The following is a 91,194-nucleotide window of genomic DNA, read 5'->3' on the forward strand; positions in this document are numbered from 1 at the left end:
TTTTGCATATCCGCTCGCCTGTATTTGACCATTAACTAAATCGACTGGTGCAGCGGCAACAACAGTTTGTGGATTGAAATCTTGAGCCTTAAGCTTAGCATCCCATTTTAATTGCGTTTTATCTGTAGGTAAAATAACATTCGCCTGCCCAGTCAAACTCCCTTTATTGGCAATATAACTAAAACTTGGCACTTTCAATATATTTTGCTTAATATTGAGTTGCGCCTTATATTGACCTGCTGGAAGTAAGGCCGATTCATGCTGACCTATCACCGAAGAAACCACTACATTTTGCTGACCTTCGATTAAGCGAAGTTGAACATCACCTGAATCACTTTTTAGCCAGCCAATATAAGGCATGGCACGATCAATATTTCTCCATGCAACGTCAAGCAACATTGGTTGAGGTTGTTTCGGTTTCGCCTCATTCTGATCTAGTTTTAAATTCCAAGTTTCATATTGATCAAAATCAACCAAACCTGTCAGATGTAACCCTTTTTCTAAACGACCAGTCGAAGCAATTTTTGCATCAAGGCTTGGCGGTAAGAAATCTTTAACTACTTGCGGAATCAACTTATCTTTTGGGTTAATTTTATTTAAACGTCCCTGTACATCCCAATGTACATGCTTTTCCCAACTGACCAGACCCTTGGCATCAACTGTTCCATTCATCACTTGACCATTAAACTGGTCAATGTTCAATTGATGTACCAAGTCCGTGTGCATAGCAGCAGTATATTTACCTTTTGGAAGATTTTGTCCTGTTAAATCAGTTGATAATCCGAGATTGAGGCGTTGTATATCCCCTTGATAACGAAGAACACCTGCTTGGGTAAATAATTTTTGATCGGTCAGTAATGGCCAGTGATAATTTTCGAACTTTAATTGTCCAAACATAGGAACATGACTACGAACGGGATGTACAACCCCCCAACCAGACAGCAAATCAGGTGTGTTAGTCGCAAATCCAGCTGTAACCGTATCCAAACTTCCTTTCGCAACAACCTGAATATCACGAACATTTAGACTATGATTTAACGCTGGAATATTCACTATTGCTTTTGCATATAATGGATATTTACCCTGAAAATCCATATTTCCAGTCGCATTTTTAATGGCTACATAGCCCATATCCGCACTAGAGTCTTCAAACTCTAATTTGGTGTTAGACCATAATGCATCATTTAATTGAATATCCTTAAAGTTCACTGATGCTGCATGTGTTTTAATCAATAAATGATCAACATCTGCATGATCTAAACGAAGGGTAAATGGCAATTTAATTTCTTTAAACTGAAAAGGCTCATTACTGGGTGCCGTTTTGGTGATGACCTGCAAATTACGGACATCGGCACTATATAAATGAACTTCTTTATGAACCAAAGCCCTCCACCCCAAAGTCACTTCGGCACGATCAATCTTCACATCTACCGCAGACAAGGTCACTAAGATATTTTTTAAAATAATACCTTTTAAAAGATTACCACCTTCATATTCATAATGAATAATATGTTGACGTTCCAACACACGATTCAGAAGAAACTTACTTCCTTTGTCGGTCGAAAACATGATGGCAAAAGCAGATACAAGCAAAATTACCAAAAGGAGTAGTGTTAAAAGGACACTCCTCATAACACGGCGCTTTTTAGGCAGTGGTGATTCGGGCAATTCTTGTTTTTGCTGTTCTACTTCAGCCATAACCTTCTCAAGTATAAAATTAAGTTTAAATTTTAAAGTGGTGAACCAATAAAGAAATGCACGCGAATTGGATGATCTTCATCCGAAATCCCCGATGCAACATCTATGCGTAAAGGCCCAATAGGAGATGCCCAGCGAATGCCTAGACCAACGCTATATTCTGTATCATTACTAAAGTTTTTATCATACGAATTACCAAAGTCACTAAATAATGCTGCACGCCATCCGTCTTTAAATTGATAGTTATATTCGAGTGAACCAACTGCTAAAGCTTGCCCCCCAATTTTATAACCATCCACTTCGGGCGTTAAACTCTTATAGTCAAAACCACGAATAGATTGATCTCCACCTGCAAAATACCGAAGATTATAAGGAATTTTATTAAAGTCTTCAGTCACGATATAGCCCAAGTCACTACGGCCTATAAACTGGTGGTCATTATTTTCACCCAAGGAATAAATGAATCGCCAGCCTGCATTTAATATCGCCATATTTGCATCAGATAAAAGTGCTTCACTTCCCACTTCTACTTTATAAATTTGTCGAAAGCCCTTGGTTGGATTTACACGCTTATCTGAATCTACGCGTGAAGCTTCATAACCGACCAGCAACGATTGTTGTTCAGTATCCGAACTTGCTAAAAATGCATCAGGAATATCACTTTCATCGACTACCCCATTTTGGCTTAGACGGTCTAATCGATAACGCAAACCAAATGTATGCTGCCAATTGCCCACAGAACGCTTAATAATACGGTCTGCCCCGACAACAGCAGATTCGATGGTTAAACTATTCCCCTGAGCAACACCATCTCGCTCTTCACGCTCATATCCCCCGACTAAACTAATATAATCATTTAATGGATGGTTATATGGAATGTTATAGCGAGTATCCACCGCTTGTCGAATCTGCGATAACTCTAAGTTCGCATCAAAGGAGTGACCTCTTGAGTTCACAATAGCTCGACGATAAGTCGTTCTTAATCTTGCACCTGTGTCTGAACCCCAGCCTAAACCAACTTCAGCATTATTTAAGCGATCAGTATTTAAAGTGACAATTACTGGAACCTTTTTCTCATCACGTGCTTGTATTTTCAGTCGCTCATCTTCTTCTAAACGAGATTCTTGAGCAGCTCTCTGCTGTTTAATATCAGGATCAAGTTCCTTCTCATTTGCACCAGCAAACTGATCTTCGTTGACCACAGATTGCGTTACTTCCTTCGCAGAATTTACGTCGTTTTGGTCTTGAACTTGCAAATCGCTACTTGCGATTTTTTCTTGGTCAACCAAGGTTTGCAAATCTGGTGGAAGCTCTAAAGGCAACTCAACGGGATCAGGACGTACCGCATCAACCAAAGTATAGTTAAAATAGCGTGAATTGGTTAAGTTGTTTGCTAAAGTATTCACACGCCATAATGCATAATCCGCACCATCTTCCCATGGCACCATCATCTTTAAGATATCCATATCCAGCGGGAATGGTTTAGCAGGATCACTCATACGAAACTCTACGTCAGCAAGCTTATAACGTTCACCCGTTTCAAATCGCAAATTAATATCCGCCAAATCTTGTGGCTGAGCAACTTTCACATCATGCAAGCGCCAATAAGCATCGAAATAACCGTTATTTGTAGAAGCATCGACAATCCGTTTTTTGGTATTTTCATACTGCCCATGATTGAACACATCCCCTATATCTAAGTCTGGTAACACGCTAATGACTTGGAACTGCGGACTATTTGCACCGACACCACTAAATTCAATATTTTGACTATTAACCAAGACGGGCATATTCGGTTTAATGCTAACTTTGACACGGCTTTCGCTGGTTTTCTGAAACTGAAATTCAGCATGATAAAAACCTACGGCCTGAGCAGCTAAATTGGCTAAACTTCTTAACTGGGGTAAGGCTGCATTAAAATCACCATAGGATTCTTGCGTAAAGCTAGACAGTTTCGCACCCACGTTATTTTTTAAGTTTAAAAGTGCTTGTTGATATTCCTTGTCTGGCAAATCTGCATTGGTATTTTGTGCATCCACTATCACGATTTCTGCCTTTATACGCGGCACTTTAGTAGAAGTTAACTCATTTTTAGATGGTCTAAATTTATAATACCAACGTTTTAAGAAGCTTTTTTCTTCTTCTACCGCTGGTTCAGTAGCTAAGCCTAACTCTGGTAATGTTTTACCCGACTCATTGGCCTCTACGACAATTTGGCTATCCGCCTGAATACGATTCATTAATTGATCGACATTCACTGGCGCCTGATTAATTTCGGTCAGTTCCTGCGGAGTCGGATTGCGTATTACGACTTCTTGAGTCTGACCTGCACGATATCTTTCTGCCTCAGCTTTTGCTTCGTTCGCTACTGTATAAATTTCATTAGCCATACCCTGATCGACTGGTGTTTCAGGCAGCTCTTCTAAATCTTCAAAGGCAATTGGCTTAAAAGCATCGATTTGACCATTATGTTGGATTTGATCTTGGAGCATTACATAACTATCAAGTACTGAAACCTTATTTTGATAGTTTTCAACTTTTTCTAGTTGCTCCGTTCGGCTTAAATTCTGCTTCTGTGCTTCTGCTTGAATTTGTGCATTCAGCTCATCTTTAGCCACCTGCTCAATATGGGATATGGCTGTATTTTCAGGTTGTACCACACTCATCTCTTGAGCGAAGCCATGTTGGGGAAAAAACATTAAAAAAGCACTCAAACACAAACTTTTATTGGTATGATTCAACTCCAAGATAGAGTTCATACTTAGGGTTAAAGTCGACTTTTTAAAATTGGTTTTTACAAGCATAGAATACTCTAAACTCATGATGGGTCTAATCAACAGCCCTTCGTATTTGTAATGAAAAGTTTAAAATTTATACTGGCTAAAGAACTCAATTTTATTGATTTTTTCACCACAGCATAGGACTAAAATATCATACATGATTTTCATGGCTATTTTACCAGATGCTCACATTTCTTAATAAAACTTTATGAAGTTCACATTGTCATGGAAAAAAAAGAACATCTTTTAAGCACTCGTCGTTTTTTACCGATGTTTATGACTCAGTTTTTAGGCGCATTAAACGACAATGTTTATAAACAAGCCTTGCTGTTGGTGATTACTTACGGATGGATTAATCAGCAAAGTGCCAGTGTAAGTACACTCAATAACCTTGCAGCACTATTGTTTATTCTCCCGTACTTCATTTTTTCAGCAACAGCGGGACAAATTGCTGACAAATATGAACGTGCGCGCTTGGTGCGTGGTATTAAAATTCTTGAAATCATTATTATGTTGATTGGTAGTGCAGGTTTTTTACTTGGACATTTATGGCTATTGCTACTCGCGCTGTTCCTGATGGGCACACACTCAACCTTTTTTGGCCCTATTAAATATGCAATCTTGCCCGAAATATTAAAACCAAATGAATTGATGTCGGGCAATGCCTTATTCCAATCGGGCACTTCAATGGCTATCTTAATTGGTATGATTTTGGGTGGTGCTGTTATTTCTGCTTCAGATGGCAATTTACTCTGGATTAGCTTGACGATCGTTACGATTGCAATTTTGGGTTATTTCTCTAGCCGTTTTATTCTTAAGCAGAACATCAGCACACCTGATTTAGAAATTGATTGGAACTTTTTCAGAACCAGTTTTAAAACATTAAAGTATGCAAAGAGCATTCCGCTCATTTATCTGGTGCTATTAGGGAACTCTTGGTATTGGTTTTATGGAGCAACCTATTTAACCCAAATCCCACAACTAACGCAGCAAAATTTACATGCATCTGAAAATGTCGTCAGTCTTCTATTGACCTTTTTCTCTGTAGGAATCGGTATCGGCTCATTATTATGTCGCAGAATTGGTGGCACAGAAGTTAATTTAAAAATGGTTCCAATTGGCGCCATTGGCTTAACGGTATTTGCCTTATATTTGGCTGCCAGTCTCGCTTTTGTTCCCGTACGCACAGGGGAACTCCTACATCTTGCCGATGTATTCCAGCAAGGTTGGAGTTATTACCATGTCATGTTGGCGGTTACTCTACTTGGAATTAGTGGCGGTTTTTACATTGTTCCACTGTATGCCATGATGCAAGCGTATTCACCTCGATCACATCGTGCACGTGTTGTTGCTGCAAACAACATATTAAATGCAGTGTTTATGGTTAGCTCGGCTATTTTTTCTATTATCATTTTAAGTATTTTAAAAATTGATATTAAAATACTGTTCTGTATTACCGCTGTACTTAGTGCAATATTTAGCGTTTGGCTATTGGTTCGTTTAAAACCACTAGTCAACGCAGCTCAAGTCTCTTTAGAGGATTAACCCTATGCGTCACTATACGGGCATTGATAAGCTCATTAACTCTTTTGACCAAGCACTTCGGAGTCTCGTGCCAGGGACGACAGCAGCTCAGCGAGAAAATCCTGCTGTTCCAGAAGAAACGCAATTGGCTGTAAGTGAAGCACGTCATGTAGCAGGACTCATGCGTGTCAACCATAGTGGTGAAGTATGTGCTCAAGCGTTATATCATGGGCAAGCTCTCACGGCTAAACTGCCGAATGTCCGCCTTGAAATGGAAAAAGCGGCTCTTGAAGAGCAAGATCATTTAGCATGGTGTGAAGACCGCTTAAAAGAACTCGATAGCCACACCAGTTTACTCAATCCTATCTGGTATAGCTTGTCTTTTGGTATGGGGGCACTCGCTGGTATTGCAGGTGACAAATACAGTCTAGGTTTTGTGGCTGAAACTGAACGCCAAGTCAGTCTGCATTTACAACATCATATTAGTCAACTGCCTGCTCAAGATAACCGTTCACGTAAAATTTTAGAACAAATGAATGAAGATGAGCTGCATCATCGTGATACAGCGATCAATGCTGGTGGTGTAGATTTGCCTATGCCTGTTCGCATGACCATGACCGCTATTTCGAAACTCATGACTAAAACCAGTTATTTTATTTAACTAACTCAATATATTTTGCAGTAAAAAGCAGTGCCAAATGACACTGCTTTTTACATTTTCAAATTTCGTTATTGAATTAGAACCCTGTTTCCACTTTGTTGCAAGTTACCTGTATATTTAGGTTCTAGTGAAGGGTTACCTGGATAACTTCGACCATTAAATTTTAGAATGACTTGTCCCGAACCACGTGAATAAACCGACAAATCTGACCAACCTTGCGTCTTACTATTTAAAACCACAATGGGTACATCAGCTACAGTCATTTTACTGTGGGGCTGAAATTTATCACGACTCATGCCCTGATAAACCAATACTGTACATCCGCCTGAGCCACACCAATTTGTACCTTTCAACATCACAATCGCATCTTGAATACTATCTTGATTCAAATCATAGAATGCATACTGATATAAAGGCTGTTCCTGAAGAGACAAATAGACAGCTTGTTTGAGCGCATGCAGCATCGTTTCATCACCAGCCAAATTTGTTGTAGAAATCGGTGGTGATCGTGTTTCTGTATTTTCCATGGGAGCATTTGAACTACATCCCACAACTAGACCACTCAGCAGTGTACATAGAAAAAGATGAATTTTCATAACAGCAAATCTCTTACAGCTGATTCAATGTTCATTTTAAAATAGTCAATGAAACTGCCTCGTTTTTATGTATTAATAACTTCTAGACATTTAATTGTAGGGAACTCATGTTTTGAATCCTCAAAACTTGGATGTGACCAAACATCCACCATCGGAATTTTCACATCGAGTGCTAAAGGCATTTTTTTAGGGTTAAATTGCATCTGCTCTAATGACATTCCCCATGCAATCAAATCAACATCCAATGAGATTTGATGAGATGGTCGAACACGACCTGTATCCGCTTCCCATTGCTTTAATTGTGCAATAATTTGCTCAGGGTTTAATTTTGAATGTAATAGGCAAGCTGCATTCCAATAGTCTGCCCCTACACCATCACGGCATGGAATCACATAAATTTTAGAAAACTCAACCACACCAAGCCCACATATCTGATGATAGGCATAACGAAAATTGTGTTGGGAATTAAGATTACTCGCCAGTGCTAAGGCGTAAATCGTTTCGGTGGCGTTCAATACGAATTCCTACAGAATTGGCTTCTGCAATAATGGCAGGCTTACGAATCGTAATTTTAATCGATTCTATCGCAGGATAGGTAGAAAAAAGCGCATTAAGTACCAATTTTGCAGCATGTTCAATTAATTTAGGCTGAGCTTTTTGGATCACTTCTGCAGAAATGCTACAAATTTCTGCATAATTTAATGTATCTTCAAGTTCATCTGAACTGGCTGCTACCTCTAAATTGGTATGAATCATCAAATCTAACATTAAAGGTTGAATGATCTGTCGCTCCCAATCAAAGCAACCTACCACCGTATTCACCTTTAAGCCTTCAATGACTATCGCATCCATAAAATATGACCCTTAAATTCCAAACTATTCATGGCTTAGTGGCTCTGCCTTTTAGCCATGAATAGATAATCGAAATTTGAATATTAATTTTTCAACATCAAACTTGGATCGATAGTTTGCACCATTTGCAAACGTTGGTCTGCATAAATATCGGTATATGGTGCAAGAACGCGCATAAATCGATCAAAATACAGCATTTGTTTGAACAATAAGGCAAAATCACGCGGGAAACGGATACCATGACGCTCACCAACAGCAACCATGTCCATCATAATGTCATTTAAGTCCGCTGGGTTAGAACTCAAAACTTCTTGAGGATCAGCCAACAAAACACCACTAAAGAGTCGTTCCAAATCTGCAGCTAAGACCTGAGTATCAATAGCGACATCAGTCATCCCCATTTTGAGCATGTTCTCTGCCATGAGCTTATAGTCTGTCCGTTGCAATGCATCCATAAATGCCATACAAGCGGTCCAAACTTCAGGTTTCAATTGCCCCACAATACCAAAGTCAATAAAACCAATCCGTCCATCTTCAAGCAGCATTAAATTACCAGCATGCAAATCTGCATGGAAGCTATTACACATCATGAGACTACCAAACCAAGTATTCATTGCTGTAATGAGTACTTGCGATGGATCTTTAGAGTATTTTTTTACCACTTCAAAATCAGTCAAAGGTACGCCGAATAAACGTTGCATCGTCAACACACGGCGGGTTGAAAACTGATGATAAACTTTGGGTGCAGTTGCAGCTTTATTATTTGTCACATTCAAATAATTGACAAAATCATCAATATTTTGGGCTTCTTCAATAAAATCAACTTCACGAACCATACGGGTTTTAATTTCATCGACAATGTCTGCCAATGATGCAAATTTAACTTTGGGTACTGCTTTTTCCAAAATTTTGGTAGCCCAGTGCAAGACATTCAAATCGGTATAGAGAATTGTTTCTACACCTGGTTTTTGAACTTTGAGTACAACATCTTCACCTGTGACCAACTTGGCAGCATATACTTGTGCAATCGAAGCAGATGCTAGCGGCTTTTCTTCAATTGAAGCAAAGATTTCATCTAAATTTCGACCAGCAAATTCAGAGGCTAAAACCTGTTGAACATAGCTAAACGGTAAAGATGGCGTCTGGTCTAAGCAACCTTGAAATTCCTCTACAAACTCACGCGGAAATAACGATGGTGTACTTGCAATAAATTGCCCAAGCTTAATATAGGTCGAACCTAAATCTTCAAAAGTTTCACGCATTAATTTGGCATTACTTGGCTTTTCAGTTGCATATTTAAAGCCAGCCTTTGCCGCAACAACTGCGGTTTCCCCCATACGGGCAACGGAACGCAGTCCATCGAGCCAGATATTATTTTTCATCATATTTAAATGTGGTTAAAAATTCATAGTCGTGAGTTTAACAAAAAATTAAGACTCTAAGGTCGATCTTGCCTGACAGTCTGAACAATTTTGGTCTCTCTCAAATGCCAAGATTCGCTGTTTCATAGTTAAACCATCCCAAAGCAACAGTTTCTGAAGTAATGGCATACGGTTTAAACCTAAGTACAATAAAGCATGATGCGCTTGCAAACTGGCCATCACATTCGGCGTGGTCGAAAGTACACCCGAATCGGCACAGCGTAGGCTTTCATTGTTATGCTGTTCTTTAGGGAATAAACAGTTATAACAGGCAGAGTCCCCTTCAACCATGAATAATTGCCCTTGAAAACCAATTGCTGACGCACTAATCAAGGCAACATTCAGTTGTTTACAAATTTGGTTAACCAAATAACGCGTGGTGAAATTATCGCAACCATCAAGCACTAAATCTTGCTCGCTAACCAATGATATGGCATTGGTTTCATCGAGTTTGGCGACATGATGTTCAACCCGAATATGTGGATTTATTTGAACTAAGCGCTTTGCCAGAATCTCTGATTTATAAAAACCAATGTCCGATTGAGTAAATGCAATTTGTCGCTGTAAATTACTGATCTCAATATGATCTGCATCAATTAGGGTTATTTTACCTACCCCTGCACGTGCCAATAACTCTGCAACTGTACAGCCAATTCCCCCACATCCTACAATCAGAACATTCGCTAATTTTAGTTTTTCTTGTGCGTCTAAATCCCAACCTTCTAACAAAATTTGTCGGCTATACAAATGCATTTCTTCGTCTGTTAATTCCAGATCATTCTCAGGTACTAAATTCACTGTTCTTCCGTTGAAGGGGTTGTGACTACTGGCTAATTATAATGGATAACTTGGCGTTGCCGACTAAATTTTATTACACTTAATAAGTGACTTAGTGCACTAATTCAGCATTATTAAGTTAAAATATGAACAGTTACCGCGTCTAATTTCGGACGAAGTTATTTATTTCAGGTATGCTGAAATAAAACGTATAAATGTAAAAAACTCGCACGTTATGAAATTATATTATTCTGCTTTCTTCGTCTGTACTCTAGCAGCAGCATCTGTTTATATTTATGCTGCGCAACAAGACTCAACTTCATTTAATGTCAGCATCACCATTAAAGAGATGTGTAATGTCACAACAGGAAATGGAACAGACTTAGATTTTGGTACAGTCAGTCGTGCATCGAATCCCAATATGAAAAGTACTCACCTTGCTGTAACTTGTACACAAGGTACCCCTTATAATATCGCTCTACAAAGTCAACGAAAGATGACTTCCACTGAAGTCAATAATGTCAGTATTCCCTACAACCTCTATCAAGATGCCAATAGAACTACTCTTTGGGGAGCTGAAGTTCAAAATGCTTATCGCAATATAGGTACAGGTAGAACACAAACCCTGCCAGTGTGGGGCACAATAAATCACTCCGATACAGATGTGCCCGCTGGGGTTTATAGTGATAAAGTCACTGCTGTGATTACCTATTAATAAGTTAATGTGACCGTGATGGTATCTTGATATTCTCCTGGCGGAACACTCAAGGCACTAGGTGGAACTTTGCCATAAATTTGAATCGTTTGCGTCCCATTCGTCCCTGTCCCCTGTGAAGTATTCATATTATTCCAAGACTCCTTATAACTCACATCTTGGTAAAGATCATAAGCAATGTAGTCTGCACCATTTCGCATACGGCGAGTTTTACCATCATAATTCAGCCCTTGATCCAACCCTACCTTCCATGTTGTATTGAGTGGGCAAGATAAACTGACAGTTGTACTACTCATAACCCCTTTAGATAAATCATCAATATGCCCAAAATTTAAGTCTGAGGCTGCCATAAGGTTACAACTATTTTCATAATTGGCAGTTACACTTAGGCTATTTGATGTTTGATTTGAAGATTGCTTCGCCATCACATCTTCTGTAGTTGGCTGTTTTTCTTCACTAAAGCCGTATAATAAGGTGACCGCAATATCATTATTATTCCTAAAACTACCTGCGGTGACATTTTGACCCGAGTATACCAATCCATATAAAGGCAAATCGAACACTTTGGTATTTTGATTGATTGATATCGTTTTATAAACACACTGTAGCGTCGATAAATCGGCTTTAGTATCAATACGTTTCGTTAAAGCAGCATCATAAAACAGGTCATATGATAAGTAACTCTGTGGCCAAGTGGAGTAATTAACCATCAAACGTCTGTTATTAAGTAAACCCAATCCCCCTACTGTTGCATATGGACACAATGCAACATTCACCGTTTGTTTATGTCCATATTGATTACACGTTACTTGCCAGTTGGTGTAATTACTTTTACCTTTACTCGAAACAGAACCAAAATTTAAGGCTGGACCTGACAGCCAACAACTTCCCGTAGCTGCATGTGCAGAAGAACTCAACAAAGTTGTACTAAAAATGATAATGACTGCAAATAGGCTATATAAACTCAACGCTCGAATTATTGTTTTCTGAGAGAAAAGACTTACTGACATTGTACGCTCCCCATATCCAGAAAGCCGTATTGTTGACTAAAATCTGGTAGAACCACATTACATACCTGTCCATCTTGCTCAACATAAAGTTGTTGCGATGATGGATTTTCGAGATAGATCATTCCGTCACGTCCCACAATCGTGTGTTCTGTTGACTCCAAATTCGGCAAAGTATCTTGTACCCAAACACGACTACCCATTTTCATTGGAATACCTTGCGGATCTGTTACGCTCAATTGAATTGCACGCATTTTATAAATTGGAAATTGAATCACCACACCGCTAGCGTTATATGGCACTGCATCTATACGTGTAGTTTCAATTTTATATTCCAATGGCAAGTCTAAGGTATCAATCGAAATATCATTATGTTGATAGGGATTTAATGTATCGATGAGCATTAAACCCTTTCGATTAGTTTTACCAACCACTCGATTTTCTAAGCGAACTGGAATGTCAGAAACCCCTTCGGTCGAAACCACAGCAAAAGAGTTAAGCGATTGTCTCATTGGGAACACTGACTTTTCCATCATCACCAAACTGCCTCGGGTAGAACCGACCACTGTAGTATAGTCTTCCGAATTAATTTTAGCGCTTTGTAAACCGACATCCCATTCACCCGTCTGCGTTTCACGTTGAATCTGCCCTTGTACGCTATAGTTGTTGTTATCACTAAACTCAAGATTTGTTTGCCAACCCCAATCATCTTCGTTCTGTATTGCTGTTTTACGAATATTGGCAGAAAACTTATTTCGGTCTGCATCCTGCTGAGCATTTAAGGTCGCATTGACCTGACGATCTAAAGGTATATTTAAAGAGAGAAAGAAGGTGTCTTCTTTCTCATTTAAATTTCGAGTCATATTTAAAGTTAAATATTTCTTTGAAGGAAAGTAGTAAGACCAGTTAAAAACCAAATATTCATTTTCAGAATTCTGATTTTTTTGTGCCACATAACTTCCACCAAATTGACCATAATCTGTATTTACACCTAAGAAAACATGATCAGACTGCTTAATATAACCATAACCTAGAGCACTAGCTAAATCACCAAAATCATCATCACTTTTTTGATGCTGTAGAGAAAAATTGACATAAGGATTATTCCACTCATAACCTACAGCGTAAGATTGCCCTAAGTTTTGATTGAGATCGCTATAGCTATAAGCCCCATTGATTAAGCCCCATGTATTTGGCAAACGGTGGATGATACCAAATCCTGCCAAAGCAACATCCCGTGAATATTCAGTATGACTCTCAAGAGTCGTATTATTGCTTAAACCATGCCTTAATGTTGCATTTACTACAGGATCATCTGAATAACTAAATGATTTAACTGCATAATCGAGCTTATGGACCCCCAAATTAATTTCCCAATCAGTCAAACCTTTTTGCAACAATTGTGAAGTTCCAAATAATGAGAAATTCACAATACGCTGCTGACCATTTAAATCGGTTATGAGAAGCTGTGCATTACCTGCTCCAGTAATAGAGGGTGATGCCTGTATATCAAATTGCCCAGGAAGCACATCACTGGTACTTTGTTGTATACCATTAATTAATAAATCAACAGTCGAAGGCACAAGTACTGAACCTTTAAAGGACTCCAGTGGCGATGTGACTTGATAAGGTTGTAAACTGAAATTTTTAGCTATTTTGATTCCCGAAATACGTGTTGAACGCGTCCACTCTAAAGCACGGGACTGACTATCACCGACTGTCAAAGTAATTGCTTGATCAGCAAAATCTTTTTGCCAATAGGTATCTAAAATTTGGCTTGAAAGTTCATTGGTCGTTTTGGTTTTTGTATAAGCATGGTTGGCAGAAATACTGAATGTATTCCCTGTCCCTATACCAAATAACCGCAATTCATACCATCCACTTAAAGACCAGACATCTTCTGTAGCTTGAGAATAAAGATCATAATTAAACAATAGACCTGGCTTAATCTGTGCAGGATTGACTTTGGCAGGCGGAATTTGCTCGTAGCCGAAAGTGGTACGTGCTTTTAAAACCTCAACAGGCACGGTGAGTTCAATGTGTTGTTCTGCTGAATTATATTGATAACTAAGCCCTTTAATTTGAGATAAAGCAACAAAACCTGTATAGCCCAAGGCATCAGCAGCGTGAATACTTAACTGTAATTCTTGTAGTGTTTCTCGAGAAATTAATAAATCTTGTGATGTCTGTATAAAATGCCCATAGACTGGACTAGATGCCTGATTCAATACCACACTTAAATACAGTTCTTGCTGATCAACAACATCAGTACTAGGCTGAAGCATCTCATTTGCCAGAGTGACTTGTGCATGTAATGAAGATGTGCATAACAGTGCTCGACATAGAGCACAACGGTAAACAAATTTGTTCATCGCCAATTATGGAATAGGTAATGTCTGAGCTAAACCATCGGTATTTATTCGCGCTTCAAACTTACCTTTAGACTGCATTTGTGCATGAAATGGAATATCCCATTGCATGGTTTGACCATTCAGAACATATCCTACCAACCCCTGAATTAACGGAACTTTTTCACCATTTGGGTTGATATAATTTAATTCACTTAAGCGAATATGGCTTTTACCATTATTCTCAACACTAAGCTTCTGATTATTATAATTAAAGACAACTTGATCAAGTGAGGTTAAGCCACTTTTAGATGGTGTAATTTCTGTCGATTGAACAAATACAGGAATAGAATATTGCAATAAAAGTTGCAAGCCAGTTTGTTGATTATCATGACTCACATTCGGCAATTCATCAATCAATAATCGATAAGTCTGCTCTTGTACTGTATTCTGCACATTCATGCTTAATACACGAATCAATTGACGATCGCCTGCTTTTATTTCAGTAATTGAAGGGCTGGCAACCAAATCTCTTGATGGCTTCAGTTGGTCTTTTCCTGCTTCTTGCGTCCAACTGAGTACTCGTGTTTGTGCACGAATCGGTTGATCACTGGTGTTCATTAACCAAATCTCTTTGGCTTTTTCACCTGTGGAAAATGACACTGAAATAGGTGAAACCTGCAAACTCGCAGCTGAAAGATTGAATGAACAAAGTGAAACAATAGCAGCACAAATAGTTGGAATAAATTTGTTCATATATTGCGTCACTCTGTTTATTGCACTTTAACTTAGTAAGTTACAGTCGCAACCACTGTATCTACATAGTTACCCGCTTCAACGTTCGTATCACCGGCCAATTTAGCATACACAGGAATAGTTTGGTCTTTACCATTACCAGTTTTAGAAAGTAAGTTTGTTGTGTCCCATTCTGTTGTACGTGCTGCATCTTGATATAGCTTATACGGTACTTTGCTTGCTGAAGTACCGTTAGTATTACTCATAGCACCCGTACCTGCTAAAGCAATTTTATAAGGTGTATTTAATGTACATGTCAGATTTAATTGACCTTTTGCTGTACTACCAATCTTTGTTGATCGATCTACAGCGTTAAATTCAACATCATCTTTAGAGGTAAATTTACAAGATTCATTAACAGTAATCTTTACTTGAAACTGAGTTGTATCAGTTCCTGCGGCATGTGCAGCAATAGAAGAAAATGCAAAAGTAGCAATAACTGAAGAAAGAATGATTTTTTTCATAAACAACCCCAAAAAAGTGCCTTATGACACAGTTACACAAGAATGTTTGGCATTATATCGCTCATTTATTGTCTGTAAAGGCTTTTTACAAATTTTAATCACATGAAAAATATTTTTTAAATTCCAAAAACAAATTCCTTGATACAAAAAAACGCCCCGTAGGGCGCAAGAGCAAAATTAATATAGTTTAAAACGTGTTAACACGCTCGCTGTATTTGCTGCAACGCAATCTCTTGTTGTTTTAAAAGATTACGTTGGATTTTACCGCTCGAAGTTTTAGGTAGACTTTTTACAAATTCGATTTCTTTAGGATAAGCATGTTTTGATAAGCGAGAACGAACATATTGCTGTAATTTCTGATTCAAATCTTCACTCGGCTGATATTGTGGTTTCAAGACAACAAATGCTTTCACAATTTCGGTACGCTCTGGATCTGGTTTACCAATCACAGCAGACTCTAGCACTTCCTCACACTCTAATAATGTACTTTCCACATCAAAAGGCCCCACACGATAGCCTGACGTTGTAATGACATCATCATTACGTCCAATAAAATCTATACCGCCAAACTCATTCAGTTGAACCATATCACCCGTCAAATAATAGTTGCCCACAAATGATTTACGATTCTGCCCATCATAGCCCTTAAACCAGAATAAAGCGGATTTAGAACAGTCGATTGCCAAAGTCCCTACCTCTCCCTGTTTGACTTCCTGATGCTGAGCATTCAGGACTGCGAAGCGATGCCCAGGGATAGCAAAGCCCGCAGAACCCACTTTTTTCGGATGTGCTAATGCATGATGATTCGCAATGACCATTCCAAGTTCTGTTTGGCCATATTGATCATAAATATTGACGTTTAAATCATGGTTAAACCAATGAATCACTTCAGGCGTCAGTGGTTCACCAGCACTACTTACCACACGTAAATGTTGTTTAATTGACGTATTAAATTTCTCTTTGAATCCAAAGAACATTCGAAAAGCAGTCGGTGAACCCGTCAAATTAGAAACTTTATGTTTTTGAATCACTTCAATGGCTTGATCTACATTAAATGCGCGCTCATCCATAATAATGCTATGACCTAAACTGAGCGGACCTGTAATGCCATAATACAAACCATAAGCCCAACCTGGATCTGCCAGATTCCAAAAAGAATCTTCTTCACACAAATCTACAGCATGGGTCATATACCCTTTAAAGGCCAAAATTGCACGTAATGGTACTGGAACCGATTTTGCCAAACCTGTCGTACCTGATGTAAACATCATCAAAAAGTCATCATCAAAATCCCGCATTACCGCAGGACACTCTGCATCTTTCGTATTAAGTTCTTGCCAGAAATCTGCATCGGTTTTAAGGCTGTATTTGTCATGATGTACAGTCAAAATTTGAGCAATATGGATATGATTCAGCTTAGACCGTTGTTCAGAATTGGTCACAATCAGTTTTGTTTTAGCAACCTCAATACGATGCTCAATGGCCTTAGACTCAAATGCAGTAAATAAAGGCTGATAAATTGCACCAATACGCCAAGTCGCTAGAACAGTAATCAGTAATTCAGGGGTTCGAGGCAAAAGCCCTGCAATACAATCACCTGCCTGAATTCCAGATTGCAAAAAATAGTTTGCCAATTTACCTGAAGCTTCATTTAACTGCTCAAAGCTCCAACGTTCTGATTCACCCTGTTTACCTTCCCAGATTAAAGCCGTTTTATGTTGTCCTAAATAACGTGCACAACATTCAACATAAGCATTTATGGCTTGTGGAGTTCCGACTAAATGATCTTGAATTGCTTTTTCAAGACTAAATTCTTGATGGGCTTCTACTAACGTCTTCATGACTTGAACCTCTTCCTGATACAAAGCATCTCGCCTTGTTGCTTAGCTTTTATTGTTTTCCACAATCTATTCTAAAATAGGGTGATCTGTACTTAGCTAATCATGCCTTGATGGATGCATCAATTTCCAAATCCATCAATCTGATTGCTGTTTTATGCACATCAAGAACAAGACATCTTTGATGTGCATAATGGCTTAAATATAAGTAATTTCTCGGGCAATCAACAGTCTTTGTATATCGGATGCACCTTCATAAATTTGGCTAACACGCACATCTCGATAAATACGTTCCACTGGAAAATCATTTACATAGCCATAGCCGCCATAAATTTGAATCGCGTCGGAACAGACTCTTTCTGCCATAGTAGATGCAAACAATTTGGCCATTGAGGCTTCTTTTAAACATGGCTGTCCCACATCTTTTAAACTTGCTGCATGCAAAACTAGTTGTCGAGCTGCTTCAATTTGTGTTGCCATGTCGGCTAAACGAAAAGCCACAGCTTGATGCTGTACCAACTCCACTCCAAAGGCCTTACGTTCATTGGCGTATTCAATGGCCGAATCTAAAGCCGCGCGAGCCATGCCAACAGATTGTGCTGCAATACCAATACGCCCTGACTCTAAGTTGGATAATGCAATCTTGTAGCCTTGACCTTCTTCACCCAATATATTTTCCGCAGGAATTCGGCAATTCTCAAACACAATAGTGGCTGTGTCTGAACAATGCTGCCCCATTTTTTCCTCAATTCGCGACACGATATAACCTGGGGTATCCGTTGGCACGAGGAAGCAAGAAATGCCTTTTTTCCCTGCGGAGTTATCCGTCACAGCAAAAACTATTGCTAACTGTGCGTGCTTGCCTGTCGTAATAAACTGCTTTGTTCCATTCAAAACCCATGTATCACCATCACGCTCTGCACGGCATTGCAATGCCCCAGCATCAGAGCCTGCCTGTGGCTCAGTTAAGCAAAAACAGCCTAACCACTCTCCTGTTGCCAATTTTGCTAGGTATTTCTGCTTTTGTTGTTCTGTACCATATTTGTAGGTAATACCACATGGCAATGAATTTTGAACACTGACAATTGTGGAAATTGCACCATCACCTGCTGCAATTTCTTCAAGCGCCAAGACCAGTGATACATAATCCAGACCTGCACCACCCCATTCTGGCGGTATGGTCATACCCAACGCACCGAGTTCACCTAACTGCTTTAACTCTTCGGCAGGAAATTGCCCAGTTCTATCACGTTCAGCCGCAGTGGGTTTCAGTTGTGTCTGCGAAAAATCACGCAACATCTCCTGAACCATTTTTTGTTCATCATTTAAAATCATGTAAATACTCTTATCAATTTTCTATTCTTTCTTTTGCACATCCAAATTGTGCAAACTTATTCTCTATATACGTATTTAGCTTTATTTCGGTGCCATACGAATCGCACCATCTAAACGAATGACTTCACCATTCAAATACGTATTTTCAACAATGTGCCCAACCAGACTTGCAAATTCTTCAGGTTTGGCTAAACGTGGTGGAAACGGCACCATTTGTCCCAAAGCATCTTGTACATTTTGCGGCATGCCTTTAAGCATCGGGGTTTCCATAATACCTGGTGCAATTGTCATTACACGTATCGCATTTCGTGCCAGCTCACGTGCAAGCGGTAGGGTCATAGCCACAATTGCACCTTTTGATGCCGAATAAGCTGCTTGACCAATTTGACCATCATATGCAGCAACGGAGGCTGTATTAATAATCACACCTCGATCTTCTTCATTGTTTTGTAATTCATACTTCGCCATCAATTCCGCAGCAAAACGAATCATATTAAAGCTACCTGTGACATTCACCTCTAGGACTTTTTGAAACATCGCCAAGTCATGTAAACCATCACGCCCTAATACTTTTGCCGACGGCGCAATGCCAGCACAGTTCACCAAGCCATTCAGTTGACCAAAATCTTGCTCTACATTTAAAAAGAAAGATTTCACGGTTTGTTCATTGGTGACATCTAAAGGATAGAACTTTGCATTTTCCCCTAAATGTTGTTTTAAGGCATATCCTAGTTCTTGATTCATATCAACAAAAGCAACACGAGCACCTGCATGAACCAGATATTTAACTGTGGCAGCACCTAAACCTGAAGCACCGCCTGTGACTACAAAAACTTTATTTTGAATTTTCATTTCCCTGTCCTATCTTTTTGAAAGTTCATACTCGACTTTAGCTGCAGAGTAAACACTGTCAAGCTTGAGTACAATTTCCAAATATTGCATTCTTAATGATGGATTTGGACAGTGGAATGTCTGGAGATTTGGATTTTTACATGCGTGAACCACAATTAAATTTCGATAAAGGCAGTATTTCGATGAGTCTAGTACAGGAAGCTGTACTTTCTGCGCATCATCAAGGACACAATATTCAGGAAATCTTACACAGTGCAGGAATTCCCGCAGAATTAATGCAATCCAATAAGGCCCGCGTATCTATTTCACAATATGCACAACTTTGGATTGAACTGGCTAATCGTATGAACGATGAGTTTTTTGGTATGGATCACCATGCTTTAAGGCGTGGCAGTTATCAATTTATTTCTAAAGCTGTTATTCAGAGTGAAACCGTTGAAAAAGCGCTGAAAGATATATTAAAGTTTTTTAATTTAGTGTTGGATGATTTCCAAAGTGAATTAATTCTTGAACAGCATGTTGCACGTATTATTATTCATGATAAAAAGCAGCCAAAGCGCATGTTTAGTTATGCAACCTACCTGATGTTAATTCATACTTTAATGTGTTGGTTAGCCAGTCAACGTATTCCCCTCAACTCAATCCAACTCAAGTGTGAAAAACCTTTAACAGATGAAGATTATCGCATTCGATTCTGTTCCAATATTGCCTATTCTACTCAGCAAAACGTCGTCGAGTTTGATCGAGACTATTTAAATATCAAAATTAAACAAGATAAAAAATCGTGGTATGAGTTTATTTCACAAACGCCACACAATCTCTTGGTCCGCTTTAAAAATCCACATGCACTCAGTACCCAAGTACGTAAATATCTACTTCAAGCCCCACCTGCAGAATGGATTGAACTGAATGTACTGGCACAACAACTTAATATGTCTGAGGCAACCGTACGCCGCCGACTGAATAGTGAAGGTTGTAATTATCAACAATTAAAAAATGATATTCGTCGTGATACAGCAATAGAACTTTTAACTAAAACTGATAAACCCCTGCATGAAATTAGTGATGAACTGAATTTTCATGACCCAAGTGCTTTTCATCGTGCCTTTAAAAAATGGACTGGACTGAGCCCTGGTGCTTATCGTCAATCCAAAGAATAAGCACGCTCACAACGAAATGATAAAGCCATAACTTTTTTATTACTGCTCAGTCATCTAGATTGAATTGCAAATTTCGCCATATTAGTATATTTTTCACTCAATTCTAAAGCATAACTTTATGCTTATTTTCGGCTGTCCTCCTCCTGTTTTATCACCTTAACTTAAAGGTAAACATTATGTTTAAGATGATTGATGTACTAGATCAAAATCTCGTGCAAAATTTTACCCATTCTCTAAACTCCCCAACTGAATTAGATGAATTATTCTGTCAAAGCTTGTTGAATGTTTCTGAAATTGAGCTACAAAATGTGATTGCCCAATTTTTCTCCCAACATGATGCTATGGCAAAAGCAAAGGCACTCGAACTGAGTGATGAAGCTATTCTGCGCTTACGTACAGGTGAGAACCTAACTCAAGGCACAACGCTTACTCATACCTCTAAAATTGTCGCACTCTGTCTGGCAGAAGAAATTGATGCATTATCGAAAGTTGAGATTTCCGAAATTTCATCAGACTATTTCGTTTAATACATTATTTTAGCTATTAGAATGAACTGGAAAAGACGACATTGATGTCGTCTTTTCTTATAAATGATTTCACTGTCTCTTGCACAGCACAGTTTGTCTGTGGAACACTGTTCTTGTTATAGTGATGGTGTAGATCAATGATTGTAAGAGATAAAAATAATAGTTTCAAATTACTTTTCGCATGGTCTGGCACCATACTTCCTAAAGTACTCCCTGCACTATTAATCGTCATATTGATTTCAGCGATTCTGGTCTACCTATCTTCACATCAATACTTCACTATCCCTGCGGTTCCAGCGATTGGCTTTACCATTTTCGGTATCATCCTCTCCATCTTTTTAAGCTTCCGTAACAACGCCTGTTATGACCGTTGGTGGGAAGGACGTAAACTCTGGGGTGCATTAATTGCCAATTCACGCCATATCTCTCGTGATTCGCATGTTCTCAGTAATGAACGTCGCAATATCTTGATGTATCGTGTCATGCTATTTACTCACTTATTACGTGATCGTCTTAGAGCTCAACCTCAATCTTTCGAGTTTTATCACGATAAAGTGGATTTCAATTCAACACAGTTGCAACAACTCAGCAAAAAAATTAATGCTGCGCAATATGTGCTTGAAGCTATTCAAAAAGATTTAGTCCTTGCATTACGTAACGCTGAAGTATCGGACATTATTTACAATAGTTTAAATCAGCATATTGTCGATTTAGGCAATATTCAGGCTGGATGCGATCGTATTTTAAGTACCCCTTTACCCTATTCATATTCAGTACTTCTACATCGTACAGTTTATTGTTTTTGTTTTATTTTACCCTTTAGCCTAGAAGCAAGTTTAGGCATCTGGACTCCAATTTTAGTGGGTTTGATTGCTTATTTATTTTTAGGCTTAGATGCACTGAGTTCACAAATTGAAGAGCCTTTTGGATTACAAGACAATGATCTGCCATTAAATTCAATTGTGCGTTTAATCGAACGAGAAATGTCAGAATCACTTGAAATTGAATTACCTCCCGCAATTCAACCAATGAATCATAATTTAACTTAAGTCTTGCACCGTTTAATACTCTGTGGCTTTATTTAAAGCCCTATTCAATCAAATTAAAAAAGCACAACGATTGGGTCGTGCTTTTTTTAATTTTGCAACTATAAAACGCGATAATTACTGCAGTTGCCCCAAAGTCACGCGGTCATTACCACCATAATCTTTAACAGTTCTGACCTCTTTAAAACCTGCAGTTTTAAAGATATTACGTACCGCTTCCCCCTGATCATAGCCATGCTCAAGTACAATCCAACCTTGTGCAGCTAGCCACTTTTTGCCCTGCTGAATAATATGTTCAATATCCGCCAAGCCTTGTTTTTCCGCAACCAAAGCTCGTTCAGGTTCAGCAGCTAAATTCAGCATATGCTCATCTTTTGCATCAATATATGGTGGATTAGATACAATCACATCAAAATATTGACGATTCAACGCAGTAAACCAACTGCCTAAAAAGAACTTCACTTGTGTTAAATCATGCTTTTCGGCATTTTGCAGAGCAACTTCTAATGTCGGTTCATAAATGTCTGTTGCAATGACAGACCAGTTAGGACGTTCGCTCGCCAGAGACAATGCGATTGCCCCCGTACCTGTACCTAAATCCACAACACGTGTGTCTTCGGGTAAATCCAGACGTAAAACGGTTTCTACCAATACTTCAGTATCTGGGCGAGGCACCAAAGTATCCTGAGTCACGGTCAGGTCTAAGGTCCAAAATGGTTGAGAACCCGTGACATAAGCCAAAGGTTCACCTGCTGCAATCCGAGCCAAACCATTTACATAATCTTGCTCTTGCTCTGCGGTAAGTTCTTGTGCAGATTTGAGTGATAAATCAAAAGCATCAATTTTGAGAATATGCTCAAGTAACCAAGCATTCTCTTGACGCTCATAACTTTCAGCCTCGCCACGTAAGGCCAATGCTTGTGCAATATTCATTAGCCACCGTTTTGTTGAGCTAGCATTGCCAATTGATCCGCCTGATATTCACGGTGCAGACTATCAAGCAATTCGTTTAAATCACCTTCCATTACAGCATCTAACTTATATAAAGTTAAGTTGATGCGATGGTCAGTCATACGACCTTGCGGATAGTTATAAGTACGGATTCGCTCAGAACGATCACCCGAACCCACCAAATCACGACGCATTTCAGAAGTTGCAGCATCAGCTGCAGCACGTTTTGCATTTTCTAAACGTGAAGCCAATAAAGCCATCGCTTTGGCTTTGTTTTTATGCTGTGAACGTTCTTCCTGACATTCCACCACAGTACCAGTAGGGATATGGGTAATACGAACAGCCGAATCTGTTTTGTTAATGTGCTGACCACCCGCACCTGAAGCACGGTAGGTATCAATACGTAAGTCTGACGCATTAATTTCAACCGTTGTATCAACATCAATTTCAGGCAAAATCGCAACAGTACACGCTGAAGTATGTACACGACCTTGTGACTCTGTCGCAGGGACACGTTGTACACGGTGAGCGCCACTTTCAAACTTCAAGCGACCATAAACCCCTTCACCATTCACTAAGCAGATGACTTCTTTATAACCACCATGTTCACCTTCATTTTCTGAAAGTACTTCAATACGCCAACCTCTCGATTCAGCATACTTGCTGTACATACGGAATAAATCACCAGAGAAAATAGCGGCTTCATCGCCACCCGTTCCTGCACGGATTTCTAAATAGGCCGAATTCGCATCATTTGGATCCTTAGGAATCATCAAGATATTAAGATCAGCTTCGAGCTGTTCAATAATAGCCTTATTTTCCTTAATTTCTTCTTGAGCCATTTCTTTAAAATCTGGATCAGACAACATAGCATTTGCTGTTTCAATATCAGCTTCTGCTTGTCTATACTTTGCCCAGACTTCCGTAATTTCTGTTAGATCATTATGTTCGCGTGACAATTGACGAAAACGCTTGTTATCCGAAATAACCTCAGCATCAGCCAATAGTGCTGTTAACTCTTCATGACGGTCAGAAAGCTGATCTAATCGCAAACGTAACGATTCTTTCATTGTTTAATCTATCTCAATAGCTCAAGCAGTCTAAATTAGGCTGCATAATTTCAAATTTGCGCATAGTTTACCGATTCTGCCCTTTAATTGACATATCTATTATGCTGATAAATAAGCTTTGGAACCTTTCACATTGCTCATATTTTACTTTTTTCTACCCTTCAAAAAGTTGTTGCTTATTTACCCACACAATGATTAATCAGCCATAAAATGAACGATTTTAATTAAACTCATACAAAGCACTTACCTAACAGTACAACTTAGTGTCTTGCTCTCCACATTTATGACGATGCGTTTTGTTAGATTTGCCACATCAAAAAATTTCGTCCGCATTTTTGGACATGGAGAATACGATGAAATTGAATGCCGTTTTATTAAGCACCGCATTGGCTGCCTCTTCAATGTTTGCAATGAATACTCACGCTGATAGCACAACACGTGTTGCAGCAGCAAGCGCACTAGGTAGTGTTGCGGGTACTGCTGTAGGTAAAAGCATGGGTGGTACTACAGGTGCTACAATTGGTGCTGCACTCGGTGGTGCAGGCGGAGCTGCTGTAGCAAGTGATCGCCGAAACCGTACAGAGTCTGCTATTGGTGGTGCTTTAGGTGGTGGTACAGGTTATACCGTCGGTAAAAGCATGGGTGGTACTAGCGGTGGTTACATTGGTTCTGCACTAGGTGCTGCGGGTGGTGCTGCTTTAGGGAACAAAATTTCTAAAGACAAAGCTGAAGAAAAGGCCAAATCTTCACGTAAATGGAAAAAACGTCACCGTCACTACCGTTAATCGCTTCAGTTCCATCATTCAAGCACCATTAGGTGCTTGTCTTACGTTGGGTTAGAACAGCGAGATCTGAAACTGAAGTATTGGGTTCTAAATTGTGAATTTGTTATGAAGAAACAATACAAAGTAATGACAAAAGCCTCATGCTCAAATACAAAGTCCTTCATTTTAATCCGCTCTACTCTTTTAGATTGGACTTAAGCACATAGCACTTTAAAAATGGAGTTTGCAATGAAACTGAATCATTTAATTTACGCCTCATTAATCGCGACCACAATGATGGGAACTGCATATGCCGATAATGGTACTCGTGTTGCAGCAACATCTGCCTTAGGTAGTGTCGCAGGCACAGCAATCGGCAAACAACTAGGCGGTACTACTGGCGCTACAATTGGCGCTGCACTTGGTGGTGCTGGTGGTGCTGCGGTGGCAAGTGATCGCCGTAACCGCACATCTGCGGCGATTGGTGGAGGTCTTGGTGGTGCTGGTGGTTATACTGTAGGTAAAAATGTTGCTGGAACCAATGGTGGCTATGTTGGTGCCGCTTTAGGTGCCGCAGGTGGTTCAGCGCTAGGACGTAAAGTAGCTGAAGATCGCCGTGATGATGAACGCTATGATAATCGTGGCTATCGCTCAGACCGTAATTATCGCTATAACGATGCACGTTACAATGATCGCTATTACCGTCATGACAACGGACGCCATTTGGGTCACCACAAGAAAAAACGTTGGGATGATTAATCCAACACAATACAAAGCATCTTCGGATGCTTTTATTTTGCGCTCGAGCAATATATCGAAATTAAACGATATACAACAACCCACTTATATCGTATTATTTCGATATATAGTTTTCGAGTCTGGATATGCCTACTCTACAAAATACCCAATTTTCAATTCTGGAACTAGCCCCAGTCCGCGATGATAAAAGTATTGCCTTTTCTCTGCATCACGCCCTTGAACTTGCTCAACACGCTGAAAAATTGGGCTTTGAACGCTTCTGGTTAGCTGAACATCACAATATGGATGGTATTGCCAGTTCTGCTACGTCCGTATTACTGGGCTATATTCTTGCCAACACGCAAACACTTAAAGTCGGGTCAGGTGGAATTATGCTGCCTAATCACGCGCCACTTGTAGTTGCTGAACAATTTGGAACTTTAGCCACACTTTATCCTCACCGCATCGAGCTTGGTTTAGGTCGTGCACCTGGTACAGATCAAGTGACTATGCGTGCTTTACGTCGTGGGCGCCAAGAAACCGAGGATCAATTTCCACAAGATGTCGCTGAAATATTACAGTACTTCAAAGCGCCTGAAGAACATCAAAAAATTGTTGCTACACCAGGTCAATCTACCCATGTGCCTGTTTGGCTTCTAGGTTCTAGTCTTTTTAGTGCCCAATTGGCAGCACGCTTGGGACTTCCCTACTCTTTCGCATCGCACTTTGCACCAAGAATGCTTGGGCAAGCGATTCAACTTTACCGCGATAATTTCCAACCATCAGAATATCTTGATCAACCTTATGTTTCGATGGGCGTGCCCACAGTCGTTGCAGACACTGATGAAGAAGCTCAGTATCTTGCAACCAGTGCCTTCCAACGTGTACTTGCCTTAATGCGAGGAGATAGCCTAAAACTTAAACCACCCGTAGAAAGCATGCAAAATCTATGGTCACCTGTCGAAAAAATGTCAGTGAATAACTTCTTTGCCTTAGCACAAATTGGGTCAGTCCAAACTGTAAAAGAGGGTCTTGAAGATTTACTCAAAACCTATCAAGTAGATGAATTTATTTTCACCTGTGATATCTATGATACTGAAAAGCGTTTAAAAAACTTTAGCCACCTGATCGATATCAAAAATAATATTTGATTAAAACCATTTGAATGCACATCAAGCCTAAGAAGAATCCTTCTTAGGCTTTTAATATTTTTCACAATCGAAATCCTTCAATCCGTCAAAAATGACTCCCGAGTTGCTGAATCAACTTTACGCAGCAGATGAATTAATATTCAATTAGAAAACAAAAATTCTGACAATAAAAAATGATTAAGGGATAATCATGCAACAATTTAGTAAGCTGAATACTTCCAGCTATATTTTTCAACATCAAAAACAAGATTATGAAGTATTTAAAGGACTAATCCGAACATCAGCAGAACTAAGCCTAGATACATGCATCGAGCAAAGAGTTGCAATCATTGGGATCGATCAAAAAATTGCAGCATTGCTTGAGAAAATCCGCAATGTTTCAAGTTCAGTATATGTTTTTCAGATACAACCTGCCTTAATTCTTCCACAGTCAGAGCAACGATATAGCCGTTATGTGCAACATCCATTACTTTTAAAAAACAAGCGCCTCATCAATCCCCGAATCAAAAGCATTTTAGCCCTGCGTTTTTTGGACTCTCAAATTCAGGACAACTGGCTAAAACGACAACTAACACCAAATATTACGCGTGAAAAGAAAGAATTTCTGAAATCTGATGATTATTATCACGCCTTGCAACAAGAAAAATGTCAACTTATTACTTGGCCAGTCAAAAAAATTACAGAAAGCTGCATTGAATGTGTAGATGGCTCTATTTATCCTGTCGACTTAATTATTACAACGAATTTGCATCAATAATTGCAGAGAATTTCAAATGAAGTTTCATATTTATAATTAAAATAAGTACAAAAAACACCCAATCCAATTATTTAAATTGGGTATTAATTCATTCAATTTTTATATGAATAGCGGCGTAATTTAATACTATCCGATTCGACGTTTTAAACCCGTCATTTGTAAGACACGCGTAGAAATTTCTTCAATCGACATTTCAGATACATTCAGATATTTAATCCCTTCTGAGATATAAATACCTTCAATTGCGCGCAACTCCATTTGACATTGGCTAAAGCTTGCATAGCGGCTATTGGCTTTACGCTCTGAGCGAATCGCAACCAAACGCTCAGCATCAATCATGAGTCCAAACAGCTTATGCTTATGCGCTTTCAGCACAGAAGGCAAACGATTGTCATCTAAATCTTCTTCCGTAAGTGGGTAATTTGCTACACGAATTCCAAATTGTAATGACAAATAAATGGATGTTGGTGTCTTCCCTGAACGAGAAACACCAATTAGAATTAAGTCAGCTTTATCATAATGACGAGTACGTGCGCCATCATCATTATCAAGTGCAAAATGTACAGCATCAATACGTGCTTTATAAGACTCCGAATCGGTCACGGCATGCGTTTGTCCGACTAAAGTTGTAGGTGGTGTACCCAACTCTTCAGACAACTTACTAATAAGCCCTTCAAACACATCCAAATTCACAGCATTCGCCGTATTAATAATATCTCGCACATAAGGATCTACTAAGGTATCGAACACCAAAGGCTGCTGTCCATCACGCTCAGCTCTTTGATTTATCTCAGAAACTACATTCATAGCAGCTTCTTCAGACGTAATATAAGGGATAATATGAATGTCAAAATCTACATTTGGAAACTGGGCCAGTAAAGAGTGTCCAAGCGTTTCTGCTGTAATCGCAGTTCCATCAGAAATAAAAAACACACTTCGCTTTATTTGTTTAACTTCTGACATTAAAATTCTCCTCGAATATTTGTCTAAGTGCTATATAATCATTATAGTAAACTGATCTTACATGACTGTCGCTTAGTAAAATTAAAAAGCTAAGCAGATTTGTTTTAAATTCATGCCAAGATAGTGATTAATACTGCAAAAGTGGAGTAACAACTTTGGAAGCGCGCGTAATAGGTCTAGAAAAATTAGGGAAACACGATGTAGAGCTCGTGGGTGGGAAAAACTCATCTCTGGGCGAGATGATTAGCCATCTAGCGAATGCAGGTGTATCAGTACCTGGAGGCTTTGCTACCACTGCTGCCGCTTATCGTGAATTCCTCGAGCAAAGTGGCCTGAACGCTAAAATTAACGCAGAACTTGCAGCATTAAATGTTGATGATGTTGTTGCACTTGCAGAAACTGGTGCAAAAATCCGTCAATGGATTGTCGACACCCCGCTTACGGCAGATCTCGAAAAGGAAGTCCGCGACGCTTTCGCCACCCTTTCAAACGGCAACCCTGATATCGCGGTTGCCGTTCGTTCATCTGCGACAGCAGAAGACTTACCTGATGCGTCTTTTGCAGGTCAGCAGGAAACCTTCTTAAACATCCGTGGTATTGACAACGTTCTTATTGCGATTAAAGAAGTCTTTGCTTCACTTTATAATGACCGTGCTATTGCTTACCGTGTTCACCAAAACTTCGCGCATGACATCGTTGCATTATCTGCGGGTATCCAGCGAATGGTTCGTTCTGAAACTGGTGCAGCGGGTGTAATGTTCACTCTAGATACAGAATCAGGCTTCCGTGATGCTGTATTCATTACTGCTTCATATGGTTTAGGCGAAATGGTTGTACAGGGCGCAGTAAACCCTGATGAATTCTATATTTCTAAACCACTTCTGAAAAATGGCAAACATGCTATTTTACGTCGTAATCTTGGTTCTAAACACCAAAAAATGGTATATGGCGAAGAAGGTGCTGCCGGCAAATCAGTGGTCGTCGTGGATGTTGAAAAAGCAGAACGCCAACAATTTGCATTAAATGATCACGAGCTTCAAGAGCTTGCTAAACAAGCCCTGATCATCGAAGAGCACTATCAAGCACCTATGGATATTGAATGGGCTAAAGATGGTGACGACGGTCAAATCTATATCGTTCAAGCACGTCCAGAAACAGTAAAAAGCCGTGAAAATGTCGGCACCATGGAACGTTACCTACTTAAGCAAAAAGGTACTGTAATTTGCGAAGGTCGCTCAATCGGTCAACGTATTGGTTCTGGTAAAGTACGCATCGTGACGTCTATTAAAGAAATGGACAAAGTACAAGAAGGTGACGTACTTGTTTCAGACATGACTGACCCAGACTGGGAACCAGTAATGAAACGTGCTGCTGCGATTGTTACAAACCGTGGTGGTCGTACTTGTCATGCAGCAATTATTGCTCGTGAACTTGGTGTACCTGCAATCGTAGGTTGTGGTAATGCAACAGAAGTTTTAACCGACGGACAAGAAGTGACTGTTTCATGTGCTGAAGGCGATACAGGCTTTATTTATGAAGGTTCGTTAGATTTCGAAATTCAACGTAACTCAATTAACTCTATGCCAAAACTTCCGTTCAAAATCATGATGAACGTAGGTAACCCTGACCGTGCATTTGACTTTGCTCAAATTCCTAACGAAGGTATTGGTCTTGCACGTTTAGAGTTCATTATTAACCGTATGATCGGTGTACATCCTAAAGCGTTATTGAACATTGACAGCTTGCCACGTGAAACTCGTGCAGCAGTTATGGCTCGTACTGCGGGTTATGCTTCTCCTATCGAATTCTACGTTGAAAAACTTGTAGAAGGTATTTCTACACTTGCTGCCGCATTTGCTGATAAGCCTGTGATTGTTCGTATGTCTGACTTTAAGTCAAACGAATATGCGAACCTAATTGGCGGTAAGCTTTATGAACCAGAAGAAGAAAACCCAATGCTTGGTTTCCGTGGTGCAAGCCGTTATGTATCTGACAACTTCCGTGATTGTTTCGAATTAGAATGTCGTGCATTGAAAAAAGCACGCGATGAAATGGGCTTGACCAATATTCAAATCATGATTCCATTCGTTCGTACTGTACATGAAGCAAAACGCGTCATCGAATTGCTTGCTCAAAATGGTCTTAAACGTGGTGAAAATGGTCTTAAAGTGATCATGATGTGTGAATTACCAACTAACGCACTGTTAGCTGAACAATTCCTTGAACACTTTGATGGTTTCTCTATCGGTTCTAACGACTTGACTCAGCTTACATTGGGTCTGGATCGTGACTCAGGTATTGTTTCTCACCTGTTTGATGAACGTGATGCAGCAGTTAAAGCATTACTTTCTATGGCAATTCATGCATGTCGCAAAGCTGGCAAATATGTTGGTATTTGTGGTCAAGGGCCATCAGATCATCCTGACCTTGCAAAATGGTTGATGGAACAAGGAATCGAGTCTGTTTCTCTTAACCCAGACTCAGTTTTAGACACTTGGTTCTTCCTTGCAGAAGAAAAAGCTCAACAAGCTTAAGAAAACATGTTAAAAAAAGACCCATTAGTTGGGTCTTTTTTTCTCTTTTCATTTTTTGAGATTTTATTTTTATGCAAATTTACTTGGCACGTAATAATCAACAAGCTGGTCCGTACACTTTAGAACAGTTGAATCAGATGCTTGCCAGCCAACAAGTACTCTTAACAGATTTAGCTTGGCATGAAGGTATGACCGAATGGAAAGCTTTAGGTGAATTAACCCAAGGGAAACTTGTATACACACCAACAGGTTATGTTCCTCCAACACACACGCCGTTACATAACCCTACAATCACCCAAACTAAAGTTGAAGGTAACCTATCTAAAACTGAACTTGCTTCAGTCAATATTCGCGCATTGGCAAAAATCATTGATTTATTACTTTGGTTGCCTGCGGCAGCAATTCCTTCTTTCTTTCTGAACGCCAACCAAGTGAATGAGCTTGCTAGCATCCAGCAAAAGATGCAAGCCGCATACACATCCACTCAAGCTGTGCAATTACAACAGCAACTTTTCGCGCTTATTCCAATCGAAGCATGGCAAACCATGTTTGCCTATATCATTATAATGCTGGCTATTCAGGCATTCTTTCTAGCCAAGTCTGGACAAAGTATCGGCAAAAAGTTAACGCGAATTAAAATTGTAGATGCTGATAGCGGTGAAAAAGTTAATTTGACGCGAATCTTCCTGTTACGCAGTATTGTATTTATCATTTTAAATATGCTGTTTATGCCGTTTATTACGATTGCTGATTATTTATTCGCTTTAGGAAAAGATAGACAGACATTGCACGATAAACTAGCGAAAACCATCGTGATAAAACAATAACTGACCATAAAACCAAGGGATGACATATTCATCCCTTTTTTAATTCATTAGATTGATATTTCAATAAAAAAAATAAACCAAGCGCTAATTCCGACCCCCAAAATCAGGTTTTATAACAGTCATTTAAAGCGACTTTATATATAGCTTAGTTGAGCGATATCAGGCATAATGCCCTACAACGTAGCGGTGCCACATGCTTGAGAAGTTTTTTTATTCAAAAATCAAAATTCTCAATCATGCGACACTTTAATCGCTATCCCATATTATTTAGGGAATGGGACTCTTCACCGAGGTTGTAAAATGAGACAAACGATTTTAGCTGTATTGTCTTTATCAACGATTGCTGCACTCTTAACTGGGTGTGGTGGTGATATGGTACTTCTAAACTCTAAAGGTCCAGTTGCACAAGGTCAAAGTGACTTGATGATGACTGCGATCTATTTAATGCTATTGGTCGTAATTCCTTCGATCTTAATGGCATTATGGTTTGGTTGGAAATATCGCTCGTCGAATAAAGATGCAGACTATAAACCTACTTGGGCACACTCAACTGCTATTGAAATTGTAGTTTGGGGTGTTCCAGTTATTATTATTGGTATTCTAGCTTGGTTAACTTGGTGGGGTTCACACAAGTATGACCCGTACCGCCCAATCGATTCTGATAAAGCACCATTAACAGTTCAAGTTATCGCTGAACAGTTTAAGTGGATCTTTATCTATCCTGAGCAAGAAATTGCGACTGTTAACGAAATTCGCTTCCCAGAGAAAACTCCTGTGAACTTGCGTTTGACGTCTAACTTCACAATGAACTCGTTCTTCATTCCTGCACTTTCTGGCCAAATTTATACCATGGCTGGCATGCAAACTCACCTGCATTTGTTAGCAAATGAAACTAGCCCAGCTGAAGGCTACCGCGGTTTCTCTTCTAACTACTCAGGTTATGGCTTCTCGCAAATGCGTTTCCGTGCGCATTCAGTGACTGAAGCTCAGTTTGCTGATTGGGTCGCAGCGGTGAAAGCAGGCAACGGTACTTCAATTAACCCTGCTGCAATTCAGAAAGGTGTTTTAGACCAAGCCGAATTCGCAACCTTGCGTGATGGCAACCGTTCGCATCATCAGATCGAAGTTCTTATCGCTAAAGCGACTACTCCTGAAGAAAAGGCTGCTGCTGAAGCAATGAAGCCTTATCCAACTAAGCCACATCCAGTGACTTACTACTCTTCTGTTGAGAAAGGCTTATTTGAATCAGTGATCAACAAATACATGAGTAACTATCACGGTGCTGATCATTCAGCTACTGCGAGTGCTCACGGGGCTGCTGCTGACGCACATGCCGCAGTTGAACCTGCTTCATCGGCTGTAGGGGAATAAGACATGAGCTTCTTAGGTAAGTTAGGTCCAGACTCGATTCCACACGATCCAATCGTGTTGGTAACTGTCGCATTAATGATTTTAGGTGGTATCGTTGCTGTTGCAGGTATTACTTATTTCAAAAAATGGAACTACTTGTGGAACGAATGGTTCACATCTGTAGACCATAAAAAAATTGGTATCATGTATATCTTGGTATCTGTAGTCATGTTACTTCGTGGCTTCGCAGATGCGATCATGATGCGCTTACAACTTTTCCTCGCTCGTGGTGGCGGTGAAGGTTACTTACACCCAGAACACTATGACCAGATCTTCACCGCTCACGGTGTAATCATGATCTTCTTCGTAGCAATGGGTCTCGTTGTTGGCTTAATGAACATCTCTGTACCTTTACAGATTGGTGCTCGTGACGTTGCCTTCCCATTGTTAAACTCTGTAAGTTTCTGGCTATTCGCTGGTGCTGCTGGCTTAATGATGGTTTCACTTGCTTTAGGTGAATTCGCTGCTACAGGTTGGATGGCTTACCCTCCTCTTTCTGGCATTGAATACTCTCCTGGTGTTGGTGTTGACTACTATATCTGGGCGTTACAGATTTCAGGTTTAGGTACGCTTTTAACTGGTGTTAACTTCTTTGTTACCATCATCAAAATGCGCGCACCTGGCATGAAGCTTATGGATATGCCAATTTTCACTTGGACTGCACTTTGTACAGCAGTTCTGATTATTGCTGCATTCCCAGTCTTAACTGCAACAATTGCAATGTTATCTCTAGATCGTTACTTCGGCTTCCATTTCTTCACAAATGAGCTTGGCGGTAGCCCAATGCTTTATGTGAACTTGATCTGGACATGGGGTCACCCAGAAGTATATATCTTGGTATTACCAGCGTTTGGTATTTACTCAGAAGTTGTATCAACATTTGCTCGCAAAACGTTGTTCGGCTACAAGTCTATGGTGTATGCAACAGTTGCAATTACAGTATTGTCATTTGTTGTATGGCTTCACCACTTCTTTACCATGGGTGCAGGTGCCAACGTTAACGCGTTCTTCGGTATCATGACTATGGTTATTGCGATCCCGACTGGTGTGAAAATCTTCTCTTGGTTATTCACTATGTACAAAGGTCGCATTACGTACACAACTCCAATGCTATGGACACTTGGTTTCCTTGTGACTTTCGGTATCGGTGGTTTGACTGGTGTATTAATGGCTGTTCCACCTGCGGACTTCCTTGTACACAACTCTTTATTCCTTATCGCTCACTTCCATAACGTAATTATTGGTGGTGTTGTGTTCGCAATGTTTGCGGGTATCATTTTCTACTGGCCAAAAATGTTTGGTTGGAAGCTTAATGAAGCTTGGGGTAAAGCAGCATTCTGGTTCTGGTTCTTCGGTTTCTACTTTGCATTCATGCCGCTTTATATCCTTGGCTTCATGGGTATGACTCGTCGTTTGAATACATATGACAACCCTGAATGGGATCCGTACATCACAATCGCATTGTTTGGTGCAGTATTAATCGCAATCGGTATTGCATGTTTCTTAATGCAAATCATTGTTGGTTTCTTACAACGCCATGACAACATGGACGTTACAGGTGATCCATGGGATGGTCGTGTACTTGAATGGTCTACATCTTCACCTGCTCCATTCTATAACTTTGCTCATCTTCCAAAAATCAGCGGTATCGATACATTCTGGAATGACAAAGAGAATGGTGTTGCTTATGCACGTCCAACGTCTTATGAAGATGTACATATGCCAACGAACCGTGCTGCTGGCTTTGTAATCGCAATGTTCATTACTGTTATGGGCTTCGGTTTAATCTGGCACATTTGGTGGTTAGTTGTCGTAACCTTTGTTGCTGCAATCATCAGCTTCATCGTAAGCTCTTTCACTAAGAAAGTTGATTACTATGTTCCTGCTGCTGAAGTTGAGCGCATTGAAAACGAACGCTATGCGATTCTTGAAAAACACTTGAAGAAGGACTAAGACAATGGCTGAAGTACTTCATCACGATAACCACGGACACGATGAACATCATCATCATGATGATACAGACATTACCGTCTTTGGTTTCTGGTCTTACTTGATGAGTGACTTGATCCTATTCGGTACACTCTTCATTGCTTTCGTTGTATTAAGTGGTCATGTTCCACCAGGTACCCCAAGTGCTAAAGAATTATTCGGTGAGTCTTTAGGTTTCGTATTAACTGAAACTTTTGCTCTCTTAATTTCTTCAGTTACATTTGGTTTTGCTGTACTTGCATCGTACAAAAAGAATGTTAGCCAAGTTTTAATTTGGTTAGCAATTACTTGGGTATTTGGTGCATCATTCATTGGCATGGAACTGTATGAGTTTAATCACCTTGTACATGCTGGTCATGGTCCAAGCACAAGTGCGTTCTTATCTGCGTTCTTCACTTTAGTTGGTACGCACGGTATTCACGTAACTTCTGGTTTGGTATGGATGATCGTGTTAATGGTTCAAATCAAAAAGTATGGTTTGACATTACCGAATACACGTCGCCTTGCTTGCTTGAGCTTGTTCTGGCACTTCCTTGACATCGTATGGATCTGTGTATTCAGCGTAGTTTATTTGCGGGGAGTTCTCTAATGGGTCACGATAATCATGCGTCTGATGCAGCTCACGGCACCGTGAAGCAATATACTATTGGTTTTATTGTCTCTGTGGTATTAACCATTGTTCCATTCTATATGGCAATGAACCCAGAAAACTTCGGTCGTGGCGCAACACTTGCAGTAGTTGGTATTACTGCAGTTGCTCAGGTTCTTGTACAGTTGATTTTCTTCTTGCACATGAACTCATCTGCAGAGCAACGTTGGAACGTAATTGCATTTATTTATACAATTCTTACAATTGCCGTTCTTTTGATCGGTTCTGTATGGGTTATGAATTACCTCCACTTCAACATGATGCTCTAAACTGGTTGTCATGTTAAAAAAGTATTTATTCCTGACTAAACCAGGAATTCTCTTTGGTAACTTCGTTACCACTTTGGGCGGCTTTTTCTTAGCCGCCCAAGGTTCTGTAGATTTCCTTTTACTTCTGATTACACTACTAGCTACAACTTTGGTTGTTGCATCAGGATGTGTAGTTAACAATGTCATTGATCAAGACATTGACCAGAAGATGCAACGTACTCAAAACCGTGCACTTGTTAAAAAAACGATTAGTCCTAGTGTGGCACTGATTTTTGCCGCAGCTTTAGGTCTTTTAGGCTTTGGCATGTTATGGTTTTTTGTCAATGCATATTCTTTTGGTTTTGCTGTTCTTGGTTTTGTTGTTTATGTTGGGTTTTATAGTCTTTGGAGCAAACGTACCACCATTCACCAAACAGTGATTGGAAGTATCTCTGGTGCAAGTCCACCTGTGATTGGTTACACGGCTGTCTCTAACGAATTCGATGTAGCTGCTTTGCTTATTTTCTTAGCTTATGCACTTTGGCAAATGCCTCATTCATGGGGAATTGCAATCTATCGTTTCGACGACTATAAAAATGCAGGTATTCCAATTTTACCTGTTGCGCGTTCAATTTTACGTACCAAGGTCGAAAGCCTGATTTACGTTATTTTGTTTGCAGCAGTACTCAATGGTTTATATTGCTTTGGTTATACAAACTTATTCTTCTTAATTACTTTTAATGGTTTATGTGCTTATTGGGTATATTTATCAATTATTGGTTTTAAAGCCGAGAATGATCAAGTTTGGGCTAAACGTTATTTCTTGTATTCTGTGATTCTGATCACAGCATTAAGTTTTAGCTTTAGTTTTAGCTATATAAGCCCTGCCCCGCATTTACCCCTGTTTTAAAAGATAGAGACCTCCTCTCTATCTTTTAAAGCTGGTCTTCATTTCTACACATAATTACTATTTGTAAGTTCATATCTATTCCACACCTAGATAAATCTTCGATATCATCACTACTTTGCGCATAAATTTAATATTGCTTGAATTTTATTGCCAAACCTTCTAAAATTCACCCCTCGCATCTAATGCGACACAACCTTGGTTGTGACTCCTTGCTTCTAACAATTACGTTAGGGGCTGTATAATCCGTAAGGAGCTGACAATGCGTCACTACGAAATCGTACTTCTGGTACACCCAGATCAAAGCGATCAAGTTGTGGGTATGGTAGAACGTTACCTAACTCACATCAAAGAAGCTGAAGGTCAAATCCACCGTCTTGAAGACTGGGGTCGTCGTCAATTGGCTTACCCAATCAACAAGATCCACAAAGCTCACTACATTCTTATGAATGTTGAGTGTGGTCAAACTACTCTTGATGAGTTAGAAGAATTGTTCCGTTACAACGACGCGATCCTTCGTAGCTTAATCATCCGTCGTGAAAACGCAATCACTGAAGAGTCATTATTGGCTAAGAGTGCTGAAGAAAAGCGTGCGCGTAAAGCTCAACGTGAAGAAGCACAACTAGCTGCTCAAGACTCTGCTGAAGCATAAGGAGAACATCAATGGCACGTTTTTACCGTCGTCGCAAGTTCTGCCGCTTTACAGCTGAGAACGTTACGTACATCGACTACAAAGATATCGACACTTTAAAACAGTACATCACTGAAAATGGCAAGATTGTTCCTAGCCGTATTACAGGTACTAAAGCTCGTTACCAACGTCAATTAGCGCTTGCCATTAAACAAGCTCGCTACTTGTCTTTGATCCCTTACACTGACAATCATAAGTGAGGTTGAGCTGTGGATATTATCTTATTACAACGCATTAAAAACCTTGGTAAATTAGGCGACAAAGTATCAGTTAAAGCTGGTTACGGTCGTAACTTCTTGATCCCTCAAGGTAAAGCTGTAGCTGCAACTGAAGCTAACACTGCTGCTTTTGAAGCTCGTCGTGCTGAACTTGAGAAACAAGAAGCTGAAGTATTAGGTGCTGCTACTGCACGTGCTGATCAATTGAACGAAGTTAACATCGTTATCACTGCTAAAGCTGGTGACGAAGGTAAACTTTTCGGTTCTATCGGTACGCGTGACATCGCTGACGCTTTAACTAATGCTGGTCTTGTTGTTGACCGTGCAGAAGTTCGTTTACCAAACGGCGCTCTTCGTCACACTGGCGAATTCAACATCGCAATCCAATTGCATCATGATGTTGTTGCTGAAGTTCTCGTTACTATCGTATCTGAGTAATTTCTTGCAAGAAAAAAGGGCATGCTCAGGCATGCTCTTTTTTTATATAAAAAATTATAAGTAGTTCAAATATTAATCATTAACTTTATAATCATTTATCTAGGACTTAATATGCATAAGAAAAATCGTTTAATTGCTTTAACACTCTCAATGTTTTTAGGATTTTTTGGAATTGATCGCTTCTATCTCGGGAAAAAAGTTAGTGGTTTTTTTAAATTAATTACACTTGGTGGCTTAGGCCTCTGGTGGTTTATTGATTTAGCCTTATTACTAATAGATGCCTTTCTTTATTCTTTAGGTAAGGATAAGGGTTTTATCAAAGATGCGCAGAAAAATGATCTTCGCCATGGTCTCTCTGCTTATCGTTTAAAAAATGGAAAGTTCGAAAAAGACTGGTTCGCAAGTCATTAAACGTAAAACTTAGCATTCTTTTTTTCTAAACAGAAACTATGCTAATTTTGATGTAATAGCAGGAATGCTTACCTATTATGCTATTGCATCACCTAAACAATTTTCCTTGAATTAAATTATCCAGAAAGGCTTCATTTGGATTAAGATAGTCAATCTGTTTTGTTTTGTCTTTTTATTAGGTCTTGTTATGTCTCAGGCGAATGCCACTGCTACACCAAACTCACCCAAAGCAGACAACAAAATAAATGAGTCGAATCAACTCAAAGAATTTCGTACACCACCACATAATTTAGCTATTGAACAGGCTGTACTTGCAGCACTAATGACTGTTGCTGAGTCATTTGAACAAGTAAGTGATGTGCTCAATGAACAAGATTTTTATGCAACACGCCATAAGTACATTTATCGTGCAATTGAAAAACTTGCACAAGAAAATTCTCCTTATGATGCAGTATTGGTGAATGACTGGTTAATTAAGCAAAATTTACTTGATGCGATTGGTGGTGAAGAATATTTAATGCAACTTATGGCAGACTCTCCTTCAAGTTTTTATAACCTTGAAACCTATGCCAATAAAATTAAAGAATTTTCGACTTTACGCAATATGATTAAAGTCAGCTCTGAAATTTTGCAAAATGCCTATGACACCAAAGGTCGTAGTGTGAGCGAAATTTTAGATTTAGCCGAGACCAATATTTTCTCAATTGCCGAACAGCACAATAACAATAAGAAAAATGCAGGTCCTAAAGCCATCAACACCGTTGTTGCAGATGTCTTTGATAAATTAAATGAATTGTCACAACTAGATGGGAATATCACTGGTTTAACAACAGGTTTTGTTGAATTAGACAATAAAACCTCAGGTATGCAAGCGGGAGACATGATTATTGTCGCAGCGCGTCCATCTATGGGGAAAACTACTTTTGCCATGAACTTGGTTGAAAGTGTATTGTTTAACTGTGACTTACCCGCGTTGGTGTTCTCAATGGAAATGCCCGCGGACTCGATTGCTATGCGTTTAATTTCTGCATACGGCAAAGTACATCAAGGGCATTTACGTTCAGGCAAACTCGACGGTGATGAATGGTCTAAAGTCACAGGTACGATTTTACAGTTACAAGAGAAGCATCTATATATTGATGACTCTTCTGCCCTGCCTCCAACTGAATTACGTGCTCGTGCGCGTCGTATCGCCAAACAGCATGGTGGTAAATTGGGCTGTATCATGGTCGACTACTTACAATTAATGAAAGTCCCTGGTATGGGTGATAACCGTGTTGGTGAAATTGGTGAAATTTCTCGTAGCTTAAAAGCTCTTGCAAAAGAAATGCAGTGTCCCGTCATTGCTTTATCACAGCTTAACCGCTCTCTGGAAAACCGTCCTAATAAGCGCCCAGTCATGTCTGACTTGCGTGAATCGGGTGCGATTGAGCAGGATGCCGACTTAATTATGTTTATTTACCGTGACGAAGTTTATAACAAAGAGTCGAAAGAAGCTGGTACGGCTGAAATTATTATTGGTAAACAGCGTAATGGCCCAATTGGTACAGTCCGATTGGCTTTTGAAGGTCAATATACACGTTTTAGTAACTTATCGCCTGAGTACTATAGTCAGTACGATGATGAAGAATAAAAAATGGGCACTCAGCCCATTTTTTATTTACTCATGAATAATGTAAATAGGATCATTTTACAGTCGTCTTTATCGAACAAAACAGATAACTCATAGATTTAAATAGAATAAAGCCATGAAATAAGATGGGTATTTGATTTTTATAGGTCTACAATAACTAACGTATTTTATGGATATTTACCTAAACGGTAATACCCTTCCATATTTCTGATTCGATGACTTGAAATAAAACCCTAGTTTTAATCTTGCCATTCTCTATTCCCAAAGGAGTCATTCGGGTGCGCCAAGCAACAGTTTGTATTGATCAATCAGCACTTCAATATAATTTAAACCGTGTTAAACAACTTGCCCCTAAGGCAAAAATCGTGAGCATGGTCAAAGCCAATGCTTATGGACATGGTATCAAAGACTGTCTTGCAGCCTTGAATAATACCGATGCTTTTGGTGTCGCCTGCTTGCAAGAGGCACTAGAAATTCGTGCCTTAGGCTATGAACAACCGATTACATTAATTGAAGGAATATTTTCAGCGGATGAAATGCAGACCGTCATTGAACAAAAGCTTGAATGTGTCGTGCATCAACAACAACAAGTGAACTGGTTACTTGCCCATCAAGAGCAATACAATGCACTTGGACTTAAAGTCTGGATTAAACTCAATAGCGGCATGAACCGACTTGGTTTTAAAGCAAGTGAAATTATTGCCGTCATTAATACCTTAAAAGCGGCTGGTTTTACCTGTGTATTAACTATGCATTTTGCTAATGCTGATGCCGATCATCCCTTAAATGAACAGCAAATTGCACAATTTCTTGATATAAAACAAAGTTGTGCTCCTATTCTGGCTTCATGCTGTAATTCTGCTGCAATTTACCGTTGGCCAGAACTCCATTTTGATTATGTTCGCCCAGGCATTATGCTGTATGGTGCAACACCATTTGCAGACCAAACAGTAAGAGACTTAGACTTACAACCTGTCATGACTTTTACTGCTGCAGTTATTGCCTTGAATCATATCCAAAAAGGCGAAAAGGTGGGCTATGGTTCAACCTACACTGCAACACAAAATACCGATTTGGCTATTGTTTCTATTGGCTATGGCGATGGTTACCCGCGTGCATATGTCAAACAAAATTATGTAGTAATTGAAGGGAAAAAGCTTCCTGTTGTCGGACGTGTAGCGATGGATATGGTTGCTATTGATGTTACAGGGTTAAAAGTTGCTCTAGGCACACCTGTGGAGCTTTGGGGCAAACAACGTTTGGTCGATGATGTTGCCGATGCAAATGGTACCATTGGGTATGAGATTTTATGCCGTTTGAGCCAACGCCCTCATCGGATAGTGAAATAATAAAATATTGCTTTAGATACTGCTTTCTTCGATGAGTAGTATCTAGGGTTGTATAGCTGAACTGAATAGAATTTATAATTGCTGTTCTGGAATACGATATAACAACTGCAAAAAATGCTGTAATGATTCATATTGCAGTAATAAAGGATTAAATTTGCTAGATCCCAATTGCTCAAAATAATGATGTACCTCTGAATGCCGACCTATATATTTCATACTCCAATCTGAAAAATGCGAATCACTCAGAATGTATTGTTGTGACAATATCGTTAAATCAGAGTGTCGTTGATCTTTTTCTATTTTATTCAACAAGTTTAAAACCGAATCTTGTTCTCCTTCCAAACATTGAAAGAAGCAACCATCTGCATAACACAATACGCCTTTGATCTTCAGCTTTACGTTAAAATCTCGGGCTTCAGATAGAATGTCTCTTAAATCTTGTAGTAGTGTTTCGGGTTGAAATTTAGCCTGACTGGCATAGCAAAGTTGGTACATTTTTTGATTTCCTATCTTATTGTTTTATTCATTGTATAAATAAAAGCATAGCGCGATTTCTCGCGCTATGCTTAAAAAAATAATAATACATCATTATTTAAAATAATCTTCCGACGGCTTTGGTAAATTCTGTAATCCACTCCGTAGTGTATCTGACCATTCCTTACTAATATTTTCGAAGTAAGGGTCTTCTTCTGTAATTCGCTTACCTTCAGGAATATGTAAACTGTTCTTTTTATAGATGAGTGCATCAAGTGGCATACCCACCGATACGTTTGAGCGCAATGTCGAATCAAATGAAATTAGGCTACAACGTAAAGCTTCACTGAGTGGCATATCATAACTTAAGGCACGATCTAAAATTGGCTTACCATATTTGCTTTCTCCAATCTGGAAATATGGTGTATCGCTGGTTGCACAAATAAAATTACCTTGTGGGTAAATATTATAAAGCTGCATTTCTGCTTGACCAATTTGTCCACCTACCAACAAACTACAGTAATAATTACTTTGTTCCTGCGTGTTTTCAGTTACATCTGCAATGACCTTTTGCAAGGTATGACCGACCAATTCAGCTACTTCAAACATGGTATTTACACTATATAAATTTGGTGTTTGTTGTAATTCTAAATGGTTTTTTAGATGTCCAATCACGGCCTGCGTTGTCGCTAAATTACCCGATGTTTGAATCGTGATAAAACGTTCGCCTTCAATTCCAAATGTATAAAGCTTTCGAAATACAGAAATATGATCTACTCCCGCATTCGTTCGCGTGTCACTGATAAAGACGAGACCTTCTTTTAATCTAAGCGCACAACAATAAGTCATCTCTTCCCCTTAACTTACATTCATTAACATGCAAGTACTTGAACAATTGAGTGCATCGTTTCAATTCCCCCTTTTTCGCGCACTCCACGAATTGGGGCAACATCCCAATAATCTCGACCAATTGCCACATAAATATGCTGGTCTGGGCTAAAAATCTGGTTGCTGATATCGAAACAATACCATGTGTTTCCCAAAAATACTTCCGCCCATGCGTGACTGGCAAGGTGTGATGTATTTGGCACAAATAAATAACCTGAAACATAACGCGCTGGCAAGCCCAAAGCTTTGCACATTGCAATAAAAACATGACTGTGGTCTTGGCATACCCCCTGACGATTATGAAACGCTTCAATGGCAGAAGTATTGACTGAAGTATAATTAGGAGTATAGGGAATATGCTGCAAAATGGCTTCAGCTAGTTTGACCAAATTTTCACGCGTAAACTCAGGTACGAAACGATGCGCAAATTCTTTCATTTCCGCATTGCACATGGTCGTTGGCGTTGGTTGTAAGAATTGATAAGGATTTAGATGATCTATTAGACCCATCACCGAAGGCTGCTTATTCAGCTCAACAATGCCCTGCGCCATAATTGTCATTTGCTCATAAGCATAACGTTGTGAACTGGTAATCCAGATGTTATTGAACGCATCTCTCTTCGTACAACGCTCACCTGGCACACTGACATCCCAGTAATGCACATTCTGATGTGCATTATTCAATGGGGTCATTTTAATATACTGAATGCTATTACATGCCTGTTCAGTATATTGATAGTGTGTCTGGTGATTGATCATGAGTTTCATGCATTCACCTCAAATAAATATTGAATTTGATCACTAAAGTTATAAAAATTTATTTGATCAGGTTGAGTTTTAAGCTGTTGCCAAGCCGTATCTAAACTGTCCCAACCCATTTTCTCCAATACTTGTATAAGCGCCGAAATTTGCTCTAAGGTTTGTGTCTGATCTTGCTTTAAGCGAAGTTGTCGATCTAGTTGCTCTAAAGTTTGCCCCAAAGAATAGAACAAGAAAGTTTCTTCCGGCTCACCCTCTAACACTTCACGACAATCTGCAATCACATCACAAATACACGTCGAACTTGCACTCGCATTCCGAATATATTGATTGAGTTCTGCATAGGTTTTTGCAGAAAAAACGCCTCTCAATTCTTGAACATTGTCTTTGGCAAACTGAAACTGTTGAATAAATGAATAAGGTTGTTCTGGGTCTAATACCAATTCATTGAGCGAGCTTGCATCAAATGCAGGTAAACAAAAAGCGTGGGCATAAGACACAGCTTTCTGATCATCCACAAATGGAAATTGCTGACATAAATATTCAATACGCGTTAAATAACGACCTAACCAAAAAATTTGCTGTGCATTCGTGCTGAGTAAGATCATGAAATTGCTCCTTCATTGTTTTGGTTACTTATGAATGTAAATGGTCTACAACCCATGTATCTTTAATGCCACCACCCTGTGAAGAATTCACCACAAGAGAGCCTTCTTGCATTGCCATACGTGTTAACCCCCCCGGTACAATTTCGGTACGATAAGGGGAACTCAGCACAAATGGACGCAAGTCAATATGTCGTTCTGATAACCCTGAATCAGTTAACATCGGACAAACTGACAAATCCAATGTAGGTTGAGCAATGTACAAATGTGGCGTTGCTAAAATTTTATCTTTGAAAGTCGCAATTTGCTGTGCAGAAGCATGTGGTCCGATAAGCATGCCATATCCTCCTGAACCCTGTGCTTCTTTCACAACTAGTTGAGCTAAATTGTCTAATACATATTCAAGGTCTTTGCTTTCACGACATTGATAAGTTGGTACATTTTTAAGGACAGGTTGTTCAGCTAAATAAAACTGAATCATTTTATCGACGTACGGATAAATGGATTTGTCATCTGCAACTCCTGTACCAGGCGCATTTGCAATCACGACATTCTTTTGTAAATAGGCAGACATTAAACCCGCAACACCAAGTGTACTGTCAGGCATAAAACACAATGGATCGAGATAATCATCATCAATACGTCGATAAATTACATCAACTTGCTGTTTACCTCGCACCGTTTTGACATAAACCTTATCGTTTTCGACGTAAAGGTCACGCGATGTTACTAAAGGCACACCCATTTCCCTTGCCAAAAAGGAATGCTCATAATATGCGCTGTTAAAACGACCTGGCGTTAAAATGACAATAAAGGGATTATCGTTAAAGGCATTTTCGGCCAATATTTCTTTCAGTAGTAATGGATAATGCTCTATACCTTGTAAGTTATTTTGCAAACATAATTCAGGCATCAGTTTTTGGCTGATTTTTCGGCTTTCCAACATATAAGACACACCCGATGGCGTTCTTAAATTATCTTCAAGCACATAAAACTCGCCATGACGATCTCGGACAATATCAATGCCACTAATTTGGCTGTAAATTTTGCCTTTTAAGCTCTGATTACACATATGTGGCTGAAAAGCCTCATGCTTGAGAACTTGTAGTTCAGGCACAATACCCGCTTTAAGAATATCTTGCTGATGATAAATATCATGTAAAAATAGATTTAGGGCCTTGACGCGTTGTGCACAGCCAAGCGATATCTTATTCCATTGCTTTTTCGCAATTACTCGCGGGATCACATCATAAGGAATGGTACGCTCTGTGCCTTCTGCTTCTCCATATACCGTAAATGTAATGCCTTCATATAAAAAATGCGCTTTGGCATGCTGATTTAAAGCTTGTAATTCATCTAAATTGTATTGTGAAAGCCAATGTTCAATTTTTGCGCAAGCGGTTTCTGAAACTGCTTGATCATCTAACATTTCATTAAAAAAAACAGAGTTCGTTCGCTCAAAAAGTAACTGTGTCTTCTCCTGCGGTTTTGCTACACCCTCCACTTTTGCTGTCAATTGCTTATTATTCACTTCTAGTGATAAACCATTAATATCTAAAATCTCTTTTTCATTAAGCATATGACCCTCTTTATAGTTATAGCCAAACTCATTTTTTATTAAGCAATAAGAATGCCACTCCTTGCATCTCTTATACTGATTTACTATTAATCCATTCTTTTCACTTCGACTCAATGTCATTTCTGCTTGATCTTGTGTCTAAATTTATTGAACTTTCTTTGCCCGATTCGGTGATAAATACTTGCCAATTCAGTTAGGTTTTCTTATTGTGTTTAACACTGTCTTGTTAATTCCCCACTTATTTATTTTTATTTGAATTATGTCTGCACAAGAAAAAGAAACATCGAATAGCCTTTATCGACAATGGCAAATCCTGTCCCGTCTTTCTACAGGAAAATGGATGGGAACTCGTGAAATACAGGAAATTTTGCAAAGAGAAGGCATCGATATCAGCTTGCGCACCATTCAGCGTGATTTAAATCAGATTTCACAGCGATTTCCAATTGAGAGCAACAAAACCGTTCCACAGGGATGGCGTTGGCGTTCTGATGCGCCGATTCAAAGTTTGCCTCATATGACCAGTTCTCAAGCTGTCACTTTTATGATGGTTGAGGAACACTTAAAACACCTTCTTCCTCCAAGTTTACTGGAAGAAATGAATCCTTGGTTTGATTTGGCTCGTCGTAGTTTATCTACCCAAAATAATGTACGCCAATGGATTAATCGGGTACGTATAGTCCCTGCTAATCAACCTTTAATTCCACCTGTGGTGGATCGTGCTGCGCAGCAAGCCATTTATGAAGGTTTATTACAAGATAAACAATTGGAATGTGTTTATCAAAAGCGTCCTCAAGCTGAAGAAAGCGTTTATACGTTGAACCCTTTGGCATTGGTGCAAAAAGGTGCAACTATTTATTTAATTTGCACTCGCTATGATAAAACCGATATTCAAACTTTTGCTTTGCACCGTTTTAAGTCAGCCAAAGTACTAGATTCTCGTGCACTACATCCTGTCAATTTCGACATTGATGCCTATATTGACTCAGGTGCACTTGGATTTAGAGTCGACTATAACAAACCAACAGATAATGTTGCTTTAAAACTGACCATTCCAGAATGCGAGTCACATTATTTTGAAGAAAGCCAATTAAGTCGAGATCAGGTGATTACCCCACTTGAACATAATCTGGTTCAAATTTCTGCAACTGTTCCTTTTACCTCTCAACTCACGTGGTGGCTACGCAGTTTTGGTAATAAAATTCAGAAAATTGAGCCTGAAGAAGTTGAACGTGTAGTCCGACAACTAGACTGAAATGATTGTGGCAAAAATTTCTAGGTAAAAAAAAGTCCCAACTATTGGGACTTTATAATTTTATTGTATTTATCTGTTTTAATTTATAATCTTGCGTGGTGAAAGTTTTAGACATTATGTTTCTGAACCCCGACTCATATTGTCTACATCGATTGTATTTTTTGCTGCACATGGGATGGTTCAGCAAGCAAGTTCTCCTCGGTTATATCGAATACATTTAGTGGTCATCACTGGTTTCTCCGTGTGGTTTAAGTTCATTCAATATACTGAATCTTCCACTTGACCTGAAATAAGCAATTGTTCCAATCAAATCATATTTTCTGCTTAAATCAATTTATGCAAATAACCTAATAAATGAGATCATCAATAAAACGTCATCTTGTGTTTATTTTATTTAAGAATAAATATTCTGCTGCTTTTCAATCCAAAGTTCTAAACCAGCAAACGTCTTAAAATCATCCACTGCTCTTACATTTAGATGTGGACTACGCTCCAATACCATTTTACTTAAAGCATTGCCTGGCCCAATTTCTAACACAATATCGGGCTGGTTTTCTTGTATAGCGGTTAAACACGAATCCCAATCTATGGCATGGTTCATTTGATCAATCAGCGCTTCGACTGCATCGCAGCTTTTAAAATATTTATGCCCACCTGAACCACTAATGATAGGTACTTCCAAACGATTAAACAGATGCTGTTGTAAAACCTGCCGATAAGGAGCTACAGCACCATTCATTAAAGAGGTATGGGAAGGAATACTGACATTCAGTCGCTTCACCGAATGTGTTCCCACCTGTTTAAGTTGTTGTGTCAATTGTTGTAAGTTCGATGCCAGACCACCGACAATAAAATGGCTATCGCTAATTTTTATTGATAATTCAGTCTCTGTGTTTGCCAAAATGGGGGATAACCCTGCCCAATTCATGCCCTGAATAGCCAACAAACCACTCGGTACATGCACAGCGTTTGACATCAATATGCCCCGCTGTCGGGCTAAATAAAGTCCTTGTGCTAAATCTGTTTGAGTTGAGCAAATCAGTGCACTTAATTCACCAAGTGAGTAACCTGAAAAACTCATCGTTTCTTCTAAGCAATGTTTTAACTTTTGCCAGCGACACCACTGTAGGGCAAAAATAAAGGGTTGAGCAAAATCATTACAATACAAATCTGTCTCAGATAAGTCAGCCTTAAACAACTCAGGCAGATGTTGCGTGAGCTGCAAGTTGACATCTAACTCTATAGCAAGGTCTTTCAATTGCTGAACATGAGCTAAGTTCTGCACCCCTTGCCCACTAAATAATATTGCGAAATTCATGTTCCACCTTCAGCATGAACAAAGTTACCCCCAATAAGTCTGCACTTCCGCCAGGACTAAGATGATGTTGAACAAAGTAATCTTCGATTCTTTTCACTTCTTGCATCCAGTCGACTTGTAGTACCCCACCGCGTACCAAAAACTGCTTCGCCATATCTTGCACAATATATAGCGCCGATAAACCGCCACGCCAAACAATATTGGTATCTTGCAGATGAGACATTAATGCAAGTAAAGCTTGAAGCGATGCACGCTTTTTATCTTCTGTTTTTGCATAAATTTCTAAATAATGTGGAATAGCAATATCTAACACTGTTTTAAAGCCTGAAGCCACTTCCTCAATAGCACCCGTAATACCATATTGACTGCGCATGCGTTGCCCATGACTGTTGGGATTACGCTCTAGATGATGCAGTAATTCCTCTTGCCATGTTTGCTGAATCATACGACTAATCGAAATCGCATTCAGTGCAATATCTTGAGCAAAGCATTTTCCTACTGCTGCGCTGGCAAATCCTAAATTAAAAATAGCCCCTTTGTGGGTGTTAATCTGTGCAGTTGCATCCATCATTTTTTGTTCAGCTTGAATGCCACATTGTCGAATGCTGTCAAAACCGACTTCATGATAGCCATTTAAACATTGTTCTTGAAAATAATAAGTTAGGGATTGGATGCTACGCTCAAACAAGGCGAAATCCATATCTTGATGGCTACCTTGGGTGGTTGGGCAAACCAAACCGGGTTTATGTGCCAAACTCACTTCTTCATAAAGCGCTGTTCGCGCCAGAAGATCTAAGCGCATCGCATGCTGCGAAATATCTAAGAATAGATGGTCATGCTTCTGTACAGTTTGCATCTTCAAGATTCCATTCTAATAGTTGTTCTAATTTCAGCATGTCCACATGCTGCAAAGCTTTGCCGATAATGCTCTGCTTAGCCTCAGGATAAATCATCAGCAATTCATTAAATGAAACATGCCAGTCTGGATGGATTTTGATTTCACCATCTAAACGGACTGCACTTAAAGTTTGTGTTTTTTGAATTAGTTGTAAAATGTCTGCTAATCGTGACATGTCTTGCGGATATAAAACCAAATCTAAATCCGAGCTAACACGTACATAGGCTTCTTGGGTCAGATATTCATAGGCATAGGAGCCATAGACATAAACTTCACAGTTGAGTGTGACTAAAGCTTTAGCAAAATCATGTAGTGCTGCATCCTGAAAGCTCTGCGGTCGTTCGATTAATAAGGTATGTAAGGAAAGTGGTCGGGTAATGAGCTGAATTTCATCCGCTTCGACCAAGCAAGCTACACGATATTTACACCCCTCAACCAAGCAATTGATCGCCAGCTTGACCTGAGCTGCATCGTCATTGTCCTGCCGACAAATAGTCATTGGCACGGACTGTTGCAGCAACTGGTACACTTTTTGTCTAGCAGGTTCAGGTAAGGAACTATCCAAAAAATGTAGATCTGCTACAGGATGCAAATAAGCCAAGTCATGACGATCCATATGCTTCCTCCTTAAGCGTTCACAACTTTCTCGATGACTGAGTTACACAACTGACGACCTTGGCGTTGCTGACCAACTACACGGCGCTGATCTGTCATATAACTTTCGAGATGTTGCTGTTGATTGACTAATGCTTGACTCACCCAATCGGTGTCCAAGTTTTCCCATACGGCGTTGATAGCGCCCATCTTGTAGAAATTTTCGACTCCTGGGGCAAAGATGGCTGAGCTTTGCGACAGTTGTTTCAACTTTTCTACAGGAATTTTGGTGACCCGTGCCATCGCGTTCAGATCCATGACTTTGACCTGAGAATCGCTCAGTGCATACACTTCATTTGCCATTAATCCATAAGAGAGGAAGCCACCACTGACAGCTTGACCGAAAATAATGGCAAGATTGGCATGTCCACTACGGCGTAATAAATCTACACATGAAGCTAAATGTGCAAAAGTACGATTGAGACACAACAATTCATCGGCACGGGAAAGATCTTGTCCTTGCGTATCTACAATAAAAACCACAGGAGTTTGATCACCTTGTTGTACCAATTTTAAAATTTCAGAAGACAACTGAATGGCAATGTCTTGATTAATCGGCGCGGCATTAACCGTACCCAAAATTCGTACTGGGCCAACCGCAGTCTGTGCATCCCCTTTAATGACATAACCCTCAATCTGATAATTCAGTTGATTTGGAAAAAGTTGTTTCAAAACTAATTCTGTATTCATTGCATCATCCTTGCTTTAACATCACGACTTCATGCGCCGAGAGCATTGGAATTTTTTCTGGCTGAGCAATGCCCATTTCATGCCAAATCTGTAAGCCATCGTTTTTACCAAACCAGCGTTGCTGTTGTTGCTCAAGCTGTTGCTGTTGCTGCAATAATTGTTCTAAGTCTAGAGGGGCCGTCTTAACATCTAGCTGCGTTAAAATCGCATCGCGAATATCTGTAATATCATCCTCAACCAAAGCTTGTACATGATTGAGTAAATAACGATGTTTACCACCTGTGACACGCCAAACCAAAGCACGGTCTTTAGAGTCAAATTCTTCCACGCCTTTGACCGTTTCAATCACTTCTGGGCCAGACAGTGCCAAACGCCCTTCTTCTGTCATGATGATGGCACTGCTCAAACATGCACTAATACCCATACCACCAAAAGCACCACAGGTTCCACCAATCACCGTAATAATCGGAATACCTGCATGTCGCACTTGCAACATGGCACGCATGATTTCAGAAATGGCGATGAGACCTGCATTCGCTTCATGCAAACGCACACCACCTGAATCCACAAAGAACACCACGGCTTGTGATTGATCCTGAATGGCTTTATGTAACAGCCCGACAATCTTCGCTCCGTGAATTTCGCCCACGGCACCGCCCATGAACTGTCCTTCTTGGGCAATAATATGGATTGGGGTTTGATTGATCGCTGCTGTACCAATAATCACGCCATCATCAAAACTTCCCGGAATATCCAGAGCCGATAAATGTGGGCTAACTTCGATTTCGGTCGGCTTCAAGATTTCTTTAAAGCTGTTTTCATCGACCACAGCTTGAATACGCGCACGCGCGGTTTTTTCATAAAAACTGTTTTTGAGCATCACTTGATCCATGTTCTATACTCCCTTAAACATAGATATTGCTTGGCTTAAGCGCAGGTTCACCACCGCTGGAGTCGCCCCCATATCATTTAACTGAAATTTAAGCCCTGCTACCGCATGACGTTGTGCAAACTCATTCAGTACAGACTGCCAAACATGTTGAAAACCAACGGCTGATGTGGTGACTTCAATCTGACAAATATCCGCCTGATCATGCTGTGAAACTAAGACTTCTAAATTTCCAGAACCAACCACACCACAAATAACAGCCGCCTGTTCAGCACTCAGCGGTGCTGATTGCAATTCAAATTTTAACTTTTCCATGTCAATCACCAGTTTCTAAAGCGGCTTGGGGGGCTATATAAACCACCCGACCATTTAACTAAATCTTTCACCGATTTTGCTGCGAGCAAATCACGACTCACTTGTGTCGGATCAATGCCTAAATCTTCTGGACGTTGAATAATGCCGCGCTGACGTAATTCTTCAACTTTCGCTGTATCACGCTTCATCCCCACTGGGGTATAACCTGCTACACCACGAATCGCTTGTTCCCGTTCTTCTGGGGTCCGACATAACAGTAAGTTGGCAATGCCTTCTTCCGTCACAATATGGGTCACGTCTTCGCCATAAATCATGATTGGTGGGAGTTCGCTGTCCATTTTGTCTTGTAACTGCCACGCATCTAACTCTTCTACAAAGACAGGATGCATATGTTCACGGTACGTTTCGACCAACTGCACTACCAGTTTGCGACCTTTTATGAGTTTGCCGTCCACCGCTTCACGCCCTGCTTTGGTATAGGCATAACTGGCATGACGACGTCCATGCGGGTCAGAACCCATATTCGGTGCCCCCCCAAAACCAGAAATACGGTCTACCGTCGCGGTTGAGCTGTTGCCTTGCAAATCAATTTGTAATGTTGAACCAATGAACAAATCACACGCATATAAACCCGCAGTTTGACTAAAGGCACGATTCGAGCGCATGCTGCCATCACTACCCGTAAAGAACACATCTGGACGTTCTTTAATATAGTCTTCCATCCCGACTTCAGAACCAAAGCTATGAATTGATTCGACAAAACCACTTTCAATTGCTGGAATTAAAGTTGGGTGTGGATTCAAAGCCCAATTGGTACAGATCTGCCCCTTTAACCCCAATGAAGCCGCATAAGTAGGCAGCAATAATTCAATCGCCGCAGTATCAAAACCAATGCCATGATTTAATCGTTGAATTTGATATGGTGCATAGATACCTTTAATAACCATCATCGCCATTAAAATTTGCACTTCGGTAATTTGTGCAGGATCACGGGTAAATAACGGTTCTATATAGTTGTGCTTGGGACTTTCAATATAAAAATCGACCCAATCTGCTGGCACATCGACACGTGGCAGCTTATCGACAATTTCATTGACCTGTGCAATCACAATGCCGCTTTTAAATGCAGTGGCTTCAATAATTGCTGGCGTATCTTCGGTATTGGCACCCGTATATAAATTTCCTTGACGGTCTGCCGCATGTGCCGTGATTAAACACACATTTGGAGTGAGGTCGATAAAATAACGCCCGTATAACTCTAAATAGGTATGAATTGATCCGATACTAATTCTTTGCTGCTGAACCAATTGAGCCAGACGCAAACTTTGTGGGCCAGCAAAAGAAAAATCAACTTTAGAAGCAATACCCTTTTCAAAGACGTCTATGTGACTCGGTAAAGCCAATACAGACTGAACAATGTGTAAATTATTCACCACATCTGGATTACATTGACTTAAGCTCTTGGAGAGAAAATCTGCCTGTTTCTGGTTATTGCCTTCTAAACACACTCGATCTCCGCAAGCAATGACCGTTTCTAATAGTTCAATGACACGTGCATGTTCAACTTTCTTTTCAAAGCCTTTTTGCTTTGCTTGATTGAGTTTTTCTTGTCTACGGGTTCTCTGCTTATCCCATAAATGCTTCTTAACCATCTGGTTCATAACATCACCTTTATGTCTGAGTTAGCCGAAGATGGCATTGATTGTGAGGAAAAATATTGAGGGTCCGAGTAAGCAACCTAAACCTGTATAGAATGTTGCAACCAAAGCACCATACGGTACTAAACGAACATCTGTACCTGCCAAACCCGCAGCTGTACCGCTAGTTGTCCCCGCCAAACCACCAAAAACCATCGCTGAGCGTGGACTTTTTAAATACATGAATTTTGCGAGTAATGGTGTACCCACCATAAAGAACACTGACTTAATCAGACCAATCGCAATGGATAATGCAATCACTTCTGAGCTTGCACCCACTGCTGTGCCTGTTACTGGGCCCACGATATAGGTCATTGCACCTGCACCAATTGTGGTCATCGAGACAGGATCTCGATAACCCATGAGCCAAGCGACCATAGCGCCAATCACAAAGGGAATCACACAACCCAACAGCAGCGCGATCATGCCGACTTTGCCTGCTTTCTTGACTTCTTTTACATCGACTTCAAATGCGGTAGAAGCAATTGCCAAGTCACGCAACATTGCTCCTCCAAGCAAAGCAAAACCACCAAAAATCGCGATGTCTGAAATGCCTTTTTCACCTTGGGTATATACGCCTGCAAAGTACGCCAAAACCAAGCCCATGGTGATGGCAATCGCTGAACTTTGTAATTTACCCTTGGTCAGATATTTTGAGAGGAGATGCGAGACATACATCATCAACCCCGTTACTGCCAACGCTGTGACTAACGCATTTTTCGTCAATACTGTGACTATTTCTTCCATTACGTTTCTTCCTTGTAACCCAACCAACCGTTTTTATTCTGTATCCATGCCTGACTGGCTGTTAGACCGCTTTTTCTACTGTTTCAACTGACCATTCATAGGTTGCATAATCACCGCTAGATTTGTTCAACCAACGAATGACCAATACAGTACCAATGAGTGAAGCGACAGAAACAATCAGCCCCAACATTCCACCTGAAAGCGCTGCAACTACGTTTTGTCCTGCTGACATGGCAACGACGATTGGAATGTACATCCCTGACCAATACAACACACCGAACTGAGTGACTTGAGGCAGGTGCCCACGTTTAGCCAAAACCTCCTTTGATATAATTAAAAGAATCATGGCAATTGCCACACCACCTACATTGGCTTTTACACCAAGCGCCATACCGAGAATATTTCCTAAATACACACCGAGTAGATGGCAGATTGCCAGTATGGCTGTTCCGTAAATAATCATCGCTGAATCCTCCCTGGATCATGCTTTGCTTCTAATAATCTGACTTATAATTTGCTATAGTTATAGCCTATCTGTATCCAGTGTACAATGTTTTGTACTCAAATAAACATAAATTGTATACAATTTTTTGGTGGTGTATGACTTCTATTGCAGAACTCCCTCTTTCTATTCAAATTAGTAAAAAGTTAGAGGATGATATTATTTATGGTTTCTTCTTACCGGGAACCAAACTTGATGAACAAGAATTGTGTGATCGCTATGGTGCTTCTCGTACCCCAATTCGTGAGGCATTAAAGCTTCTTGCAGCCGAAGGTCTGGTCGAAATTCGCCCACGTCGTGGCGCCATTATTCCGACCATTAACCCATTAACTTTATGTGAAATGTTTGAAGTGATGGCTGAATTAGAAGCCATGTGTGGACGTTTAGCCGCACGTCGTATTCAACCTGAAGAAAAACAAGAATTACAGCGTTTGCATCTATTGTGTCAGGATTATTTAAAGCAAAATGATTCAGAAAACTATTATGAAGCCAACCGCTTATTTCACTTTGCCATTTATCAGGCCAGTCATAATGCTTTTTTAATTGAACAAGCATCCACCTTACATAAACGTTTACATCCCTATCGACGACTACAGCTTCGTGTAAATAATCGAATGAATAATTCTTTTTCGGAACACAATGCCATTTTAGATGCCATTTTTGCAGGTGATGAACAACAAGCTGAAGATTTATTGAAAGCCCATGTGGTCATTCAGGGTCAAAAATTTACAGACTTTATTTCAACAATCGAGAGTATTCAGCCCAAAAGTTAGTCTTTTGTAGAGATTCGAGCACCCAGATAGGTGCTCGTCAGTTCAGCCACTTAAAACAGTTCACGTTGATGAAACCGTCGTGATTTTTGGGTGGTTCAATTCTGCAAAATTTTGAATTTTATCAATGTCTTTTTGAATCGAGCTCGACACCACATTCGGTAGCACCTGATTCACTTTGACAAAGATTTTTTCAGGATATCCCACTTGATAGTACAACTTATCGTTCTGTAAAAATTGATATAGCTCTTCAGCTACAAAAGCAGGGCTGTCCATTTTTACACCCAGCTTTGCATTCATTTCCACTACTACTGGACTGTTCATGGTGGTGGCGGTTGCCCGAGGTGAAAAGTATTTAAACTGAATCGGTGAGTTGGAATATTCACGTGCCAAGGCTTCGGTTGCACCGCGTAAGGCAAATTTACTGGCACAATAACTCACATAACCTGGGTAACCAATACTGCCAAAAGTCGAACCCATGTTAATAATTTGACTTGGTGCAGTTTTCGACATTAATGGAATAATGTGCTGAATCAATTGCAGTGGATAAACCACGTTAATCAGCATCATCTGTTCAATCGCGTCGCTAGATTGATGACTAAACAAAGAAAAATCATTCACCCCTGCATTATTAATATAGTAATTAATGTGAATCTTTTGCTGCGTCAGTGCTTGAATAAATTGTTCACGACTCTCGGCATCGCTCAAATCGCAACGCAGACTTTGTAGCTTTAATTGAGGATATTGTGCTTTAAGCTCTGCCTGCATAACTTGTAATGCTTCAGCATTACGTGCCACAAGTATCACGTTCACATTGTTTTTACATAAATTTTCAACGATAGCTTTACCTATGCCACCTGTTGCCCCAACAATCACTGCAGTTAAATTTGACATAACCCTATTCCTTTTCATTATATTAAGACTAGTGCTTAAGATGTTTCGTTCAATCCTAAACCCATACTGATATAGAGTTTACGCTGCTCAAGAGGGACTAAAATTTCACGTCGACCATGCATAAAACGTTTGTTGTCGATAATCGCAACATCACCATCTTGCCATTCAATTTCCTGCGTATGCTGTTCGCAAAGTTCCGCAAGTTCTGTAATCAGTTCCTGACTTATCTCGCGACCATCCGCAAAAGTAAATTTCGGTTTTTGATAATTGTAGGAGGGTCCCAAAATGGTATTGGCAAATGCAGGCACGCCTTTCAAATTATCATGGCGAATCATGTTCATTTGCAGATGGTATTCCACACCTTGATCGTGAGAGGGAGTGATCGTTTGTCCTGGAATCATCCGAATAAACTTATTTAAATCCTCCCAAGTTACCGAATCCACCTCCGCAATATTGAAAGCAGTCGCCACATATTTCTGCCAAATCTGTTTTGGTAAATAGCGGCTAATGGTCATCGGTGCAGCAAACTTTTGTTTTAACGGCTCGGATAAGTTTTTCCATACTACATGTCCATCACACACAGTGGTCTGTGAACCTTGAGAAGCACTCACTTCACTAAAAAAAGCAATAATATCTGGAGGTAATGGCGTAGAACCATTTTCAATATGCAACCCAACAGCCTGAGTGCCTGCATCCACTTTCTGAGATTGTTGCGTGATATTTTCACGAGCAGGATCATAAGTCAGCTTTTGGCATAAGGCTGTCATCAACTCACTAAAACGGTGCACGTCATAATGTTCATGTCTGAGTAAAATCCAACCTTGCTCACGTAAGGTATTTTTAATTTCTGCATGGCTTGATGGTGAATAGCTGTCGCTATGCTCAAGGTCAAATACGGATTGTTCAATATTCATATCTTTACTCACTATTTAGTGAAATTTTATGCGTGGAAATTAAATCTTCAGGTCTTATTGCGGCTATCGTTTGCTTAGCTGAACGACAGCTCATTGAAGCGATAAATACTGCCCAAATTGCTTTTTAATTTCGTTGCGTCTCAATTTCCCGTTGTCGGTTAACATCTGATTATTCAGTGAAAATGGTTCTGATGATCGATACCATTGCTTAATTTGGGCATAGTCAGGCATGCGGTCATTCGCTTTCTGTATCGCTTGCGCTAACATGCCATCCGATACATTGTCTTTGGCATAAATCACGGCAGAAAGATAAGGCTGTGCTTCCCCAAAGATAGCAATCTGATTAATTTCGGGTTCACTCGAACCATTCGATTCCACCCATTCAGGTGAAATATTGCGCCCAAAACTACTGACAATAATTTGCTTAATACGACCCGTAATAAACAGATAACCGTCTTTATCAAAGAAGCCTGCATCACCTGTGTGAATCAGAGGATCAACTGCAACCTCATTGAGATAACCCTGCATGGCATTGCCGCGTACTACCACCTCACCATTGTCCGCAATTTGCACATCTACATGGGGTAATGGTTTGCCGACACTGCCAATTTTTCTGGCATTCGGCAAATTGAGGCTAACCACTGAAGCGCATTCTGATAGTCCATAACCCTCATAAACAGGCAAATTCAACTGTTGCGACTGCAACAACAAATCAGTCGAAACCTTACCACCACCAACTGCAATAAATTTCAAACTCGCAAAAGCCTGAGCACCAAATTGCTGAATATATTCCACCATTGCCTTGAGCATTTGCGGCAACAAAATCACGCTCTGAATCTGGTATTGCTGTACCGTTGCTGCAAAGTTTTCCACCTTAAACTCATGGTTCGATACCAGTCCAAAATGACTGACATTACCGACTACAATTGAACGTCCCATATTCAAGGCAACATAAATGCCTGCAATGTTTTCCAATAAAGTAGCAAATGGAATCAAACATAAATGTCGTCCCAATTGGCTCGACTGTAATGCTGCACTGAGCGATTCTGTAATCGACTGAATCGTGTCTTCCGCCAGACATACCCCTTTAGGTGTACCTGTGCTGCCTGAGGTGTAAGTAATCTTTGCAGGAACGACAGAATCCATCGTTGTTGGTGCAGTCACATTTAAACGAATAAAAGTGCCAGAAGCCTGTTCAGCATTAAGTAATTGTTGAATACGGCCTTGCTCACTCAAGGTATGCAACCATGTATGATTTTGCGCCACACAATCAAGGTGATACGCTGACAGGGTAAGATTTACATCTGCCATAAAAATCGTATCGACTGCACTGTCTGTTAACAAATGTAAAATCTGCTGAGCACTAAAAAATAGAGGGATCGGAATCACGGTAATCCCTGCTTTTTTAGCAGCTAAATCAATCAACACCCAATCAATACTATTCATGCCCCAGATCGCAAGTTTCTGCGTCTGTAACAGCCCCAGTTCCTTACTGAGGCGTTCCATAGCATGATGAAGTTCTGCATAACTTACTGTACGTACTTCGGTCACAATCGCTTCACGTTTAGGCGTTTGTTTAGCGTACGCTGCAATAACATCGAAAAGTTGATTCATAGACTTCCCCCACTGATTGCAGCATGATTCCCTTTGAAATCATAATGTTGTTGGGTTACAGCCAAAGCATCAGCAACATTAATTGCCAACACCAATGGTTTTTGCTGATAGTAATTTCCCCACTGTTTTTTGGCTTCACCCAACACTTCAGGATTTGCCTTTTCTAATACATGAAAATGCAACCCCATTTGCTGTAGTACATAACGTACGGCTATCGTACCCGTACATACCGCCCACTCGACTTCCGCTACCGTGAGATAGAACACCAAAAATGCCACGATCATTTTGGCGTATTCCATGTTCTGAGAAGCAAGATTGCCTATTTCAATAATCTTTTCTCGAGCCACATCACGTTGAATCATTTTCGTTAACGTTTGTTCAATCGGCTGTACGAGATACTGTTCTAGAAATGCCTGATGGGACTTGAGCGGTTCAATGCCAATCGCCACTTGAGTTTGATGCTGAAACTCCCCAACAAATAAGGTAGAAGAAAAATGTGATAATGTTGCTTTATGCATTTCCTGATACTTGGTACTGATAAAAGCTTCCACCTGTTTGCGCTCAGGTTGACCTTCTTGCACAGCATGAATGTGAAGCATCATCTTTTTTTGATGTGATACGACGCGATAATTTTTTTGATTGTGTAATCCATTCAAATATTCTAGTTTTAATACAGAATTTTCATAAATTTTCTTTGTACACGACAAAAAAAGATAACTCATTGAAATAATGGCATAATACTTGTTTTCTGACGACGAATATGATGACACATTTCAATGAGTTACATCTCATCTTAAACAAATATCTAAAGTGGAACAAGTCACATGCAAAATGTTTTACACTGATTATGCTTGCATTAATTGTAAAACAGACATGTAATCTTTCTTCTGTATCTAAAGCCTTACCCATCAAGTGCTTACCACAATCATTTTATCGACGTATACAACGCTTCTTTGCAGATCAGTATTTCGATTATCGTCAAATTTCTCAGTTAATTTGTATTCGTCGTTAGAAAACAATTATTATGTCATTATTTCAATGAGTTATCTATTTTTGTCGTGTACAGAGATAAATTTTATGATTTTTATAATAATTCAGACCACCAAATGTAGTTGAAAAATTTTTCCCAAAGATGAATGTCGTCATAGTCATCTCGCCATAAATTGATTCATTAAAAAATAAGTTTTTTAGCTTAAAATTTACTTAAATATTTATGACACTTTTATGACAATCATAGCTCTTAATAATTTATTTATTATTATATTCATATGTTTATATTATTTCAGCTTCATTACATAAGATTTAAGATACAAAACAATATATTGTAAATCATGACCCAAAATCTAACTGAAAATTATTACCTTTTACGCTATTCATTATACTCACCGAGTGCTGATGAGATATTTTACAAAGCCTAATTCGGAAAACTAAAATAAATACACACCAAACACTTAAAATAATTATATTTTATTAAAATATATAAAGTATAAAATTACCATCTCCATTTTTTAATTCGCTCCAATGAATTTGATTATAGCTTACAGATAATTTTAGTCTTGCAAAAATACTAAAAAATTCTTCAATAAAACAATATATTGGATAATTTGATCTATAACTACCCATTGCGTCATAGGTCAAATATGGTTTGAGCGTTCTTTCCAATCTTTGCGAATTTTAGTCCATGCCTCTGACTCAAAAACCGCATTGGGTGGAATCAAATGTACATTGGCATAAATTTGTGAGCCGCCACCGACCCCTACGCCATGTAAGATGGTTGTCTTACTGGTAAAGGTAAATTGCATGGTGCCTTTGAATCCTAATTCAGGCATCCATAAATAATTTTTGGTATCTAAATTAGTGGTTGGAAAATCTTGGTCTTCACGGCGTAAGCCTTTCTCCAAAATCAGCACGTTATAGCCTTTTTCACTTAAGCGTAGCGCACTGACCGAACCACCAAAACCAGATCCGATAACAACCTGATCAAAATCAAAATGTTGATCACTCATTCTATTAACTCCTTTAATAGCTTTTTTTATTTTTTTAACATGAGTCAGCTCAGAACTTCAAAAATTATGCTGAAGCTCAACTACCCTATTTAAGTGTTTAAACAGTAAAACTAAGACTTCATACGAATTAAGAAATTCAGCACCCAAGTGGCAAACTTGCCATACGGCGGAGCCAGAAATTTCAAACTCGAAAAACCTGCCTGATAAAATACTGGACGCATTTTTGAGAATGTGAGAAAGCCTTCATAACCATGATAATGCCCCATCCCACTTGCACCTACACCGCCAAAAGGCAAGTCATGTTGTCCAACATGGAACAATGCATCATTTACAGACACACCACCTGACATAACACGGCTGATATAGAACTCTACTAAGCGTTTATTGTGACTAAATGGATAAAATGCCAATGGTCGATCACGCTGTACAATATAGTCCACCACTTGTTCAGGGCTTTGATAAGTTTTCACCATCAGAATTGGACCAAAGGTTTCCCGCATATCAATTTCCATCTCATCAGTGCTGTCGAGCACCAACGTCAGCGGAATTTTTCGTGTTGCAGCATCAGCTTCTTGTTGGTTTAAATTAATCAGCGTTGCCCCTTTGGCTTCAGCGTCAGCTAGACTGTGAACTAAACGCTGGTAAGCACGATGATCAATCACCGAAGTATAATCTTTACTATGAATATCAGGCACATGCTCTTGCACCCAAGCCTTCGCAGTTTCAATAAATTCCTGAAGTTTCGATTCATGCACAAATAAATAATCAACATTGGTACAAATTTGTCCCGCATTAAACTGCTTCACGAACATAATCCGCTCAACCGCTTTGTCGGTAGGATATTCTGGATCGATGACAGCAGGTGATTTACCACCGAGTTCCAAAGTCACAGGAGTTAAGTTTTCAGCCGCAGCCGCCATTACTTTACGTCCTGTAGTACCAGAACCCGTAAACATCAAGTGATCAAATGGCAGTTTTGAAAATGCGACACCAACTTCGCCTGTTTCATCAAAAATTTGTAATTTTTCTTTGGCAAAATATTTAGGGCTAATCTCAATAAGCAACTCTGCCAAATGACGTGAATTTTCCGACATTTTCACCATAGCGGTATTCCCCGCAGCAAACACGGCGGACAATTGCGAGAACATCAAATTAATTGGAAAATTCCACGGCACAATAACGCCAATCACACCCAGTGGTTGAGGAATTAGGCGATTCTTGGCACCAAAGTACATGCTGTGATCGACTCTACGCTTTTGTACCTTCGTCCATTGGTTCAAATGTTTAATACTGCTATTAATATCGTCAGTAGCCGTAATAATTTCTGCCAGTAAAGTTTCATGACGTGAACGATTGCCATAATCACGATTTAAAGCTTCAATAATCGCTTCCCGATGATTATTGATCATGGCCTTTAAATTCAATAAATGCTGTTTGCGTTGTGAATTGCTTTCAATGCCTTGCTGATGAAAGCTCGTGCGCTGTAATTGGAAACAGTCTTGTAATGTCTGTTCGATAACTGTTTGCTCTAAATGCGACTGAACTGTAAGTTCCATAGTCTTTCCTTTTAACGGCTAACGGTGGTAGACGCGTTCTTATGCCTAAATGGAGAAAATCTCTTACTCTACTCTAACAAAACACTTGAATTGAGCTTGACTTTTTAGGACACTAACTTGATCTTTTAGGACATTCAGGATCATTGTTATGGCAAGTTATATCCGTGCAGCCAGCCTTGGCGGGTTCGAAGAACTTGTTCGTAGTTACGGTGTAAATCCTATAGAAATATTAAAACAAGTCGGTATTTTGCCATCTTTACTACGCGATCCAGATGCTTTCATTCATTATGATCATTATTTAAGTTTATTAGAAAATGCTGCTTTGCACTGCCAAGAAGAATGTTTTGGTTTAAAACTTGGCGCACTACAAAATATTAGCACGATTGGTTTAATTGGCGTGTATATGTCCCGACAAGCGACCATTTTAGATGCATTACGTGTTGCACAGAAATATGTCTATCTGCATGCTGAAGGCGTGGTTTTTCATGTCAGCGAAGTGAGTGAACAACTTTGTAAACTCTCTTTTGTTCGCTTAAGTGAATACAATGTCGAAGTCCCACAAAAGTCACAACTGGCAATCTGCCTCGTGACTAACATTTTAAAAGATTTGATTGGACCCGCATGGCATGCCGAAAAAATTCATCTTAAGCAACATGCTCCCAAACACCCTAAAGTATTTACTGACCATTTCGCTTGCCGAGTTGAGTTCAAAACAGAAGAAGATGCACTGTATTTTCCAGCCAGTTTTTTAACGCATAAACCTTATGCGTTTAATGAAGATCTGGTAGATCAACTGATCGTACAGCGACTGGAAACGCAAAGTAGTACCAAAGGTGATAACTACACTTCTCTAATTGAAAGCTCAGTTCGCATGTTAATGGCAACAGGTGACTGTAGTATTGAAAATATTGCTTTATGTATGGGCATGCATCCGAAAAAGTTACAACGGCTCTTAAAAATGCAAGGCACGACTTATCGAGGCTTGCTCGAAAACGTCCGTAAGAAAGAAGCGCTTCGTATGATTAACGCGGGTAATGTCAGTCTCACAGATCTAGCCTTACAACTCGGTTATGCAGAACTCTCCATTTTCAGTCGTAATTTTAAACATTGGTTTGGCACCAGCCCTTCCGAATGGCGTGATCACAATAAACAAGCGTTTACACATTAAAACCATATTGAGTCTTTGAGTATAATTCGATTAGCTTCAACGCATTCACACATAGAATATACTCTTCATCATGATGAGCAATTGGTAGATGTCGTAATATTGCTATAAAAGTAAAGCTAAGGATGACGCCCATTCTTAGCTTTACTTTTTATCTTCAGTTGTAGATTTATCGTCTTATATCAATCTTGGGATACATCAAGCCAGCACTTTAACCAACATTGAAATAGCGACCACAATCACAGTTATGGCAAAAATCTTTTGAATAACGCTTGATGGCACAAGGTTTGTTGCTTTACGTCCCAATAACATACCCACAATACAAGCAATCACAAAGGTTACTGAAATACTGATGGGATACTGAAAACCATCCAATACATGGATTGAAATACTTACACCACCGATCAAGAAGATAATCATCAGTGAAGTGGCGACAATACTATTCATGTCTAGATCAGTAGCCTTGCGCAACGCAGGCACAATCACGAAGCCACCACCAACACCTAGTAGTCCAGTCAACAACCCTGCAACCACACCAATAAAACCCAATACAGAAGCTGTTTTGAAATTCCAGATGAGTCGTCCAGTCGATTTATTCACTTTACAAGGTGGATTTTCCATATCATTGACTTTATTAAAAAAGACTCGATAAGCCACCACCAACATCACTAAGCTAAAAGCAATACTCAACCAGACTGGAGAAATGATATTAGAAAGCTGTACACCATAACGTGCTGAAGGAATACTAATCAGTGCAATCCAAATCGCAGCACGATAACGTACGATTTTTTTGAAGAAACCCTGAATTGTTCCCACAAAAGCGGATAAGGTAACAGCCAATAAGCCAACTGGGGCTGCCTGAGCTACACTCCATCCCTGACTCGCCATCAGTGCAGGAACTGCGAGTATTCCTCCGCCAGCACCCGTCATGCCAAGCAAACATCCTATTGCCAAGCCTTCTAAAACTAACAACCACATGGTTCTAGACCTCTTTACCTCAAGGTGGACTCTTTTTTAAATAAAAGAGTCCCTAACCCATCTATGAAATGACAGATAGGGACTTGTTTTTTAAGGAGTTAAAAAATAATTAGCGTTTAGGTTTAACCAGCCATTCATGCCCTTTGAGCATGCCATCCCAATACATCGGTGGAAGAATCTGCTCTTTTAACAGCCATGCCAGTCGTGTCGGTTGTTCACCATTAAGCAGCCATTTTGGAAAGCTTGGGAGCAACTTGCCACCATAACCAAACTCGGCCAGTACAATTTTTCCACGCTCTACAGTAAGTGGGCATGAACCATAACCATCGTATTGGGCAAAGTTGGCACCACCTTGTAAATATTCCAGCACATTCACGGCAACAATCGGCGCCTGCTTACGTGCTGCGGCGGCTGTTTTGGCATTTGGTGCATTCATGACATCACCCAAAGCAAAAATATGCGGATATTGGGTATGCTGTAAGGTATGTTGATCGACACTGACCCAACCTGCCTGATCGACTAAATTACTTGCCCGAATAAAGTCTGGAGCTTGCTGTGGTGGCACCACATGAATCATGTCAAAATCGGTTTCAATAATCGGGCCGCTTTCACCATTCAGTTGCTTAAACCAAGCTCGCTTTTGTCGACCATCCACCTTGATGAGTTGATGGTTAAAATGCAAATGAGCGTTATAACGTTTGACATATTCCATCAAGGCAGGCACATAAGCGGGCACGCCAAATAACGCTGCACCTGTGTTATAAAAATCAATCTGGATATCTTTAAGTACGCTCTGCTTTTGCCAATGATCCGCAGATAAATACATGGCTTTCTGCGGTGCACCTGCACACTTAATTGGCATCGGCGGTTGGGTAAAAACTGCCTTACCGCGTTTCATTTCTCGGACTAACTGCCAAGTGTAAGGTGCTAAATCATAACGATAGTTAGAAGTCACACCATTTTTGCCCAAAGTTTCGACCAAGCCCTCAATACCATGCCAATTTAGTTTTAACCCTGGGCAAACAACCAAGACCTCATAATTCAGCGGCTTGCACCCTTCCAACAGCACTTGCTTATTGTCTGGATCAAAAGCTGCCACTGCCGCCTTAATCCATTGCACTTGTTTTGGAATTAAGCTTGCCATAGTTCGCACAGTTTTTTCAGGTTTAAAAATACCACCTCCCACCATGGTCCAACCTGGTTGGTAGTAATGAACTTCTGCGGGATCTATAATGGCGATGTCTAAATTCGGCTGACGTGAAAGTAAGCTTGACGCCACAGAAATACCCGCAGCCCCGCCCCCTACAATGACCACACTCAACTTTGGAATATGTTCTTGTGCATGTGCCGATTGCTTTAAAATACGGGGGATTACACCTTGCAAGTCGTATCCTAAAGTTCTTGCTGTCAATAACATTTGCTCTAAGGTCTGATCAGTTACTTGAGACAACGCCCAAAGGGTAATAGACCGTGTTCCAGATCGGCAATATGCCAATAATGGCTTTTGCGCCTGTAGATACAGGTGTTTGAATTCCTCGGCTTGCTCATCAGTCACTTTACCGCTCACCACAGGCAAATACTGAATTTGAATCCCATAAGGTTGTAAAGCCTGTTCAATTTCAGCCACGTTCGGTTGATCGGGACCTTCACCATCTGGACGGTTACAAAAGATGGTTTTAATGCCACGTGCTGCGATCAATTCAATGTCTTGCGTAGTAATTTGATCGGCAACCCAAAATTCAGTATTGACTTGTTTTAATTGCATCTTCTCTCTCCTTTACTGACCACAAGCTTTATTGGCAGGTAATGCGATATCAATTTTTTTTGGATAAGGAAGATTTAAATTGTTCATAATTTCTACAAATTCAGCTTTACTTTTGCCTGCGCCCAAACGTGAATTGTGCAGACGCTCATGCCCGACTGTCGAAACTAAACGACCTTTATAATCATGACCTGGGTAAACAATAGTCTCGTCTGGCAAAGTAAAGATTTGAGTATGAATGCTGTCATACAAGATTTCGGCATTGCCTTCCTGAAAGTCGGTACGTCCGCAACCATCAATCAGTAAAGCATCCCCTGTAAACACCATACCCTCAGCAACATAACTGGTACATGCATTGGTGTGCCCTGGGGTATAACGTGCTTCAATATTTATTTCACCTATCCGAATCACACTTTGATCGGTGATAAATATATCGCCACAGTTCACACCTGAATTGCGATGCAATACAGTCTTACAGCCAAACTTGTCACGTAATAAATTGGCAGCGGTAACATGATCCGCATGGACATGCGTATCCAAACTATAGACCAGTGTTAAGTTATGCATTTCTAAATACTGGGTATAAATGTCTATTTCAGAAGCAACTGGGTCAATCAATACTGCTTCACGTGTCTGCTCTGAAGCCAATAGATAAGTATAAGTTGAACTTTCTACTTCAAAAAATTGATGAAAGATCATGTTGTAACACCTGAATAAATACGTTTCTTTATTCTTAAATTGCAAACTCAGTGCCAACTTTTAGCTTTTTTAATTATATTCATTAAAAACAATATATTAAAGTTTAAATTATAAATTTAATCGTATCTACCATTTCACCATTGTTTCATTTTATGCTTCAATAAGAAACAACTGAAACACATAGTGAAACATTATGCTAACACTTAGTTTTACCTTACAAACTCAGCTAGAATTATTTTTAGAACAATTACAAAGTCTTATTGATGAAAGTTTGATCTTGATTCAAGAACAGCAGAGTCAAAACTTTATTTACGAATATGGCACATCCGAATTTAATAAAAAAACTATCACGACATTTAAAAATTTAATTCAAAATACACAACTACAAACTAGGCTGATTCATCTGCCTGAAAGCTCTGCACAATATTTATTGACTAGAAAAAAACTCGATGTACTTGATCAACGGTTTGTAGGCGAAATTTTTGTATTACAGCCTGTCTCTTTAAATACGTTAAACCCAAAGCCTGTAACATCTTTATCTCTGCATGAGACTTTTCATAGCCAGTCAAGTTCGATGCAGCATATGTTCTCCATTATTGAGCGGGTTGCGATTACCGAATTTCCTGTACTGGTTCGGGGGGAATCAGGCAGTGGCAAAGAACTTGTGGCACAAGCTATTCATCAATACAGCCAAAGAAAAAAGCATCCGTTTATTGCCATTAACTGTGCTGCATTAAATGCCAGTTTATTAGAAAGTGAATTATTTGGGCATGTTAAAGGGGCTTTTACTGGCGCAATCCGTGAACACAAAGGTGTCTTTGAACGTGTGGCTGGTGGTACTTTATTTCTGGATGAAATTGCCGAAATTCCACTGGAACTACAAGCCAAATTATTACGAGTTCTCGAAACAGGAGAGTTCACGCCTTTAGGTGGTGAAAAATCGTTAAAGTCGAATGTCCGTATTATTGCAGCGACTCATCGTGCACTACGTGAAGAAGTCAAGTCAGGACGCTTCCGTCAAGACTTGCTCTACCGTTTAAGGGTCATCCCGATTTTCGTACCGCCACTGCGTGAACGCAAAGAAGATATCCCTTTGATTGCCGAATTTTTACTGAATGAACATCGGACTTCAGCGCAAGCCCCTCTTCTTTCAGAGGATGCCCTGCAAACTTTAATGGCATATGAATGGCCGGGCAATGTGCGCGAACTCAAGAATACGTTGTTATATGCACTGGCAATGGCGAATGGTCGTTCCGCAATTACGATTTCTGATTTACCTGATGAGATCATTCATGGAGCACAAGATTCTGAATCTACAACTGAAACATATGAGCAACCTATACGAATCAACGCCACAAAACTGGATGCCTATACCTTGCAGCAAACTCTCAAAAAATATCAATATGACTTGGGATTGACAGCACAGGCCCTAGGCATTAGCCGAACCAGTTTGTGGCGCTACCGCAAGAAATTTGGAATATAAACCTCATTTCAAGCGAGCTTTAGTCTTTTGTAGAAAATAGAACCTGTTTTACATTGAGTGTGGATAGGATACTTTTGCCTTACCATCTCAATGCTTTCAATGACTGAAATAAAGTCGAAGCCGTTGCACTAATCCTTGATCGGATTTTTTCATCAAGTTGGCATAATCACGTTGCGCCAGTTCTTTCATTAATCCCAGCCAGATTTGACGTTGCGCTAAACTAGAACCCCGTATAGAACCCAAATAATGTGTCTTTACTGATCCTACACCACAAAATTTTAATGTCGTATTTTTAAGTTGTCGTGTGCTCGGTTCGCCAAAATACCATTTATACGTCCAACCTGCTTGGTCTAAGGTGGTAATGATTCTGGCCGTTTTGCGTTTTAAATGCCCACGAATACGGTTGCTGTTTTCAAAATAACTAAAGGCCTGACTAGGAAGAAATAAACGATCAATAAACCCTTTCGCTACAGCAGGTAAACCACCCCACCACACTGGGAAAATCCAAACCAAATGATCCGCACTCATTATTTTAGACCATGCTGCTTGTAAATCAGGTTCAAGCTCCATTCTTTGTTCATAACCATATTTCAGATTTGGATCAAAATGTAATTTACCAATTTCAATCACTTCAACCTGCAAGTCAGATGGTACAGCTTCAATATAGGCTTGCATTAAAGCTTGATTAAAACTGGTCGATGATGGATGAGCATTGATGACCACTATTTTTCTTTTCAACTGCTTACTCATATTCTTCTCTAGGTTAGAACAGATTTATCTTTTCAGATATCACATGATATCCGAAATAGACCTAGCCAAAATAACGCTTAAAGTTTAAGATATCAAGTGATATTTGAAATTTAAATTAATCTATGAAACCCACAAAAATTTCTCGTGATGAAAAACAAATTCAAACTAGAAATCAGTTAATTGAAGCAGGCTTTCATCTTATATCTGAGCAAGGCTATAGTGCGGTATCTATCCGGAATCTTTCAAAAAAGGCGGGCTATACGCAAGGTGCTTTTTATTCAAATTTTGAGCACAAAGAAGATTTTTTACTGACCTTAATGAAAATTCAATTTGAACAAGAAAATCTGCAATTACAGAAAATTATTACGCAGACACATTTAATGCAGTCTGATTTAATGGCCGCACTCGAACAGTGGTTCATCGATTTTTTCCAGAATGATGAATGGCTGAAAATTTCAATTGAATTGCAATTATATGCGGCACGTGACGAAATATTTTCCAATGAATATCAGCAAGTTTGGCAAACTCATCAGGCGCAAGTTTCAGAAGTTTTACAACAACTCATTCCAAATTTTTCTGCGGCAGAGTCCGCTCAGCATGAATACAAGCTTCTTGAAATTATCTCATTAAGTTACGGTTTAGCACTTCAATATATGATTTTTAAAGATGATGTGCATAAATATGTAAATATTATGATGCAGCAACTCACCCAAATAATGCCAGCTCGTTAAAGTTGGCTCTTTCAATACCTATCCCCTCATCACCCCCCGCATCTAAGCGCTTTAAAATAAAAGCAGCACAGACTGGATAAACATCTGGAAAAAGTGGATAGAGACAACTGCTTAATCACGTTTCAATCAAGCTAAAGCTGATTGACTAAAGGATTGAGCACATGACCTCATCAAATTTACAACAATGGAATGACTTGGTGGATGGATGCATCGATTTCCGCCCTCAAGATGGTGTGTTTCGCGTCGCAAGGGATATGTTTACCCAACCAGAACTGTTCGATCTGGAAATGGAATTCATTTTTGAAAAAGTCTGGATTTATGCCTGCCATGAAAGTGAAATTCCCAACAAACATGACTTTTTGACCGTTCAAATTGGACGTCAGCCCATTATTGTCAGTCGTGATGGCAACGGCGAGTTACATGCCATGGTCAATGCCTGCGAACACCGTGGTGCAACACTTACCCGTGTTGTGAAAGGTAATCAATCGACTTTTACCTGCCCGTTCCATGCATGGTGCTATAAATCGGATGGTCGTCTAGTCAAAGTCAAAGCGCCAAGTGAATACTGTGAAGATTTTGATAAATCAAGCCGTGGACTTAAACAAGGACGCATTGCGAGCTATCGAGGTTTTGTGTTTGTTAGCCTAGACACGCAAGCCACAGATACCTTGGAAGACTTTTTGGGTGATGCCAAAATTTTCCTTGATTTAATGGTGAATCAATCCCCAACAGGAGAACTTGAAGTCCTACAAGGCAAATCAGCCTATACCTTTGCAGGCAACTGGAAACTGCAAAATGAAAATGGCTTAGATGGCTATCATGTCAGTACCGTGCATTATAACTATGTTTCTACTGTGCAACATCGCCAGCAAGTAAATGCTGCCAAAGGGGCCGAACTGGATACGCTTGATTACAGTAAATTAGGTGCAGGTGATGCTGAAACTGACGATGGCTGGTTCAGTTTTAAAAATGGACATAGTGTTTTATTCAGTGATATGCCAAATCCAACGGTACGTCCTGGATATGAAACCGTTATGCCCTATATGGTCGAGAAATATGGTCAAAAATATGCTGAATGGGCAATGCATCGTTTAAGAAATTTAAACCTGTACCCTAGCTTATTCTTTATGGATCAAATTAGCTCGCAACTCCGAATTGTCCGTCCTGTGGCTTGGAACAAAACCGAAGTCATCAGCCAATGTATCGGTGTAAAAGGTGAATCCGTTGAAGCGCGTCGTAACCGTATCCGTCAATTTGAAGATTTCTTTAATGTTTCAGGTTTAGGCACCCCTGATGACTTGGTCGAATTCCGTGAACAGCAAAAAGGGTTTCAAGCCCGACTAGAACGTTGGAGTGACATTTCACGTGGTTATCAAGCTTGGGAATATGGCCCAAGCAAAAACTCAATTGATTTGGGCATTGAACCTGTTATCACAGGGCGTGAATTTACCCATGAGGGTCTCTATGTCAATCAACACGGTCATTGGCAACGCCTAATGCTCGATGGCTTCAAGAAAAAGTCATTAAAAATGTTCGACATCACTTTTCAAAATCAAAACGTAGCGGATGAGGTGTAACCATGTCACAACAACTACAATTTGCAGTTTCTCAATTTTTGTATAAAAAATCAGAGCTTTGCGATAAATATGACTGGGATGCCTATCTTGATCTTTATGATGAGGACAGTGAATATCACATTCCACAGTGGATTGATGACCACAATTATGTGCAAGATCCGAATCAGGGCTTATCCTATATTTACTATGTGGATCGCTCAGGTTTAGAAGACCGTGTATTTCGCATTCGTACAGGTAAAGCTGCATCGGCGAATCCTTTACCTCGTACCTTTCACAGCATTAACAATGTGCAGGTACAAACCCGTGAAGATGGTTTGGTTGAAGCCAAAGTGGCTTGGCATACCCTATATAACCGCCAAGGTTTGGAAGGCTCCTTCTATGGTCATGCGACTTATCTACTCCGTCAAACAGAGCAAAGCTTCAAGATTCGTCGTCAGCACAGCATTTTGCTGAATGACAAAATTGATTCTGTTTTAGACTTCTACCACGTTTAAGGAGCATAGAAATGGGACATTCTGTTGCTTTAAATTTTGCCGATGGTAAAACCTTTTTCATCTCTGTGAACCAAGACGAATTGCTGCTTGATGCAGCGGTTCGACAGGGGATTAATTTACCACTCGATTGCCGTGAAGGCGTGTGTGGAACCTGCCAAGGAAAATGTGAAACGGGTATCTATGCGCAAGATTATGTCGATGAAGATGCTTTAAGTGAACGTGATTTGGCAGAACGAAAAATGTTGGCTTGCCAAACTCGAGTAAAGTCTGATGCCGCGTTTTATTTTGATCATAATTCAAGCATCTGTAATGCGGGTGAAACTTTAAAAATCGCAACAACAGTCACTGCCGTTGAATTGGTTTCAGAGACTACCGCCATTTTACATTTGGACGCTAGTAGCTTTAGCTCTCAACTACAATTCTTAGCTGGGCAATATGCGCGTTTGCAGATTCCAGACACGGATGACTGGCGCTCTTATTCCTTTGCTAACCGACCAAACGCCACAAACCAATTACAATTTTTAATTCGCCTATTACCCGATGGCGTAATGAGCAATTACTTACGCGAGCGCTGTCAAATAGGTCAGACGCTACTGATTGAAGCACCTTTAGGCAGCTTCTATTTACGTGAAGTAGAACGCCCACTGGTCTTTATTGCAGGTGGTACAGGATTATCCGCATTTTTAGGTATGCTCGACAATTTGGTTGAACAACCCAATACCCCACCGATTCAACTTTATTATGGAGTGAATTCAGAGTCAGATTTATGTGAGCAGCAGCGTTTACACAACTATACTGAGCGATTTTCGAACTTTAGTTATCACCCGATTGTGACCAAGGCATCAGATGAGTGGCAAGGCAAAGCGGGTTATATTCATGAACATTTGAATAAAGCACAACTGGCTGAACAAGCATTCGATATGTATTTATGTGGTCCGCCACCAATGATTGAAGCCGTTAAAAGTTGGCTTGATGAACAATCCTTACAAGACTATCGACTGTATAGCGAAAAGTTTTTACAGAGTAATACTGCACGAACCTAATTTTAAAACCTAAATTATGCATTCTTCATGGTAATTTCTAGTAAATAACCCCAAAAGAGCCAAGATTATCCTTGGCTCTTTTTTGTCACATCAAAATACGTATCTGATAAACATATATTCGGGCTTAAACATCAATACAGAGATCAAATAAAACTGATAAATCCGAAGATTTATCAGTACATTTTTGCTTAAGCCACACCAGCAAAGTCACGCAACATGCTAATGAATGCTTCTTTTTCCTGTTGTGGATATTTTTCAAACACTCCATTTTGATGGCTATCGGCGATTTCAAACAGATATTGTGCTGTTTGTTTGCCCTTTTCTGTCAATTGATACAAGTTCTCGTGATCTGAAAGTAGCCCTTCACGTTTTAAAATTTCTGCTGCGCGTTCTACTTCTTGCATCGGCATAGCAATATCCCGTGGTAAATCTTCCTTACTTGAAGCAGTTCCGCTGGCAAGCACTAACAGCAATCGAGATTCACTGGTACGAAAACCCGATGCCAATTGTTTCGGAATATAATCCGTTTGATAGGCTTTAAAGGCACGGCTCATTAAATAACACACGTTGTTATATAAATGCCCTTGTTGTGGAATTTCAGAAAGTGTTGGTTCACTGTGTTTTAGCTTTAAACTTGGATGTGGCATCACGCATGAATATGCACCTTGGTGATAGACCAAAGGACTGCGACCTTGATCATGAAATTTCACAACTTTACCAATCATAATCCAGTGATCGCCCCCTTCAATCACTTGGTGACGTTCACATTCAAATATGGCAGAACAGTTTTCTAATAATAAACTCGCACCTTCACCTTCCTGATAATTGGTTCCTTCAAACTTATCAATATTGCGGCGTGAAAACTTGTTGGACAGTTCAATTTGCGAACCTGACAAAATATTGACAGCAAAATGTGTTGCTTGCTCAAACACAGAAAAACTAGATGATTTTTTATCAATGCTCCATAAAATCAGCGGTGGATCGAGTGACACTGAATTAAAACTATTGGCAGTTACTCCGACTTTTTCACCCTGTTCATTTTGCGCTGTGACAATGGTCACACCCGTTGCAAAATTGCCTAATGCGCGTCGGAATTGCAAAGGATCTATGCTTAACGGTTGTACTTTTTGTATTACATTCATCTTTTTCTCCTTAATTTCCATATCACAAGGAAAAGGCTTAAATATCTAAAACTAAACGGGATGATTTGGAACGAGAGCAGCAGACCAAAATTTGTTCATTACTGGCTTTTTCTTCATCGGTAAAATACACATCGCGATGGTCGGGTTCACCTTCAATTACATCGCACATACAGGTGCCACAAACCCCTTGCTCACAAGACATTTCAATGTTGATGCCTTGTTTGGCTAGAGCCTGTAAAATGGTTTCTCCTGCATCTACCAAAATAATTTTTCCACTCCGTTCAGCGATCACTTCAAATGCATCGCCCGAAGTATCAGTTTCAACTTGGAAATATTCTTTATGAATCTGTGCTTGCGGGAAATTGTGGGTCGTAGCGAGATTGATCACCCAGTCCATAAAACCCACAGGACCACAGGTATAAATATGACTTGTTACATCAATATCCTGAATCGAGGCTTCAAAAAACTGGCGATGGCTCGCTCCTTCAGATTTAAAGTGAAAGGTGGTGAATGGTGCTAGTTCGCCATTTTTAATTTCATTGACAAAGGCACAACGGTCTTCGCTCGCACCACAATAATGCAGCTCGAAAGATGCACCCTCATGCGCTAATTGATAGGCCATGGTGATGAGCGGGGTAATGCCAATACCTCCACCGATCAACACCGTATGTTTCGCTGGGTACAATGGAAATAAATTTTTGGGTGCACTCACCTGAATGTGCATTCCATCTTTTAAATCATCAAAAGCTGAAATCGAACCACCACGTGATTCTGCATCTCTTAAAATGCCTAATCTGAACTTGCCAGCCTGATTTGGATTTTGGCAAAGTGAGTATTGACGAACCATACCATTGGGTAAGTGCACATCAATATGGGCACCTGCTTCAATTTGAGGTAATACTTCGGCATTAGCAGATTCAAATTCCATGACTGCAATATTGCCACCTTCTACATGGCGGTTTTTTACGACAACATCATAAAGTGTAGTCATTTTTGTTTTCTCCTTTTCACTTGCTTGGCACAAGGCTTAGCGCATGAATAAACCACCATTAATATCCCAAGTTGCACCTGTGACAAACCCAGCATTTGGACTTGCCAATAACGCACAGGTTTCTGCAATAAACGACATATTGCCTAATGCTTTAACAGGAATATTCTGGATAAATTGTTCCATTTTTTCGTCTGACACTACGCTATGCACAATGGCTGATTCCATTGGACCAGGAGCAACGGTATTTACTGTCACACCTTTAGCTGCAAATTCTTTAGCAAAAATTTTGGTTAAAGTCACAATGGCACCTTTGCTCGCTGCATAATGTGCGCCTGTTGCCGTACCACCATTTTGCCCTGCCAAAGACGCCATATTAATAATGCGCCCATAGCCTTTTTGCGCCATGTACTGACCAACAATTTGGCAGGACTGGAATGTACCGCGCTGATTAACTTGGGTAACCCAGTCAAAATCAGCAGCCGTAATCTCCAAAACTGGGGTTGCCTTAGTGACCGTCGCGTTATTGATCAACACATCAAGCTTTGCAAATTTTTGTTCAATCCACTGCACCACGGCATGAAAGTCGTTTTCAACTGAAATATCCAGTTTCACTGGAAACATTTGCTCGGGAAACTGACTTTCTACTTTGGCTTTTTCCGCCTTTTCCAAAGTACTGGCAGATAAAATTACCTGATGACCTTGGCTAGCAAAATATTCTGCAATGACATTGCCCAAACCTGAAGCAGCACCTGTCACTAATACAACCTGTTGCATGCCGATGCTCCTATAGAATGTAGCTAATACCTGACAAGGTATCGGTAGAATTAATTAAATTAATGATTTTACGGTTAATTTTTAAACCTGCGTCGGTATCACGGTTTAAATGGTAAGTCACATCTGCGGTGTAGTGTTTGAGGTTCTCTTTACGGAATTCACGCAAGTTTTGCGCACAACGTAAAATGATTTCACCTTCCTCATGTTTTAAAATCCGAACACGTGAAATGCTCCGAACCGTATTTGCCTTGGGTGAAGTTGAAATTGCTTCGCCATTTTCTAAACGCAGAACACGCAATTTACGCATGTGATGATCGTCATAGGCATAGTTCAAATTGTTTTCATAATCGGTAAGTGTCGGATCAATTGGAATGATATACACTCCTTTTTCATTCCAAAGATTTAACCAAGCATCATGCTCAGAGTGATCCAGCATATCGGCTTCTGCCCAAATAAACGCTGTGACTTCATTGAGTAAATTTAAATCAATTTTCATGTTATTCCCCTTAAGCCGTCATCAACTTTTTCCACTGTTGATAGGCAGAGCGCATCCCAGTTTCAGCACTCACATCACTTTTTAAACCATCTTCAGTTTGTACTTCACCAGCTAAACCACGGTTCAACATAATCCAGAGGTTTTCGCCTGCGGCTGCCCCTTTTTGTACACGTTCCCATGCTTCGGCATCATCGGGCGTACCAAAACCAAATGGGCCTTGGAAATGCTCATGCAAACGCAGGCGATATTGATTCGCAATTTGTGGGCCGCCATCCATGGTAATCACGGAGTGATGAATTTCTGTTTTATCGACTGAAATCGGCTGCATGACTCGGAAAAATGCCATTGAACAGGCAATGTTCGGAAACAGGTTTAAGTTAAAACCAGAACCGCCCACAGCGCGCACAATACGACGCACTTCCAATTCCGCATGACCTTCATCACGTAAAGCTTGTGCTAAATCTTCAAAACGTTCCTGAATTGGACGTTCCATTAATTCTTCGTCTAAATCGACCAATTCAGGAATCATCACCATCACACTGTGACCATTGCCTAAATCTTCGACATAACCGGGTTGATTTTCAAAGTTAAATAATTCTTCTGTTTTTTCATCGACTGAACTTAAGAAAGACTTGTGTACCAATGGAAAATGATAAGCATCAGTGGTGTTTTCAAGCTGGATTTTCCAGTTCCCTGGGAAGGTAAAACGATGTTCGCCTAAAACTTTAATTGGATAACCCGCACCTTGTTTCATGAACAAATCAATCCACTTTTTCGCAGGTCCAAGAAATTGTTCTAAAGGCTCTACATCATGATTGAATGACGCGAAAATCATGCCGTTATATTCTTCAACACGCAGGCTGACCAATGGCAATTCTGATTTATCTAAACATTCACCATAACTTTCTGGGGAAGGAACGCCGCGTAAACTGCCATCAAGTGCATAACTCCAACCGTGGTATGGACAAACAAAGCTATTGGTTTTGCCTTTTTTGTGTTCACAGACTGTCGCAGCACGATGACGACAACGGTTAAGCAATACATGCACTTTTTTCTTGCGGTCACGAACTACGACGACGGGTTGTTTGCCAATGTTGATGGTTTTATAGCTACCGCCTTCTGGGATTTCACTGGCATGTGCCACCCACACCCAAGTGCTGTAAAAAATCTTCTGCATTTCCTCATCAAAGATACGCTCATCTTTGTATAAAGACGTATGTGCACGATCACTTTGCACCAATGCTTCATAATCCACACCAATATTCAGTGTTGAGATAATTCCATTCATTTCAATAATCCTTTGATAAATTGGTAATTTAATTCTGGGTCGGGACAGGTAATTCAGCGTCACTGTGCCAATTTGTCACTGGTCGACTAAAAATATTCTGGGTTTGAAAATGCTTGATTTTCCAACTACCATCCGTCTGTTGTGCAAATTTCACCTTCAACTTGGCGCTATTTAAATGACTGCGTCCATCGCGAAAAGTGGAGGTTTGCAACATCAGCCAAGTTGCCGTGGCATATTGTTGCTGCACTTCAATTTGCTCCGAACTAACAAAATGTGCATTCATGACAAAGTGTGATTCTTTTTGGGTATAAGCTTTAAACATGTCGTAAATTGCTTGCCAAGAGTCATAACGCCCAAAAGATTTAGCGTACTTTTCCCCAATGCCTTCCCAAATACACTCAGCATCGAACAAAGCCATTAGCTCGTCCAGATTGGTATCTGGATTCAGGTCATCACAAATTTCCATATAACGATTCAGACAATTACGGATGGCGTTATGTGCTTCCAACTGTTCTAAACGTGAGAGGATTTTTGTCAAATTCACTTTGTCATCCATGTCCTGCACCTTAGCGTTGAATAATCAATTCACGTCCAACACGTGCTTCGACTTTGCAGTATTTCCAAAGTTTGTAAGGACCTTCGCCTACCACCGTGGTTCTGAACAAATTACACGCCGCATGTACAGTTTCAATATCAGGCACATCTGCCAATAAGTAGGTTGTCCATGGCCAGCCCGTACTTGGACCAACCATGCTTTGGTCATCATCGAGATTGCCAAAAACATGTACGCCCGGCAGGTCATGAATTGCGTTCCACATCTCACCAAATGCAGCCCAAACCGCTTTTGCTTCGGCAGGTTCTGCATCAAAAAAATTCTGATTAATACCCATGCAGAACAACACACGTAAAGTTTTTTTAGCGTCCATTTTGATTTCCTTGTCTCAAGTTTAAATTTATAAATATCCTGGGCTTGGCTTTAAGCCAAAACGAATTGAACCCGCATTTTGTAATGTGGCATCCCCCATAAAGGCATGTTGTGTGACGACATTGGTGTCATTCACAAAACGACTAAATGGATTGTTGGTATAAATGGCGGTCATGCCTGCTAACATTTGCATTTTGCGCGTGACTTTGGCGCAAACCCGAGCAGCATGGGTACAGGCTAAACGCATATCGCTAATCTGTTGTGTGGTTGCTGCACGCCCTGCAACGACTTCGTGCCAAACGCTATCCATGGTCTGATAGAACCATGCTTTAGCTGCCTGAAATTCTGCATCTGCTTGAGCAAATTCATATTGTGTCACAGGACGATTCGCAATTTCAGCACCACCTGTAATCGATGCTTTGCCCGGTGCTAAAATTTGAAATTCTTCTAAAGCAGCTGCTGCCACACCAATCCCAACAACGGTTAAAACTTGGGTCGCTAGGGAAAGTGACGGATATTTAAAGAAGGGTTCTGGTAGTTTGGAAGGTTCACCCCGTACAAATGTCCAGTGCTTTTCGACTAGCACATCTTCCACAACCAAATCGTGACTACCTGTGCCTTTTAAACCCACTGTGTCCCATGTCATTTCAATTTTGGCTTTATGCGCAGGCATCACAGCCATGCGCGGTAGGCCCTGCATTTCATTATTTTTTAAAGGTGAAATACCAACGCCTATAATGTCTGCCCCCATGCAACCACTAGAAAACTTCCAACGTCCACTGACTCGAACGCCTTCATCGGTAATTTCCGCAGGTTGTGGTGGGAAAATTCCTCCCGCAAAAACCACATCAGGGCCATCTTTATACAGTTCTTCAAGTGTTGCTTCTGGCAGACTGCCTAAATAGGCCGGGCTCATCCCAAAACTTGCCACCCAACCTACCGAACCATCCGCCTTAGACAAAGTTTCAATCAGTTCGCAAAACTCACGCGGTGAAACTGCATCACCACCAAAGCGTTTTGGCACAAGCGCGCGGTAAACTCCCAATTGCTTGAGTTTTTCAATCATGTCCTGACTAACAAAGGCTTGATTATCAAATTCGCCCGTACAGGCTCTTGCTCGAATTTCTTGACATAAAGCATCTAGATCAACGGCTTTTTCTGATGCTACAAACTCCATTTTAGATAATTCATTCATTATCTAACTCCTTGTAATATATTTGTTTTAGTGCGAAAGATATTTTGCAATCGCGCATAATTTTTCGTCTTGCTGATGCCCAGCAACCAACTGTAGACCTACAGGGAAACCATTTTCGGTCTGTAATGGAATTGAAATGGCAGGATGTCCAGACAAATTAAAAGGACGAACTAAACGGGTTAAATTCAGGAAGGCAACTGTATTTTCAGCATCTTTTACTTTGGGTGGAATTTGTGGCAATGTCGGCAAAACTAAAGCATCATATTGATTTAATAACGTATTTAAAGCTTGGGTGAATTGTAATTTGACCTGTTCTGCCAGTTTCACCTGCTCTAGGCTAGTATCCGCTGCTTTTAATAGACGCAGCTTTACATCAGCACCAATTAAACCTGTTTGAGTTAATTCACCAAAGGCTTGCCAGTTTTCATAATTGATCATCTGCATGCCTGCATCATACGCAGCGTCAAACGAGTCGATGGCTTCATGCGGTAAATCAAGCTGATGCTGTGCAAAGAATTGCTCAATACAACGCCATACTTCATCACTCGCAGCTACATTTAAATAAGCCAACTTGGGCGGCTGTTGCAGTTTTGCAGCAGGCTGAAAACTTGGCTCAATAATCTGCATGGCAACTTCAAGCATTTCGACTGAATTTGCAAAAGGTCCAACACAATCCAAACTGCTTGTTACTGGATGCACTCCTTGACGACTGACACGCCCAAAAGTCGGTTTTAAACCATAAACGCCACAGCATGCAGCGGGCATACGAATAGAACCACCCGTATCGGTTCCTAAAGAAAAATCTGCCAGTTTTGCCGCCACTGCCGCAGCCGAACCACTCGAAGATCCACCTGGAATTAATTCAGGATATTTAGGGTTAACAGGTGTTCCAAAAGCATGATTAATTCCCGTAATGCCAAATGCCAATTCATGTAAATTGGTTTTAGCAGTGATTTGACAATTCCCTTTCAAAATATTGTCGACCACTTCCGCATTGTGCTCTGCAGGTGGAATATTTAAATAAGCTTTACTGCCTGCGACTGTTTTAAAGCCTTGAATATCAATCGTATCCTTGATCATGACTTTGAGTTCGCCATGTCCTCGCGAAAGTGATTGTGCAATAATGTTCATTCACTTTTCCATGTATTTTTATAACTTAATTCAAATATGGGAAATTTAAATGTAATTGTCAAGTAATTTTTACAAGAGTCGTTAAGGCAAGCTGCAAAATTTTGTTTATAATAGCTTTCTCAATTTTTACTAAGTCCTTGCTTAGCCATGCTGAACCATTTAGAACAATTTTTACCTAACAATGAACCAGAAAGTCTTAAAAATTTCCCTTTTTTCTGGATTTCCCAAGTTAATGGAAAATACTCTCAACTTATTGAAAAATCTATTAAAAAATTAGGAATAGACAACACGCGTCGTAAAATTATTCTGAGCACCAACGCTTTGGGTGAAGCCAGTATTACTGATATTGCTAATCTTTCTACACTCAAACTCACTACAGCAACCAAAGCGGTGTATCGCTTAGTGGAAGATGGCATTGTTGAAGTTTTTTCTTCCGCGACAGATGAACGTATTTCTATGGTAAAGCTAACAGATAAAGGCTTAAACCTTGTCGAACAGATTAACCAAATCAGTGCCGTTACTTTAGCAGGCATTTTGAATGCCTTTTCTGAAGATGAACTTCATCATCTGAACCTACAACTAAAAAAACTATTTGAATTGATGCCTTCTAGCTAAGTCTTACTTTTTAATTGTATTCAGCAGTTGATGAGTGAAAACTCATCTGCTGCACTCTTCTTTCCTGCAAACTCCTATCTAAAATTATAAGAATAAATCTTTGATCTAAAATTATTTTTTAGCTTAGTCATGTAAATAAAATACCCATAGGGTATTTTTAAATACTCAAAAAGTAATGGAATTTTACATATAAAAAGAAAATAATCCTTCAATGATCAACATCTCAATCGCTGAATGGCTGACTGAATTTTAATTATTTTACCTAAAAATATGATTGATCAAATACAAAAGTTAAGCCTCTGAATCTAATCCGCACTAAATCCATTCGTTTAGCGCAAGCAAACCTTATTCAGAAATTTCAAACCGAGCAAGCTAAATACAAAAGGACAAATCAATGGATCATGTAGATGTCTACGTAGAAAAAGCGGAGCATAAAAAAACCCATCTGTATTCATGGTATGTGGTCATACTCTGTATGCTGGCCTATATCTTCTCTTTTATTGACAGACAAATCTTAGCGCTCATGATTGAGCCAATTAAAGCCGATTTACATTTAACCGATACTCAATTTAGTTTATTACATGGCCTCGCCTTTTCCTTGTTTTATGCCTTTATGGGATTACCTTTAGCCTATATTGCTGACCGTTTTTCTCGCCCTAAACTCATCTCTATTGGCATTATTATCTGGAGTCTTGCAACAGCAGCCTGTGGCATGAGTAAAAACTTCATTCAATTATTTTTATGCCGTATGGGTGTTGGGATTGGTGAAGCAGCGTTGTCTCCAGCAGCTTACTCCATGTTTAGTGACATGTTTAGCAAGGACAAATTAGGACGTGCTGTAGGAATTTACTCTATTGGCGCATTCTTAGGCGGTGGTATCGCATTTCTCGTGGGTGGGTATGTCATTAAACTACTTAAAGGTGCAACTTTAATTCATGTTCCCTTATTAGGCGCTATGAAGGCTTGGCAAGTTGCCTTTCTGGTGGTGGGTTTACCCGGTATTTTCATTGGTTTACTGTTCATTTTGACCGTACGAGACCCTGAACGTAAAGGTCAGCGATTGAATACCTATGGTCATGTCGAAAAAGGTGAATTTAAGCAATGTTTACAATTTATCCGTAAACATGGCAAAACCATTACTTGTCATTATTTAGGTTTCACCTTTTATGCTATGGCTTTATATAGCCTAACCAGTTGGACTCCCGCTTTTTACATTCGCAACTTTTCGCTTTCACCGACTGAAACTGGCTATATGCTCGGTTCCATTATGTTAATTGCCAATACCTTAGGTGTTTTTTGTGCTGGCTGGCTGAATGACTGGTTCATTAAAAAAGGCCGACAAAATGCACCGATGCTCGCAGGTGTGATTGGTATTATTGGTTTAATTCTCCCGATCTCTCTTTTCACCCAAGTGCAGAACTTACATATTTCGGTAGCATTACTTATTCCAGCTATGTTCTTTGCCTCCTTCCCTTTGGTGATTTCTGCAACCGCTTTACAAATGTTGGCTCCTAATCAATTTCGTGCTCGTCTGTCTGCCATTTTCTTATTGGTCAGTAACCTGATTGGTTTAGGTATTGGTACCACTTTAGTTGCAATTTTGACTGACAAATACTTTGGCAACCCAATCATGGTGGGGTCTTCATTGTCAATTATTGGTGGAGCATCGTGTGTGTTTGCTTTCATTCTCTTGCTTAAAGGCTGCAAATTTTTCAACGACAGTATGCAACGCGAAAAATTACATTAATCCGAACACGAAACTCCTTCATCTCTCTAAAGTCTTTTTCATTAAAGAATGTGAGCAAGGCTTTTTAAAAAACTAACAAAAAGCGAATGCCCGAACCGAACGGGCATTTCATGGAAAGATTATGTCGCATTTACTCCCTTTCAAACTTCAGAAAATAACCCTAGCAACACTATTCATTGTAAATTTTTGTGCCATAACAAGTGCTTATGCAGCCGATGCTGCTACTGCAAACGATGAATGGAAATTCACGCTCAGAAATGCCTATATCGATCGTGATTTTGATAACTCTGGTATCAAAGATACGGGCAGTTGGTCGCAAGCAGCCTCTTTATTCTATAAATCTAAAATGCTAGATACCCCCTTAAATATTGCCGATCAACCCATCACAATTGGTGCTGATGCTTCTGTGCAATATGCTGTGCGTCTAAGTTCGGATAAGCATGTTTCCGATTCCATTCTTCCTTTTGATAAAGCCAACCAGTCACAAGCCTCTGATTTTTTAAAATATGGCGCAACTTTAAAACTTGGTTATGGTAATTCCTTATTAAGAACGGGTGAACTCTGGTTGGATCTGCCTGTGACTTCGGTGGATACCAGTCGCCAGTTGTTAACCTCTTATTGGGGAACCAATCTTCGCTCGCAAATTACCGATCAATTTCAGACTGAAATTGGTCGCATCGAAAAAGTCTCGCCACGTAATGAAGAAGAGTTTCGTAAATTTTCCTATACCTCTAAAGGGGTCACACACTATTCAGATGGGTTGAACTATATTGACCTGCGTTATCAAATTACCCCAACGTTAAAGGGTGAATATTATTTTGGCAATCTGGAAGATTTATATAATACGCACTATGCAAGTTTAGATCACACATGGAAACAAGCGAATTTTTCGCTTAATTCAAAACTGAAATATTTTAATTCTAAAGACCATGAGGATACGTTCACTATTGATGCGCAAAACATTGGTCTGCTGGAAACCTTGAAAGTGAGTAATCATTCTTTTGGCTTGGGCTATCAGCAGATTATTGGCGATTCTGCCTATCCATTATTAGATGGTTATCTACCTGAAACCTATTTTATTAACTGGAACGTCACAGGCTTTGCCAAACAAGATGAAAAATCTTATCACTTAATTTATAGCTATGATTTTAAGGACTTTGTACCAGGGCTCAGCACTGCGGTGAAATGGGTTTATGGTCATGATTTCAAATCATCCACAGGGGAAGATAATCAAGAAACCGAAGCCAATTATGTCCTCAATTACGCTTTTCAACAGCCTTATCTCAAAGGGCTCGGCTTTCAATATATTCACATTGATTATAATGTGAAATATGGCAATGACTTTACTGAAGACCGTATTTTTATGAATTATATGAAGAAGTTTTAAAGTTATTGCTTTCAGTCCAGATGCCTCATCCCGTATGAGGCATCTTTTGGCTTGTAGAATTTTTCAACGAAATCTGACATCTGATCAATTTAAGTTAGTAGAAATATTCTCAGTCCGATAAATTTCTTCAATACATTCTAAAATTTTGGGAATATACGCACTTTGATCCATGTTGCGCATCGACAACGAGACTGGACTATACGCTTCTAAATCTAAAATATCCAAATATTCCACATTCTTCATGCCAATATCGCACGCACTTTCTGGAATTAAGCAAATACCCTCGCCTGAGGCCACCAAACCCAAAGCCATGTGAATTTCACGCACTTCCGTCCACTTGGTCGGAATTAAACCTAACTGGGTAAACATCGCTTGTATGGTGGTTGAAAAATTCGGTTTCGGTGTATTGGGATAAGAAAAAATAGTTTCATTCACAATTTGCGATAAATACACACCTTTTTCCTGGTAGGCATTTAAAGGATGCTTTTTATAAATCGCTAGTTTTAATCTTTCTTTGCGTAGCAACAGTCTTTTAACGGCAGGATCACTGATTGGTAACCGACCAAAACCAATGTCAATTTTACCGAGTTTTAATGCCTCTACCTGATCTTTGGTACTACATTCAATCAACTCGACTTGAATCTCTGGATTTTTTTGGCGAAACAAATAAATAATCTGTGGCAATAACCCATATAACAAAGAACTCACATAGCCAATTTTTACACTGGTATTGACTGAGTTAATTTTCTTGATCATGGTCGTGGCTTGCGCCGCATGCGTTAAAATCTGCACCGCATGCTGATAAAAATATAAACCTGCTTCCGTCGCTTTTAAAGGTCGAGAACCTTTTTCAAAAAGATCAATCCCTAACTCTTCTTCTAATTTTTTAATTTGGCGAGTCAATGGTGGTTGAGCAATAAACAGCTTTTCCGCAGCTTTAGTAATACTTTGCTCTTCAACCACCGTCACAAAATATCGTAAATGTCTTAATTCCATCAACATACCTTTTTAGTATTTTAAAATACCACTTCATATCTATTTTAGGTGATTACATTCTTCTATGGTATACAAACAAGTTCGAAACAGTTGAAACTTCATGTATAAAAGCATAGAAACCATACTCGTGGATATCCCTACAATCCGCCCGCATCAACTGTCTGTGACAACGATGCGTATTCAAACATTGGTACTGGTAAAAATAACAACTACGGATGGTTTTGTCGGTTGGGGCGAAGCCACCACCATTGGTGGGCTGAATTATGGCGAAGAAAGCCCTGAAAGTGTTAAAGCCAATATTGATACTTACTTTGCACCATTACTGACTTCAGTTAAAGCATTAAATGTTGCACAAACCTTAAAACTAATCCGCAAAAATATTAATGGCAACCGCTTTGCCAAGTGTGCCATTCAAACTGCGCTGCTGGATATTCAAGCTAAACGTTTAGGTTTACCTATTAGCGAATTACTGGGTGGACGTTTACGCGAAAGTTTACCTGTGCTGTGGACACTGGCTTCGGGTGATACTGAAAAAGATATTGCCGAAGCAAAACAAATGATTGAGCTGAAACGTCATAACACGTTCAAACTCAAAATTGGTGCACGTCCTTTACAGCAAGATGTTGACCATGTGATTGCAATTAAAAAAGCCTTGGGTGCAGACATCAGTGTTCGTGTAGACGTCAACCGTGCTTGGTCAGAACTGGAATGTATTCGTGGTATTCAGCAACTTCAAGATGGTGGTATCGACCTCATTGAACAACCGTGTGCTATTCAAAATACGGATGCTTTAGCGCGTCTGACTCAGCGTTTTGACGTTGCGATTATGGCAGACGAAGCCCTTACAGGCCCTGACAGTGCTTACCGCATTGCCAAAAGTCATGGCGCAGATGTATTTGCAGTCAAGATTGAACAATCAGGTGGACTACTCGAAGCCTGTGAAGTTGCCAAAATTGCATGTCTTGCAGGCATCGATTTGTACGGTGGCACCATGTTGGAAGGTCCAATTGGCAGTATTGCTTCTGCACATGCCTTCTCAACCTTTGAATCTTTAGCTTTTGGTACAGAATTATTTGGCCCACTACTTTTAACCGAAGAAATTTTAAAAACACCGCTTCGTTATGAAAATTTTGAACTTCATCTGCCTACAGGTGCAGGTTTAGGCATCGAAATTGACGAAGATAAAATTGAACAATTACGCCGTAAGAATAAGGAAGCTGTAAATGTTATTTCACGTACGCATGGATGTGCATATTCCGCTTGATATGCCCGTTGAAAAAGTCAATGAAATAAAAGCCATTGAAAAAGCATATTCGCAGGAATTACAACGTTCTGGAAAATGGCGACATATCTGGCGTATTACAGGCCAGTACTCCAACATTAGTATTTTTGACGTTGCGAGTAATGAAGAGTTACATAACATTTTGCAAGGTTTGCCACTCTATCCATTTATGAATATTGAAGTCATGCCTTTGAACAGGCATCCATCTTCCATCCGTGAGGATGATTCATAGAGTCTGAATCACCATTAACCTGTATTTTAAACATAACAAGGACTGTGGCATTAGAACCAACTAGCTAAATCAATAGCCAATAATAATGCCATCCATAATCTACATACTTCAGGAGTTATAGTATGAACCGTCAACAAATTGATGCACTTGTAAAAAAAATGAATGTCGATACCGCACAAGGACCTGTCGATGAACGCATTCAACAAATTATTGTTCGCTTACTTGGCGATCTGTTCCAAGCCATTGAAGATTTAGATATCCAACCTTCTGAGGTATGGAAAGGCTTGGAATATTTTACCGATGCTGGTCAAGCCAATGAATTGGGCTTATTGGCTGCTGGTTTAGGTTTAGAACATTATCTAGATTTGCGTGCTGACGAAGCGGATGCCAAAGCAGGTATCACTGGTGGTACACCACGTACCATTGAAGGTCCTTTATATGTGGCTGGTGCACCTGAAACAGTTGGTTTTGCACGTATGGATGATGGCAGCGAATCGGACAAAATTGATACCTTAATTATTGAAGGTATTGTCCGTGATGCAGACGGTCAAATCATTGAAAATGCCAAAGTTGAAGTTTGGCATGCGAACAGCTTAGGAAACTACTCATTCTTTGATAAGTCTCAGTCTGAGTTTAACTTACGTCGTACTATTTTAACCGATGCACAGGGTCAATATGTGGCTTTAACCACTATGCCTGTAGGTTATGGCTGCCCTCCTGAAGGCACGACTCAAGCCGTACTGAATAAGTTAGGGCGTCATGGTAACCGTCCGTCACATGTGCATTATTTTGTCTCTGCGCCAGGTTTCCGTAAGCTCACTACACAATTCAACATTGAAGGTGACAAATACCTTTGGGATGACTTTGCTTTTGCAACTCGTGATGGCTTAGTGGCTACAGCAGTTGATGTGACTGACCCTGCTGAAATCCAGCGTCGTGGTCTAGACAAACCTTTTAAGCACATTACCTTCAATATTGAGTTAGTTAAAGAAGCTGCTTCTGCTCCTTCGACTGAAGTTGATCGTCGTCGTGCAGTAGCATAACGCTTTAATCGTTAAACTATGAATGAGCTAAGGAAATACTTAGCTCATTCCATTCAGTTTCTAAATAACGCTACGATTTTTTAATTCTTACTCCCCTTTTCGACATTTGATATTTGCACGAAAGAAGCAGATCCAAAATCAATGTATGGGTGCTTTACATGATCAATAAATCCTCGACTTCAATTCATGAAGTTTTATCCCAGATACAAGACGGCTCAACCATCATGATCGGTGGTTTTGGTACAGCAGGACAACCCGCTGAACTCATTGACGGGCTGATCAAACTTGGACGTAAAGACCTTACCATCGTCAGCAACAATGCAGGCAATGGCGACTATGGTCTGGCGAAACTGTTGAAAGCCGGTGCCGTTAAAAAAGTCATCTGTTCATTCCCACGTCAGTCCGACTCTTGGGTCTTCGATGAACTCTATCGTGCAGGCAAAATCGAATTGGAATTAGTCCCTCAAGGCAATTTGGCCTGCCGTATTCAAGCCGCAGGCATGGGACTCGGTGCAGTCTTCACCCCTACAGGCTTTGGTACTTTATTGGCTGAAGGTAAAGAAACCCGTCACATCGACGGTAAAGATTATGTACTCGAATACCCGATCAAAGCTGACTTCGCTTTGATTAAAGCCCAACAAGGCGACCGTTGGGGCAACTTGGTTTACCGTAAGTCAGCACGTAACTTTGGCCCAATCATGGCCATGGCAGCCAATGTGACCATTGCCCAAGTGTCTGAAGTGGTTGAACTGGGTGAGTTAGACCCTGAGCACATCATCACCCCAGGCATCTTCGTTCAACATGTGGTACAGGTTCAGCCTGAACCTGTGGCTGTGTAATCGGGAGAACATCATGAGCTATCAAAAACTCAACCGCAACCAGATTGCTGAACGTGTGGCCCAAGATATTCCGGATGGGGCTTATGTCAATTTAGGCATTGGCTTACCCACCAAGATTGCCAGCTACTTACCGAATGACAAAGAGATCTTCCTGCATTCTGAAAATGGCTTATTGGCTTTTGGTCCACCGCCAGCCGCAGGTGAAGAAGATCCTGAGCTGATCAATGCAGGTAAAGAATATGTAACCATGTTACAAGGCGGCGCCTTTTTCCATCATGGTGACTCTTTTGCCATGATGCGGGGTGGGCATTTGGATATTGCAGTCCTTGGTGCCTTTCAAGTCGCAGCCAATGGTGACTTGGCCAACTGGCATACTGGTGCACCCGATGCAATTCCATCAGTAGGTGGAGCGATGGATTTGGCGGTAGGCGCCAAAAAAGTGTTTATCACCACCGATCATGTCACCAAGAACGGTGAACCAAAAATTGTGGCTGAGCTGACTTACCCCGCCACAGGACAAAAGTGTGTTGACCGTATTTATACCGATCTGTGTGTGATTGATGTCACTGCGGAAGGGTTAAAAGTGATTGAGAAAGTCGACGGTCTAAGTTTTGCAGAATTGCAGGCCATGACGGGTGCTCCGTTGGTGGATGCGACACAAGGATAATTAATCCCTCCCGACTTCCCTTTAAAAAGGGAAGCGTTTCCCCCTTTTTAAAGGGGGACTAAGGGGGATTCAAAGTCTAACAGCTCGTTCTTGTTACTTTTTTAAAAAATGAGTGACAACGTCACGCAAGAAAAACTTTGTCATCAACAAAACCTGTTCACTATGGGCATCTATCCAATTGGATTGCAAAAACAATCCTGATCAAGATTTGAGTAGGTTGTTGATGACGATAGGCACCAGCAAATGCTGGGAAAAAATTTTAAAACTGTCTTTGCTCACGTGACTGGCGACATGGATGTCGCCTCGTTGCTCAGCACAACAGGGATGTTGTGTCTGAGTAACAAAGGGTTTTGTCACTTTTGCCCTATCAAAAGTGAGGCATTGCCTACGCAAAGGAGAAATGAATCAACCCAGCATTTTTGGCAGTGACAACAACAGATTTCAAAATGGAAACCTAAGAATGAAAAACGCTTATATCATCGATGCCATCCGTACCCCATTCGGTCGTTATGCCGGTGGACTCGCCCCAGTCCGTGCCGATGACTTGGGTGCCGTGCCGATTCAGGCCTTAATGCAACGTAATCCAAGCGTGGACTGGAAACAAGTCGATGATGTGATTTACGGCTGTGCCAACCAAGCGGGTGAAGA

Annotated in this window: 91 protein-coding genes and 1 pseudogene (1 of these 92 running past the window's edge); 41 read left to right on the forward strand and 51 right to left on the reverse strand. The window is 40.1% G+C overall.

Going from position 1 to position 91,194, the window contains the following annotated elements; all coding sequences use genetic code 11:
- Together I593_RS04450 and I593_RS04455 are read right to left on the reverse strand one after the other, a co-directional pair.
- Positions 1 to 1,698 carry the 5' portion of a translocation/assembly module TamB domain-containing protein gene (locus I593_RS04450; protein ID WP_016166374.1) on the reverse strand. 2,823 nt of this gene lie to the left of the window's left edge, so the window shows 1,698 of its 4,521 coding nt (coding positions 1–1,698); its start codon is at positions 1,696 to 1,698; the stop codon falls past the left edge of the window.
- A gap of 32 nt (positions 1,699 to 1,730) precedes the next feature.
- On the reverse strand, positions 1,731 to 4,502 hold the full coding sequence (locus tag I593_RS04455) for an autotransporter assembly complex protein TamA (RefSeq protein WP_016166375.1): 2,772 nt from the start codon (positions 4,500 to 4,502) through the stop codon (positions 1,731 to 1,733).
- Positions 4,503 to 4,703: 201 nt separating this feature from the next.
- Here I593_RS04455 and I593_RS04460 point away from each other — a divergent pair, with 201 nt between their 5' ends.
- Positions 4,704 to 6,023, forward strand: coding sequence for an MFS transporter (locus I593_RS04460; protein WP_016166376.1), 1,320 nt, complete (start codon positions 4,704 to 4,706; stop codon positions 6,021 to 6,023).
- A gap of 4 nt (positions 6,024 to 6,027) precedes the next feature.
- Positions 6,028 to 6,663 carry a 2-polyprenyl-3-methyl-6-methoxy-1,4-benzoquinone monooxygenase gene (gene coq7, locus I593_RS04465; protein ID WP_016166377.1) on the forward strand — a complete coding sequence of 212 codons (636 nt, stop codon included), beginning with the start codon at positions 6,028 to 6,030 and terminating at the stop codon, positions 6,661 to 6,663.
- Between the two features lie 68 nt (positions 6,664 to 6,731).
- Here the strand turns inward: coq7 and I593_RS04470 are convergent, their stop codons facing one another.
- From I593_RS04470 to I593_RS04490, 5 genes are all read right to left on the reverse strand, one after another.
- Positions 6,732 to 7,259 carry a hypothetical protein gene (locus I593_RS04470; RefSeq protein ID WP_016166378.1) on the reverse strand — a complete coding sequence of 176 codons (528 nt, stop codon included), beginning with the start codon at positions 7,257 to 7,259 and terminating at the stop codon, positions 6,732 to 6,734.
- A gap of 65 nt (positions 7,260 to 7,324) precedes the next feature.
- A complete protein-coding gene (locus I593_RS04475; protein ID WP_016166379.1) occupies positions 7,325 to 7,774 on the reverse strand; it encodes a 2-amino-4-hydroxy-6-hydroxymethyldihydropteridine diphosphokinase in 450 nt (149 codons plus the stop codon).
- Positions 7,731 to 8,111: a dihydroneopterin aldolase gene (gene folB / locus I593_RS04480; RefSeq protein ID WP_016166380.1), complete on the reverse strand. Its 381-nt coding sequence runs from the start codon at positions 8,109 to 8,111 to the stop codon at positions 7,731 to 7,733. The genes I593_RS04475 and folB overlap by 44 nt, the downstream gene beginning before the upstream one ends.
- A gap of 83 nt (positions 8,112 to 8,194) precedes the next feature.
- The gene (locus I593_RS04485) at positions 8,195 to 9,493 is read right to left on the reverse strand and encodes an ABC1 kinase family protein (RefSeq protein WP_026441075.1); all 1,299 of its coding nucleotides are present in this window, start codon (positions 9,491 to 9,493) and stop codon (positions 8,195 to 8,197) included.
- Positions 9,494 to 9,541: 48 nt separating this feature from the next.
- Positions 9,542 to 10,285 (reverse strand): HesA/MoeB/ThiF family protein, encoded by a 744-nt coding sequence (locus I593_RS04490; protein ID WP_042069136.1) that lies wholly within the window; start codon positions 10,283 to 10,285, stop codon positions 9,542 to 9,544.
- 259 nt (positions 10,286 to 10,544) lie between these two features.
- On the opposite strand from I593_RS04490, the gene I593_RS04495 reads away from it, so the two are divergent.
- Entirely contained in the window at positions 10,545 to 11,024 is a 480-nt protein-coding gene (locus I593_RS04495) for a Csu type fimbrial protein (protein WP_016166383.1), read from the forward strand.
- Here I593_RS04495 and I593_RS19725 read toward each other — a convergent pair.
- The 7 genes from I593_RS19725 to I593_RS04530 all read right to left on the reverse strand — a co-directional run bounded on the left by I593_RS19725 (position 11,021) and on the right by I593_RS04530 (position 19,663).
- The gene (locus I593_RS19725; protein WP_016166384.1) at positions 11,021 to 12,034 is read right to left on the reverse strand and encodes a Csu type fimbrial protein; all 1,014 of its coding nucleotides are present in this window, start codon (positions 12,032 to 12,034) and stop codon (positions 11,021 to 11,023) included. The genes I593_RS04495 and I593_RS19725 overlap by 4 nt on opposite strands.
- Positions 12,025 to 14,403, reverse strand: coding sequence for a fimbria/pilus outer membrane usher protein (locus I593_RS04505; RefSeq protein ID WP_016166385.1), 2,379 nt, complete (start codon positions 14,401 to 14,403; stop codon positions 12,025 to 12,027). Before I593_RS04505 ends, I593_RS19725 begins: the two co-directional genes overlap by 10 nt.
- A 6-nt stretch (positions 14,404 to 14,409) precedes the next feature.
- Positions 14,410 to 15,135, reverse strand: coding sequence for a fimbrial biogenesis chaperone (locus I593_RS04510; RefSeq protein WP_016166386.1), 726 nt, complete (start codon positions 15,133 to 15,135; stop codon positions 14,410 to 14,412).
- Between the two features lie 32 nt (positions 15,136 to 15,167).
- Complete coding sequence (locus tag I593_RS04515) at positions 15,168 to 15,638, reverse strand: Csu type fimbrial protein (protein WP_016166387.1); 471 nt, start codon at positions 15,636 to 15,638, stop codon at positions 15,168 to 15,170.
- A 197-nt stretch (positions 15,639 to 15,835) separates the two neighbouring features.
- On the reverse strand, positions 15,836 to 17,479 hold the full coding sequence (locus tag I593_RS04520) for an AMP-binding protein (RefSeq protein WP_016166388.1): 1,644 nt from the start codon (positions 17,477 to 17,479) through the stop codon (positions 15,836 to 15,838).
- A 195-nt stretch (positions 17,480 to 17,674) separates the two neighbouring features.
- On the reverse strand, positions 17,675 to 18,811 hold the full coding sequence (locus I593_RS04525) for an acyl-CoA dehydrogenase (protein WP_016166389.1): 1,137 nt from the start codon (positions 18,809 to 18,811) through the stop codon (positions 17,675 to 17,677).
- Between the two features lie 81 nt (positions 18,812 to 18,892).
- Positions 18,893 to 19,663 (reverse strand): 3-hydroxyacyl-CoA dehydrogenase, encoded by a 771-nt coding sequence (locus I593_RS04530; RefSeq protein ID WP_016166390.1) that lies wholly within the window; start codon positions 19,661 to 19,663, stop codon positions 18,893 to 18,895.
- A gap of 140 nt (positions 19,664 to 19,803) precedes the next feature.
- Between I593_RS04530 and I593_RS04535 the strand changes: the two genes are divergently transcribed.
- From I593_RS04535 to I593_RS04545, 3 genes are all read left to right on the forward strand, one after another.
- A complete protein-coding gene (locus I593_RS04535) occupies positions 19,804 to 20,823 on the forward strand; it encodes an AraC family transcriptional regulator (protein WP_026441076.1) in 1,020 nt (339 codons plus the stop codon).
- A 176-nt stretch (positions 20,824 to 20,999) separates the two neighbouring features.
- Complete coding sequence (locus I593_RS04540) at positions 21,000 to 21,350, forward strand: hypothetical protein (RefSeq protein ID WP_016166392.1); 351 nt, start codon at positions 21,000 to 21,002, stop codon at positions 21,348 to 21,350.
- 137 nt (positions 21,351 to 21,487) lie between these two features.
- Positions 21,488 to 22,399 (forward strand): bestrophin family protein, encoded by a 912-nt coding sequence (locus I593_RS04545; protein ID WP_016166393.1) that lies wholly within the window; start codon positions 21,488 to 21,490, stop codon positions 22,397 to 22,399.
- A 114-nt stretch (positions 22,400 to 22,513) separates the two neighbouring features.
- Here the strand turns inward: I593_RS04545 and prmC are convergent, their stop codons facing one another.
- On the reverse strand, positions 22,514 to 23,329 hold the full coding sequence (gene prmC, locus I593_RS04550; protein ID WP_016166394.1) for a peptide chain release factor N(5)-glutamine methyltransferase: 816 nt from the start codon (positions 23,327 to 23,329) through the stop codon (positions 22,514 to 22,516).
- Complete coding sequence (gene prfA / locus I593_RS04555; RefSeq protein WP_016166395.1) at positions 23,329 to 24,417, reverse strand: peptide chain release factor 1; 1,089 nt, start codon at positions 24,415 to 24,417, stop codon at positions 23,329 to 23,331. Before prfA ends, prmC begins: the two co-directional genes overlap by 1 nt.
- Positions 24,418 to 24,770: 353 nt before the next feature.
- On the opposite strand from prfA, the gene I593_RS04560 reads away from it, so the two are divergent.
- From I593_RS04560 to I593_RS04575, 4 genes are all read left to right on the forward strand, one after another.
- On the forward strand, positions 24,771 to 25,202 hold the full coding sequence (locus I593_RS04560) for a glycine zipper domain-containing protein (RefSeq protein ID WP_016166396.1): 432 nt from the start codon (positions 24,771 to 24,773) through the stop codon (positions 25,200 to 25,202).
- 228 nt (positions 25,203 to 25,430) lie between these two features.
- Positions 25,431 to 25,940, forward strand: coding sequence for a hypothetical protein (locus tag I593_RS04565; RefSeq protein WP_016166397.1), 510 nt, complete (start codon positions 25,431 to 25,433; stop codon positions 25,938 to 25,940).
- A 125-nt stretch (positions 25,941 to 26,065) separates the two neighbouring features.
- Positions 26,066 to 27,070, forward strand: coding sequence for an LLM class flavin-dependent oxidoreductase (locus tag I593_RS04570; protein WP_016166398.1), 1,005 nt, complete (start codon positions 26,066 to 26,068; stop codon positions 27,068 to 27,070).
- A gap of 190 nt (positions 27,071 to 27,260) precedes the next feature.
- A complete protein-coding gene (locus I593_RS04575) occupies positions 27,261 to 27,827 on the forward strand; it encodes an NAD(P)/FAD-dependent oxidoreductase (RefSeq protein WP_016166399.1) in 567 nt (188 codons plus the stop codon).
- Between the two features lie 126 nt (positions 27,828 to 27,953).
- Here the strand turns inward: I593_RS04575 and ppsR are convergent, their stop codons facing one another.
- On the reverse strand, positions 27,954 to 28,790 hold the full coding sequence (gene ppsR, locus I593_RS04580) for a posphoenolpyruvate synthetase regulatory kinase/phosphorylase PpsR (RefSeq protein WP_016166400.1): 837 nt from the start codon (positions 28,788 to 28,790) through the stop codon (positions 27,954 to 27,956).
- A gap of 155 nt (positions 28,791 to 28,945) precedes the next feature.
- Here ppsR and ppsA point away from each other — a divergent pair, with 155 nt between their 5' ends.
- The 13 genes from ppsA to alr all read left to right on the forward strand — a co-directional run bounded on the left by ppsA (position 28,946) and on the right by alr (position 42,094).
- On the forward strand, positions 28,946 to 31,324 hold the full coding sequence (gene ppsA / locus I593_RS04585) for a phosphoenolpyruvate synthase (protein ID WP_016166401.1): 2,379 nt from the start codon (positions 28,946 to 28,948) through the stop codon (positions 31,322 to 31,324).
- Positions 31,325 to 31,395: 71 nt separating this feature from the next.
- Positions 31,396 to 32,151, forward strand: coding sequence for an RDD family protein (locus I593_RS04590; protein ID WP_016166402.1), 756 nt, complete (start codon positions 31,396 to 31,398; stop codon positions 32,149 to 32,151).
- Positions 32,152 to 32,451: 300 nt separating this feature from the next.
- The gene (gene cyoA, locus I593_RS04595) at positions 32,452 to 33,522 is read left to right on the forward strand and encodes a ubiquinol oxidase subunit II (RefSeq protein WP_016166403.1); all 1,071 of its coding nucleotides are present in this window, start codon (positions 32,452 to 32,454) and stop codon (positions 33,520 to 33,522) included.
- Between the two features lie 3 nt (positions 33,523 to 33,525).
- The gene (gene cyoB, locus I593_RS04600; protein ID WP_016166404.1) at positions 33,526 to 35,514 is read left to right on the forward strand and encodes a cytochrome o ubiquinol oxidase subunit I; all 1,989 of its coding nucleotides are present in this window, start codon (positions 33,526 to 33,528) and stop codon (positions 35,512 to 35,514) included.
- Positions 35,515 to 35,518: 4 nt separating this feature from the next.
- Positions 35,519 to 36,139 carry a cytochrome o ubiquinol oxidase subunit III gene (gene cyoC, locus I593_RS04605; RefSeq protein WP_016166405.1) on the forward strand — a complete coding sequence of 207 codons (621 nt, stop codon included), beginning with the start codon at positions 35,519 to 35,521 and terminating at the stop codon, positions 36,137 to 36,139.
- Positions 36,139 to 36,468 carry a cytochrome o ubiquinol oxidase subunit IV gene (cyoD, locus tag I593_RS04610; RefSeq protein ID WP_016166406.1) on the forward strand — a complete coding sequence of 110 codons (330 nt, stop codon included), beginning with the start codon at positions 36,139 to 36,141 and terminating at the stop codon, positions 36,466 to 36,468. The genes cyoC and cyoD overlap by 1 nt, the downstream gene beginning before the upstream one ends.
- 10 nt (positions 36,469 to 36,478) lie before the next feature.
- Entirely contained in the window at positions 36,479 to 37,357 is an 879-nt protein-coding gene (gene cyoE / locus I593_RS04615; RefSeq protein WP_016166407.1) for a heme o synthase, read from the forward strand.
- A gap of 259 nt (positions 37,358 to 37,616) precedes the next feature.
- Positions 37,617 to 38,006, forward strand: coding sequence for a 30S ribosomal protein S6 (rpsF, locus tag I593_RS04620; RefSeq protein ID WP_016166408.1), 390 nt, complete (start codon positions 37,617 to 37,619; stop codon positions 38,004 to 38,006).
- Between the two features lie 11 nt (positions 38,007 to 38,017).
- Entirely contained in the window at positions 38,018 to 38,245 is a 228-nt protein-coding gene (rpsR, locus tag I593_RS04625) for a 30S ribosomal protein S18 (RefSeq protein WP_004278792.1), read from the forward strand.
- 9 nt (positions 38,246 to 38,254) lie between these two features.
- A complete protein-coding gene (gene rplI / locus I593_RS04630) occupies positions 38,255 to 38,701 on the forward strand; it encodes a 50S ribosomal protein L9 (RefSeq protein WP_016166409.1) in 447 nt (148 codons plus the stop codon).
- Between the two features lie 111 nt (positions 38,702 to 38,812).
- Positions 38,813 to 39,112, forward strand: coding sequence for a TM2 domain-containing protein (locus I593_RS04635; protein ID WP_016166410.1), 300 nt, complete (start codon positions 38,813 to 38,815; stop codon positions 39,110 to 39,112).
- A gap of 187 nt (positions 39,113 to 39,299) precedes the next feature.
- Positions 39,300 to 40,745 (forward strand): replicative DNA helicase, encoded by a 1,446-nt coding sequence (gene dnaB, locus I593_RS04640; RefSeq protein WP_016166411.1) that lies wholly within the window; start codon positions 39,300 to 39,302, stop codon positions 40,743 to 40,745.
- Between the two features lie 278 nt (positions 40,746 to 41,023).
- Positions 41,024 to 42,094, forward strand: a complete 1,071-nt coding sequence (gene alr / locus I593_RS04645) for an alanine racemase (protein ID WP_016166412.1) — start codon at positions 41,024 to 41,026, stop codon at positions 42,092 to 42,094.
- Between the two features lie 72 nt (positions 42,095 to 42,166).
- Here the strand turns inward: alr and I593_RS04650 are convergent, their stop codons facing one another.
- The 5 genes from I593_RS04650 to I593_RS04670 all read right to left on the reverse strand — a co-directional run bounded on the left by I593_RS04650 (position 42,167) and on the right by I593_RS04670 (position 46,398).
- Positions 42,167 to 42,589, reverse strand: a complete 423-nt coding sequence (locus I593_RS04650) for a BLUF domain-containing protein (protein ID WP_016166413.1) — start codon at positions 42,587 to 42,589, stop codon at positions 42,167 to 42,169.
- Positions 42,590 to 42,682: 93 nt separating this feature from the next.
- Positions 42,683 to 43,417, reverse strand: a complete 735-nt coding sequence (locus tag I593_RS04655) for a proteasome-type protease (protein ID WP_016166414.1) — start codon at positions 43,415 to 43,417, stop codon at positions 42,683 to 42,685.
- Positions 43,418 to 43,440: 23 nt separating this feature from the next.
- The gene (locus I593_RS04660; protein ID WP_016166415.1) at positions 43,441 to 44,223 is read right to left on the reverse strand and encodes a transglutaminase family protein; all 783 of its coding nucleotides are present in this window, start codon (positions 44,221 to 44,223) and stop codon (positions 43,441 to 43,443) included.
- Positions 44,220 to 44,822, reverse strand: a complete 603-nt coding sequence (locus tag I593_RS04665; protein WP_016166416.1) for an alpha-E domain-containing protein — start codon at positions 44,820 to 44,822, stop codon at positions 44,220 to 44,222. The genes I593_RS04660 and I593_RS04665 overlap by 4 nt, the downstream gene beginning before the upstream one ends.
- A gap of 28 nt (positions 44,823 to 44,850) precedes the next feature.
- Positions 44,851 to 46,398 (reverse strand): circularly permuted type 2 ATP-grasp protein, encoded by a 1,548-nt coding sequence (locus I593_RS04670; protein WP_016166417.1) that lies wholly within the window; start codon positions 46,396 to 46,398, stop codon positions 44,851 to 44,853.
- A 259-nt stretch (positions 46,399 to 46,657) separates the two neighbouring features.
- Between I593_RS04670 and I593_RS04675 the strand changes: the two genes are divergently transcribed.
- Positions 46,658 to 47,650 carry a helix-turn-helix transcriptional regulator gene (locus I593_RS04675; RefSeq protein WP_016166418.1) on the forward strand — a complete coding sequence of 331 codons (993 nt, stop codon included), beginning with the start codon at positions 46,658 to 46,660 and terminating at the stop codon, positions 47,648 to 47,650.
- Between the two features lie 394 nt (positions 47,651 to 48,044).
- Here the strand turns inward: I593_RS04675 and I593_RS04680 are convergent, their stop codons facing one another.
- The 9 genes from I593_RS04680 to madL form a co-directional block, all read right to left on the reverse strand.
- A complete protein-coding gene (locus tag I593_RS04680; RefSeq protein ID WP_016166419.1) occupies positions 48,045 to 48,968 on the reverse strand; it encodes an acyltransferase domain-containing protein in 924 nt (307 codons plus the stop codon).
- Positions 48,946 to 49,824 carry a triphosphoribosyl-dephospho-CoA synthase MdcB gene (gene mdcB / locus I593_RS04685; protein ID WP_016166420.1) on the reverse strand — a complete coding sequence of 293 codons (879 nt, stop codon included), beginning with the start codon at positions 49,822 to 49,824 and terminating at the stop codon, positions 48,946 to 48,948. The genes I593_RS04680 and mdcB overlap by 23 nt, the downstream gene beginning before the upstream one ends.
- Positions 49,802 to 50,482 carry a malonate decarboxylase holo-[acyl-carrier-protein] synthase gene (gene mdcG, locus I593_RS04690; RefSeq protein ID WP_016166421.1) on the reverse strand — a complete coding sequence of 227 codons (681 nt, stop codon included), beginning with the start codon at positions 50,480 to 50,482 and terminating at the stop codon, positions 49,802 to 49,804. Before mdcG ends, mdcB begins: the two co-directional genes overlap by 23 nt.
- Positions 50,483 to 50,493: 11 nt before the next feature.
- On the reverse strand, positions 50,494 to 51,210 hold the full coding sequence (mdcE, locus tag I593_RS04695; RefSeq protein ID WP_016166422.1) for a biotin-independent malonate decarboxylase subunit gamma: 717 nt from the start codon (positions 51,208 to 51,210) through the stop codon (positions 50,494 to 50,496).
- Between the two features lie 4 nt (positions 51,211 to 51,214).
- Entirely contained in the window at positions 51,215 to 52,102 is an 888-nt protein-coding gene (locus I593_RS04700; RefSeq protein ID WP_016166423.1) for a biotin-independent malonate decarboxylase subunit beta, read from the reverse strand.
- Between the two features lie 3 nt (positions 52,103 to 52,105).
- On the reverse strand, positions 52,106 to 52,414 hold the full coding sequence (mdcC, locus tag I593_RS04705; protein WP_016166424.1) for a malonate decarboxylase acyl carrier protein: 309 nt from the start codon (positions 52,412 to 52,414) through the stop codon (positions 52,106 to 52,108).
- Positions 52,415 to 52,419: 5 nt separating this feature from the next.
- Positions 52,420 to 54,075 (reverse strand): malonate decarboxylase subunit alpha, encoded by a 1,656-nt coding sequence (gene mdcA, locus I593_RS04710; protein WP_016166425.1) that lies wholly within the window; start codon positions 54,073 to 54,075, stop codon positions 52,420 to 52,422.
- A gap of 21 nt (positions 54,076 to 54,096) precedes the next feature.
- Positions 54,097 to 54,858: a malonate transporter subunit MadM gene (gene madM, locus I593_RS04715; protein ID WP_016166426.1), complete on the reverse strand. Its 762-nt coding sequence runs from the start codon at positions 54,856 to 54,858 to the stop codon at positions 54,097 to 54,099.
- A 61-nt stretch (positions 54,859 to 54,919) separates the two neighbouring features.
- Positions 54,920 to 55,321 (reverse strand): malonate transporter subunit MadL, encoded by a 402-nt coding sequence (gene madL, locus I593_RS04720; RefSeq protein ID WP_016166427.1) that lies wholly within the window; start codon positions 55,319 to 55,321, stop codon positions 54,920 to 54,922.
- A gap of 137 nt (positions 55,322 to 55,458) precedes the next feature.
- Here madL and I593_RS04725 point away from each other — a divergent pair, with 137 nt between their 5' ends.
- Positions 55,459 to 56,133, forward strand: coding sequence for a GntR family transcriptional regulator (locus I593_RS04725; RefSeq protein ID WP_016166428.1), 675 nt, complete (start codon positions 55,459 to 55,461; stop codon positions 56,131 to 56,133).
- Between the two features lie 60 nt (positions 56,134 to 56,193).
- Here the strand turns inward: I593_RS04725 and I593_RS04730 are convergent, their stop codons facing one another.
- The 4 genes from I593_RS04730 to I593_RS19920 all read right to left on the reverse strand — a co-directional run bounded on the left by I593_RS04730 (position 56,194) and on the right by I593_RS19920 (position 60,154).
- Positions 56,194 to 57,024 carry an SDR family oxidoreductase gene (locus I593_RS04730; RefSeq protein ID WP_016166429.1) on the reverse strand — a complete coding sequence of 277 codons (831 nt, stop codon included), beginning with the start codon at positions 57,022 to 57,024 and terminating at the stop codon, positions 56,194 to 56,196.
- Positions 57,025 to 57,059: 35 nt separating this feature from the next.
- Positions 57,060 to 57,938, reverse strand: a complete 879-nt coding sequence (locus I593_RS04735; RefSeq protein ID WP_016166430.1) for a TauD/TfdA family dioxygenase — start codon at positions 57,936 to 57,938, stop codon at positions 57,060 to 57,062.
- Between the two features lie 90 nt (positions 57,939 to 58,028).
- Positions 58,029 to 59,552, reverse strand: a complete 1,524-nt coding sequence (locus I593_RS04740; RefSeq protein ID WP_016166431.1) for an AMP-binding protein — start codon at positions 59,550 to 59,552, stop codon at positions 58,029 to 58,031.
- Positions 59,549 to 60,154 (reverse strand): thermostable hemolysin, encoded by a 606-nt coding sequence (locus I593_RS19920; RefSeq protein ID WP_228130563.1) that lies wholly within the window; start codon positions 60,152 to 60,154, stop codon positions 59,549 to 59,551. Before I593_RS19920 ends, I593_RS04740 begins: the two co-directional genes overlap by 4 nt.
- A gap of 161 nt (positions 60,155 to 60,315) precedes the next feature.
- Between I593_RS19920 and I593_RS04750 the strand changes: the two are divergent.
- Positions 60,316 to 60,549 (forward strand): annotated as a pseudogene (locus I593_RS04750) (IS4-like element ISAba33 family transposase); the annotation flags it as partial.
- Between the two features lie 637 nt (positions 60,550 to 61,186).
- Here the strand turns inward: I593_RS04750 and I593_RS04755 are convergent.
- Entirely contained in the window at positions 61,187 to 61,558 is a 372-nt protein-coding gene (locus I593_RS04755; protein WP_016166434.1) for an NAD(P)-binding protein, read from the reverse strand.
- A 110-nt stretch (positions 61,559 to 61,668) separates the two neighbouring features.
- Entirely contained in the window at positions 61,669 to 63,114 is a 1,446-nt protein-coding gene (locus I593_RS04760; RefSeq protein WP_016166435.1) for a coniferyl aldehyde dehydrogenase, read from the reverse strand.
- Between the two features lie 148 nt (positions 63,115 to 63,262).
- On the opposite strand from I593_RS04760, the gene I593_RS04765 reads away from it, so the two are divergent.
- Entirely contained in the window at positions 63,263 to 64,282 is a 1,020-nt protein-coding gene (locus I593_RS04765; RefSeq protein ID WP_016166436.1) for an AraC family transcriptional regulator, read from the forward strand.
- Positions 64,283 to 64,477: 195 nt separating this feature from the next.
- Here I593_RS04765 and I593_RS04770 read toward each other — a convergent pair whose 3' ends face one another.
- The 3 genes from I593_RS04770 to I593_RS04780 form a co-directional block, all read right to left on the reverse strand.
- The gene (locus tag I593_RS04770; protein WP_016166437.1) at positions 64,478 to 65,257 is read right to left on the reverse strand and encodes a sulfite exporter TauE/SafE family protein; all 780 of its coding nucleotides are present in this window, start codon (positions 65,255 to 65,257) and stop codon (positions 64,478 to 64,480) included.
- A 109-nt stretch (positions 65,258 to 65,366) separates the two neighbouring features.
- Positions 65,367 to 67,022, reverse strand: coding sequence for a bifunctional protein tyrosine phosphatase family protein/NAD(P)/FAD-dependent oxidoreductase (locus tag I593_RS04775; RefSeq protein WP_016166438.1), 1,656 nt, complete (start codon positions 67,020 to 67,022; stop codon positions 65,367 to 65,369).
- A gap of 12 nt (positions 67,023 to 67,034) precedes the next feature.
- The gene (locus tag I593_RS04780) at positions 67,035 to 67,718 is read right to left on the reverse strand and encodes an MBL fold metallo-hydrolase (RefSeq protein WP_016166439.1); all 684 of its coding nucleotides are present in this window, start codon (positions 67,716 to 67,718) and stop codon (positions 67,035 to 67,037) included.
- Between the two features lie 193 nt (positions 67,719 to 67,911).
- Between I593_RS04780 and I593_RS04785 the strand changes: the two genes are divergently transcribed.
- Entirely contained in the window at positions 67,912 to 69,201 is a 1,290-nt protein-coding gene (locus I593_RS04785) for a sigma-54 interaction domain-containing protein (RefSeq protein ID WP_016166440.1), read from the forward strand.
- A gap of 96 nt (positions 69,202 to 69,297) precedes the next feature.
- On the opposite strand, the gene I593_RS04790 is transcribed toward I593_RS04785, so the two are convergent.
- Positions 69,298 to 69,951: an NAD(P)H-dependent oxidoreductase gene (locus I593_RS04790; RefSeq protein ID WP_016166441.1), complete on the reverse strand. Its 654-nt coding sequence runs from the start codon at positions 69,949 to 69,951 to the stop codon at positions 69,298 to 69,300.
- A 122-nt stretch (positions 69,952 to 70,073) separates the two neighbouring features.
- On the opposite strand from I593_RS04790, the gene I593_RS04795 reads away from it, so the two are divergent.
- From I593_RS04795 to antC, 4 genes are all read left to right on the forward strand, one after another.
- On the forward strand, positions 70,074 to 70,682 hold the full coding sequence (locus tag I593_RS04795; protein ID WP_016166442.1) for a TetR/AcrR family transcriptional regulator: 609 nt from the start codon (positions 70,074 to 70,076) through the stop codon (positions 70,680 to 70,682).
- Between the two features lie 161 nt (positions 70,683 to 70,843).
- Complete coding sequence (gene antA / locus I593_RS04800) at positions 70,844 to 72,259, forward strand: anthranilate 1,2-dioxygenase large subunit (protein WP_016166443.1); 1,416 nt, start codon at positions 70,844 to 70,846, stop codon at positions 72,257 to 72,259.
- A 2-nt stretch (positions 72,260 to 72,261) separates the two neighbouring features.
- Positions 72,262 to 72,753, forward strand: coding sequence for an anthranilate 1,2-dioxygenase small subunit (gene antB / locus I593_RS04805; protein ID WP_016166444.1), 492 nt, complete (start codon positions 72,262 to 72,264; stop codon positions 72,751 to 72,753).
- Positions 72,754 to 72,758: 5 nt separating this feature from the next.
- Positions 72,759 to 73,796, forward strand: a complete 1,038-nt coding sequence (gene antC, locus I593_RS04810; RefSeq protein ID WP_171069581.1) for an anthranilate 1,2-dioxygenase electron transfer component AntC — start codon at positions 72,759 to 72,761, stop codon at positions 73,794 to 73,796.
- A 188-nt stretch (positions 73,797 to 73,984) separates the two neighbouring features.
- On the opposite strand, the gene I593_RS04815 is transcribed toward antC, so the two are convergent.
- From I593_RS04815 to I593_RS04855, 9 genes are read right to left on the reverse strand one after another with little or no spacing between them, the layout of a single operon-like run.
- Entirely contained in the window at positions 73,985 to 74,938 is a 954-nt protein-coding gene (locus I593_RS04815) for a p-hydroxyphenylacetate 3-hydroxylase reductase component (RefSeq protein ID WP_016166446.1), read from the reverse strand.
- Positions 74,939 to 74,975: 37 nt separating this feature from the next.
- On the reverse strand, positions 74,976 to 75,929 hold the full coding sequence (locus I593_RS04820; protein ID WP_016166447.1) for a PDR/VanB family oxidoreductase: 954 nt from the start codon (positions 75,927 to 75,929) through the stop codon (positions 74,976 to 74,978).
- Between the two features lie 36 nt (positions 75,930 to 75,965).
- Positions 75,966 to 76,703 (reverse strand): SDR family NAD(P)-dependent oxidoreductase, encoded by a 738-nt coding sequence (locus I593_RS04825; protein ID WP_016166448.1) that lies wholly within the window; start codon positions 76,701 to 76,703, stop codon positions 75,966 to 75,968.
- Between the two features lie 10 nt (positions 76,704 to 76,713).
- Entirely contained in the window at positions 76,714 to 77,199 is a 486-nt protein-coding gene (locus tag I593_RS04830) for an aromatic-ring-hydroxylating dioxygenase subunit beta (RefSeq protein WP_016166449.1), read from the reverse strand.
- Between the two features lie 10 nt (positions 77,200 to 77,209).
- Positions 77,210 to 78,487 carry an aromatic ring-hydroxylating oxygenase subunit alpha gene (locus I593_RS04835; RefSeq protein WP_016166450.1) on the reverse strand — a complete coding sequence of 426 codons (1,278 nt, stop codon included), beginning with the start codon at positions 78,485 to 78,487 and terminating at the stop codon, positions 77,210 to 77,212.
- A 28-nt stretch (positions 78,488 to 78,515) separates the two neighbouring features.
- Positions 78,516 to 79,043, reverse strand: a complete 528-nt coding sequence (locus I593_RS04840) for a nuclear transport factor 2 family protein (protein ID WP_016166451.1) — start codon at positions 79,041 to 79,043, stop codon at positions 78,516 to 78,518.
- A 10-nt stretch (positions 79,044 to 79,053) separates the two neighbouring features.
- Positions 79,054 to 79,413, reverse strand: a complete 360-nt coding sequence (locus tag I593_RS04845) for a hypothetical protein (RefSeq protein WP_016166452.1) — start codon at positions 79,411 to 79,413, stop codon at positions 79,054 to 79,056.
- Between the two features lie 27 nt (positions 79,414 to 79,440).
- Positions 79,441 to 80,589 (reverse strand): acyl-CoA dehydrogenase family protein, encoded by a 1,149-nt coding sequence (locus I593_RS04850; protein ID WP_154653735.1) that lies wholly within the window; start codon positions 80,587 to 80,589, stop codon positions 79,441 to 79,443.
- Between the two features lie 45 nt (positions 80,590 to 80,634).
- Positions 80,635 to 81,738 carry an amidase gene (locus tag I593_RS04855; protein WP_016166454.1) on the reverse strand — a complete coding sequence of 368 codons (1,104 nt, stop codon included), beginning with the start codon at positions 81,736 to 81,738 and terminating at the stop codon, positions 80,635 to 80,637.
- A gap of 147 nt (positions 81,739 to 81,885) precedes the next feature.
- On the opposite strand from I593_RS04855, the gene I593_RS04860 reads away from it, so the two are divergent.
- The 3 genes from I593_RS04860 (at position 81,886) to I593_RS04870 (ending at position 85,487) form a co-directional block, all read left to right on the forward strand.
- Positions 81,886 to 82,353 (forward strand): MarR family winged helix-turn-helix transcriptional regulator, encoded by a 468-nt coding sequence (locus tag I593_RS04860; RefSeq protein ID WP_016166455.1) that lies wholly within the window; start codon positions 81,886 to 81,888, stop codon positions 82,351 to 82,353.
- Between the two features lie 394 nt (positions 82,354 to 82,747).
- The gene (locus I593_RS04865; RefSeq protein ID WP_016166456.1) at positions 82,748 to 84,100 is read left to right on the forward strand and encodes a spinster family MFS transporter; all 1,353 of its coding nucleotides are present in this window, start codon (positions 82,748 to 82,750) and stop codon (positions 84,098 to 84,100) included.
- Between the two features lie 121 nt (positions 84,101 to 84,221).
- Complete coding sequence (locus I593_RS04870) at positions 84,222 to 85,487, forward strand: OprD family outer membrane porin (protein ID WP_016166457.1); 1,266 nt, start codon at positions 84,222 to 84,224, stop codon at positions 85,485 to 85,487.
- 84 nt (positions 85,488 to 85,571) lie between these two features.
- Here the strand turns inward: I593_RS04870 and I593_RS04875 are convergent, their stop codons facing one another.
- Positions 85,572 to 86,483 carry a LysR family transcriptional regulator gene (locus tag I593_RS04875; protein ID WP_016166458.1) on the reverse strand — a complete coding sequence of 304 codons (912 nt, stop codon included), beginning with the start codon at positions 86,481 to 86,483 and terminating at the stop codon, positions 85,572 to 85,574.
- A gap of 100 nt (positions 86,484 to 86,583) precedes the next feature.
- On the opposite strand from I593_RS04875, the gene I593_RS04880 reads away from it, so the two are divergent.
- The 6 genes from I593_RS04880 to I593_RS04905 all read left to right on the forward strand — a co-directional run.
- Complete coding sequence (locus I593_RS04880; RefSeq protein ID WP_016166459.1) at positions 86,584 to 87,747, forward strand: muconate/chloromuconate family cycloisomerase; 1,164 nt, start codon at positions 86,584 to 86,586, stop codon at positions 87,745 to 87,747.
- Positions 87,707 to 87,997, forward strand: a complete 291-nt coding sequence (gene catC, locus I593_RS04885; protein WP_016166460.1) for a muconolactone Delta-isomerase — start codon at positions 87,707 to 87,709, stop codon at positions 87,995 to 87,997. Before I593_RS04880 ends, catC begins: the two co-directional genes overlap by 41 nt.
- Positions 87,998 to 88,119: 122 nt before the next feature.
- Complete coding sequence (gene catA / locus I593_RS04890) at positions 88,120 to 89,040, forward strand: catechol 1,2-dioxygenase (protein ID WP_016166461.1); 921 nt, start codon at positions 88,120 to 88,122, stop codon at positions 89,038 to 89,040.
- A gap of 158 nt (positions 89,041 to 89,198) precedes the next feature.
- The gene (locus tag I593_RS04895; protein ID WP_016166462.1) at positions 89,199 to 89,879 is read left to right on the forward strand and encodes a 3-oxoacid CoA-transferase subunit A; all 681 of its coding nucleotides are present in this window, start codon (positions 89,199 to 89,201) and stop codon (positions 89,877 to 89,879) included.
- Positions 89,880 to 89,892: 13 nt separating this feature from the next.
- A complete protein-coding gene (locus tag I593_RS04900; RefSeq protein ID WP_016166463.1) occupies positions 89,893 to 90,546 on the forward strand; it encodes a 3-oxoacid CoA-transferase subunit B in 654 nt (217 codons plus the stop codon).
- Positions 90,547 to 91,006: 460 nt separating this feature from the next.
- Positions 91,007 to 91,194 (forward strand): thiolase family protein (locus tag I593_RS04905; RefSeq protein ID WP_016166464.1); only part of this gene is annotated, 188 nt, incomplete at its 3' end.

Origin of the sequence: Acinetobacter tandoii DSM 14970 = CIP 107469 (assembly GCF_000400735.1) — a bacterium.
Classification (GTDB): domain Bacteria; phylum Pseudomonadota; class Gammaproteobacteria; order Pseudomonadales; family Moraxellaceae; genus Acinetobacter; species Acinetobacter tandoii.

Coding starts and splice junctions, on each gene's coding strand:
- catA (WP_016166461.1), top strand. CDS start 88,120: ATGAACCGTCAACAAATTGATGCACTTGTAAAAAAAATGAATGTCGAT.
- I593_RS04505 (WP_016166385.1), bottom strand. CDS start 14,403: ATGAACAAATTTGTTTACCGTTGTGCTCTATGTCGAGCACTGTTATGC.
- I593_RS04795 (WP_016166442.1), top strand. CDS start 70,074: ATGAAACCCACAAAAATTTCTCGTGATGAAAAACAAATTCAAACTAGA.
- cyoC (WP_016166405.1), top strand. CDS start 35,519: ATGGCTGAAGTACTTCATCACGATAACCACGGACACGATGAACATCAT.
- catC (WP_016166460.1), top strand. CDS start 87,707: ATGTTATTTCACGTACGCATGGATGTGCATATTCCGCTTGATATGCCC.
- coq7 (WP_016166377.1), top strand. CDS start 6,028: ATGCGTCACTATACGGGCATTGATAAGCTCATTAACTCTTTTGACCAA.
- I593_RS04820 (WP_016166447.1), bottom strand. CDS start 75,929: ATGACTACACTTTATGATGTTGTCGTAAAAAACCGCCATGTAGAAGGT.
- madL (WP_016166427.1), bottom strand. CDS start 55,321: ATGATTATTTACGGAACAGCCATACTGGCAATCTGCCATCTACTCGGT.
- cyoB (WP_016166404.1), top strand. CDS start 33,526: ATGAGCTTCTTAGGTAAGTTAGGTCCAGACTCGATTCCACACGATCCA.
- rpsR (WP_004278792.1), top strand. CDS start 38,018: ATGGCACGTTTTTACCGTCGTCGCAAGTTCTGCCGCTTTACAGCTGAG.
- I593_RS04590 (WP_016166402.1), top strand. CDS start 31,396: ATGCAAATTTACTTGGCACGTAATAATCAACAAGCTGGTCCGTACACT.
- I593_RS04845 (WP_016166452.1), bottom strand. CDS start 79,413: ATGGACGCTAAAAAAACTTTACGTGTGTTGTTCTGCATGGGTATTAAT.
- I593_RS04485 (WP_026441075.1), bottom strand. CDS start 9,493: ATGAAAAATAATATCTGGCTCGATGGACTGCGTTCCGTTGCCCGTATG.
- I593_RS04565 (WP_016166397.1), top strand. CDS start 25,431: ATGAAACTGAATCATTTAATTTACGCCTCATTAATCGCGACCACAATG.
- I593_RS04495 (WP_016166383.1), top strand. CDS start 10,545: ATGAAATTATATTATTCTGCTTTCTTCGTCTGTACTCTAGCAGCAGCA.
- I593_RS04725 (WP_016166428.1), top strand. CDS start 55,459: ATGACTTCTATTGCAGAACTCCCTCTTTCTATTCAAATTAGTAAAAAG.
- I593_RS04835 (WP_016166450.1), bottom strand. CDS start 78,487: ATGAATGGAATTATCTCAACACTGAATATTGGTGTGGATTATGAAGCA.
- I593_RS04740 (WP_016166431.1), bottom strand. CDS start 59,552: ATGAATCAACTTTTCGATGTTATTGCAGCGTACGCTAAACAAACGCCT.
- I593_RS04760 (WP_016166435.1), bottom strand. CDS start 63,114: ATGGAACTTACAGTTCAGTCGCATTTAGAGCAAACAGTTATCGAACAG.
- I593_RS04880 (WP_016166459.1), top strand. CDS start 86,584: ATGTATAAAAGCATAGAAACCATACTCGTGGATATCCCTACAATCCGC.
- I593_RS04490 (WP_042069136.1), bottom strand. CDS start 10,285: ATGCATTTGTATAGCCGACAAATTTTGTTAGAAGGTTGGGATTTAGAC.
- I593_RS04540 (WP_016166392.1), top strand. CDS start 21,000: ATGTTTAAGATGATTGATGTACTAGATCAAAATCTCGTGCAAAATTTT.
- I593_RS04735 (WP_016166430.1), bottom strand. CDS start 57,938: ATGAATATTGAACAATCCGTATTTGACCTTGAGCATAGCGACAGCTAT.
- I593_RS04825 (WP_016166448.1), bottom strand. CDS start 76,703: ATGCAACAGGTTGTATTAGTGACAGGTGCTGCTTCAGGTTTGGGCAAT.
- I593_RS19725 (WP_016166384.1), bottom strand. CDS start 12,034: ATGTCAGTAAGTCTTTTCTCTCAGAAAACAATAATTCGAGCGTTGAGT.
- I593_RS04665 (WP_016166416.1), bottom strand. CDS start 44,822: ATGATCTTACTCAGCACGAATGCACAGCAAATTTTTTGGTTAGGTCGT.
- I593_RS04830 (WP_016166449.1), bottom strand. CDS start 77,199: ATGAAAATTGATTTAAATTTACTCAATGAAGTCACAGCGTTTATTTGG.
- cyoE (WP_016166407.1), top strand. CDS start 36,479: ATGTTAAAAAAGTATTTATTCCTGACTAAACCAGGAATTCTCTTTGGT.
- I593_RS04650 (WP_016166413.1), bottom strand. CDS start 42,589: ATGTACCAACTTTGCTATGCCAGTCAGGCTAAATTTCAACCCGAAACA.
- folB (WP_016166380.1), bottom strand. CDS start 8,111: ATGGATGCGATAGTCATTGAAGGCTTAAAGGTGAATACGGTGGTAGGT.
- I593_RS04850 (WP_154653735.1), bottom strand. CDS start 80,589: ATGGAGTTTGTAGCATCAGAAAAAGCCGTTGATCTAGATGCTTTATGT.
- mdcG (WP_016166421.1), bottom strand. CDS start 50,482: ATGGATCGTCATGACTTGGCTTATTTGCATCCTGTAGCAGATCTACAT.
- antA (WP_016166443.1), top strand. CDS start 70,844: ATGACCTCATCAAATTTACAACAATGGAATGACTTGGTGGATGGATGC.
- prmC (WP_016166394.1), bottom strand. CDS start 23,329: ATGAATATTGCACAAGCATTGGCCTTACGTGGCGAGGCTGAAAGTTAT.
- I593_RS04780 (WP_016166439.1), bottom strand. CDS start 67,718: ATGATCTTTCATCAATTTTTTGAAGTAGAAAGTTCAACTTATACTTAT.
- I593_RS04870 (WP_016166457.1), top strand. CDS start 84,222: ATGTCGCATTTACTCCCTTTCAAACTTCAGAAAATAACCCTAGCAACA.
- rpsF (WP_016166408.1), top strand. CDS start 37,617: ATGCGTCACTACGAAATCGTACTTCTGGTACACCCAGATCAAAGCGAT.
- I593_RS04865 (WP_016166456.1), top strand. CDS start 82,748: ATGGATCATGTAGATGTCTACGTAGAAAAAGCGGAGCATAAAAAAACC.
- I593_RS04560 (WP_016166396.1), top strand. CDS start 24,771: ATGAAATTGAATGCCGTTTTATTAAGCACCGCATTGGCTGCCTCTTCA.
- cyoA (WP_016166403.1), top strand. CDS start 32,452: ATGAGACAAACGATTTTAGCTGTATTGTCTTTATCAACGATTGCTGCA.
- I593_RS04470 (WP_016166378.1), bottom strand. CDS start 7,259: ATGAAAATTCATCTTTTTCTATGTACACTGCTGAGTGGTCTAGTTGTG.
- I593_RS04900 (WP_016166463.1), top strand. CDS start 89,893: ATGAGCTATCAAAAACTCAACCGCAACCAGATTGCTGAACGTGTGGCC.
- I593_RS04455 (WP_016166375.1), bottom strand. CDS start 4,502: ATGCTTGTAAAAACCAATTTTAAAAAGTCGACTTTAACCCTAAGTATG.
- mdcA (WP_016166425.1), bottom strand. CDS start 54,075: ATGAACCAGATGGTTAAGAAGCATTTATGGGATAAGCAGAGAACCCGT.
- I593_RS04815 (WP_016166446.1), bottom strand. CDS start 74,938: ATGAATGTAATACAAAAAGTACAACCGTTAAGCATAGATCCTTTGCAA.
- dnaB (WP_016166411.1), top strand. CDS start 39,300: ATGTCTCAGGCGAATGCCACTGCTACACCAAACTCACCCAAAGCAGAC.
- madM (WP_016166426.1), bottom strand. CDS start 54,858: ATGGAAGAAATAGTCACAGTATTGACGAAAAATGCGTTAGTCACAGCG.
- I593_RS04755 (WP_016166434.1), bottom strand. CDS start 61,558: ATGAGTGATCAACATTTTGATTTTGATCAGGTTGTTATCGGATCTGGT.
- I593_RS04525 (WP_016166389.1), bottom strand. CDS start 18,811: ATGATTTTAAATGATGAACAAAAAATGGTTCAGGAGATGTTGCGTGAT.
- I593_RS04790 (WP_016166441.1), bottom strand. CDS start 69,951: ATGAGTAAGCAGTTGAAAAGAAAAATAGTGGTCATCAATGCTCATCCA.
- I593_RS04520 (WP_016166388.1), bottom strand. CDS start 17,479: ATGAAGACGTTAGTAGAAGCCCATCAAGAATTTAGTCTTGAAAAAGCA.
- prfA (WP_016166395.1), bottom strand. CDS start 24,417: ATGAAAGAATCGTTACGTTTGCGATTAGATCAGCTTTCTGACCGTCAT.
- I593_RS04765 (WP_016166436.1), top strand. CDS start 63,263: ATGGCAAGTTATATCCGTGCAGCCAGCCTTGGCGGGTTCGAAGAACTT.
- I593_RS19920 (WP_228130563.1), bottom strand. CDS start 60,154: ATGATGCTTCACATTCATGCTGTGCAAGAAGGTCAACCTGAGCGCAAA.
- I593_RS04875 (WP_016166458.1), bottom strand. CDS start 86,483: ATGGAATTAAGACATTTACGATATTTTGTGACGGTGGTTGAAGAGCAA.
- I593_RS04670 (WP_016166417.1), bottom strand. CDS start 46,398: ATGCTTAATGAAAAAGAGATTTTAGATATTAATGGTTTATCACTAGAA.
- I593_RS04675 (WP_016166418.1), top strand. CDS start 46,658: ATGTCTGCACAAGAAAAAGAAACATCGAATAGCCTTTATCGACAATGG.
- I593_RS04770 (WP_016166437.1), bottom strand. CDS start 65,257: ATGTGGTTGTTAGTTTTAGAAGGCTTGGCAATAGGATGTTTGCTTGGC.
- I593_RS04460 (WP_016166376.1), top strand. CDS start 4,704: ATGGAAAAAAAAGAACATCTTTTAAGCACTCGTCGTTTTTTACCGATG.
- I593_RS04535 (WP_026441076.1), top strand. CDS start 19,804: ATGCGTGAACCACAATTAAATTTCGATAAAGGCAGTATTTCGATGAGT.
- I593_RS04785 (WP_016166440.1), top strand. CDS start 67,912: ATGCTAACACTTAGTTTTACCTTACAAACTCAGCTAGAATTATTTTTA.
- I593_RS04860 (WP_016166455.1), top strand. CDS start 81,886: ATGCTGAACCATTTAGAACAATTTTTACCTAACAATGAACCAGAAAGT.
- I593_RS04895 (WP_016166462.1), top strand. CDS start 89,199: ATGATCAATAAATCCTCGACTTCAATTCATGAAGTTTTATCCCAGATA.
- I593_RS04775 (WP_016166438.1), bottom strand. CDS start 67,022: ATGCAATTAAAACAAGTCAATACTGAATTTTGGGTTGCCGATCAAATT.
- I593_RS04655 (WP_016166414.1), bottom strand. CDS start 43,417: ATGACTTATTGTTGTGCGCTTAGATTAAAAGAAGGTCTCGTCTTTATC.
- I593_RS04530 (WP_016166390.1), bottom strand. CDS start 19,663: ATGAAAATTCAAAATAAAGTTTTTGTAGTCACAGGCGGTGCTTCAGGT.
- ppsR (WP_016166400.1), bottom strand. CDS start 28,790: ATGTCAGAAGTTAAACAAATAAAGCGAAGTGTGTTTTTTATTTCTGAT.
- I593_RS04635 (WP_016166410.1), top strand. CDS start 38,813: ATGCATAAGAAAAATCGTTTAATTGCTTTAACACTCTCAATGTTTTTA.
- I593_RS04545 (WP_016166393.1), top strand. CDS start 21,488: ATGATTGTAAGAGATAAAAATAATAGTTTCAAATTACTTTTCGCATGG.
- cyoD (WP_016166406.1), top strand. CDS start 36,139: ATGGGTCACGATAATCATGCGTCTGATGCAGCTCACGGCACCGTGAAG.
- I593_RS04855 (WP_016166454.1), bottom strand. CDS start 81,738: ATGAACATTATTGCACAATCACTTTCGCGAGGACATGGCGAACTCAAA.
- I593_RS04730 (WP_016166429.1), bottom strand. CDS start 57,024: ATGTCAAATTTAACTGCAGTGATTGTTGGGGCAACAGGTGGCATAGGT.
- I593_RS04570 (WP_016166398.1), top strand. CDS start 26,066: ATGCCTACTCTACAAAATACCCAATTTTCAATTCTGGAACTAGCCCCA.
- I593_RS04660 (WP_016166415.1), bottom strand. CDS start 44,223: ATGAAACTCATGATCAATCACCAGACACACTATCAATATACTGAACAG.
- I593_RS04510 (WP_016166386.1), bottom strand. CDS start 15,135: ATGAACAAATTTATTCCAACTATTTGTGCTGCTATTGTTTCACTTTGT.
- mdcC (WP_016166424.1), bottom strand. CDS start 52,414: ATGGAAAAGTTAAAATTTGAATTGCAATCAGCACCGCTGAGTGCTGAA.
- I593_RS04515 (WP_016166387.1), bottom strand. CDS start 15,638: ATGAAAAAAATCATTCTTTCTTCAGTTATTGCTACTTTTGCATTTTCT.
- mdcE (WP_016166422.1), bottom strand. CDS start 51,210: ATGAATACAGAATTAGTTTTGAAACAACTTTTTCCAAATCAACTGAAT.
- I593_RS04680 (WP_016166419.1), bottom strand. CDS start 48,968: ATGAATTTCGCAATATTATTTAGTGGGCAAGGGGTGCAGAACTTAGCT.
- antB (WP_016166444.1), top strand. CDS start 72,262: ATGTCACAACAACTACAATTTGCAGTTTCTCAATTTTTGTATAAAAAA.
- I593_RS04575 (WP_016166399.1), top strand. CDS start 27,261: ATGCAACAATTTAGTAAGCTGAATACTTCCAGCTATATTTTTCAACAT.
- mdcB (WP_016166420.1), bottom strand. CDS start 49,824: ATGCAAACTGTACAGAAGCATGACCATCTATTCTTAGATATTTCGCAG.
- I593_RS04840 (WP_016166451.1), bottom strand. CDS start 79,043: ATGGATGACAAAGTGAATTTGACAAAAATCCTCTCACGTTTAGAACAG.
- I593_RS04700 (WP_016166423.1), bottom strand. CDS start 52,102: ATGGATCAAGTGATGCTCAAAAACAGTTTTTATGAAAAAACCGCGCGT.